This is a genomic window from Lysinibacillus sp. NPDC093197, assembly GCF_044754025.1.
GTDB lineage: Bacteria > Bacillota > Bacilli > Bacillales_A > Planococcaceae > Lysinibacillus.
The window spans coordinates 1-88,720 of record NZ_JBIVOH010000012.1; the positions used below are offsets into that span (position 1 = coordinate 1).

Consider the following 88,720-nt stretch of genomic DNA (forward strand, 5'->3'; position numbering starts at 1 on the left):
GCGCCAGTAGAGTTTAGGACACGATCAGAGAATTTAAAAGTTGGAATTTCAACTGGACGAGAACCTGTTGCGATAATCACATTGTTAAATGTGTACGTTTCTGAGCTTCCACCCTCAATGACACGTACAGTATTTTTATCTACAAAGTATGCCTCCCCCTTCACTATGTCGATTTTGTTGCCTTTTAGCAGACTTTCAACGCCACCTACTAATTTAGAAACGATCCCCTTTTTAAACTCTTGTACTTTTGTCCAGTCTAGTTTTACTTCTTGGACAACTACCCCCATATCTTCTGAATGCTTTGCTTGCTCAAAACGATGACCTACAGAAATCAATACTTTCGATGGAATACAACCGACATTCGAGCATACTCCTCCTAGAAATTCCTTCTCTATAATTGTTACATTTTGCCCCATTTGAGTAGCACGAATAGCCGCAACATACCCTCCAGGACCTGCACCAATCACGAGTGTATCAATATTAATCATTTACTATATCCCCCTTATTACTATCTATAAATTGAAAAACGTAATTCCAAAAAAACGGATCTTTCACACAATTATGGTGACCCTTTGTTTCCACTTTAATTACTTGTTTAAAGTTGCTACCATTTTTTAAAACTTCCACATTTGAAACGGGTACTTTTTTATCTTGCATTGAGTGAATAGCAAGAGACGGTGACTGTTGGTTTTTTAATATTTTTTCAAGACGCCACTCTTTTCTAGCTTTTAAAAAAACACCTCCTCTTAATAAAAACCAACTAACAAATAGCCAACCAATTGGCATATAAGGTACTGTTACTTTTTCTGCCATTGAATTGCTAATACTCTTTAGTGATGTAGGCATTGAGTCAGTGATAAGAGCATGTATTCTTGAATCTTGGGCATTTACAATACTTGCAGCTATTCCTCCCATTGAATGCCCTAAAACATAAATAGACTTACAGTTAACATCTGGTCTTTCTGTCACATAATCAATCGTGGATGTTATCGTTTGGACAAACGATTCAATACTTACTTGTTTTTGCACGGAGTCACTTTGCCCATGACCAAGTACATCTATCATTACAACGTCATAGCCGCGAGCTACTATTGGGTCTACATATCGCAACATATCAGACTTATTAGAGCCCCACCCGTGAATCAGTAGAAAACATCCCTTACCCTTGTCACTTCTAATCAGCCAACCTCTGACAGCTCCTATTTTCATCCCAATTTCGATATTTTCAAAAGTTGATTGCGGATATTTTTTTCCTTTTTTCGCTTTGGTGTAAAAATATGCAAAATGATATAGCTTCTCAAAAATAAAATAAGCACGAAGAAAGCAAAAAATAATAAATAGCTCATTCTAACCCTCCAAAAAAGATACCAAATAGTCTCTTTTTAATTATAAAAAAGACGGCTTTATTGCCGCTCTGTAGCTATCATTGAAATATACTGCCTCAAATGATTTATTAAAACCTCCGTTAAATGCTCATCCTTTTTTAATCTATCTAATACGAGTCCACCTTCAAGTGTCGACACAATAAATATTGCTGTTTCATATGGCTGTATCGTTTGCTTCAATTGCTGATGTCTCATACCATCCTTTAATATTTTTACCAACCACATGACCATCATATCCATTGCTTCAGTAATCGATGGTAGCAATGCACTTCCGTCTAGATCATCCATTTCGGTTGCTGCGTTTAAAATAGGGCACCCTCCTACTATCGGTTCTCCTTCACTTAATTGTAAAAAGCCCTCTACAAATGCAAGTAATTTGTCCGTTGCATGGTCGTGTTGAGCAACACTTTCCATTAGATGGTTTTTCATTGTTTCAGTTGAGAACTGAAAAGATTCGAGCATCAGTTGCTCTTTATCCTTAAAATGTCGATATATCCCCCCTTTTTGAATATTTGTTTCTTGAATAATGTCGCTCATCGTCGTTGTCATGTATCCTTTTGTGTTAAAAATCGCAGCAGATTTTCGAATAATATTAAGCCTTGTTATTTCACCTTTTTTCATGTGCACCTCCGAAAAAGATACCTTTTAGTCTCTTTTAATATAACGGAAGTCCAAAACAAACTCAAGCACTTTTTACAGCAACGAAGTACAAAATCGTTCATAAGCTTCTTAACAAGCCTTTAAAGCGCTTTAACTTCATAATAGAAGTATGTTTCCACGTATAAGATTCTGTTACTTTACATGCGTTCTAGACGCTTTAGAGGGACGCAAAGGCTACTACTTAAATTTCATTCAAAAAAAAAATGTAGGCAAACTCAAATTTCTTTGAGTTTGCCTACATTGTGTATCGTTAGTTTAATTAAAAATTAAAGTTTTACGATGTTTGTAGCTTGAGGTCCACGTTGGCCGTCTTCTACTGAGAATTCAACTTTTTGACCTTCGTCAAGTGATTTGAAACCTTCACCTTGGATAGCTGAGAAGTGAGCGAATACGTCGTTTCCGCCTTCTACTTCGATGAAACCGAAACCTTTTTCTGCGTTAAACCATTTTACTGTACCTTGTTGTGTCATTTGAATGACCTCCATTAATTGTATTTAATAATATCCGATTTCCTCAAAAGAAAAAAATTCACATATTACAAAAAGTACCGAACAAAACACGATTACTCTTTGTAACATGTGAATTATTGTTTCTTCGCAAACGATGTTATTAAATTTATTATATTATATAAAATCTCATTTGTCTACCACTTATATAAATTATTTTTATTTTCTTTACTATTAAGTTTCCGTTACTCCGTATCGAATTAAAAAATACCCCATACAAGTTATTTGTACGGGGCTGGGCGAGCTTTTAATTCTTTTTTTATTCCTCGTTAAACCATAGCTGATCTTGATTATCCACATCGCCATTATAATTGATTAATATTTCTTCCCCTGCTTTGATATCTTTGTAAGCAAAGAAATCAAATGTTTGGTTTCTAAAATTAATCTCATACGTTGCATTCGGTTCATAAGAATGATTAAACAACATGCCATAGCCAAGAAGGATAGCAGATTGACCTATTCCATATTCAAAAGCATAATCAGCAAGCAATGTTTGCTCAATGTGTTGATGCTGTTCATTTGGATAGGAAATAACTGGTGCTTCGTGTAAAAGCTCTCCTTTTTGGATATCACATGTAGCAAATACCCCTCTATTGAATTCTCCATTGCTTAATGGAGATGTTTTGATTTCAATCATGTTTTGTCTCCTACTCACTTTTAAAATATACTTTCTAACTGTACCACTATTTTGGTCAATGAGCGCATCTTTTTGTTTTTTTTGAACATTTTTTTCAATTTAAATACATAAAATAGACATTTCATTCAAAAAAATAGCTGAAACATAAAAAATCATGCAGCATTCCTATTGCAAGGAGCTGCACGAGAAAATTAATTGTTAACTTTATTGTTTAATAAATGATTAATAATAACGATGATGATTATTAATCCAATCAAAGTACCTGTACGGTCCGGTTCAATGGAGAAAAATGTTGGAAGGACATATAAATTGACTATAAAGATGAGGGTAGCTAGCAACAATAAAAATCGATATATCATTTATTGTCTTCACTCCTTACTGTCTCCAAGGTACCCCTACAAGCTCATATATGTTCCCTGTTAAAGGGTTTCCTTTCATATAAAAAAATCCCTTCCAAAAATATTTGTCATTATTATAAATTCACATTACGAATATTTCAATTTTTTTGCTAATTCAACTTTTTACTATAAGAGCGTTTTCGCTCAATCAGAAACACCAGACTTTCCTAATAGACCACGCTACGATTGAATCCAATAATTAAAAGGTCCCTTCACTAAACCTTTCGCAATAATGTAATCCCCTGCTATTACAACATTTGTAAATGTTTTATAACTACCTGTAATATTTAACGCGTATTGCTCATAAATTTTGCTCACTTTTTGCGCTTGACAATTGACATAGATTGTATCATTTATTTTTAACGGGAACTGCATCATAATTTTTTGATCATGTAGTTCGCTTTCTAAATGATACGTTAGCTTCTTATTTATAAGTGTGTAGCTTAGTGCACCTGCTATTTGTTTGCCACCACTAATTTCATCATCATTTACTAGTTGCATTTTCCCTTGCCAACGATTACTAGAAGTCGGCGAAAACTCTGTTAAATAGTAATAAGGTGCTGTTTCCGATAAGGCAATTTTTTTAGTTGCATCAAATAATAAGCTCGACGGTTCCGCTAATACCTGCAATTCCTTATCTACGATTGGCGTCTTTGACAAAGCACTTACAGGTATGTACCCATACAGTTTATTTGAAGACACATATGCCCGACCATCTGCTGTTGTGAAATAGACCGCAACTGATGTACCAGGTTTTAATGACTGGCTTTGCCATCCAGGACGAACGGATAAATCAACAATTTGATTCACATATTGGATTGTTCCTTCAGGTAAGTTTGACACATAGTCTTGTGGTACATATCCCCAAATATAATCAATTGTTGTATCAGTTCTTGGATTGTATTCTACTTTCACATAATCCCCACTCAGCTCAACTACCTTAAAAACAGCCCCATACGGTGTATGCAAAATAGTTTTCGCTGCACTATTCGGGGCTTCTTTAATGGACACGCCTTTTGCAGAATTAGCAAAAATAGGCGTCCCTACAGTAAACTTCACACCTGATACTTGTTGTTGGATAGCTAACGGAACTTCCTTATAAATAACTAAATCTGTTGCTTGTACACGATAACCACCACTCATATTATATACTTTGCCAACAGTCGAATACTCATGGCCATATACGCGATAAAACTCCCCTTTTTTCACAACGAGTGAAATAAACGTACCGTCGTCACTTTTTTTATATATTTTCACGTCTTTTGAAAATGTTAATTTACCCGTTTGTCCTTTTGTAATCTCCGCTCCATCCCATATGACTTTAGCTTCAGTATTTGATTGAAAGCTTATACACATTATTAAAGTAAATAAAACAATCCACTTTTTCATATCTACTATCCCACCTTCAAATCTATCTTGTTAATCTCCAACTTTTTTCAATAGTATCATATTTATACTATCTAATTGGTAACAATACAAAGTGACAAACATCCATGCCACGAAGCCTTTTGTAAAACGCGAGGCATGAAAGACCAAAAAATTTGGACAAGCCATCCGATAAGGATCAATGCCCTACAACATTTGCCCACAAGCAAAGGCTTCCTCATGAAGAGAAAGCCTCGCTACCAATTATTCCTTTATCAATTAAATGAACATACTATTTATGTGAGACGTCAGTGTCTATAAGCCATTTCCCTTTAAATTCTGCAACAGGGAGTGGACGGCTAAACAAGTACCCTTGAGCATAATCACAGCCAATCTCAGCCAAGAAGTGATATTCTTCCTTACCTTCTACGCCTTCAGCTATCACTTTCAAATCGAGTTGTTTGGCTATCGCAATAATGGTTTTTACGAGTGCTTTGTTCTCATCATCTTGATTCATGCCAATTACAAATGATTTATCAATTTTCAAGGAATCGAGTGGATATTTATTTAAATAACTAAGTGATGAATACCCTGTTCCGAAATCATCCATCGATAGACTTATACCTAGTTTTTTTAATGCACATAATTTTTCAATCATTGACTCAGCATACATTGCGATACTTTCCGTTATCTCTAATACAACATAGGTCGCATCAAGTTTTGCATTCTCTATTGCATGCTGGACACTATCTACAAATGTTGATTCGAGTAACTGCTTCACTGAGACATTTATACTTATTTTTAATCGCTTATTTGATTCACGATGCCAATGCGCTGTTTGTGCAATGGCCGTATTCAATACCCATTTACCGATAGGAATAATCATTCCAGTCTCCTCCATAATGGAAATGAATTCATCTGGGGTTACTTGTCCAAGTACTGCATTGTTCCATCTGATTAGCGATTCCATACCGATGATTTCATTCGTTTTCACATCCATAATGGGCTGATAATAAAGTTCAAATTCCTCATTATCGAGTGCTGTTCGTAATTGTTTTTCAATCATCATTTTCCTATAGAAATGTTGTTGCATTTCTGAAGTGAATAATTGATAGTTATTTTTCCCTCTTTCTTTTACATAGTACATGGCTGTATCTGCATGCTTAATTAATGTATTAGCATCATAGCCATCATTTGGGAACGTACTAATGCCAATACTCGGTGTAATGAAATACTCACTACCATCAATCCAAAAGCCTGTAATAAATTGTGCTAATAAGTCTTTAGCAAATGCCTCACTTTCAGTGGCATCATAATAGGGCAATAAGATTGTAAATTCATCTCCACCAAGTCGATAAATGTTAGCCCTGTTATGTTTTTCTTCTAATAGCATTTCAATTCGTCTTGATACTTCTACTAATAATAAATCACCTACATCATGACCAAGAGTGTCATTGATATATTTAAAACGATCTAAATCGAAGAACAATATTGCATTTTGACTACCTTCCGCTTTAGCCTTTTCTAAAAGGGCGATTAAATCATCATTGAACATTCTTCTATTCGGTAACCCCGTCAAAGCATCATGATTTGCTTGAAATTTAATTTCATCTTCATACTGCTTGCGTTCAGTAATATCAGTTGATACAGCAAGTAACGTAGAACTTTCATGTAAATGAATTGGTACTTTGACAGTTTGGACCCATACGACTTCTCCCGAAGCAGCTGTAATAGCTTCCTCTTTTATGAAATGTTTTTCAGGTAGCTTGAACATACCTTTTTCTTGATCGAGGCTATCTTCCTCATCAGACAAATCGATTAGTAAATCCGTGTCCGTTTTTCCAATCATATCTTGAAAGCTCATGCCCATTAACTGCGCATAGGATTTATTCATCAAAGTATAACGACCATTTTCATCTTGCGCATAAATGTAGTTAGGATTTAAATCGATAACCCTAAATAAAAACTGCTTTTGCTCATATAGCCTTTTATTCATATTGTTTACGATTTCAAGATGCATGCGACTCGAAAGGATTAATATAGAAATTGCAAAGACTAAAACGGCAATCGAGCTTGGATACAATCTTGAACTAGGAAACATATTTAAGTAGCCAATGGTAAACCCAATGGCCGTAAAAATATTAAAATATAACAAAAACGAACGTTCACTCTTATTTTGTACATCTAAACTAATTAACAAACTAATAATGATACATACAATAAAAAGAAGGACATTAAAATTAAAAATCCATGACAGCTCGCCATCCACTGGAAAATAAAATATACTAGTTTCCATTTTAATAAGTTCTAATTTACTAATCCCTTTAGAACTCCAACCGATTATGTAACCAAGAAGAGCAAATGCGTAAGATATAAAAACGGTCGTCCGATTAACAAGATAGCGCCACTTTTTTTGATACTCTTTAGGGAGTATTTCTTGAACAATGGTATAACCAATATAAAAAATCGTTGGTGTGACCATGATTGACCCAAATCGAAAAAGTTTGAAAAAGAACATTATAGTTTCTTCGGTAAACAGTCGATATGCGTATAAAAACGAAACATCTATGTGCCAAAATGAGGCTAAAAGAAGGAATAAAAAAATAATTTTAGAAAGTTTATTTTTTTTGAATAGCACTAAAATCGTAATCCCAACACAAACGGGAATAAATGATAATAAAATTAAAAATATAAAAAACATATAAAGAGCCTCCTATGTATGTGTCAGTAATAGACAAGCATTATTCCCGCTACTCCCATGAGTAGTAATACATACAGACTCTACCGCTTGATGTCTAGTTTCATAAACAATAGGTATGTCTTCAAACCCATGACCTGATGTTTTAATCGTTGGAGGTATAAACCCGTATTCCATTGATAATAAAGATGCAATAATTTGCATAGCACCCATTGCACCAAATGTGTGACCTATCATTCCTTTAATTGAAGTAATAGGCACTTTAGAGCCAAATGTTTCTTTCAGAGTAAAGCGTTCTATCTGATCATTTACCTCAATACCTAACGCCTGACTGTTTATATAGCTTGGTATAGTATCTCCGACTGTTTCTTGAAAAACGTCCAGCATATGTCTACCAGTAATATCAGAGGTTAATAGTTTTTGTCCTTCATTTCTTGAAACAACACGTTCAACTTTTCCATATATCTTCTGTCCTCTTGTAATTGCTGATTGCCTACGCTCTAAAACCATTACACCAGCTCCCTCGGATAACACGAAGCCGCGATGCTGAGTTGAAAACGGTACACCAGCTTTTTCGATTGAAATCTCCGTAGAAAGTGACCTTATTTTTTTAAAGCCATTAATTGTCCATTGGCCTAATGGAGCCTCTGTTCCTCCTACAATACAAGCATCAACACTTCCAGACTCCAATAGCTGTTTCCCTATTAATATAGCGTCTAAACTAGCACTGCAGCCTGTTGTTACTGTAAAGGCAGAACCACACGAACCGATTGCTTCGGCAACAGAGCTTGAAAGTGTGTGCGTATCAACAAGGGAAACCCCATGAATCGGAAACTTCCTTAAATCAAAAGCATCCGAAGCGTATTTTTCGATTTCAAGAATGGCTCCTGCGGATGTCCCCATAATTACTGCAATTCGATGTGGTTTAAAATCATTTAAATTTGACATTTCAGATGCATCCAATGCAGCGGCAATTGCCATTCTTACAGAACGCGGATGGCGATGATAACTTACCCCGTTTATCTCCAAGAAGCTATCTTCAATCAAACCCGCTACGATATTAGTGTGAGGCTGTTGAGCATAGTTTAAAATGCCCTGAGTACAAATACCTTTTTCTAATACATTTAAAAAGCTAAATTTATCTAAAATTCCAGGAGCTTTAATGCCATATCCTGTTATGACTATGTCGTCCAAATATATCACCTTCACACTTTAACTTTATTCCATTATATACAACTAAATCGGACATAGTCTATATTCGGAAGCCTTAAGTTCTAAGTAAGTGACCTTTTTGGATAATTTGTATCACTTTTAAGCAAATTATCGCAATAATTTAAGGTAAATTCTTTCTTTTAATATAATAATTTACAAGGTAGAATAACATAAATTGTGAAGCGCTTGTATTAATTTACGATTCTTTGGTTATATTCAACCCATTTCTCCATTTCTCTTTCAACTGCTCGATTTTGCCATTCAAACCAAATGCCACTGCATTCACTGCAATGACTTTCTACACCACTTTTATGATGCCCGTCTTTACATGTAAAGAGCGTCTTTTTACGACAGCTATAGCAGTAAAGCTCTTTATCTTTAATAAATTCCAAACAAATCAACTCCAACTTTTTACATAAAGTACTTTCCAAGTATTATGCAATCTATTCGTTACGTTGATTTAATAATGCTGCGAGGCTTTTTACCTATACTTGTTCTCGTAAACAACAACAAGCCCCTCCAATCCTTGAAAGACTAGAAGGGCTTTTTAATTTGCAGAGAGCTGCGTCAGCCGTATGCTCTCCTCTAAACAACATTATTTAAATTTCTTTAGGTGGAATTATGCCTGCAATTAGAAGAAGAAAGAAAACTAGTCCAATTAAACAAAATAGTACGGAAGCAAAAAATATCGGTCCTTTCTTTGCGATATATTGCTCGCTTTTAAGAATGAGACCTGTTTGAGCAGTCACTGCCACTTCATTGAATCTAGCCATTGGACCACCACTACTCGAAAAGTAAAAAATACCGCCAGCAATTGCAAAGCCAATAAAGAACATTATTTCGATAAATCTAACGGAGAAAAATGATGCAATAAAGTACGTAATAATCGCTTCCACAACCAATGTTACAATTAAAATGATGTAATTTTTCTTTCGCATATACAACTCTCCTTTTATTCTTTTACTTTATATACGACTAAACTTGGTTTAAGTTCCAAATTTAAACAAAAAGTGCCTGGCACTCAAAAAAAAGCACTTCAAACCCTTAGATTAGGATTTGAAGCACTTCAATTCATGTGTCTGACACTTTATTTACTAGCTTTATAAGCACTTAAAAATTCTTTTACTTTTGAGCTATCTGCTGTTAGCTTTAAGCCTGTGTCAACAAGTGGAGAAACTGTTGATACTGCTGGCTTTTTATTGCCTTGGTAGTAGCTAATAAATTCATCTTGGTTAATAGAGTAAAGGATTGCTTTACGTAAGTCTACCGATTTCGATACTTCGCGACCTTTTGGATTAACGAGTAAATAAGAGACAGCATTACTATCAGCTGTTTTTAATGTTAAGTTAGCATCGCCTTTTACTACATCAATTTTAGTTTCTGGTACTGATTGTAATACATCAATTTCACCATTACGAAGTGCAGATAGCGCACTATCATTATCTTCAATGAAACGAACACTTATGTTATTAATTTTCGGCTCGTTGTCAGTACCAACTTGGTATGCAGGGTTTTTGACAAATGTTGCTTCGTAATCATTTTTTTGCACTAAAATGTAAGGTCCAGAAGCCGCTAAATGGTTTGCATAAGTTGCACCTTCTGTAACAGTAGCTTGGTCACCGTATGCAACATTTACATTTGGATCATAGCTTGCTACGTCAAACGTATTAACCGCTTTAACCGCCGCTTCAGACACGATTCCCCCCGATTGGTGAGCTAAATAATTCAGCACTTGTGGGAATGGATTTGGTGTTGTAATTTTCACTACTTGATATTTACCTGCTGCATTGTCTACTTTCGCTTCGTCCGTTACGACTTGAGCAATAGCTGCTGGTAGTTTATCTGATAGTTCATCTAAAACTGACTTTCCATCAGCTGTTTTCACAGATTCAAGTGAAGTAATATCTGAAACTACCTCTACGGAATCAATATTTTCATGAATAGAATATGTGCGGTGGTCTGGTACTGAATTTTGATCTTTCGCACGTTCTAATGAGAATACAACATCTTCAGCTGATACTAAATCACCAGTATCCACTGCTTTGCCATTTTCCACTTTAGCAAAATTAATATCATCACGTAATACGAAATAGTACTCTTGGTTATTTTCAGAAATAGCGTGATTATAAGATAATGAGCCGTCAGATACTACTTCATCAGTATCTGATAAATTCACTAATCGAACATACATATTCGTATTTAATGTATTAATTGAACCGTCATTCCCTTTAATCGGGTCTAAAGAAGTTAATGAGCCAATTGATTGATGCAACACTAATGTGTCTGTCGCATTTTTAGCAGTATCATTAAATGCAATTGATTCCCATGCTTGAGCACGTGATTTTGGTAAACGTACAGTATCTGGGTTTACTTTTTTCGAATAAATACCTTGGAATTTTTGAGAAATGTATAAAGGTGCAATATAAGCATTATCAAATACTAATGCTTGTTCAAGCTCTTTATATTTCTCTTTGGCATCATCGCCAGTTAATGTACTAGCTTCATCAATTAATTTATCGACTGTAGCATCTGCAGTCACACTATAATCTCCACCAGTTTTAAATAACCCACGTACTGCGTAGTCTGGATTTCCTGTTACAGTCGTCCAGCTAGAAATTGCGACATCATAGTTACCCGCATCTTTTTGTGCTGAATATGAACCGAAGTCTGGTTGAATATTTAATTTTACATCAAAGCCATTTTTCACTAATTGGTCGCGCACAATATTCATATCTTGTTCTTGAGCTGCCATACCTAGCACTTCAATAACAGGTTTTGTACTCGCTGTATCTGACTTATCACCTTTATTTTCAACATTCGATTTAGTTTCTACACACCCTGCTAAAGCGACCGCCGCAACGGTTGCTGATGCAGCAAGTGTAAATAATTTTTTGTTCATCTCTGTATTCCTCCAATAAATAATTTTAGTTTGTTTTCGGATCAAGTGCATCACGTAACCCATCACCGAAAAAGTTAAACGATAAGACGAGTAGCATTATGCATAAACCTGGGAAAATAGCTACATAAGAATTTGTTTCTAAATACGTACTGCCTACTTTTAAAATATTGCCCCACTCCGGTATATGTGGCTCAATTCCAAGTCCAAGAAAGCTTAAACTACTTGTTGAAATAACTGCTCCACCAATTGTTAAAGTCGCTTTCACTATCATCGGAGCGAGAGAGTTCGGTACGATATGCTTAAAAATAATGGCAGCATCCGACACACCAAGTGCCCTTGCTGATTCAACAAATTCAAAATTGGCAATTTGCATGACATTAGCACGCATCGTTCTTGCATATGTCGGGATTGCCCCTACGCTCAATGCAATAATTAAATTCACTGTGTTTGCACCAAATGCCGCAATGATTGCAATTGCCAGTAAGATACCTGGGATAGCATATAAAATATCAAGTAGACGCATTATGATGTTATCTGTATTTTTTCCATAATAGCCTGAAAATGCGCCAAGTGCTCCTCCTATTGCAGCTGGGATAATAGTTGAAAAGAAGCCAACAATTAAAGAGATTTGAGCTCCAAACACGATTCTTGAAAATAAATCTCTACCAAAGTTATCAGTCCCTAGTGGATAATCCAAAGAAGGGGTTTGTAATAACGCACTATAATTATTTTGCACTGCAAAATCGTAATCAAATGTCCATGAACTAACGACCGATAGCGAGAACATAAATATAATAAAGAACATACCGAATACAGCCATCGTATTACGCAATATTTTATTCCATATTTTCTGCCACTTTTCAACGGCAGATGGATCCGTATTGCGGGCTTTTTTAATTAATGTCCAGCCAAGTAGGAATGAAAAAAGATTTCCTGTTAGGGCAGGTAAAAGCAATACTACTCCAAGCGGTATCATCCATTTAGGGGCATCGCTTACTGTAACGTATCGAGCTACAAGTACAGCCATCACCGCATAAAAGACCGCGAGTACTAAAAATGCTCCCATTGCTAATAAAAACGTATCCACCACATAAGGCTTAAATAGATTTAATGCCGAAATAAGAATAATAAAAATCTGAGTAATAAATGCATATATAGCAAAAGTATATTCTGCAGTTTTATTTTTCGTTGCCAGCATAAATCCGAAGCCTGCTGCAAATACATTACCCACTAGGACTGTTAGCATTAATGGATAACCAAGCAGTCGTGTACGTGTTTGAATTTCGCGTTCTTTTGCTAAATCCTTTTTTATTTGAAAAGATGTAAACCATATATATAATGTCGTACAGGCATAAATAACAAATATCGTAAGGACATAAGGTCGCCATACGCCATTTACAAAATCAAAACTATTTAGTAAAAACAGCACTGAAAAAATAGCAGAAAAGGCAATGGTAAACTGTGCATTGACATATTCTTGCGTTATTTTCATAAGCAGTTTCACATTCGATATGAATTTCACAATATACCCTCTCCTAAGATTTCTTCATTTTTGAACGAATGCGTGGATCAAAGAACGCATATAGCACATCAATCACCATATTGACAATTGAAATTGTAATGGCAATATAAACAACCCCACCGAGGATGGCAGGAATATCCGGAATGAATTGCTTATCTACTATATAACTTCCGATTCCACTAATATTAAATACTTTTTCAGTAACAGAAGCACCGCCAAGCATACCACCAAATAAAAGACCAATTACGGTAACGATCGGAATCATCGCATTGCGAATCGCATGCTTTGTAATGACTTTGCGCTCACTCAATCCTTTCGCTTTTGCTGTAATAATATAGTCCTCATGAATTACCTCAAGCATGCTTGATCTTGTCATTCGTGCAATCGACGCTGTAATAGAAGTACCTAATACAACAACCGGCATGACAATGGATAACCAATTATTCGGATTATACGTAGCAGGGAACCATTGTAATTTTAATGAAAACGTTAAAATAAAAATGAGTCCTTGCCAGAAGCTCGGAATTGATAAACCAATAAGTGCGATAAACATAAACGCATAATCTGCAAACGAATTCGGTCGGACCGCTGAAATTATCCCAACAGGAATGGCAATCGCCACCGCCATCAATAATGAAAATAGCGCAATTTCCAATGTTACTGGAAACTTATTCATAATACTTTGCGTAATGTTTTCTTTACCTTCAAAGGAATTTCCTAAGTCAAATGTAAATAGTCCAGATAAGGAATGCCAGAGCTGCACTAAATATGGCTGATCTAATCCATGAATTTTATTAAAATTTGCGACTTGTTCAGGTGTTGCCTCGATTCCTAACAAATTACGTGCAGGATCAAATGGCGATAAATATAAAATAGTAAATACTAATGTCGCCACACCAACAATGACAAATGCACTTTGGAATAAGCGCTCAACGATAAATCGACTAAACGCATTACTGCATAGAATTAGGAAACAATACATTAAAATACCCGGAATAAATGACACAGCTAAAAAAATCGGATTTTCGAGTAGTTCACTAAAATACTTTTTGTAGGATTGTTTTGCAATACCTTCGTTTAGTAGTATTTTTTCTACTTCTCTATTAAGCTTTTGTTCCGTTAGTTGATTAACTACTGATGCAAGTTGCTGTTCATTCAGCGATTTATTAAAAAATGCTGCCTTCGTTTGTTCCTGCTGCCTATATTCCGCTTCCCATGCTTGAATTTTCCCTTGCGAAATAAATCGTTCTTTCGTTTGTGCAAACATTTGAGCATATGAATGTTTATCTTTTTTTAACAAATATAAAAAATATGTAACAATATGCACTGGAAATCCTAGTAAAAATAACACAATAGAATAACTAGTTTTCCTCGTCATTTCATTAAAAATTTGCTTAAAGTAATAACTTTCATTAAGCTTTCTAATATTCTGAAAATTGTTCATGTATTTCCTCCTTTCTTCGCTTACTATAGTAGTAAGGTATGAAAATAAAATGATAAAATTTACATTACACTCTATATTGTACAATACCTACCTGTATAGTATAGTATGTATGAACGACTACAGTTCGTCAATAAGAATATTTGAAATTTATTAAAGGATGAGCATTCGATGAGTGAAAAAATTCTTGAAATACAAGATTTACGCGTTTCTTTTATTACAGGTGAAAGCGAATTTGAAGCAGTAAAAGGTGTTAACTTTTATGTCAATAAAGGAGAGACAGTCGGCATTGTTGGAGAATCTGGTAGCGGGAAAAGTGTAACCGCTCGTTCCATTATGCGTCTTCTCCCATCACCGCCCTCTTTTTTAAAGTCAGGTACAATTCTTTTCCAAGGGGAAAATTTAGTGACACAATCGGAAAAACAAATGGAAGCCATCCGAGGTAAAGACATCAGTATGATTTTCCAAGACCCGATGACTTCTACTAACCCAACCATTCGTGTTGGTGAGCAAATTGCTGAAGGTTTAATGAAGCATCAAAAAATGTCCAAAAAGCAAGCATACGAAAAAACGATTGAATTATTAAAATTAGTTGGCATTAAAAATAGTGAAGAACGTTATCAGCAGTACCCACATGAATTTAGTGGTGGTATGCGTCAACGTGTCATGATTACGATGGCCCTTGCATGTAACCCTTCCCTGTTGATTGCAGACGAACCAACAACTGCGCTAGATGTCACAATTCAAGCACAAATTTTAAGCATTATGAAGCAAATGCAAGAACGTCTAGGAACATCAATCATTTTAATTACGCATGATTTAGGTGTTGTTGCAGGTATGTGCGATCGTGTCATTGTCATGAAAGAGGGAGAAATTGTTGAGGAAGGAACTACGGAAGAGATATTTGCTAATCCGAAGCATCCTTATACGAAGAAACTATTAAATGCACTGCCGAAGCTTCATGAAAAGAAAGAACCAAAACAGCCTCCTAATATCGAAGAAGGTACCGATTTGAACGTACCGCTAATTGAAGTACGAAATTTATCTAAGCATTTCGATTTAAAAAAAGGTGAACTATTAAAAGCAGTAGATGATTTGTCATTCCGTATTTATCCCGGTGAGACACTCGGGCTCGTAGGCGAATCTGGTTCAGGTAAATCGACAACAGGACGTACGATTTTACAGCTCCATGAGCCAACAGATGGCGAAGTATTGTATAAAGGGGTTCCTGTCACACGCTTATCTAAAGGTGAATTAAAAAGTATGCGACGACACATGCAAATCATTTTCCAGGATCCATACTCATCATTAAATCCTCGTAAAAAGGTTCTTGATATTATCGGGGAGGCACTTGATGTACATAAATTGGCGAAATCAGCTGAGGAACGTCGCGCACGTATTGAGGAATTACTCGAACTAGTAGGCTTAAAAAAGGAGCATGCTTTACGCTATCCACATGAATTTAGCGGCGGGCAACGTCAACGTATTGGTATTGCCCGTGCTTTAGCAGTGGAGCCGAATTTTATTGTATGTGATGAACCACTCTCTGCCCTAGATGTTTCGATTCAAAAACAAGTTGTAGACTTATTGAAAGAATTACAACAACGACTAGGGTTGACTTATTTATTTATCGCACATGATTTGTCGATGGTGAAGCATATTAGTGATCGCGTAGCCGTGATGTACGGAGGAAAAATTGTGGAATTAGCGGAAAGCGAAGAACTCTATGCGAACCCACAGCATCCCTATACAAAAATGTTGCTACAATCAATTCCAATACCGGACCCTGCAATTGAAAAACAAAAGAAACTTCAGGTCATGTCAGAAGAAGAGTTGATGATCAATCGTTTTAATTTAGACAACACACAACTCGTGGAAGTTTCTAAAGATCACTGGGTAGCGATGTAACGAAAAGTGCCAGTCACTCAAACGATTTTGAATTTTCTGTCTTTAATTAAAAATCCACGCTGACTCCTGCGGGAACGCACGTTGCGTAAGACTTAACACCGCGCATAGCGAGGGTTGCGGCTTACGTTGTGCCCGCGGAAAGCGAGTGGATTTTTTTATATCAGCATTCTCCGCAAGACACATTCACAGTGCCTTATCGGCGATTGAAATGGTTTTATCGCCGATTTTCCATTATTAAGGGATACTTAGTATAGAGGGACTTCAATTAAATCTTTTTTTAAGAAGTTTTGATACTGCTGATATTCTACTAAATCTTTTTCGTAGTGTTTTAGGCTATTTACTATGGAAAACTTACCTAAATGTTTATAAAGTGGTCGCTATTTCAAAAACTAAAGGCTCCTTATGAAACTTGCTGAAGATGGCTTACAAATTTCATATATAGGGTAGCATTTCCGTCGACACCTCTTTTATCATCTCCCACAAAATATTACTAGTTTAAATTTTTAATGGATAAACACCCCCCCACTTCTTTGCAGAATACATATTATACATTGAAGAAAGGAGGGATTTTTCCATGGGATACTACGGAAATGCAGGCAATTGGAACAATAATTGTTGTGGAGTAAATAACTATGATTATGGTAATAACAATAACGGTTCAACATTCGTGCTAATCGTTGTACTATTTATTCTTTTAATTATTGTCGGCGCTACTTTCATAAGTTCTGGAGACGATTGTTAATACTATCATACAAGCAATAATGCACCTCTCTAAATTAAAGGGTTGCTCCCAGCCTGGTGACCCTTTTAATCTAATCCTTAATCCGAACACCTTTCATATTAGGTAAGAAGTAACTCAATATAGACTAGCTAAATATTTTATAATACTTATAGTAAAAACAGTCACCATTGCAAATGTTGCATTGATGACTGTTTTCATTATTGTTCTAACTGATTTGCTATATTATAAAAATTTATTCCTTCCATCCTACCGCAATATCATTCGAAGGGAATTCAATAACCAATTTAATTTGAGGTGCATAAATATATTTATCCCAACACCTCACTTCTTCGACTCTATAAATAATGTTAAACAATTTTGTTTTAATAACATGTTGAGCATTCAGATCAATGATATAACAAATTTCATCATGTACTTTATGATTTTTCATTACTAATTCCACTAGCGCGCTTTCATAATCAACAAAGTTAGAAAAAATAGTTTTAGAAAACATAAGTGTCCAGTCAATTCCCGAGTGACCAAATGGAAATGCTTCAAATAAATCATCGGTGATTTTTTTAGAATCTTCTTTTGATAAAATGGCTACGTCCTCTTCAACACTCATATTCGAAAACAAATCATTTACTTCCTCTAAAACGATTTTATATGCTCTTTTTTCCTCCTCTTCTATTATTTTTTGCTTTTGCTGAGCAAGCAATTCTTTCAATCGTTCCTTCTTATCCTTCATTCTATTCGCCCTAACTTTTGTTGTTCTGAAAAATTTATTATTTATTGCAATCTAAAGCTAAAAAATTTTTCAGCTCTTTTAAAACAAATGTTTCACGTCGCAACCATCTATTGTTATCTGATACATTGATCAAGCTTTCATTTTGTTTAATTGCCTCATCAATTGAAACCCACCTTGCTGTGAATTGTTGTAAGGATTCATAAGCATCTAATTGTTGAGCAATCCTCGCATCATTAATCAATTCACAAAAATAATAGTGCGATGCCATTTTGAATAATGTGTTATCGTCATTTTCATCCATTTTCTTTTCACAGACAAAGCCAACCTTGTTTTGAACTCTGCAATTCATGTAACCCGTTTCTTCTTTTACTTCTCGAACTAATCCTTCCTCATGGGTCTCATTATCCTCTAGACCCCCTCCAGGAAATTTAAAATCTCCCTTATTTGAATGAACTAAAAGAATTCGATTTTCATTGACAATAATCGCTCTAACAGCTTCTCTCGAAATCATGTTACTATCGTTTTTGATGTTTAATTCCTCAAATATTTTGTTAAAAATCAAATAATCACACTTCCTTTAAACCCTAAACGAGCCACGGAAGCCTCTTGCAGCATAGTAGGAATCTGCTCCATTATGATACATAAAGACAGTATCGTAGCGACGATCACAAAAGATAGCTCCGCCAAGTTTTCTAATATTTGCAGGCGTTTGTACCCAACTTGATGTTTTCAAATCGAAATTTCCTAGTTCTTGCAATTTTCGGTATTGTTCCTCCGTTAACAGTTTAATGCCCATGGTAGTTGCCATATCGATTACTGTATTTTCTGGTTGATGCTTCTTTCTTGATTCCCATGCTTCACGATCGTAACAAAAGCTTCTACGACCTTTAGGACTTTCTGTTGCACAATCATAAAAAATGTACTCGTCCGTATTTTTATCATACTCGACAACATCCGGCTCGCCGCCTGTAACTTCCATTTCATTAAGCGACCAAAGTTTTTCCGTATGAGCTACTAGCTTAGCTTGTACTTTAGCCCATTCAAGACCTTGATGGCGATTCATATTTTTCTCAAATCGGTCTTGCAAAGTTTTTAATAGTTCCTCATGTTGCTCAAGTGATAACTCTTTATTTGGCATATTCGTTTCCCCCATATAAAATTGTCATAGTTGTTTATTTAAAAAGGTTATAAATGCATTTTGAATTTTTTCCTTCTTTATCATTCTTTTCACACGACGAGTATTTTGTAGATATCTCCTTACTTTTCTATTTACGAAAAATAACTTTCGATATTTTTCTTCATTATAAATATCTTCAAACCAAAATTCATTCTTTAACAATTCAATATTTCTATCGATTTTTCGCGTATCTAAAGCAATACTAACATTAGGTATGAATGCTGCAAGTAAATCTTCTATCAATTCATTTATTCCACCTTGAAAAACACGCTCATTTATCTATATAAAATAACCTGTTTCTTCTTCGTTTTCAACTACTTGCTGTCATATTATAATTATTGAAAAAGGATAACAGTGTAAGCGTCATGTTACATGAAGCCCATCCTCCATTTACCATCGTAAAATGTGTTTCTAAAAGCTGTAGATATCCATTTTTCACATCATTCTCTAGCCAAGCATTTTCAGATGATAGACGAATAAATTAAGCTATATAGAACAAACGGTCAAAACTTCTTAATCGAATACAAAAATTAAAATAGCCAGTTATCGGTACTATACCGATAACTGGCTGGATAAACGATTTTGTAATTGGATGGTAAGGGTATTTTAGCCCTTTAAATTACTGCTTTAGGAGACAAAGAAAATTTTTGTAGATGTTCAGAACTTATACTATAAGAAACAACCTTCTCTTTGTATTTCTTCACTACATCAACGTGATTATCGTAATTAAAAACAAAGAAATGAACATCTTCTTTTTTTCCCTTTTTTACGTTGATGACAAATGGTGTTACATTCGATTCTGGCTCTAGAAATAATTTTTCATTGCCTGGGAAGATATAATGCTTTTTTAAAAAGGAAGCTTCATTAAAATAGTCAGTAAATCTGTTTTTTTCTACTTCTTCTAAGTTCTTTCCATTATAGGTTACCGTAACATCTTTTGAATCCAGTTTTTTATGAAGTTCAAATTTACTTACAGTCCATGCCACAACGATACTTGGAGGACTCATTAACAATTTAACAATCGATCCAATCACTATTGTAATAATTAAACCCCATGTCATATCATATCAACTCTTTCAATAATTTTATCATTTTTATAGCAAATAATTTATTATCACCTTCATTGCCATTGTTTCACTAAATACCTAGATAAATGTTTCATCATCCATTCTCAATGATAAAGGAATTATAATGATTATAACCATCCAATTTGATACTTTTTTGACCATCCATTTATTTTAGAGATACATATAATGATCTTTTTGCTACATTCATTGAGTAATTGGATTTCATGAAATGCTCCATTCAACACCATACCATACAAGATTTGAATATCAAATGAAAGTATTGTGACATAATAAAAATAGAGTAATTTTCCAACCTGAGGATTGGAAGCTTACTCTATTTTCTTTCATTTTAAGCTTAGAGTGGGAATAATTCTAAATCATAAAATGATCGCGGTATAAAATATAATAAAAGGTAGCCACCTTGAGTTTTTCTCATCAGCAGCTAATGCTTAAGGGATGATGCTCTCTTCCCTTATTACGATCATATAGGTTTTCCATATCATTTAAACCATCCACTCTTGCTTATTTTTAGTCATCCAATTAACTACAAACTATGAAGAGCTTGTGCAAACCTTTTTATACCTTCATCAATCGAATCTTCATCTTCCCTTGCGAAAGTAAAACGAACAAAGCTTTCTTTGGAACCCAATGTTGAGCCTGGAGCATAAATGACGCCTTGCTTAATGGACTCCTCAAGTAACTGGGTTTCATTAAAGCTTTTTAGTATTTTACACCATATATGAATACCACCTTGCGGAATTGAATATTCCACAAGCCCTTTTAAATAAGTATCAAGGCTTTTAATAATTGTATTTCTTCTTTTTTCTAATTCCTTAATTAAACATTTCATGTGTGAATGGAAATGTTCTGATTCTAAAAAATCATTGGCTATCCATTGTGTATAGCTTGAGTGACCAAAGTCTAATTGTTGCTTCGCATCGGACAATCTTTCAATTACTGATGTTGGGCCTATAATCCACCCAATTCTTAGTCCTGAAGCGACAATTTTAGACAACGAGCTAATATATAAAACATTGCCGTTCTTATCCATTGATTTAAGGGTTGAAATTTTTTCTCCTGAAAAAGCGGTTAAACTATAAGGATCGTCTTCTACAACAGGAATTCCAAGCTTAGAGGATATGTCTAAAATCGCTTCTTTTTTCTTTTGATTCATTAAGTAGCCAGTCGGATTCTGAAAATATGGATTTAAAAAAATCATTTTTATTCGGTGTTTTTTATATAACATTTGCAAATCTTCTGGATTAATCCCCTCTTCATTAACAGGTAAATAATGTACTTGGATACCTGCTGATTTAAAAGTAGGAAGATTGTAATTATATGAAGGGTCTTCTATAGCAATTGCATCACCAGGCTTTAACAAACATTGGACAATTAAATGTAATGCTTGTTGCGCTCCAGATGTTATAAGTATTGAAGAAGCGTTTGTTTCGATTCCCCGACTAATTTTCACATGTTCTGTAAGTGTACTTCTAAGGATTTCATTTCCTTGTGGATGATCGTATCCTAAGCTTCCAATAAAAGAACGCGTTGAAGTAATCTCGCTTAAAAATCTTTTAGGGAAAAGATCTTCTGACAATTCACCGGAAGCTAAATTGATTAATTTATGTTCAACTGCTTCTTTTCTTATTTTTTGTGTTACAGGTAGACTAGGTAAAAATGAACCCGCCTCAATATATCGATTCCAGCTCGGAATCCGCTTTTTTGTTATACCCCATATATCTTTACTTATCGTAGTACCGCTTCCTCTAGTTCTATCAATTAGCCCTAAAGATTCTAATTCGTCATATGCATGAACGACCGTACTTCTATTTACATGCAATGTACTAGCCAAATACCTCTCTGATGGTAATGGTTTATCAGGTGGAAATGTACCATCAGCTATCCCCTTTTCAATATATTCTGCGAGTTGTTTATAGATAGCTTTCTTTGCTTTTCTATCTGGTTTCCAATCCATATATACTCACCTCATAATATTCTATCAAACATGCTTTCATCTTTTAGCAGTTTTATACAAGCTAAAAGATTATATATTAATCTAAGTTTGCTTGTCATGAACCAGCCACTACTATGTTATTTTAGCCATCCACTAAAAAATCCAATCTCTATCACGAATGAGTTTCTGAGGTGATTAAAAGACATAAAAAGACCAGGTGCTCATACATCATAATAAGCGCCTGGTGCTTTATTAGTTTGTCACATTCAACTGTTTAATATCCTGTTCACGATTCCACTCAAATGTAATTAATTCATGGCTATCCAAATCCTCGGCAAATAATGAAACTGCTGAAATTCGACTATTATCATAAAGCTTAAAGTAATAGTTTTTGCTTTGCGCACACATTGCAGACGTATATATTGTATAGTCCGTCTTCCCCTCTTTATTTAAGACAACGCCTTTCGGAATATTAACAGAAGATAGAATATGAAACAAAGCAGTTACCCCTTCAATTTCATTTTTCGCTTGTTCCGTATACTTCTTCCAATAAGCGACACGAAGAAACCGTGCAGATGGCGTGAAATCACCTGGTAACCCTAACCCGCCTGCCCCTTGCCCAAACGGTGTTAATTTCAAATTTCCCATTGTAATGTCTTGGGGAGGATTAGGCGTGACACCAATATAAGCTCTTAAATTTGTCTGATGCCATTCGTAACCAGGGCTATTGGTCATGACCCCAATTGTTTGGCGATGAACAGTTATGCCTGTTCTATCAGGTTCAATGACAATCGTTTCACCATTAGCATCTGTAAATGTATAGTGAAGTGGTGGTGCGAAACCAAGTATGTTATTTGCTTCATTCAATAATGTAAAAGCGCTTAACTTTTCAATAACATCGTCGACCGTTACACAGCTTCCCAACACTTGTGAAACAACATAAATCGGATTAATACCTCTTGTGCCTTCTTTAGGTTCGTCTGAATAAGTCGCAAATGTGGCATAGTACAGCATCGCTCCCATCAAACCTTTTTCGTTTACACCGTCGTAAAGAACAGGAGATGCGAGATCCGTGCTGCCCATTCCAATAAACGCGTATGGATTGCTAATGGTTACCTCATTTTTTTCTTCAAGCAATCGAATGCCATATTTACGTGGGACGATAACTACTTTACTATCTGGTTCCATTGTAAAATCCATTGTCCTAGCAAATAATGTTTTCTTATCTGTTGTATGAATTGATAAGCTACTGCAACCAAACATTAATACACTCCCTCTATTATGTTGTTTAACCCATTTTTAAAGTGGTAAATAAAAATAGATGGTGCTTTAAATCATTAGTACATTATCCAACGATGTATCATCCAATTCATCGTATTGGATAATGATTACTAATATTGTATTATGTTTGTAGGGGTGATTATTAATGGATGAAATAGACATTATAAACAAAGAAGCAATCAAAACGGATTTGGCTCTAATTAAATCCTGTTTGCGATTAATTAATCAAACAGTCACTTTAAGCAAACGAAGAGGAGAAACGTTTAACGCTCCAGAAAATGAAGAATTACATATATTAGTTTCCAAAATTGATAGGGACTTGAACAAAATTAAATTAAATATACAGTATGAAACAGAAAATACAATACACCGTTAATAAAATTTAGCTATGATGTAATAAAACCATTCCAGAGCTATACGCAAGTAATTTTCCTTTTATTCTATAAGCTGAGAAACCCAACAAACGATGATCAATCATTTGTTGGGTTTCTGTTTTCAAATATCTATTAAATGCCCAAACCGAATGAGAATAATATTACGGCTAATATTACACCTAATGCCGGCACTACAACTGTTAATGCACCAAATGCTGGGTAAGCATCTTTATGTGTTTCTCCACAGATTGAACGAATAGTCGTGACCACATATCCTCCTTGTGGAAGTGAGTCAAGTGACCCTGAAGAAATGGCAACTGTTCGGTGTAACGCCTCCGGATTGACCCCTAAATCCAAATAATGTGGTGCTAATAAAGGTAATGCAATGGCTTGTCCTCCAGATGACGAACCCGTTAATCCTGCAATAACTGCTACCGCTAAAGCACCACCTACTAATGGGCTTCCTGGAATATCTGTCATAACCTTTACAGCAGATTCAAAAGCAGGCGTTGCTTTTACGACACCCCCAAAGCCAACAACCGCAGCTGTATTCGCAATTGCAACAATCGCACCCATTGCCCCTTCTCCTACTGCTGCACCAAAATTTTGAAAGAACTTTCTGTTGATAAGGTAACTTGCTAATATACCGCCCGTTAATGCGATAATCAATGCTGACGTTCCTAATGAATTATGGAAGGTAAAAGAAATAATTAATACAACGAGTAATGGCACAATACTTAAAATCGGATTTGGTAAATCTGTTCGAGTTGTTGTCAATATATCCGTCTCTCTACTAACAAATCGTTCTCCATTCGCCATAGCTTTGCTGATCATCTTTTTGAGCCACCAATAACCAAACGCTAACATAAATACAGCGACAATAAAACTAACTTCCCATCCTGCATATGGTGAAGTACCTAAAAACTGAATTGGAATCCAGTTTTGTATTTCAGGCGAACCTGCAGATGTCATCGTAAACGTTGTTGAACCAAAACCAAGAGCCGCTGGAATAAAGCGTCTTGGTAAATCTGCCTGTTTAAATAGGCTAAGTGCCATAGGATAAACAGAAAATGCTACAACAAACAAGCTTACACCACCATAAGTTAAAACCGCACAGGCAACTACAATCGCTAATGCAGCTTGTTTCATGCCGATTTTACTGACAATCCATTGCGAAACACTGTCCGCCGCTCCACTATCTTCCATTACTTTACCAAATATAGCACCCGTTAAAAACATTAAATACCAAGATGCGATAAAGCCTGTGAAACCAGACATATAATTAGTTAAAAAGTTTGCAGCATCATTTTCTGCAAGCTGCGGGAAAAGCGGCAGCCCATTTAATAGCCCTACAAGCAATGCAGTTATAGGTGCAGCAATGAGTAAGTTCATACCTCTCATTGTTAAATATATTAATAGTGCCAATCCGCCAAATAACCCAATCATCCCTAACATATAGTTCCCCCCGAATCCCCTTTTTGCGTTTTATTAATCTTCACTTACTTGCCATCATACCTAGCATTAATCATTCTTTTTTCCGTATCTTCTCACACGTAGCAGAGCTTGCTCGGCATGACCAGCAAAGTTTTCTAACTGACAAAGACGTGCTGCATATTCCCCAATGTAGGCACTTGCCTCTGGTGTTACTTTTTGATAGGTAACAGTCTTAATGAATTTTCCTACCCATAATCCACCTGTATAACGAGCAGCACCCTTAGTCGGTAATGTATGATTTGTACCAATTACTTTGTCTCCATAAGCAACATTTGTCTCAGGGCCTAAGAATAAGCAACCATAGTTCGTCATATTTTCAAGGAAGTAATTAGGATCTTCCGTTAATATTTCTACGTGCTCAAAAGCAAGTCGGTCTGCTTCAATTCTAGCTTCCTCAATTGAATCTACTAAAAGGATTTGACCATAATCTTCCCATGATACACGGGCAACATCGGCAGTTGGTAACGTTTGCAATTGACGTTCAATTTCTTTTACAGTTTCTTCTGCCAATTTTTCAGATGTTGTAATTAGCGCTCCAGGTGATGTTGGTCCATGCTCCCCTTGTCCTAAAAGATCCGTTGCTATCATTTCGGCATCTGCCGTATGGTCAGCAACTACTAATGTTTCTGTTGGACCTGCAAATAAGTCAATTCCTACGCGACCATACAATTGTCTTTTTGCTTCGGCAACGAAGGCATTCCCTGGTCCAACAATCATATCTACAGGTTCGATTGTTTCTGTACCAATTGCCATCGCAGCCATTGCTTGAATACCACCTAGAAGGTAAATTTCATCAGCACCTGCTAATGACATTGCTGCAATTGTGGCATGTGGAATTTCTCCGTTAATAGGTGGCGTACAAGCAATTACTCGTTTTACGCCTGCCACTTTCGCCGTTAAAACACTCATATGTGCAGAGGCAACCATTGGATAGCGACCACCAGGTATGTAACATCCAACACTGTTAACCGGAATATTTTTGTGACCTAAAATAACGCCAGGAATATTTTCTACTTCCACATCATGTAATGAAGCTAATTGTGCCTCTGCAAATTCACGAATATTTTTTTGAGCAAATTTAATGTCCTCAATTACATCGCTAGGCACGTTGGATACGATTTCATTTATTTGTTTGTCAGTTAAACGAAACGCTTCCGGAGACCATTTATCGAATTTTTCAGATAGTTCACGAACTGCTTGATCTCCTCGCTTTTCTATGTCCTTAATTGCTTCCGATACAATTTGAGAGACCTGAGAGTCATTTATGCTTACTTCTTCTTTTGATTTTCCAGATTTCAATACTTTAACCATTGTTATTACCCCTTTTTGTTTAGTTTTTCATTTTTGCATACGTATGCAGAAATTATATAAGTAAGATTATTCGAAAAATAAATGGTTGTCAACAGGTATTTATTTTCGTTATTTTTATTAAATATTTACTATAACTCATGAGAAAATAATAAAAGCATCATACTATCTCTCATAAGATGCACATACATATTACTGTATGCATCCTATTTTGATATAGCATGATGCTTATGGAATAAGTCTTTACGACCTTTTTACACTATGTTGTTTTGCGCAAAATAAGGGCTCCGTCAATTTCAAGATTTTTAGCTTCACCTGAATATTCTTCTAGTTCATTAAGCAAATATTTTACAGTCTCGTCTACCATTTCTGTAATTGGTTGCTCCCATGTTGTTAGACTGTATGTAGGCCAAGCTGCCATTTCAATATTATCAAAACCTATAACTTTCGTTTCATTCGGAATAGCAATATTATTGTCCTTTAATGCATCCACTACTCCTAACGCCATAATATCATTAGCCACAAAGAACGCATCCGGTAATTGTTTTTCTAATATAATTTTACGAGTAATATTATACCCACCTTCATAAGTGTAATCAGAACTGTATTTCTGATAGTGCACGTCTTCCCCCTGTAACATAGCACTAAATCCCTTTTCGCGTTCTCTACTTGTAGATGTATTTTCATTCCCTGAAATATAAATCATCTTTGAGCAGCCGATACTTAATAGATATTCTGCAATCTTTTTACTTGCCTCAAAGTTGTTACAACATACAGAATAAAATTTATTATTATCTATTTTTCGATTAAACAGAACTAACGGTATTTGATACTTTATGAAATCTTCTGTAACCGACAAAGAAAGTGATGCATCGGTAATAACTACACCTGCAACATTATAATTAAATAATATTTCGATATCCTCTTTTTGGATTTCATCATTATTGGTGTAGACGAATAGTACGCTATAGCCATGTTTTTTTAGGGAAGTCGTAAATAGCTTTAATACTTGAGGATAGAAAGGATTTTGAACACCTTTCATCACTAAACCAATGATTTTGGATTGGTTTGTAATTAAGCTCCGTGCAAATTCATTCGGTCTATAGCCAAGCTCTTGTGCTGCTGCTAGAACCTTCTCTCTAGTTTTCGCAGATACTGACGCACCTTCAAAATACACTCTTGATACTGAAGATTGTGAAACACCAGCCAATTTTGCTACATCTTTGGCAGTAACTCCTTGTTTCATGTTGTACATAACCTCTTTCGATCTATATTTCATCTTAACATTTGGTTGTATATGCTTACACTGTGTCATCGATTAAACTATTCTCTTTAACAACAAACTACCTTAGAACTTGGGTGGAAAGCAAGTACTAGGTAGTCTATTTTATTTAAAGTCATTCCTAACTTGTACAGCCGATATGAGCCCACAAAAAAAGACCATCTATACACTAGAGGTCCTACCTATACGTAACCAAAAAACTTTGTTTAATACATATTAAAATTAGCTAAACGAATCATAATTTTGTTTTAATAATTGATAGCCATTAGTTAAAACCATTACTTTATATACTTATAATAAAACTAAAAACCAAGCTAGAAGTCAAGAAAATTTAAAGGAGTGGCAATTAGGATGTATTAATTAAAGTACATTTAAATTACTTTCACTTAGATTGATATAATAGAAAAAAAGAAACATGGTGACTTCCTTTCAAAGTATCGACAGTACCGAAGGAAGCAACTTTCAGTGTGCCCGCGGAAAGCGCTGCATGAAAAGAAAATTGACTTCTATATTTCAAATAAAAAAGGAAGCCATAATGAGCTTCCTTTTTTATTTATCTCAACATTATTACGCAATCCTAAAAAAATTAAACTTTCTTTTTATCACAAAGATACCATAGTAGTGTAACAACCGCTGCAAGCATCACCATTAAGAATCCGTAAAGGGGTGTATGCGCTAACGATTGATGGCGAATAATAAAGCCTCCAATATATGATCCTAGAAATATACCAATGTTAAAAGCAGAAATATTTAAAGCGGAAGCCATGGAAATAGCTGATGGCACATATTTTTCAGACAGAATAACCGCATATAATTGCAAGCCTGGGACATTCATGAACATAAATAACCCCATTAGCAGTACCATAATTAATCCGATAATTGGTGATTCGAGCGTAAAGTTAATGCCATATAATGCTAAGGCAAGCCCAACAAAAATAATAAAGATTGCACGAAGCGGATTTTTATTAGCGAAATGACCGCCTAATGTATTACCAATAGCAACACAAACACCATAGACAACTAAAATCACAACAACAGCATGTGGTGAGTACCCCATATATTGCTCTAAAATCGGCGAAACAAACGTATAAACAACAAAGACACCACCGTAGCCAATTGCAGTAATGAAAAGTATTAATACCATGCGGATATTACCTAATACTTTGCCAATATCACGTAAAGAGATTGGGTTGCCTTTCGATAATTGGCTAGGGACTAACATCGCATTACTAATTAAACCGATAATGCCAATTACGACAATAAAGATGAACGACATACGCCAGTCCATTACTTGTCCAATAAATGTACCTAGTGGAACACCTGTTACAGTAGCTAATGTTAAACCTGTAAACATAAAGGCAATAGCACTTGCTCGTTTATTTGGTTCAACTACTTCTGCCGCAATGACAGAGGCGATGGACATAAACACACCATGTGCTAATGCTGAAATAATGCGTCCTATAATCAGGATGGAGAAAATAGGTGCTAATGCTGCTGTTAAATTACCAATTATAAAAATGGTCATAACAAGCAATAAAACTGTTTTTCGACTGAGGTGTGATGTGAAAGCTGTTAATAATGGAGCTCCAATCGTTACACCTAGTGCATATATAGAAACGGTTAAGCCTGCTGTGCTTAACGATATACCAAAGTTATCTTTAATTAATGGGAGAAGACCAACACTGATAAATTCAGTGGACCCTATTCCAAACGCACTAATTGCAAGTGCAAGCAATGTTAATTTAGCATTTGGCTTTTTTAATTGTGACATACAAATACTATCTCCTTTGATTTTTCTTTGCATGTGTAGTAATATTCAGTACATATCTAAATGACCCATAGAGTACTTTTAGTTACTTTTGTATATTACGGAGGTTACAATGCAAAAATTATATAATATTGGTGTGGAAGCGACGCTTGAAGTAATCGGCGGAAAATGGAAACCGATTATTCTTTGTCATTTAAACCACCATGGTAAAATTCGAACAAATGAGTTTCGACGATTGATTCCAAAAATTTCACAAAAGATGCTTACAAGCCAATTACGAGAGTTAGAGCAAGCTGGACTAATCAATCGCAAAGTCTTTAATCAAGTACCGCCCAAAGTTGAATATTCCTTAACGCCTTATGGAGAAGGAATGGAACCTATTTTGAACATGCTTTGCACTTGGGGCGAAAATCATATTGAAGTATTACAGGAAAAAGGCGAAGATGTCGTTTTAAAACAACGTGATGAAGATATCGCTATCGCTATGCAGCAAACATCATAATGAGGGAAGAAAGAGACTGTCACACACTAGACAGTCTCTTTCTCTTTTTATGCTTATAGCGCAAAGTCAAAGTCATCTGGGTTTGGTCCAACACGTTGTTCAAGGTTCATTGAATTGATAGTAGCCATTTCTTCGTCTGTTAAATGAAAGTCAAAAATATCGGCATTTTGCATCATGCGTTCTCTACGCACAGATTTTGGAATTGTGATCACTCCATTTTGGACATCCCAACGCAAAATAACTTGAGCGATTGATTTCCCATATTTTGTAGCGATTTTAGAAATGGTCTCATCTTCAAGAAGCCCGCCTTGCATTAAAGGTGCCCATGCTTCTAGTTGAATTTGGTGCTTGTCACAAAATGCACGAAGCTCCACTTGCTGTAAGCGTGGGTGGAATTCCACTTGATTGATAACAGGTTTAATACGAGCAAATGATAATAATTTTTCTAAATGTGCTACAGTGAAGTTACATACGCCAATTGCTTTAATCTTGCCTTGTTCATATAAATCTTCAAGCGCTCTCCAAGATTCAGCATACTTATCTTTACCTGGCCAATGAATAAGGTAAAGATCTAAATAATCTAACCCTAATTTTTGTAGACTCTCTTCATATCCAGCAATTGTTTCCTCATAGCTTAATCCATCATTCCATACTTTTGATGTAATAAACAGGTCTTCACGACGTAAACCAGTAGATGCTAGCGCTAGTTTTATACCTTCCCCTACACCCGCTTCATTGCCATAAATTGCAGCAGTATCGATGCTTCGATATCCAACCTCGATAGCGTTTTTAACCATCTCTGCAGTAGCATCATTCTCTACTTGAAAAACACCTAACCCCATACCAGGCATTTGTAGCCCGTTATTTAATGTGATTGTATCTTGTAAATGATTCATTATTTTTATTCCTCCAATATGTGTTTGCTTGATTGCTTTCTCATTATGTAGTCTCGAAAGAGTAAAAAAAAGTACGCACATTTTAGTTTCATAGTAACGTCGAGGTAACATTTGTGCGTTGGCAATGATTAGCGGAATAAAATTTTTTATAATTACAGGAGAAAATAAGAATAAGGTAAATGGGAAATAAAATGAACTTCCCCACTAAATATTAAAAAAATTAATTCTCAATGAAAAATAACGGCGTCCTCAGTTGTATTTAAAGTGAAAGGAGGTGGTGGGGTGCATCATTCTCTAGAAGTTCATGACGCATTGCATCGGGCTCTGGACTTATACTCCCATAGTCTGATAAAAGTGGCATTCGCATATTTAAAAAATGTAGCGGATGCTGAAGAGGTTGCACAGGAGGTATTTTTAACTTATTTGCAGAATCCCCCTGTATTCAACAACGATGAACATGAAAAAGCTTGGCTCATACGCACTACCATTAACAAAAGCAAAAATATGCTGAAAACCGGCTGGTTCCGCAGCAGAAATCCAATTCCTGAGGATTTAAGCTACCTCCCTAAGGAAGAGAACGAGTTATTACAGGCAGTATTAGCTCTAGATAAAAAATATCGGATTCCTATCCATCTGCACTATTATGAGGGATATACGATTCAGGAAATTGCAGAGATCCTACAGGCTAAGCCAGCAACAGTGGGGACTTGGCTTGCGCGTGGACGCCTTCATTTAAAAGAAAAGATTGGAGGGCTTGAGAATGAGGAAGTCTGTCTATAAATCTGCGATGGAGCAGGTGAAGATAAACGATAATTTCAAAGAAGAAACTTATAAAAAATTTATGCAATCTACAGCAATTAAGGAGGAATCTATAATGAAAAATAGCATGAAATTATCCTTAAAGAACTTGGGCATGATAGTCACAGTTTGTACAGTATTGACAGGGACGTACACGATGATACAGCATTCGAAGACCGACACGCAAAGTACATTAGTGGAAATAGATAAACCGCAAACTACAGCCAAAGCAGTGGTGAATATTGAAGGGACGATTACTGAAGTCAATGCAAACGGCAATAGCTTTAAAATCGGTGATTTATGGGTAACGGTAACGAACAAAACGCAACTAGGGATTAAAGGGCCAACTGCAGCAAAACCATCAGAAGAACTATTGCAAAAAGAATTTAAAGTTGGAAACTTCATTTCGGGTTACACATCTCAAGATGTTAGTACTGGAAAAGTCACTGCCGACGTAATCTACAACAATATGGCCCCTGTAGAATAAGTGATTCTCGATACGATACTACAACATTTTTAATCCTAAGGAGATACTACCCTTCCTAAATAAGTTAGTTAAATAATAAATTTTAGTGCATAAAACACACACAAATTTGGTTCATTACAAATTGATGTGTGTTTTCTCTTTAAATGTAGTTCAAGATTTCTTAGTCCATAATAAAAGGGATTACTAGATAAATAAAAATACAATAACTGGGATAAGTAATGCTGGCAAAAGATTTAAAGTATTAAATTTTTTAATGCCCAAAATACTTAAACCTGACGCTAAAATTAATATACCTCCTATAATTGTCAATTCATTTAGAAGATCATTATTGATGGAGCTCCCCATTAAAATAGCAATTAAATAAATGGAACCTTGCCATACAAATAACACAATTCCTGATATAGCTATCCCAATACCAAATGTAGTTGCTAAAACAATCGAAGTAATGCCATCTAATATACCATTTGCCAGTAGATACGTATAATCTCCCTTTAACGCAGCCTCTACAGGACCTAATATAGATAATGTGCCAATACAAAATAATAAAATAGCAGTCGATAACCCTTCTGCTAAATTGCCTTTAGAATATTTATTAACTAAAGCATTAAATTTTGATTCCAAATTAAGTTTTTGGCCGATTAATCCACCTACAGCTAAACTTACAATAAAAAGTACCGGATATTTGCTTGAAGGTAAATGTTGTACAAGTGCATTTATTCCTAACCCCATAGCAGCTAAGCCCATAGCCTGCATAAGGATATTATGATAATCATCTTTTATCCCATTTTTAAAGACGCTTCCAACAATGCTTCCGATTATTATCATCATTGTATTAAATATTGTTCCAAACATAATGATTTCTCCTTTAGATAATTGTGCCTAAGTAAAAAATAAACCCTCCTGTATGGGGAGGGTCAACACTTTATTGGTATTTGAATTTCTGTCAGATAGTCTTCTTTCCTTTCAGAAATATAATGGTCAATGATTGTCCTTTCAATGGTGTCTCCGATAATTTGAAAACCATTATCTTTTATACAATTCAGCAAGGATTTATACTGTACAGGAGAATTATTATGATTTCCATTATAATAAATACATGCATACTTTCCTTCCGGAAGAGTTGTTACTATAGGACTTTGAATGTCATCTTCCTCGACTAAAATAAAGATGGAGTTATATTCATTAAACTTGTTATTCAATAGATCACGAATACTAATTGTTAAACCGACTCCCCCAATAAATATAGAAGAATTCATATTGGACGAATTCTCTAGTTGTCGTAGAGAAACTTCCAGTTGAGGTTCTGAACTGATTTTTTCCATTAACCTTACTATCTTTCTCTCTTTTATTTCCTTTATGAACGGAACTTCTAATTCCTTTATTTCTTGTGCTAATTTTATATCCTTGATTCGATGTTGAAATCTGCGGTTAATTTGTTCCAGTTCTTTAATTTTTACTTCAGTTAATCGTTGCTGTTCCTCTAAGAGATGCAAAAAACCGTTGATATCCCTGTGATCCAGATGTCTTTTAATTTCCTTTAATGAAAAACCTAATTCCTTTAAATAATTTATAGTATTCACTTGTTCAAATTGTTCCGTTGAATAGTATCTATAACCGTTGTTGCTATCTGTATGTACAGGTTTTAACAAGTCAATTTCATCATAATATCGAAGAGTTTTAATGGTTGTATTATGAAGCTTAGCCATTTCTCCAATTGAAAATCTATTTTTCATGTAAATCTCCCTTTAAAAAACTTAATATTATCACTATCATACTCGAATATGGTAGCCCACTAAAAGTTAACTTTTCTAAAGCTTAATTAGCATATCGTAGTACTACGTCACCCCCTGTCGTTGCCCGTGACTAACTTCATCATAATAAAAAGCCACTCCAAAAATGGATGTGACTTAATACATTAAATTAATCAAATGTTACTACATCTTGCACTACCGATACCTTATAAACACCTTTCGTACTAATTAATATCGTTTTATAATTTTCTGTTTCAGTAAATGAATACCAGGACTTTTCATTGAACCCATTAAAAATTTCTTCTACAAATGTTTCCTGTCCAATATTATTCTTGATTTTATATTCTTCTTCACGACTTTCGTTGAAGTGAAACTTTACTGTATATTCATAATCCATAAGCCAACACCCCCCATCTACCTATATCATGGGACAAATGGGAATGAAGTAATCAACTAAAATTTTAAGAATAATAAAAACTCACTTCGTAGTTGAAGTGAGTAAGTTAATTACGTATTTCAAGGCAAAAAAAAAATGAGTCCAATGAAATATTAAGCTCATTCCCTTAAATTTCTTCTTAGTTGTAACATAAAGGAAAATTCTAGAATCCTTTTTTAATAGATGTTACTATTTTATAGTAGAGGCTACCAGAAACATATGTAGTTATGATGTAAATAATCATTTGGAGGTAGACATGGAACAAAAGCTAATTGATCAATTGATTGCATGGCATGAAGTAGACGAACATCAGCGAATTATCGATTCGCTTTTAGCAATTCCTGAAGAAGAGCGCGACTATGAAGCAATTAGCATTATGGCAAGAGCCTATAACAATTCGGGGCTTTACGAAGAAGCGCTCCATCAATTCGGTAAGATTGCTGAGGCTGGCAAACAGGATTCTCTATGGCATTATCGGGTTGGCTTTGCTCTTTATTATTTACAGCGATATGAGGAAGCAGTCCAAGCTTTTAGCAGGTCAGATCAATTAGAGCCTGGTGTTCAAAGTACGGAATATTTTTTGAGACAGAGTACTCATAAAGTGGAGAAGCAAAAAAAAGAAGAACTCCGGCTTGCCAAAAAGAAAGATTCCTTGGCGCGTGGCGGTTCCCTTGCAAAGAAAATTCCTTTTTCAGACATGTTTCTAACTGATTTCTGGGATGACAGCGAGTACGCAAGAACATCCTACCAATGTGATCCCCCTACGGATGAACTAATCGACTCTATAGAAAAAGAACTTGGTTATAAGCTCCCCTCCTCTTATATTTATCTTATGAAGCAGCAAAATGGTGGGGTGCCAATGAACACTTGCTTTCCAACAGAAGACCCTACATCCTGGGCTGAGGATCATATTGCCATTACAGGAATTGCGGGTATTGGGCGCGAGAAAAGCTATTCCCTGTGCGGAGATTTGGGTAGTCCGTTTATGATTGAGGAATGGGGATATCCAGACATTGGAGTCGTAATCTGTGATTGTCCTTCAGCCGGTCATGATGTTGTGATGCTCGACTATCGAGCTTGCGGTAGGAATGGTGAACCTGAAGTTATTCATGTCGACCAAGAAGATGATTATGAGATTACCTTCCTTGCTGACAATTTTGAAGAGTTTATTAAAGGCTTAGTGAGCGAAGAACAATATGATACTTCTGAAGAAGACAAAGAAATAGCTCTCGATAAAGTAGCGCGCGGCAAATTTTCACCTCTGCTGGAGGAGTTGTGCACTCAGGTAACTGAAGTGGCTCAGGTGGAACAAAAAATTCGCAACATATGTACACGAATTGTCGAAGAGAAAGGCCATTTTAGTTTTCATGCAGATGAATTATCCTATGTCATGTATGATGTGCAGTTTTGGTTATATACCAAGTCGTATCCAGACACTAATTACGATCAATATGTATCCATTTATCAGAACATCATCGCATTTGGCGGAGAATTCGGTCAAGGCGGATATGCTCCTGCCTTTATTACAGATTGGCTTGATAACCGCCTGAAGGAAGGACGTATTGTAAAAAATCTCGGCATTATTCACTTTACCGATTCCTATATAGATGAAGTAATGAATAAGTTAAAAGAAGCCTAAGCAAAGAGCTCGCTGTTAAAGCGGGCTCTTTTTCTCATTTTATTCTTCTCGTGGTCCCTGAAATACAACAAAGCGTGAACAGTTTTTAGCTTTGCTGATATACCGTTGCTGTCATACTGTCTTCTGGACATATAAACATATAAAAAATACCTTCTGCATATTCGTCGAAATCAGCATAATCAATCTGCCCAATGAATTGCATTCTTCGTTCACAACAAGGACAAAGCGGATACTCCGGCTCTTGTACCCAGCTTGGATGGCCACCAATCTGCGAATCAAATTGTGACATCGTCCAAACTGCAGCATAATACGGTGATTGCGGTTTATGTGAAAGGACTAAACTAGGTACGGTTTCCGCTTCACTGCTTAGGTCATCGATATCAGGAAGATAAGCAGGTTTTTTATTATGGCGGCTCCAAACAGGCACGCCACGACTATCTAGCTCCATGTATATTGTGCTAAAGCCCCCACATACATCACAGGTTATGACCTGTAGGTTCTCCATCTGCAAGTTGAGATATTTTAATGACGGATGGGAGGTAGCTACGTCCATCAACTTCGTTAACTCCCTGTTACACCATGGACACGTTAAATGGCTTGACTCTAGAAAATGAGCATGATGGTCTTCGTTTAGATTATCCAACTGTTGGTCTGCTTGCCTAATTGCATAACATAAATGGTTAATTAGATTACGCTTCTTTCCGTCTGGGGTAAGCTCCCATCCTCCATCAAGTGCGTACGTTTCAGGCGTTACAAACAACTGCTCCGCCCATGTTGGTGGCTGCATTTGCCATTCCCGAAACTGCTCTGTAACAACAGTATCTCCAATCCAGCCAAGTACTAGGAGGAGATGATTTCGGTTGTATTCATCCCATTTCACCTGCTCTAAAAGCAGATTTCGTATGCCTTGTGGTGCATCTTTATAAAGAATCGGATTATCAAACAAGCCGCGCTCTATAAGCTCAGGCAAAGCATCTGATATATTATCATCCCGATAGCACACTAGAGATAATAAAATATCCTCTGCTTCACTTTCATTGTTACTAGCGAGTAATTCCATTGCATATTTCAGCATACAGTCCGCTTCTTGGTCTGATAAAGATATGTACATATGCTCCATGCTTAACGGATACGAAACATACTGGATAAGTGGGTCATACTTTTTCGGTGCATGCATCACCTTCAGGATATCAACATGATCTTTTAAGCCTTCGTAGAGATTTACCGTTTTGCGGTGCTGCTCAATATAAATTTGTTGCTTTTTTCGTTCCTGCTCTTGATGGCACGGCATGCAAATACCACCTGTTTTGGCTGCGGTGCTCGGCAAAATTGTTGCGCTGCAGCCTTCTGTCTTGCAAGGTATTCGTTCCACCATACTTGATTACCCCCTTAAAGATAAAGGATTGTTTTTGTATCATAACAATTTCGCAAATTATACTTCTTCGATTTTTTAATGATATTATCGGGTGTCGGCTTGTTCTTCTAAATCTTCTAATACCAACATTAAAATATCCATGCTCTCGTTTTTAATATCACCATTCAAATACGCTTTAATATATGGGATAACTTGCCCTCCAAGCTCCACTAGCTGTTTATAGGCTTCAAAGTCTGTTCGCCAAAAGCTTTTCATGCTGCCTTCACCAAACTCTCCTCCTTCTATAACATTAACCCAATGCTTTACCTGCTGATCCAGGGGAAGCTGATGTATTGCATCGACAGCAGTCCGAAATTCCAAATCTTTATTTTTCAAGTCAGGCATTGCTTTATACAATTGGTCTTCGGGCACACATTTCCTTATGAGTTGGCTTAGTGTTAAATAATCACCACCAACGCCATCCGCTGCTGATACGTAGGCAATGAAGTCCTCCGTTCGATTCAATTGTTTTAGGTCGTTCTGCAATCGATGAATAACTTCAATGGCGATTAAGAATAGCTCCGAATCTATTATCGTCTTCTCAAATATATAGTTCTCCGCATTGCTTAAATACTCAGGCGTTTCTTGGCTAATGCAACTAAAAACTTGGAGATAGCTTTCAAGGCATTCAGGCATCTCTTCAAACATAAAGGGATAATCGCCTTCACTAAACTTATATGAACTATATACCTGTTCTCTAGTTTGATTATAAATTTCGTCACCAGTTTTAATATACTTTTCTTGATAATGTGCGTAGCAATCAGTAACACTTTCGTCAAGAGAGGCTCGATTATTCATGTACACTAAATAACTACCGTTATAGCTATCAGTATAGATAGAGAAGGTATACACATCCTCGTTACTTCCTTCTTCAATATAATTAGATATTGCAGATTTGCAGAAATCGTAAAGCGCATTCTCAATAGCGCTTCTACTAATGAATATCCCTTCTTGTGGACTAAATGTCGAGATTTCCTGAATGGTTTGATCTGTTGAGCATAGTAGAAACATACCTTTACCTTCCAATTCTCTTCTACCATTTATTAGCTTTCCGATATGGACATCATAACTCATTCTGAAATACATCCCCTTTTAATATGTTTTAGTGTTGTGCCATCGCCGTACTAAAGTTATCGCTTATATTCGGGCTGTTGCAAAGTTATAGGATTCAAATTACTGAGTACCCAGCACACTGCCAGTTCACACAGCCTCGCTGGTTCATCACGACCATGTCCATTGCGAAGTGCTTTTACTAATGCTTCTGCCTCCTGAAGTGCAGCATCATTTAATGGTGTACCCATGCTAAAGTAATGGTTTAGACTACTAAGCATTTTACGATATTGATTATCCCAATTGATTGCGCCGTTATTTAAAATTTCGTATGATACTTTACCAGTAATACGGATAACCTCACCTTGTACGGTCTTCGCCTGTCCTTGTGATGGAATTAATAAACTCCAAAGTTCATTATGTTGTGCTTGCCATCCCTTTGTAGTTACTTCTATTGGAGAGGCGCCATCGTGAGTATTTCGTTTCCCTACTGGAGTAACATCAAATAGCTCATATAGATGTAAAAGTCCCTCATCTGTTTGATTTAAGAAATCTTTATTAAAGCCCTCTCTATGAAATTCAAAGTCCGTTCCAATTCGTTTAATAGACTCTTTCATTTCCTGCGTTACTGTTACTCTAGCATTAAGCAAAATATCGGCAACTTTCGCCATATTGACGATATCAATATTTTTACATATTGCCAAAGCTTTTTCTAAGGGCGTCTGTTTCATCTTATTTTCTGCGCTACTATTTGCCCCGTTAGCAATCAGCGTGTGAACAGCATTTGGCTTAAAAGAAGCTGCAGCTGCAAATAAAGGTGTCTCATTTTGATAATCAAAGGCTTCTATATCTGCACCCAACTCAAGCAGCAATTCAATATTACCGCACCAACTTATTGCATGATTATGTAGAGCCGTTCTTCCGTATCTATCACTAGCATTTATATCAGCACCTTGTTCCACGAGCCAGCGAACCAATTCATCGGGTATATTGAAAAAGCTCAAGGCTGTTGATTTGCTGTAACCGCCACGAGCATCTAAATCGCATTTCATAAATACCTCTTTTAATGCTGATATATCCCCTGCTTCAATTAGTTCATCAAAATTTTTCGGTAAGGTCTTTTTCTTCTTGCCCATCTTGTTTTCTCTCCTTACGTCTGATTTTTCATTTTACTTTATCACTAAATTTTACCACTTATTCATTTCTTGTCTATTTCCTGCACCCATGAGTATAGTGTCATAAGAAGGTGCTAAGCTCTACCTTCAAGCCTCTACAAAGTTATAGTTTAGAATATATTTATAAGGAGAGATTTCTTATAAGAGGAAAAGGTGGGGAGTACATGAAGCGTGGATATGGTTTATACGAAGGTCTCTGATTTTAACTTATGCCAACATAATACTTCTTCTTCAAATCAGTTAACTGCTAGTATAATTAATCGATATTTCAATGAGATTATTAATGATCTCTTTCATCGCTGTACCAATAAACGTCAATACATCTTCAATTGAAGGCTTAACTCTACTTAACCTCAATTATTATGTCTTGATTTACATTTAGCTTTTGAATGTGACTTATTAAGATTTTGAATTCTTTTTCATCTATATCATATTCAATATCAATGGAATCAGATACGCCAAGTGAACTTGCAGTATCTTTTGATAAAAAGATTGAAATAAACTTTCGACTAAGTATTATCCTTAATATCTCCCCATACGCTGATCTATTTTCACTATTAATAGTAATATGAACGTTATTTAAGACGGGTATGTCTTCAATCCATAATGACTTTTGAAATAGCACATATTCCTTTGTCTCAAATTCATCATCTGCAAATCCAATTAATACGGTCTCGTCGTCAATACTAAAATAAACAAATGATGCTTTTAGTAAAATTGACATTCAGTTACCCCTCTCTCCCCGATAATGCCCTTTCAAAAAATGTTCCCGAAATATCCTATATATCCATTTTTAATTATCAAATCACAAATTCGACCTTCTATCTTTAGATAAATCCATCTTCGGGTTCACCAACTTCAAATCCTACCACTTTTGTCGCTTCCAATTTAAACCTTTCTATCCAAGAGCTCCAGTCATTATGATTCATCTCTGCATAAAATGATAACCCACTTGGTTCTACTGAGTTCACCTCATTTGCTATATATTTTCTCAAAATGCTACTTCATTTTTAAAAATTCACTTCGTAACAAGATTTTACCACTTAACATATCTTTCAGGCATCTGACAGTTATCCTCTCTATTTAAATTTGAATAATTGACTAACATCAGCTCAACTGCCATTATTTTGACTAAACTTACGAAGCCAAAGTTTACAGCAGTTTGAGCTATGAATCTGCCTAAATCATTTGAAATGGTAGTTCAAACTAAACTATCTACACTTTATTAAGAGTACTAATCCACTTTAAATGAAGTTTATATATTTGCTTCATTTACTCCCCTTCCTTATAAAGCAGTGACTTTATATTTTCATTCAACAAAGCAGCTTGTGATAATGCGTATTTATCATCCATGATTTCGCCAGGTTTATTTGCTTCCCCAATAATATATGACCATAATGACATTTCTAAAAATTCAAATGTGTATTGAAACTGCTGAATAAGTGGTAAGCCCTTGATTCTCGGTTTATCACCACCTACGATTACGACGATTGTTCGTATTTTTTTTAATCGTTCTTTTAAATCAGGGAAACGATTATCTCGTATTGATTGGCTAAATCGATCAACCATGTTTTTCATTATTCCCGACATGCTGTACCAATATATTGGCGTTGCAAAAATTACAATGTCGCTATTTTGTAATTCCTCAATCACATTATCATAATCATCTTTAATTACTTGAAATCCATCTTTTGTATGACGTAAATCTTCAATTGGTCTAATATCTAAATCTTTTAAATAAATTTTTTTATGCGTAATATCTTTTAGTACTATATCTGTTAATAGCTCACTATTTCCGCCATTCCTTGAACTTCCAATAAAAGTTACAATTTTCATGTGTCATACCCCTATCTATCCTTATTTAATAATTGTAGTATATAATTACGTAACTTATCGATAAAGCTGAATAAACCGATTGAATCAATCGTAAATTTCGATTTAGAGGTGAAAAAGATGGAAATTAAACATTTACAAACATTCTTAACCGCAGCAAAGACGTTAAACTTTACTCAAACTGCCAAAATATTAGATTACGCACAGTCAAGTATTACCGCACAAATAAAATCATTAGAAGATGAGTTAGGAACAACATTATTTGAGCGATTAGGCAAACGAATATACCTTACAAAAGCAGGAATAGAATTAACACAATATGCCGAAAAAATAATTCAGCTTGACGAAGAAATGCGGTATGCAGTAACAGGTGATAGCGAATTAAACGCATTTTTAACAATAGGTGCTCAAGAAAGTCAATGCACATATCGACTACCGAGAATACTAAAGGCATTTAAGCAGCTACATCCTCAAGTGGAACTAATCTTTAAACCAGTCCATGCGAGTGAAATTGCAAAGAACCTACTCCAAACTGATCATTTAGACTTGGCATTCATCACCGATACTCGAAAGATAATGTCAACACTCTATACTGAAACGTTACTAGAAGAGGATTTAGTGTTAGTTGTATCCCCAACCCATCATTTGAATCATACAGAAAAGCTATCATTAGAAGAAATAGCACAAGAAACGATATTATTAACTGAAAAAGGCTGTTCTTACCGAACACAATTTGAAAATAAGTTACAGCAAGAAGGCATCTTTCCAAGGCATATCATTGAATTTGTCAGTATAGAAGCTATAAAACAATGTGTTATAGCAGAATTAGGTATTTCTCTACTTCCTAAAATGGTAGTAGAAAAAGAGCTTATTAGTGGAACACTAATAGAACTACCAATCGCTTTAAACTTAAACCCAATTTATACAGAAATAGCTTGGCACAAGGATAAAAATATACCGCCTTACTTAAATGATTTTATTCAAATTGTTCGCCAAGAATATAAAAGCTTCTAAAAAATTAGGTTAGATTCTAATTGCTCTGCTAGTTAAAAGTTACTCAAAGTACCGTAATCATTTGAAACTACTAGAAAAAGAATCTGTTTAGTAATTAGATAGTGTTCTTAATAACCTTATTCACGAAAAGACGTGGAAAAAAGAAAAGGGGTGCTTGAAGCAACCTTGAAAAATAAGTTGTAACGACAAGCTCATGAATGGAGATAGGATATTTGGACGAAAAAAACGGATATATGGAAACATATTTTAATACAAAGGATATTGCAAAACGCAATACTTTATTAAAGCAATTAGTCTTTGACTTGCCTGAGGATGGAAAGGACTTTTTCCTAAAAGCCTTTAAAAAAGAACGATATTTGGATATGCGGCTTACTGCCATTCGAGGATATGCTGCCTTTGCAAGCGAAGAAGAGGTTGCCCTTTTGATGAATAAGATGTTGGAAATCTTAAAGAAGCGTCCAGACAGTACACCATATAATTATCAGGAATATGAAATCTTAAGGTCAGCTTTTTTGTTACCCTACCTGCTAGAAAAATATCCTTATGACTGTTTTAAACAATTTAATGAACAGTTAGAGAATCAGTACAATGCCATGCCCGAAGTTTTCAAAGGCATTTTCACATGTGACGATAAAGGTGAACATATCCAACTAATACCCCCAGCAGTTGTACGAAAAAAGATTGAACATTTCCTGCATGGGTGAACAAAGGTACTAATAATTAGTGCTTCGAGCAATCTTTTTTGACATCCCGTTCGTATTATACGCTATCACTTGATATCCGATTACTTCAATAGAAATTCCTTATTGCGCCTATAAGGTGCGTTAGGACTTGCATGGATGACTTATCTGCATCTATGCAAGTCCTTTTTAATTCGTTCTCACAACTGCCCATGTACGTGTCACCTTTTACTCCACTACCTACCGACGGCATACATGGTTTCATATTTTTATACACTTATATACGGTGTTTATTAAACTGTTATATCTAGCTTGAAATGCTAATTTAGAAGAATGCTTCTTTTTATATTTATTTAAGCACCTTGTAGGCACCTTTTTTCTATACTTTTAATCCAAATTTATGGAGCTTGTCCCCGCTGAGGACTTTTTATGTTAATTCTCGATTATTCAAAATCTATAATGATCTTTAATGCATTCTCTTTCGCGGCATTAGCGAATGTTTCGTATGCTTCAATCATTTTTTCAAATTTGAAACGATGTGTTGCTAATCCCTCTGGCTTAATTTTCCCTGTTTCCAAAGTTTTAATTAGCATTGGCGTTGTGCTTGTAGACACTAAGCCTGTGGAAATTGTAACGTTCCGAATCCATAAATCTTGTAATTGTAGATCGACAGGTTTGCCATGTACACCTACGTTTGCTAAACGTCCTCCAGGTGATAAAATACGTTGGCAAATATCGAATGTTGCAGGATAGCCCACCGCTTCGATCGCGACGTCCACGCCACGACCATCCGTAATGTCAAAAATTTTATCAATTGCAGCTTGTGCATCACGTGAATTGATTGTATCAGTCGCACCGAATTTCTTGGATTCTTCTAAACGGTTATCGTCGAGATCTATCATAATGATTTTAGAAGGAGAATAAAATTGCGAAGTTAATAATGCAGACATACCGATTGGACCAGCACCTACAATGGCTACTACATCACCAGGTGAAACTTGACCATTTAATACACCAATTTCCAAACCTGTTGGTAAAATATCAGAAATCATGACAGCAGCATCATCTGAAATCCCTTTAGGTATGTGGTAAAGAGAATTATCTGCATGTGGTATATGAACATATTCTGCTTGAGTACCATTGATTAAGTGACCTAAAATCCAGCCACCGTCTTCACAATGTGCATATAATGATTTTTTACAATAATGACATTTACCACATGAAGTCACGCAAGAAATAATGACCCTATCGCCCACTTTGAAGTTTGATACGCCTGCGCCTACCTCTTCTACGATTCCGATACCTTCATGACCTAAAATTGTCCCCTCTTTAACGGCAGGTACATCGCCGCCTAAAATGTGTAAGTCCGTACCACAAATTGTTGTTTTCACAAGACGAACGACTGCATCGCCGTCTTTCACTACACGTGGTTTTTCAACTTCACGCAATTCCTTTTTACCTGGTCCCGCAAATACTAATGCTTTCATTTAGAATGTCTCCTCTCTCAATAGATTTTGATTAGGCTTATAAAATCCTAATTCACCATAAATATAATTAATTTTTCAGAAAACGTCAATCGTTTGGACACTTTTAAATTAATTTTCATAACATCATATAAAGCCTAACAAAATAAGCTTCCTTACATGGCATCATATATACCAAGTAAGGAAGCTTTCATCTTCTCATTATGTTCATTTTAAATAGGGGATGGAAGCATGACCTCTACGCAGTCTATTTTACCCAAACTTTATATCTTCTATCATTATCTATTGTCATTTCTGCAAAAACTCTGAATTCATTCATCTGAGCAAGTCTAAATGCTAATGAATAAGCTATTTTATAATCTGGTGTGTCATAACCATCATACAGTCTTGCATACATTTCATTTCCTATTGAATCGGCCCATACATCTGCTTCGTATAAACTATCGAATATAATATTTTCTCGTTTCCATCTAAGTGTCATCTTTTATCCTTCTATCTAGTAAATTTATTTTACTGCACATTCAAGGAAAATCAGTGTAGTATTTTTAACACCGTTAATCGCGGTAGGGTTAAGCGCAAACCAGTTAAAGTTAACTATATCACCCGATTTAAGAGCATAATTTTCACCTAATACCTGATAATTTTTCATACTACCATGAAAACTATAATTCGGACTTTCATAGTGAGGCGCGTATGGTGGATTAATTCGAACACCATTTACAGATGCGCTCATACTTACATTTACTCCAGGTCTGAATAGTTCATAAGCACTTGGTCTTATGTAAAATCCCCATTGTAGTGAACGATTAATTGAACTAGCGTTTGTTTGTATTATCACATAAGAGCGTCCATCAGAACTACTGAAGGTTCCTGAGCAAGCACGCACATCATCATCATACCCCAAGGGTTCTATTAAATAACCAGTATTAATAGCCGAAACGGATTCTAGCTGGGAAGAAGAAAATGTTAATATTAAAACTAGTGAAAAAGTAATAATAGACATTAGCAGTTTTTTCATAAAAATCCTCCACTAGTTTTGTTGTTCCAACACAGTATGAATTCACTAAATATTACAACAAAATCTCGATAAATATTACTAACCTGTAAATTTTTCTACTAAAGAAGATAGCATAGAAAATTGAAAGAAAGTAGCCTAAACGGGTGTATTATATTTGCTTCAAATAACTAGGTCAGTTCAGGAAAACTAGTCTTTAGTCAATATCATCCCTTCTTCAATAAATTTTGCTCACTGATGATATGTTTCTAATTCTTCCAGCGTCGATCACTTTATTTACTACTTTAGGACGATCCATTCCAAACGGATTGAAAAAAATGAGGGTATACATCATTCTCTTTTTTAAAAAGGTCTAATTCTTCATTTTAAACTTCTTAGTGTAGTAGCCCCTCATGCCGAAAAAGTTAGACTCCAATACCCCCCCTGACTAAGATTGTCCCCTCTTTAACAGCAGGTACATCACCTAAGATATGTACGCCCAAACCGAACAACTGCATCACTATCTTTCACTACACATAATTTGTCTACTTCAGGAGATTTTCTTTTTTCCTGGTCCTGCAAATAACATCACTTTCATTTAGAATTCTCCTTCCTAATAGATTTGTAGATTTAATATACTTTGAATATAATTAATTATTCAGAAAACGTCAATCATTTGGACATTTTTAAATTAACTTTTACAACATCATATAAAGCCTAACAAAATAAGCTTCCTTACATGGCATCATATATACCAAGTAAGGAAGCTTTCATCTTCTCATTATGTTCATTTTAAATAGCGGGTAGAAGCATGACCTCGCAGCAGTCGATTTTCCGTACCCGTTAAAAACGGCACAATTGCTTGTAAACATTCCTCATCATACAAATAATCTTTATAAACAATTGGTGGTAGTAACAATTCGTTTTCTTTACTTGCTTTTTTGCAGCGCTCAATAAACGCTGGTTGTAGGCTTGTATACAATACAACTGGCATAGCAAATTGGGCATACGCTTTCTTTAGTGCCTCCACAACTAAGCTTTCGCTAACTGATCGATCAAAGCTAAAGCCTATTAACTTCTTTGTATGTACATCTATAATAGATGCCATATAAACCCACCCTTGATGCCACGTTGGTACATAACTTATATTGACTACCCACTTTTCGTTCGCTTCTGTTGTTTCAAGTCCCATATTTACTATTGGCTCCTGCACTTCTACTACTTGTGCTTCCTTAGCTTTTTTTAACACCCGCTGCACTTTCCGCAAACTCCCCTGAAAGCCTCGCTTTTTTAATCTGTCATATAGCTGTGCACCATTGTAAAGTTGTCCATCTTCAATAAAAATCTGTTCAATTTCCTCTAATAATACCTCTGATGCTGACTTTGTAGGTACTGTTACATTTTTTTGCAATGCGCTGTAATAAGAGCTTTTCGGCAAGCCTAGTAGCTCACAAAGTACTTTCACAGCATATTTTTCACTTTCTCGTTCTATATAGTCAATTATATCTGTTTCAGCTATTTGGTTGCGAATATGGTTATAGCCTTTTTTAAAATATCTACTTCCTGCTTTAAACGCTCGTTTTCTTTTTGCACGCTTAATACCTCTGCCTTTGTCATGTCGACCATCCCATCAACAGGTGCATATAGTTTAATCCATTTATAAATCGTCACTTCTGATATACCATATTCGCTTGATAATTTACTTACAGCGGTGCCGAGGCGATATTGTTTAACAATTTCTAATTTAAAATCTGGTGAATATAGTTTTTTCCCCACTGTGAGCCCCCTCATTTTCTATTTATCATAGTACCTAGTCATATTTATGTCTAGATAAAATAATGGCCACCGTTTAGTTTGTCTTCCATTTATTCTTATGATATTTTAATCCCTATTTTGGAAGCCGTATTAAAATTAAAAACCGTCATTCTAAAGCTTATCGAAGGTTTTATTTAACCATACAGCAAACTAACTCCTCTTTCTCTTCAAACTGTGAATAATAAGCTAACTCTTTAACAATTTAAGGTTTTGTTAAGGTCGAATTAAGGTTTAACTAAAATGTATGTAATGTTGAAAGTGTATTCTAACTTTTGTAGACAAAAATTAGATAACAAATATGCAAAAACTATTAGTCTACAAGGAGAAAATACAATTATGAAAAAAATCTTACAAGCAAAAAATGTTCAGAAAGAATTCGGTTCTAAAGATAATGTATATAGAGCATTACAAGATATTAACTTAGAAATTAATGAAGGTGAATTTGTAGGGATCATGGGCCCTTCTGGAGCTGGAAAATCTACTTTATTAAATATTTTTTCAACTATTGATATTCCATCATCAGGAGACATCATTATTGATGGTAAAAAAATTATGATGATGGACGATGAACAATTATCAGATTTCCGTCGCGATAAATTAGGATTTATTTTCCAAGATTACAATCTACTTGATACATTAACGGTGAAGGAAAATATTTTACTTCCGCTAGCACTTGCTAAAGTGCCAGAAAAAGAGATTGAAAAACGCGTCGATCATATTGCAGATTCATTTGGCATTCGTGAAATTTTAAATAAGTATCCGTATCATATTTCCGGTGGACAAAAGCAACGTGTAGCTGCATCCCGGGCAATTGTAGCAAGTCCAAGCTTGATTTTAGCGGATGAACCAACAGGAGCTTTGGATTCAAAATCCGCAACTAATTTACTTGAAAGCCTCAGCATTTTAAATAAAAAAAATAATACAACTATCATGATGGTGACACATGATGCATACGCTGCTAGCTTTTGCAAACGAGTGATATTTATTAATGACGGAAAACTTTACAAGGAACTTCATAAAGTAGAGAAAACACGTAAAGCATATTTCCAAGACGTCTTAGATGTACTCGCTTCTCTCGGAGGTGGTCATAGTGACATTATTTAATATCGCTCAAAAAAATATGAAGAATAATTTCAGTAACTACTTTTTATATTTCGCATCCATGATTTTTAGTATTGTGATTTATTTTACATTCGTTTCTTTAAAATATGATAAAACAATCTTAGCTACTTCTGAAGGTTCACCAAAAATTAGCGCAGCGTTTAGTGCTGCGTCTGTTGTATTAATGATATTCGTAGCCATTTTTATTTGGTATTCAAATTCTTTTTTTACACGAAAACGGAAAAAAGAAGTTGCACTTTATTCGTTACTTGGTGTTCGTAAAAAACAAATTGGCAAGATGTTGTTTTACGAAAACTTTACATTAGGAATTATTGCACTTGCAATCGGAATAGCTCTTGGATCAATACTTTCGAAGTACTTTGTATCCCTATTAATGAAGGTAATGGGACATGATACCTTGGTGAACTTTTCAGTTTCCTTTGCAGCGATTGTTAACACAATCATTGTATTTATGATTATTACTTTATTCACATCATTTCAAGGATACAGAGTTATTTACCGTTTTAAACTAATTGATTTATTTCAGGCAGAAAAACAGGGTGAGCCAGAGCCGAAAGCATCGTTTTTCTTAGCATTATTGTCCATTCTTCTTATTGGTATAGGATACTGGATTGCTTTACAAAATTTAGTGACATCAAGTATTTGGAAAACGCTTGGTATGGCAATTACCCCTCTCATTATCTTAGCAACTGTCATCATAGGTACGTATCTCCTATTCAATTCAGTAACTGTTTATCTGTTAAAATTGGCTAAAAAAAATAAAAAGAGTTACTGGAACGGCATTAATATTATTGGGATATCACAGCTCTTATATCGAATTAAGGGCAACGCTCGAACTTTAACAATAATTGCAGTATTAAGTGCTACAACATTATCTGCAGTTGGAACGTCCTATAGCTCATATTACAACAACAGACATAATACACAGATCGCAAATCCAAACAGTTTCATGTTTACTGTGACCGACAATACCGTATCTAATAAGGTAAAGGAAACGATTTCTAATGATATTGATCATCAGATTATGTACCATGAAACGATTCCTACAATTGAAGTAAATGTAGATACTACAAATTTGTATAATTATGGTGATATGCCCTATACGCTTATTTCTGCAAGTGATTTTAACAAATTAGCTAATAATCAGAATCGAAAGGATTCTCTTTCATTAAAAGGAAATCAGGCTACTGCCTTAGATGCGGCATACATGGAAGGCTATTCACCCAAATATATAGGTACTGAGGTGTCTTTTAAAGTCAATGAGTTTGAACAAAAAATAGCATTTACTGATTTAAAGAAATATAGCGTATTAAACTCCAATACCGTTTTTAATGTCATTGTAGTCAGTGACGAGTTATTTACTGAATTAGTAAAAGTAGCTCCCCCTCTGGACATGGAGGTTTATAAAATCAAAAATGAAGATGATGCAGAGAAATTAACAAATGAAATAAAGTCCTTTTTACCTGACGAAGCTAAATTCTCAAATTTTTATTCAGATTACTCAAGTGGTTTAGAAACTTCAGGTTTAATGATTTTCATGAGTGGTTTTCTAGGTCTAGTTTTCTTAGCAGCAACAGGTAGTATCATTTACTTTAAGCAATTAACAGAAGCTACATCAGATAAAGGACGCTACGAAATTTTACTAAAAATTGGTGTAAAGAAAAAAGAAATTTACAAATCCATAGCCAAGCAAAATTTGTTTATTTTCGCTATACCATTACTTGCTGGAATTGCGCATAGTGCTGTTGCCTTAACAGCTTTATCAAACTTATTGCAAACCAATTTAGTCGTTCCTGTTGCTATATGTATTGGTGTATACACAGGTGTTTACATTATCTATTACTTTTTAACTGTAAAAACTTACTATAAAATAGTATTAAAAACTAAGTAAATTACTTGAATATTGAGTGAAAAAAATAATTTACTTTTAATTGTTTTATAGTTTTCAAATTTTGTATAGTGTTGTTTTAATTGAGTGACTGTGGTGCTCCCTTACCTACAGAAAATGCTTTCTAAAACAATTCTTACGAAAAAGTAAGAGAGAAGAACTAAGCTTTGTATGAACCTTGAAAAGAGAACAAATCAAAAGAGCACGTTTTGAAAAAAGATTAATCAAAACATGCTCTTATTTAGTATGCCAAATTAAATTCTATATAGAAAAATTTGATTATAATCCCTGTTGCATTTCAATCCGAAAGCATAGAAAGCATAGGATATTATGAATATTGGGTAGTCCTTAATTTTTTGATTTTCTTTTTAAAGAAAACCACCCATTAATTGAGTAGGAAAAAGAGTATCTGAATAGCTCAACACCTTTCCTCTAAGCATCCGTTAGTTAAACTATAATTCTTCACAAATTCTTCATTTCCAATAAGTAATGGATACCCTCATTTGTTAATTTTCTCCTATTGTTCAGTAAATCAGTTATTGCTCGTAGTTTCTTTCACAATCATTCTCTCCATCCAATCTGCAATAATTCTTATTTCTTAATTCTTATTTTCCTTATCATTATTATGATTTTACTTTAAGTCATAAAAAAACGCTCTCTATAGAATTCTATAGAGAGCGTTTAAAGTTAGTTTTAGATATTTCCTGATACCTTATACATATTTGGTAAAGCTCTAAGTGCATATGGACTGATAATCCCCATTCCACCTGGTTTATATCCTAAGTTTAATCCCGAACCGTAATAGTAACTCTGCCAAACTAACTTACTGCAGTATGTTTCTGATTTGTCTGCATAAGTTAATCCTGCAACAGAGAAGATTGAATATGGAGCTATGTAAGATGTATCAGTTCCATAATAACGAATAAAATCCATTGATTTTTGTCCAGCTTGTTGAGCCGCAGTTTGATTGGTATGTCTCCAAACCTCTGTAACTGGGTATCTAGTTTCCCATTGGGTTAAAGTTATTTTTTGTATTGGTTGATTTGGACCTGGAATATGTACAGCATACAAATTCCCATCAGCAGATCTACCTACTATTCCTGCATGGCCAGTAAACCCCCATGAACTTGTACTAGTAGTAAACAAAATATCGCCTTCTTTATAACTTGAAGCTTCAGCAGATACAGTTGAAAGCATAAATGCCAGAAATGCAAAGAAAAGAGCAACCAATAATAGCTTTATTTTACCTTTTGAATTATTTAGTTCTAAAATTCCCAATATTATCTCCTCCTATTATTAATTTGTAATTCGAATAATAGATTAATATAAATTTGCTACAGATTGAATAGATAATTATCATTAAATGATAATTTTCGTAGACTTATTTAGTTAACAAATTATGTATTTAACAAAAAGGTCATATTCCCTATCCATAAATGTGAAATAACACTAATTTACTGTAAAACTTCTATTAAATTAATTTAGTTAGTTTTAATAGTTTTAAAAAAATCAAGTATTCCTTCATCATTGGATTATTATGCATATATAGCCATTTAGTAATAATTGGATTTTTATATCCCCAAGGTCAGGATCTGAAATAGTAACGGCCCGTAAATATAGTAGAGAGTTTGGATTCACACTGACTTCATTTTGACATACATAAGTAATTGTCTTTTTTATCGTTACTATGCATAATTGTAGTAACGAGGTATTATTTTTTGGAATAATACAAGTCCATCGACTAGCGGAGGTTGATGAGGTATATTATGTAAAGTAGCTACTGAACAATTTTTCTTAATACACATAAAAATAAACATTAAGATGTCCTAATAATGTAATTGAAGAGCATCGTTGTGATGTGGGAATTCAATAATATTAAAAAAATTCAAAACATAATCATATAGTAAAGGGATAGAAATTCATGACAAGACAAAAAATTGATCCACGTGTAATTAGAACTAGAAGGTTATTAAAGCAGGCATTAATTGAACTAATGGAAGGACAAGCCTTTGAGGAAATTAAAGTACAAGATATTTCTGACCGAGCAACAGTAAAACGTGTTACCTTTTATCTTCACTATAAAGATAAGAATGAGCTTATGGTACAATGTATCGATGAAATTTTAAGTGACTTGCGTGAAAAAGTAAGTGTCAAAATATCACTTTTAGATAACTTTGATTATTTAGAAAAATACCCTCATCCAAGTTTTGTTCAATTATTTCAACATATTGCAGACAATTTCTCATTTTATAAAGCCTTCCTAGTTACTAACCGCATTCCTTATTTAGCTTCGGGACTTTTAGAAATAATACATGAGTTTGTTTCTGAAGGGATTAACCAAATCGAACCTAATGAGCAAAATCTTACAGCTAAAAGAGATTTAATAATCAAATATGTGGAATCTGCCTTTTTGGAAGTTATTATATGGTGGATTAAAAATAACCTACCTTATTCAGAACATGAAATGGCATTTCAATTAATGAATTTGTCTATTAAAGGACCTTACAAACATAATCCTCTGAAAAACAGAGACGAATCGCTCACTGAAAATGAGTAAAATAAAAAGCCGCTCAACTATATGATCGACTTTTTACTTGATTTGTAGTTTATAAAATAATTATTGTTTTTCTATTAGCACATGTGGCACCAGCTTTATATTAAATGGCTGTCCAACCTCCATCAATAACTAATTCCGCTCCGGTCATGAAACGTGATTCATCAGATGCAAGGAATAGTACTCCGTAAGCAACATCTTCTGGGTTTCCGAAATAAGGAAGCTGAGTGAACGTTTGATAGAATGGTAATGCGTCCTTAAAGGAATCAGCAGTCATAGGTGTCTCAATAATACCAGGGTGAACGGAATTTACTCTTATTTTATCTTTTCCATATTCTACAGCAGCTGATTTAGATAAAGAGCGTAATGCCCCTTTTGCAGCTGTGTATGGACTTGATCCAGCCATACCCACTATCCCACCAATAGATGAAATATTAATTAAAGAACCCCCACCGGCTTTTTGCATCTCTGGAATTACATATTTCATCCCAAGTACACAGCCGTTTAAATTAATATCCATTACTTTGTTCCATTCATCCATTTCCATTTGAGTCATCGTTTTTGGACTGGCTACTCCAGCATTATTGACTAGTACATCTACCTTACCGTAATGGTTTATAGCTTCCTGAATAACATTTTTCCACTCTTCCTCAGAAGTAACATTATGCTTTAATCCAATTGCATCTCCGCCGTTTTCTTTAATTTCACTAATTACCTCTTTTAATAAATCATCTCTAATATCCGTTGCGACTACTTTTGCTCCTTCACTTGCGAAAAGCTTAGCTTCCGACGCTCCCATCCCTAGTGCTGCACCAGTGATAATTGCTACTTTACCTGTTAAACGTCCCATTTTAATCATCCTTTTCAAAATTATATATTCTTCTCAAACTTTTAAAAAATAGCTTCTACAAAAATACTTCATGTATACCTAGGATATTTATATTATACATTACATATATATATATTGTGAAGTTATTTACACCATGTTAATTAAATATTATTTTGAAACATGATTATCGACCACCGATATAAGTGACGTATTGAAATGAAAAAGACGGTATAGTTATGTCTTTCGAAATCAATAAAGAAACCTTAATTAAAATCAATGGGGAAAACTTCTTGATTAAGTTCCAAACGTCGTTAATAATTACTTTGAACATCAAGCATTTCAAAACTAATCACTCAATCGAGTAACTTTTTTCATTTGATTAAATCAGTAATTTATTTGGAAAATAGTTAAATAAACAAATAAAAACTTTTGTAATTATTATATACCTTGGTATATAATAATTCTATGACTACCCTATGATTGTTCTGTACTCAATCTGTTTAATTTTAGCAGTAGTGAACATTGTTCTATACTTTATCAAGAAAAGAGGTGACTAATTATATGGCTGAGCAAAAAACAACAGACGCACAAAAAAAGGCTACACAGGCATATCGAGAACGCAATAGAGAAAAGACACGTAAACAGTCCGCTAAAAGTGCAGCTAAAACATACATTAATAAATATTGTGGATTAGATGATTTAAATGAATTAAAAAAGCTGATCGAGGAACGTGAAAAGGAATTGCAAAATGAATAATCAAAAAGGACCAGGTACTCACATGAGCGCCTAGTCTTTATTTTGATGACTTATATGATAGATTTTTGTTTGAAACCTAATCATAAAAGCCACACTCAAATAAATGAACGTGGCTTTTATTGTTATAGCAAATCCTTATTTTAGTTAACAAATGTAGAAATCTTTCCACTATATGTAGCTAAATAACCCTTTCCCGCTGGCACTGCTCCTTGTAATTTTAGATTTCCACTATATAAATAGCCATCAATCCATTTTTCGTAAGGATACAATGTTGGGATAGAGCTATTAAATGTATAGTACACTTGGTGCGATGCATCTGCATAAAGATAAAAACCTCGTGGATTAATATCAGATTTAGTGATTGTCTCTGATATGATTTCCCCATCTTCATATTCTTTATTGATGTCAAAACCAAGAGGTAGTTCTGTTACTGGTTCAGATACTGGATCCGTTACTGGTTCTGTTACTGGTGTAAATTTCTCACCATCGTTAAAGCTTGTTTCTTCGGTAGCTATAGAGATTCCTGAAAATGCAAAAAATCCAAAAACTAATGTTAACGTACACAACAAAATACTTAGTCTCTTCATTTCCTTCATCATCTCCTTTATAATATAAATCAATTTGATTATAAATAGTAATCACATGATTTTCAATATTTTTTCGCAATTCAGACTACTATAATTAATTTACTATTAGCTAGTGGTATATTCTTGAAATAAGCAAGTCCAAGCTCAATATTAATTGAGTACTTAAGTTTTTATAAGCGGCTTGGATTACCATCCCATCCCAATTTGCCTAAAAGATAATATAAAAAATAGCCAATTGCCATATTTCGGCAGTTGGCTATTTTTTATACAAGCACTAACGTTCCTTTATTTACTTCCATTTCTTTCTGAGATAGGTTCTTATTGATAATCTCTGAACTTACAAACACATGATTCGTAATTAAGAAAGTTAACAGCGTTTTTAAGATGATGATTTTCTTTATGCCCTGTTGTAAAATAACTATCTTTGAAAATTGTAATGTTGCCATACGGTTCGCCAATATATACTCTTGGGCACAGGTAATCTCCTTCCCATTTGGGTGACAGCCTAAAGTAAAATTGCCAGCGTATGAATCTTTCAATACATTAGGATGCATAGATTGATAATGTACCTCAGTAATTGAGTCCTCATCTTGCATTAGTTGATGTGCCACTAAATAATGTTTTAATGCACCTTTTAAGTCAATCGCAATTGCAGTGTCTGCCAAAATCGTACGATAGTATGCAAGCACAACTTCTGCTTTACCTAAATATGGTTTCACCTCTACTACTATTTCACCAGAAGGATGTACAAATAGCTCTAAAATTGTTTCGTTTATATCATCCGTTAACGTGATAGTGGTTTGCCCATATTGCATACTTTTAAAAAATATTCTACTGTCGACTATGTACCCAGCAATAATTTGTTCATTTTCAATTCGCATGGATTTCGCTACAATTCCTAAGACTTTTACAGAATTATGTATTAAGTAAACATTTTGCTGAAATGAGGTTTTCATACAATGCAAATTAACGATACGATTTTCTAGCAATTTTTTCAACATTTGCTCCCTCTCCAACCTTTTAATTAATCATGAACCTATTTTAAAAGGCTTTGTTGAACAATTTCTGAACAATTCAACAATTTTCGAGTATTTTTGACAAAAAAGCAACGATTAGGTCGTTTAAAAAATTAAAATCAACTTTTTTTCATATACAAGTATTTTATTAATTCAACCTTACCTTTTTTTCAGTTCTATTTTAACAAAGTGAAAAAGTGAGCAATGAAGATGAAAGCAATGATTTGCGTAACTTTCTATACGCGTATCATGTATTCAGCATACATACTCTTAATATTATCTGGCACTGGCACGCCTAACTCTTCCTGTAACTTTTGCTGGATCATATCAAAACATTGTGTACAATCTTGTTTTTTATTTTTCTCGATTAAAAATTGCAAGAGCAAAAACATGTATTGTTCATTAAATTCATCGATCTCTAGCATCTTTTGTAGGCAATTTAGTTTTAGCAATGGATTAATTTCATTCGTATGAGCGATATACATTTCTAATAAATGTAATACGCTTTGTTTTAAGCGAAGTTGTATTTGAATCGCCCAATGATATTCTTCCTCCGCTAAAAAATCATCTTCATAGCAATTTAATAATTGTTGCATTGCTTGTTCATCATAATGCTCTCTTTCTAACAACTGTAATAGTTCCTCATAATCACTAGCAATTTCGATATTTAATTGATAATGATTATTTACTAATAGAATCGGATTTTCACTACCATTTTGCTTCAAAATTTTGCGTAATTGATAGATGGATGTATGTAAATTAGCCCCAGCTTTCTCTATCTCTGCTTCTGGCCATAATTCTTCCATAATTACAGTATTTAATAGCGGCTTATTTCGATTAAACCATAAATATAAAAACAATTCCTTTACTTTTCTTGTACGCCATTTCACAATTTGCTGTTGAACATCTAATAGACGAAAGCTACCAAAAGTATGTGCATACATATGTAATTCATTTTTTTTAGATTGCATTTCTTGCCGTAGACTAAATACTTGCTGTGCTTTTGTCACTGCCTTCAATAAACGGTTTTCTCGAACTGGCTTTAATAAATAATCTGTTGCTTCTATATCAAAAGCATCTACAGCAAACTTCGCATGGGCTGTCACAAAAATAATTTGCATATTTGGATATTTAACTAGTAACTTTTTGGCAACTTGCAACCCATGAACGTCAATCATCTCCATATCTAAAAAAACGACATCTACTCGTTCTTTTTCAAAAAGTGCAAATGCATCCCTTACATTTGTATACGTACCTTTAATGCAAAACGTAAATTGTGTAAGCTTTTCTAGCATAATTCTTAACACATCTATTGCCATTTTTTCATCATCAATTATGACTATATTCACTATGCATCACCTTCTGGTAATAGAATAATAACAGTAGTTCCTTTACCTTCTTCACTATATATACGCAAACTGGCATTTTTAATAAGCTTAAATTTTTTCAACGGATTCGTAAATCCAATACGTGAGTTTTCTTCATTTACTAATCGTTGCAACTTTTCTTCTGAGATACCGATCCCGTTATCATAAATTTTTATACGTATAAATTGACCTTCTCGTTGCACACTCACCTCTATAGTACCACCTTCTTTTTTCTTCGAAATTCCGTGAAAAACTGAATTTTCAACTATAGGCTGAATTGATAATGCTGGAATCAAAGATTGAATGGATTCATCAATATCATATGCAACTGTAAGACGATCACCAAAGCGCATTTTTTCAATATAGAGATATGCTTTTACAAGGTCTATTTCATCTTCTATAGAAACCATGCTGTTACGATAATGGACATTCAGCTTGGCACGGAAATAAGTTGCTAAACTGTATAACGCCTCTCGTGTATTTTCTATATCTGTATAGCTTAAGCCGATAATAGTATTAAGTGTATTGTAGACAAAATGAGGAGTTACTTGCGCATATAAATAATTCATTTCATCCTCAATCGCATCAATGGAAGATTGACGAACTGCTAGTAATGATTGAATACGCACTAGTAATTCATCCATCGCAATCGGTTTTGGCAGATAATCATTTGCCCCAACTTGTAAAGATAACACTAAATCTGAATGCTGCATAATTGCTGTTAAAACAATAATCGGTAATTCCAACATATCGTATTGTTTTCGTACTTGTTTGCATAATTCATAGCCTGACATACCATTCATCATTAAGTCGACTAACATGCAATCTACTTTATGTTTCTTTATATAATCCATCGCATCAAACCCATTATCTACCCCAATAACGGTATAGCCTTTTTGAATTAATGCGTCCACTAGTACTTTTATATTCACATGATCATCATCAACAACGAGTATGGATTTGTCATTACCTTTATGCAATAATGGTAAATTTAGCTGTAGTATAGTATTTTCTGCTCGATTGCCCATCTGTTTTTGTGTTTCAATATCTAGTTTTTCGTGTGTGGCAAGCGGCACCGTAAAAGTAAAAATGGTTCCAACACCTAATGTACTTGTTACATGAATTTCCCCATTTAACTGTTCTACTATATTTTTTGAGATACTTAATCCTAACCCAAGTCCCCCACTATTTTTACCTTTCTTTACTTGATAAAAGGAATTAAAAATTCGATCTAAGTCTTGTGAAGGTATACCAATTCCAGTATCGCTTACTTGTATTTCCATATAATCATCACGTACACTAGCTAAGACTGTAATTTGTCCATGTTTTGTATGCTGCAGAGCATTGTAGAGTAAATTATAAAGCACTTGTTTCAATCGTAATTCATCTGTATACATATGGGGTAAATTTGAATCTACTACACTCATTAATCTTATGGTTGTATCACTCGACATTAAACTACGAATTTCCTCTATTACTTCATTAATTACGCTTATCGGAACAACACGAGGCATAACACGAACTTCTTCAGTCATATGATTCGAAGAAATTAATAAATCCTCTACTAAATAACCTAAACGTTGTGCGACACTATGTATTAAAATGACATTTTCTTGTTGCTCACGCTTTAATGGTCCTTGTACACCTTCCATTAACGACTTAGATATATTTAAAATGCCATTTAAAGGTGTACGTAATTCATGAGACGTTTTCAACAAAAACTCATCTTTCATTTGATTATGCATCAATAGCTCTTCCGATAACGCTTGAACTTTCTTAAAAGATGTATTTGCTCGAAAACTAAGCAGAGATGCAAAACTATATAGTGTAAAAATAAACAATAATTGTTCACTATAAACTATAGGTATATCAAAAATATAATACATTACGATTAAAAAAGTATAACAAGTAAGAGATACTAAAAGAATTAGAATATAACGTGAACCTTCTACACCTTTCATAAGCACACGTAATAGCACAAACACATTATAAAGCCCAACAGGAATAAAAATTACTGCAAAGATTATTTTTGAAAGAACTAGATTTTCTATTGGTATAATCATACTATTTTTTGTAATCGGGTTGTAAATCCCATAGATCAAAAAAAGAAAACCTAATAAAATACTAATAATATAAATTGCTTTTTTCCTCATAAACTCCGGATACAAATAATAGAGAAAAAATGCTAAACAAGCATCGACAAGTGGTAAAATCCCTAATTGCAAACGCAATTGTTCATTTATATTTAAATAAGGGAAAATTAGTAAAAATATTTTTTCATTAGTAAACGACATGTACAGTCCGAATAATATAGTGAATAACCCCAAAAACAATTCTTCTTTACGTTTCCGATTTTGACTATACGATATAATATAAATGGCACCGAATACAATATAACCAATACATACAAACGATTCTGCTAAAATTTTCATGCTAAAATCTCTTTGAATCGCTTCCTTTGTTCCAACCTCAATAGGAAAAGTAATACCAGCTTTTGGATAATTATAATTTCCGACATGAATTACAATATCAAGCATTTGATTCTCACTTTTTGCAAACACCGTATATTTATCATCATTTTCGAACTTAAAGTCCTTTAAGGTTTCACTCGGATTCCCCATACCACCTACAACTTCTCCATTTATGAAAACACGGTTAGATTGGTGAATTGAACGAATGTATAATCCATATTCCCCTTCAATTGGTACATTTATCTTAACATGATATGTTCCTACAGTAAGTCCTTCCTCATTTGGCTCTACAAAACTATTCCAGGTAGACGGAACCTCAATTAGTATTTTTGCGCTCTCATACGCATCAAATGAATCACTTGACGATATTAAGATATTTGGATAGAACGACCATTCTCCATCTAATTTTAAAAGAGTATTTTCTTGTAGTTCTTTTTCTTCAATCGTAACTATCCCATTTTGCGCAATCTGCTGACTACTACTAACAAAATAATCTCCATTGCCAACAAAATATACGATAATAAATAGCATGATAATGGTCACAGTAATGCTAATATTTTTTTTCACTATCACGCATCCCCTACTTGAACACAATTATTTATAGCATCAAACTATCAGTTTGTTAAAATTAAATCCATTAGGCAATATGACTTTCACCTGTATTTCTATTATCGGCCCCTTACGCATCTTATCATAGGTCTATTAAACAAATTCTGAACAAACCATATTGTAAATGCATCGACTAGTATGGATTACTATCACTGATTTTAAGTTATTATTATCACTTTACTCTTTTTAAATATGCAAGCAGGCTACGGATATCCGTAGCCTGCTTGTTGTTTATTCAGATAACTGCTCTGCACTATCTTCATTTATATAATACGAATGATTTTTCGGCTTTTATGATGATAAAGTCATTGAAAAGCTAATTATTGAATGCAGAAGGAAATTACAATAATTACTCACATGTTCCGTAAAACAACTACAATAAAACAAGCCAAAATACCTACGAACTAATTGCGTACAATACTCGCATCAAATTCCGTGCATTTTAGCGTCACTATTCCTTCGATGATAAATACGTCGAGTATCGACTAAAAATCGTTTCTAGCCAAGTTTACAAAGGCGAAATGAAGGTTACATACTTTCCTATTTTCTATATCAGAAGATGTGAAGAATATAATTAGTGGAATAATCCACCTGTTTCCTCGGCATAAAAAAAACGATAAGATATGTGGGGCAAACTTTAAATTTGTTACTAGAAAATACTCAGCAGTTACATAGGAAGTGAAGAAATGTATTACATAGGACTCTCAATGGGATTATTGCTTGTTATTTCGCAAGCTATATTATTAATTTTTATGTATAAAGACAAAAAGTTGATTTCTTTCGATGGGTTTAAGTCTCTTTTTGGCTTTCTAATAGGAGTTATAATTTTATCTTTGACCCTACCGAGTCTAAATTCAGTGATTCAAAAAGATTACGACGTTATTAGTGGAGATTGTACAATCGAAATTGATTCAATCGGACGCTCAACATCAGCAACCTTTGAAATGATTGAAACTGAAGAACAATATGACTTTTTCGATATCCCCGAACTAGATGCATATCGTAAATCAATTCCATACTATTGTAAATTGACCGTTACAAAAGATCATAATTTTGAAATCGGTTATGAGATTTATGATGCAAAATCACGAAAGCTTATATTAAAAAATTACTAGAGACGAATGAAACCGTCTCTAGTTTTTTAGTCTATGCAGCAATAAAGACCGTTTTTCATCTATTTAATACGTGTAACCTTTGTGATGAACATCCTCCAAAACGTTCGGTTTTCCTTCTCCTCCAATCGTCCGTCGCCAATCTGCAACTAGGCTGTAAATTCTCGCACGTCAGCAAACGTTCTGTGATGTATATAAACGTGTCAGAAATCCGTCTAATCACGTTTCAAGTCGCCTTCACCATAATGTTAGTCATGCTAAGTGGTGGAATATAAGACGTGCCTTTACGTCGGTAAATTGCTGAAACGGTTCAAACTCAGTATCAAATTATGGTATCGGCGGCTGGTTCCGTGGGCACCGAAAGCGTAAATATACACCTATGTATAAATATAAAAAGCCTTACAACCATTGAGGCTGTAAGGCTTTGGTTAGCGTCCCAGGAGGGAATTTCAAATTCATTTGAAGCCTTTGTATTACTGGTTTTTCACTTATGTTGTGTAGAAAATGTGTAGAAAAAAAACACATGAACATTTATTATACTTTTATACATAATATCTTGCTTAACCAGCAGCTCTTCAGCCTGTGTCTATATTATGAAGGATCAAAAAGTCGGTGTTAAGTATTTGTCTAAGAGATGAAATATTCACGGCAAACTGAACGTTTTAAGCGTATTTTTAAACTCTTGATTCATCAAAAATCATCTATAGAGCTGATCAAGTTTATACGTTAATCTCCGAGCTTCGGGCCAACCCACTTTTACAAAAACATCTAAAACTGTTAGCAGGATTTCGTTATTTTCCCTATCTTCAATGAATATAGAACGAAACTCTGATAAGTAGCGTTCAATGAGTTGGATGATTAGATTTTTACCTAACGATTCAAACTGATAGCCACCTTCTTCTCCTAACATTACTATTTTACCTATTCTCTTAAAAGCTTTAGAAGGATCTAAAGTTGCGAAAAACTCTATGGTCTGTATCAAATTGTGTGTAATTGATGGAATACCAAATTCACTAAGCAAATCTAAAACATCACTTCCCTCTTCAAAAAAGCTCTTATGGAACTTTTCAGATGCATAATATTTCTCCATAGTATAATCCTTATTAAGCGCTCCAGATGCAAAATAAACTTGTTTACATGCATGATCAGCAATTCTTGCTATATCATTTATTTGCTTTTGCTTAAGCTCGTTCCATTCATCTTTTTCGTTATATGCTGTCAGTAAGTCGTTATAGGCAATCAATAAATGAACTAATATTTCCTCAAGTAATTTCCAAATTTCATTTCTTACCAAGGATGGATATTCCTTAAGACTTTCATCTGAATCTATCACCAAAAAAGCTCTCATCATACCAATTAGGTGAAGATTTTCACTTGTATAGGCAATTGGATTATTAACAATACTGGAAATGATTTCACGTGATATTGCATCTTCCTTATAAAGGTACTGATCAAGGAATACCATTAAGCATTCATTGCGTAAGTTTTTATACCTTTTATTAAAATCGGTCCCTGAATAAATATTTATTAACAAATCCATTACTTTTATATTATTTTTGTTGATTAAAGGAAACAAAGTCGTTGCTACAAAATATTGTAAAATTGATGTATTCTTTTCATTTAAAGCAATTAGCTCAACCATCTCCCACATAAAATCCTCATGATGCTTTTGCAATGAGAACAACTTTACCACTATTTGGTATCGAACTGCAGGTACAGCGTCAGTAATTAGAGACCTAATAGTAGCCTTTAGATCCTCATCCAGATAATTTTGATATTTTGAAATTTCCATTAAACCTATTGCTGCTTGAATCCTAGGCGCGGGCAATCCCCAACCAACTGACTTTTCGAACGCCTCTTCTTCGCCAGGACTTAAAATCGGATTATTGTGATTAGAACAAATTATAAGTATTTCTTTCACTAACTTCGCTAAAGCTGGGTTCGTTAATATTGCTTCTTGTTTTGATATAATAGAGCATGCCTCTGCTAGGCTATCCCATGTGAGCTCTTGTAGCCGCAAATCCACTCTTGTCTTGTCCGCTTTTTCTAGTAAAGGCTTTAATGCATTTATTGTAGGCATTAAAGACCCCACTTCTTCAATAGTAATTGTTGAATTTGAGTTTCTTTCTATAAATCCTTTAATAGATTTTCTCAAGTTCAGAATTTGATTATTTTGTTCCTTATCTATATCTATTCCTTGTTCTCTTAACGATTTACTTTCATCATATGGCTCACTTTCCCAATCTCGCATATAAAATATAGGATTATTAGGCGGGATACCACCAGGTTTTTTCTGAAATTCACTAATAAGTTGTTTCACGAATTTTGTTTTAATTAAATCCTGAGGAATGCAACCTATTAATTTCCCTACGATTCTTTGTAATCCCTCAAGATTATAAGAAGTATTAAAGGTCGGGATAGCTAATATGGCATTCTCTATTTTCTCCCGATCCTCTTCGGTGATTAGCGGGTAAATTACAGTTATTAAGTCGCCTATTTCTTTGGAAGTATCATAATTAATTAGTATAGGATTAATCCAAGCTAATTCACGAATTTCCATTCCTATAGTATTAGGACAACTTATACCTGAAATGATTAAACGTCTCCAGATAACCGCTGATTTATTAAACGTGATTATTACTTTTATTATTCCTTGAAGTAACTCTTTTTTATTTTCATCATGTCCAAGCTTTATTAAATAATTTTGAAGATGATCAAGCAATTCGACCTCTTCATCAATCTTATAAGTATCACTGTCCCAAATATGACTATGATCAGGTCTAAAGTGAGTCTTTAATCCCAAAAATTCGAATGGTATTCCGTCCCTCGTATTACCACTTGAATGTTTCTTTATTGCATAATTCTCCACAATAGCTATTAAAGTGTATAAGGCATGGAATGGAGCATATTCTAAATAATTCGGGAATTCCTCTTTTAAAAGATATAGAGCGTGTCTATAATCTTGTCTTCTATTAGATTTCAGTGGAAGAATTTTACTTGTTCCTAAAGTTGTGCTCTCCTCGCTTTTTTCTTCGTGAAAAAAAGCAATGCAATAAACGTCTTTAACAAATGATGGAGAATGCTTAAACAATATTGGAAGTTCACTTGCAATTATAGGAATTTCAACATATCCTTTATCTTTAATTCGTTGAGGGGTTAGAAACTTTCCAAGTAACCTTTCTGATTCATCTTTATTACTTAAAAACGTTCTACAAACACTAGTTATAACTGAATTTAGCATCCAATCATGTTCAGGCTTTTCCAAAATTTCTTCTAATAGACGTCTAGCTGCTAGTCCAATGTTCTTATTCATACCAAAATCACTGTTATTATTACATAATGCTGATGTTATAAGGCGAACAGAAGACATGACTACTTTAGAGATGGTCATATTCTTACTTAATATTTCGGCTATACCACCCCATAATTCCATTACGTCTCTTTTTACAGGTTCCTCTACCACTACCATAAATCCACCTATTAGATGGCTCAATGTTAATTCTGCCACTTTACTAGAGTTTAAATCTTGAATTGTTAATCTCTCAAATAATGGATTAAAATCATTTACAACATTGCCCAACTCTACTGCTAATGATGGACCAATTAACTTAGCAACTTCTGGGATAGTTTCATTCTCTATTAACAGGAATACCAGGTCCCAAAATAAAAGACGTGATTCACCCATATACCATATATTTGTAAAAAGATAGACAAAACTAGGTCGAATCACTAAAACTAGGTCTGGATTATCTATAAGGAGACGAACAATCTTTTCAGGATTTTCTTGCATCATTAATCGATAAACAGCATAATCAAATAATATATGATGAGAAAAAGCAATTGTATATCCTGATGGGCTACCTGCGATTGACTTTTGCCATTCTACTAATACATTCGTACTTAATAAATCATGTAATGTACCACTAGTAGTTGCATCAACAACTTTACTACGAGCCGCCCTTAGCGTTTTATTAGCTACCATTTCCTTTACTGTCTTGGTAAGTAGTATCTCTCTTGCATCACGCTGACCATCTCTACGTATAACCCTATAGGACCAATATCGATCGAGCAATTCTCTTTGTGTTCTTATAGGAATTAACTCAGACTCTTCAATACCCTCGTCTAGCAATTCACTTATTATTCTTAAATTAAATGGGAATCTTATTAAATTCTTCATGGTTTCATCTGCTTTATTTAATAAGGTTTCTATTTCAGGTGCTGATTTCAATATTCCTAATGTTTCTTCCTCACTAAATTCAGAAATATATATGTGTCTTAGATTAGAAAACTCAGGATCTTGATATTTAGTTATCGCATCTCCACGGAACAATCTTCGAAGTTCATTATCGTGACGAAGGTCAAACTTCCGAACTGATGCAATTATTCTCCATCTCCACATTTTTCGGTGTACATGAGAGATGAGTGATCTTAAAACTTGTGCAGATTTTTCTGACCGCGCTGCATCTAATGCATCTATCACTATGTATCCTGGTTGTTCGCCCAACCAATTCTCCAGCACTAAATTCAAATCCATTGAAATTCCTAATTCCTCACGAAGAGTTCCTATACTTTCAGCATTAATATGACCTACATCCAAAAAAACAACATCACGCTTTTCCTTATCAAGATTAACGACCAAATCCCTTAAAGCACCCGATTTACCTGCGCCGGGTTCCCCAATTATCAATAATGAGCCATTCTTAACCTCATCTTGTATTACATCAACGCATTCTCTATCAATTTTTACTTCCTCATAATTAATCCATAGCCTTGAGTAATCTGAGTTATTATCAGCCAGCATCTTTGTATAATCCCTAAGCTTTCTTATGTCGTTATAGTATTTACCTATGTTTCCTAAGAAAGGGAAGTTTATATCGTGTTCTGCAAGTAAGGATTGAATACGTATGATGTCCACCATACCAATTGTAGATCCTGGCATTGCATCTGTTAGAATGCCTACCACATAATCACCAATCACAATAGGGGATCCGGATGCCCCTTTAGCACTATATTTTGGATCTGTAAGGTTTGGAACAGCACAAAATAAATCAATATCATATTGATAACTAGTATAATCACTGCGAGTTAGTGCTACTGTTCCTTTAAAAAACTGCCCCTTCTCCTCCTTGGTGATGGGATAACCAAACGATTTCCACTCTATATCCTGTTCAATATTTACTCTAGCCAATTTTAAATGACTAACTTCTACCGGCCTAGAGAGTTCTAAAACTGCTATATCAGGTAAATTGGTATTCTCGACAGATGTAGGATAAATAACTTTAGCACTAATAACTTCTTCGCAATTCAATATAGGAAAATCAACTTCAATTTCTTCTCCGTATCTCAATGCCTCATCTACGACATGCAAAGCTGTAATAGCAATAATCGGGCTAATTAGAAATAAGGAACCATCCTTTGTTCCACAATGAATTTTTCCAATCGAATACGTAAACTGCTCATCCATTCTATATCCCCCTAAATAACTATTATTGAACTTTTTTTTGTTTCAGCTGTAATCACCGAATAGTTAAATTCCTGCTCCCATTGTTTCTTAGAAAATATTGATGAAGTTTCTGTTTCATAATTAAAGAATATTTTTTTGTGTTTTTTGTCACTTACCACTAAACGTGCTAAAGCTTCTAAATGAGGATGTCCATGATTGGCACCATTAGTTGATATTAAGTACTTATCCGAGTGAATAAAATCTAAAAAATCTTTGCTAGTGTTTGCCTTACTTCCATGATGTGAAACTTTTATTGCATCAAAAAAAATAGGGAAACTATCATTGTTATACAGCATTTCAAGACCATATTTAATTATAGAAGGTTGGCTATCGGCTAGAAAAAGGATTTTTTTATCGTAAAAATCAAGAATGAAGGTTATTGAACTAGCATTGATTACCGACCTTTCCTCTCTAAAAGAGGTTTCCGCTATAGATATTAATCCTTTATGCGATGACGTTTTCTCAGATAAATTAGGTACACCCCAGTCAGGGTATAGATAAGAAACAAACTCTACAGCATCATCTAAAACTCGGTCATCCACAAGAGGTACACCTGGAAATAACTTTTTTAATCCAATCCTCCAATGTTCTCTTAGTCGATCCAACTGTGACCCTGACGGAGATAATATAGTTAAGTTAACATCTTCATTTAATGCGATCGGCTCAGTATTAAATGTTACTGCATGTCCATCAAACAAACTATTCCATGAATATTCATATTTATATAAAAGACTAGCAATGCGAGTGCCTTGTTCAATACTAACTTTAGTTTCTTCGCGCTGGATTTTTTTTGTTGGAAGTGATTTTACTTTTCTTTCAACTTTTCTCACCAATTTATCAGGTATTGTTTGCAAACCCTCACTGATAGCAAGATGCCTATAGCTGTTATGCCATACTTCTTTTACTTCGATGATACTAGGATTAGAATTATATCCATTTTCCTCAAAAAAGAACTGCGCACCTTCTACATGATCTGCATCCACATGCGTTAACACTACCAAATCAAGCATCTCACCATTGGAACTTAGTTCTAGTAACCTCGGCTTAATAAATTCTCTGTAAGTTTCCTCATAACCAAAATCTATTAGTATATTGCTTGTTCTTTCCCCTTTACACCTAACTAGAAATGAATCGCCATTGTCAGCGGGGAACATTTCAATAATTATTTCGCCCATAGAATCCCCTCTCGTTGAAAATAATGTTAATTCAACTTCTTTTATATAGGGAGCCCCCTTATTTCAAGGTGACCCCTTTTTAGCCTATTGACTAAGCAATGTTACTCCCCTCTAATCATATCTATTGTTATAAAAATTATACTATTAATATTACAAAAGTTATTTAAAAAAGTCATAACCACTGTAATGAGAAAAAGTGAAAACCGGCAAACTTTAGACTGCTATTTTTTTCACAGGTGGTAAATAACACAATTTTTCATGTGTTCAAATGTTGTTCAACTATTTTACATAAACATTTATTTCAAATAAGAACTGTTCTATTGAAAAAAGTGCGCTCCGTAAGTGAAGTCTATTTTTAATAACTTAAACATCGCCTCAGTCACAACATTATCATAAGAGGCATCCCTTTGTGCAAGGCGATTGTTGTAATCCTTAAGCTTGATATACCAGCTCTGCTGTTTTGTTTGAACTCGCACAGTGCGAAAAAGTTTGGCATGAGCATGCATAATAAACAACCTTTAAGTTAATAATCAAAGCGCTATCCCTTATTTTTCATGTCCAACTTATTGTAGCTGATTCAGAGTTGGTATGAGACTGATAAGGTATTCCTTAGTAACGAAAGAAAATAAATATTATTTTTATCTTTCGACTAATTAAGAACATTTGTAGTGGTAAATTGTAGTAATTAATGTAGAATTGAAAAGACATTACTTTTAAGAGGGGAATAGAGAAATGAATGCTATAGCCAATTCATACCGTAGTAAATTAAGAATTTTATTAATACTTTACTACTTTTCAGAAGATATAAAGGGGGATAAAGTAAAAGAAACTCATATAAAACAGTTCAAAAGTGAAGTTCGTATTCAAAAAATTGACTTTTTGATTCGTTATCCTGACTATCTAGCTGCAGAATTATTAGAACTTATTGAAACAGACAATAGTGATATAAATATTGAGGAAATAAAGGCTACTATTATTTCTATATTTAAATATAATGAACCAGAAATTAGACGAGAAGATATGCTACGCTTCTTTTTCGGAGCTTATGAAGATATTGATGATATTATTGCATTTTTAATATCAGTTAATTTTATTGATTATACTAGCAAACGAAGTATTGATGGCAGAATTTTCGAAAAAGTATACTATTTAACAGACTTTGGGATAGAAAAAATTGAAAAGGATATTTTGAAAAATCTTGAAAATGCCTTTTGGTATAAAAAAAGATGCGAGTTGATTAGAAAATATTTTGGAAATCTTTCAGGGACAGAATTAAAAATAAGACAATATGAGCATCAAGAGTATAAAAACACACCATTAAATGAATATATTAATGGAATTCAAGATGAGGTCAAAGAGAAGTTTTATAAGATATTTGGAGAGGAATTAGTTAAATGAATTGGGATAATTTTTTGTCGGATGTATATAAATCATGTGATCAGATATTAAGTATTGAGGAAATATCCAAAATACTTAATATAAGTAATTATGAAAAAGATAATCCAATTTCGCAAGGAAAGCGGTTGATAATAAAAAGACTTAAACTCAGCGGCAAAAAAATAACTGGAGAGGTTATAGATTATGATAAAAACTTCTTTACAGGAGTAAATGTTATTTTCGCAGACAACAATAAGGGGAAATCTTCTATATTTAAAATAATTAAATTTGCATTAACAGGAGATAAAAGCTCTGTCAAAAAAGATGTTTATGATTGGATAGATACTATATTATTTGAATTTGATTTAAACAATACTACTTATTCAGTATATATAAATTTAACAAACACTAGAATTAGAAGTGGACTTTATAGAAGTTCAATTGACTCCTTAATTATCAACGAAAATGGATACATAGAATTAGAAGATATTTTAATAAACTTTGAGGCAAATACTGAAACTGCATTTAAAGACAAAATGCAGAATTTCTTTTTTGAACAATTCTCATATTATAATTTAACCTGGACTAGTAGCACTAAAAAAAGCCTTGAACTCATTGAAAATAATACTTCATGGAAAACATACTATAAATCTATCTATTTAGAATCTAAGGATTATAATGTACTCTTTTTAAATTCTGAATTTGGGTCTCAAAACAAGAAAGTTCTTGAAATGATTTTAGGATTAAAGTACACAGCCCTAATTAATTCATGGAATAAGCAAAGTGATTATTTACAAAATAGTATAAATAAGAAACTTTTTATTGAAAAAGTACAAGATGGAAATAACCAAGAAAAAAATGAATTGGTTACAGAATTAGAAAAATTAAATATAAAAATCTCTGAGATGCAAGAACAGCGTAAAACAACCTTTAAAAAGACTCTTAATATCGAAAATTATAAAATACAAAGCCTTAAACTTTTCAATTTGGCGAAAGAAATCACAGCTTTAAACAATCAAGTTGGACAACTTCAGAAAGAGAAGCTTCAGATAGAAAAACGTATTACTAACTTAACAGAGGAATTAAACTTTGGTTTCTTTTTTAGTAATTTAGATATTAAAAAATGTCCAAGATGTGAGCATGAGATTAAGCCTTCGAGAGAAATTAGCGAAAAAACAAATCATAAATGCATGCTATGTGAAGACCCTTTAGATCCAAAAAATGAAGAAGACGAAGAAATATTAACTAGTAAAATTAATGAGTTATCCGAAAATCTCGCAAAGATTTCAGCTGGAATTGAGAGATTAATGGAAAACATTATTCAAAAGACTGAAGCGAAAATACATTTAGAATCTAGTTTAAACAAACATGAACAAGAAGTTCAAGATTATTCATTTGAAGATAAGCAAATAGATCAGCTTTCTAAATTAATTGAAAAACGGATTGAAATAGAACATAAACTAGTGAAAAAAAATACAGAAAATCCTGATGCTACATTTGAAATTTTAGATCACAAATTAAAAGTAATTAATTGCGCAATAAATTTATTGAATAAATTAAGATATAAAGAAAGCGATAATATCTTGAAAAGTTTGTGTTCCTTAATTTCCAGTCAGTTAATTAGATTTGGGCAAAAAAACATTGACCAAGTTACCATAAAAGACAATCTAGAAATCATCTTTATCCAAAATGGTAAAGAAAATAAGTTTAGTGAGCTAAACGAAGGTGAACAACTAAGAGCCAAAATAGCCGTAGTATTAAGCTTAATTCTTTTAGATGTAAAATACAGTGTTGGAAGGCATCCAAGAATATTAATAATTGATTCACCAGGTAAAGAAGAAGTAATAAGCAATGATTTAATTAGTCTAGCTAGTATTTTCAAGGAAATAGAAGATGAATATAAAAATGATCTGCAAATTATTATTGGGACCGCTTTAGAAGAATTAAAAAATGCTAGTGTTGATTATAAAATTGATGCGAAAGATGAAGGGAAAACAATATTTTAAAATTTAAATGGGAGTGAAATTTTATGGAAATTGATTATGAAACATTTTTTTCAAGGTCTACTCAAGATAAAATTGTTCTCCTAGAAGACTGGATACAAAAATGTGGTGATTTAAATTTCAACTCAGAAAGAAGCCTAAAAGGATTTTTTCGAAAAATCATAGAATATGAAACTAATATCTACATAAGGAAACTTAGTATAGAATTTTTATCTTTTTTATCTGCTATAGAAAAGATAAGAAAATCATCAACTATAGATATTTTACTAGATATAGAAGATTCAGATTCTCCTCAAATTATTGTTGTTTCTTTAAAATATCTATATTTTTTCTATGATGATGATAATGAGATTTTAAAGAAGTTTCAAGATTTTAAAGAGTTGGAAGATGGGGATGTTTCATCTGAAGCATATTTTAGATTAGGGTTAATACATCTAATAAATAATAATGAATTTAGTGATAAGATAAGTTTCTTAAAATGTCTTGAGAGTAGTGCTAACTTTTTTAAAGCTGCCTATCTTTCAGTGGAAAATAGAGTTGATGCAGAGTATTTTTATGAAGTAACGAATTATTTAATATCAATTCTGAGTGAAGATAAAACAAGTGCTGAATCAACACTTAAAAAGTTAATAAACTTATCTTTTATTAGATCAGCATTTAGTTATTCAAATGAATCACTCAAATTAGAGAATAAAATTCTAGATGTATTATTAAATGTTTATAGGATATTTGAAAATTCGAATAACCATAAAAATTGGATTGATTACGCTAAAGAGTTTGGTAAATTATCCCAGTATCATATGGAGTTATTAAATACATCGTTATCTTCTGATAAGATACAAAATCAACTTATTGAGAGCTTCAAGAAATCTATTAATTCTCAAATTCTAGAAAATATATATATAAATAATTTTGCTTACTATACAGTTAAAATAAATAATATTCAAAATCAATATGCTGAAGATGAAATTTTAAGCTCCTTTTTAAATATAGTAAAATCATCTATTAGTAGTAACAACGAAAAAAAAAACGAAGATACTCAGTATCTAAGTATTTGCTTACAGATAAAAGAAATTTTACCATATGTAGATACTGACGACTTAGTACAGAAATTAAAAGATATTAAAGATGTTAAAGATATTAAAGATATTTTAAGTCTTATAAAGTCTTATACTGAGCAAAAATATGAAAGAAATATGGATGTTTATACAGGTGATATAACTGGTCAAGAAATTTACTTAAATATGCTATCTTCTATAAAACAGGCTATCCCTAACTATAGCGAGCAAAAGTTAAATACTTTTATGCGTATATTAGAAGAAACTATTAGATATTTAATGCTTACAGTAAAATCTAAACGCTCAGATGATTTCAATTACTTGTATATAGAAAAACATAATGGTAAAGGTGATAAAGCCTCAGAAAGGGATTTTCAAGATAGCCTATATAAGCATTTTTTATATAGCAAAATTGCTTATGCATCGGAGGAAGAAATTAATAACTTTGCTGACGGTGGAAGGATTGACATCGTTTTCAAACTAAATAATCTTACTTTCCCTATTGAGCTGAAAAAAACCAAAAATCCAATTTCTAAAGTTTCTATTAGAGAAAAGTATCTAGAGCAACTTCATACATATATTTACTCGTATGACCAATTGGGAATATTTGCTGTCTTAGATTTGAATGAGAAAACAGCTCCTGTAAATGATGTAAGAGAACTAGTTTATTTAGATAATATTAAACCTTTGTATAAAGTTGAGAATAAATATCCAGATTTTATTGTTGTAGTCATTATTCCAGGGAATAAGCCTTTACCGAGTGATAAATCAACATATACCTAAATCGAGGGTTGACTATTTTTTATTCATTTATAGGTAGTATGCTCTAAATATAGATATTATTAAAACTTTATAACATGACGTAAAAAACTATTGGTATTAGTACTGGTATCATTAAAGAAAAAAGCTTGAAGCATCCTCATTAAAATAAGGCACTCCAAGCTTTTTCTGTTACGTTCTTTTTACTTTTGTTGAATAATAGTCTACAAAACTTTTTTCATCTAAATGATATTTAGTTAAGAGAGTATCTAATTCGCTGTCTAACCACATGTTAGGTGGCTTACAAGACAATTCTTCACTCATACCTCTCAAATTGGTTTTAAACATCTCTAATTTACTTTCATTTATTACAACAAATTCTTCATTTGCATAAGCATTATTTTCTAAAAAATCGCTTCTATGAAGCATAATAGGCATCATACGTTCTTCTTCAGCGTATCTTTCTTTATACCATCTTATAGAAGACGACATTTGTTCTGTTTCTTGTCTTGAAATATTATTAATGCTATTATTTTTACATTCTATAACTAAATCGACGTTTTCCATTCTCCAAAAATTATCCGGGCCATCATTTGTTCCCATATCAGGTTGTGTAGACTCAAATCCTAAAAATTCACCTAACTCTTGAACTGCTTTTTCAAACTCTTTGTAATATAGTTGAGGCGAATATAATAATAAAGATATAATATTATCAACTTTTATCGCAATATCAGTTCCCTTTTCATATTGATGAATATGTTTTTTAAATACAGACAATTGATTACTGTAACGCTTAACTCTTCTAGATTTCACAAAAGTTAATGGCTTTATTAATGAGCCATTAGCTTCAAAAGCTCTTAATTGTAAATCTTGAACTCTATTTGTATCTAAATCATTTAATAACTGCGCATAAAATTGATACATCCAACCTTCATCTGACGTACCATCAGTTAAAGCAGTGATATTTTTCATATTAACATCTACAACTTGAACCTGTTTTCTAATTGAAGCTCTTATAGCATTTCTTTCACACTCGGCTATTTTTATCATATTTGCTAGATCCACTTTAGAGTATTTTTGTTGAGCTTCATTTATCATATTTTTATGAAACTGTCTCCAGTCTTCCTCAGCTTTTAAACAACTCCCCATTGATTCTTTAACAATCTCAATAGCTTTTTGTTTTGTAAACGTAACATTTTCAGTTAAATTGAAACCGAAGTCTAATTGAGCTTGTGTGCTTTGACTAAACAACTCTTTATTTTTATTAATACTAATAAAACTTAATAGATCACTACCCATTAGGATTGATACACAATGATCTGTTCCGGAACGTACAGCTCTTCCCAGTCCTTGTTCAATAGTTTGAGCTCTTTTTAGATTAGTCAATATTGAATCTTTTCTATACGGCGCATCTAGTTTTTCTTTTAAAGACTCCTTAGTAGGCATACCGTCAATAACTAAAATTCTACACATTGAATCAATCATATCTATTCCATCATATCTATTCATAAACACAACAAAATTGCCTTTATTAGTAGATTTAAGAGTGTTTAGATCATTGATTATATTTTCTGTTTTTATCAGTTTTGCACCTTTATCTATCCAAGGAGATGCCTTTGTTTCATTTGGTACTATAATAGCTACATTAACATAATTTGAATATTCTCTACATAGTTCTCTGATCTCATTATCAGTAATTTCTTTATGTATCCTTTTGGGAGAGATAATTAATCGTTCTCCCATACTTACATTATCAACAGTGATAGGATTTTCAATAGAATCCCTATCAATACCCAATTCTCTAATTAGTTCATAGTTATTACCTAATGTAGCCGATAAGATATATCTATACTTTGCGCCTTCATAAGATGGAATATTTTCTGTTGGTATCAACATTGGTGTGATTTCTATTGAATTACCACTTATAAAACACTCACAATTTTCTAGATTATTGCTAATTAAACTAAAATTGAAATAAATATTAGGATGCGCTTCTTCGTTATAACTCTCTAATAAAGCTTGAATTGAACCAATACTGTTTTTCCAAGCCCAGTATGGAACTTGCTTTATAACTGAAGCCTCTCCTCTTCTTATACTAGCTAACGCACCAACACCTTGGTAAGCAAGGGCATCATTAAATATACTCAAAATTTCATTAAATAATTTTTGCTGTCTGTCTCTTTTGATTGTTATCGTAGACTTACTTCTAGCCTTTTTTACACATTCATGTGCATCATCTATTAATAATGCTCCAATATTTTGAATCTCTCTATCTGTGCTTCCGTTGACACCAAAGATAGATTTACCATTGAATAATCTTTCAAAAGTAGTGACTAATACTGCTTCACTATTACTAAATTCTGAAGGGAATTCTTGTCTTCCATATTCATTCTTCTCAATCTGACACACCGGTATTCCATATAAACTTGCTTGTGTACAAACTTGTTCTACTAGTTGATTATCAGGACACAAATAAACAACAGGTTCTTTAATTTCTTGAGCTTTTGAATAAAGCATCAATAAACCAATCAAAGTTTTTCCAGATCCAGTATCCATTAATCCTACTATATCTCTATCTTCTCTTCTAGTATCCCATTTCTTTAAAAACTCTGTTTGATTACCTCGTAAAAAATCATATCCCTTTTGATGAACTAATTTCTTATTAAACAAATCGACTGGATTGATTAAAGTATCCGAGGTAGTTGAAGCGAAAGCTTTCATTCTTTGACTAAAAAAACTCATAATAGACCTCCTTCATAAACCTAGTATTATCGCCCTCATTTTACCACTTTATCATCATATTTGGTATAAACTTCTATTTTTCACAAAATAGTGGTTAACTTTTTCCTTTTTATCATTAATTGGCGGGTTTCCACCTACTCTTCCACTTTTTCTAGCAATTTCTAATCCCGCCCTAGTACGTTGCTGAATAATATCTCTATCAAACTCAGTAAATACAGCGAGCATTCCAAATATTGCTTTCCTGTAGGAATAGTTGTATCAAGTGCATCATTTAATTCAAACAAACTCTATGTCTTTCTCATTTAGATACTCTGTTAATTTAAATAACTCTTTAGTAATTCTTGCTAAACGATCTAATTTATAGACAATAATATATCTCCATTTGCTGCTGCTTTCATTGCATGCTCAAGTTCGACACGATTTCCTTTACGACTAGAAATCTTTTAAACATACATGACTAATTCTAATCCATTTTCATCTGCATATTTTTATTGCTTGTTCCTGCAAATTTAAATTTTTGATCTTCTGTACTAACTCGACAATAACCAATAACTCTTCCCATAATCCCCCTATATTCCATTAACTTATACCTTTTATATACAATTTACAGTAGCCGAGTTTAAAGACAAGAACAGTAAAAAAATAGAGCATAAACGTTAATTTATGCTCCATTAATTTGTCTATTAAACGATGGTTATATAAACTACTTTTATTTCACTTTGTTTTCAATCTACGAAAAGTAATCTTTTTTCAATGAATAGTCTAAAAAAATAAAAATAGCCTGTTAAATCAATTTTTGATTTAACAAGCTTAATTTAATTTTTATTGTGTTTTAAAAATACTCGGGTTCTTCTTTATCCATCATCATGTTTAACTCTTCATCCTTAAATTTAAACAATACATTTCTCCATAGAAAATCTCGATGCAAATAAAGAATATTTTGATCAAAAATACCGTCAATTGAAATTAATATACAAAGTTTTTGATTTTGCCTTAAAAATGCATTACGAATGAAAATTTCATTCTTCATTTTTATAGATTTCTCTAATTTTATTAATTCCGGGTAATTAACGTTAGCTTTATTTTCTAAGTGTATTTCTATTGTGAAAAATTTCTCGCGAATATCCACTCGAGCATATAAATACTTAGAATTTCCGGCATTAAAAAATTCATTTATAATTTTAACCCCAAAAATCCTTCTATTTAATCTTGATTTCAATTTCATTTCAAAAAGTATCTCCTCAATAAGTACATATAAATTCTTTTTAGTAATTTTCGGAGTTTTATATTCAGCAAATGAATTAGTCATTTCATACTCAGTTGAAGTATTTACTAAATATCGTAAAGGGAGATCCAATATTATCGCTAAATCATAAATCATCTCAAGTGATGTACTTCTTTCTGATAATAATTTACTTTCTTTATTATTGGCCATATTCTTTCTAATAAAATGACTAAGCTGACTGCTACTAAAATCAATAAACAAAGCTATTTCATCATCAATTAAATTAAAAATCCCTTTCATCGCTCTACAGCGTAAACCGATTGAAATAATTGATAAAATTTCATCTAAAAAGTTGGGGTTATCATTTACAACAAATTTTAGCTCTTTTAAATTATCATATTTACTTAATCCTCTTTTACGGAGATATTCTCCAAAACTAAGTTCACCTTTGATTAGTTTCCTGATTAGTTTTAAATTGTCTACCTCAAGAACAGTTATCGTCATCTAATCATCACCTGATTAAAAGATAACTGTACCCAAATTGAAAGTATCTCTTAGCCAAAATTTTGGCTAAATAATTACACTTTTTATTTGTAACAAATACTTTAATTAGTAAACAGTTCACCGTATCTTAACTTTTCCCCGCATCGTACACCATGATATATAAAATGAGAAATCCCTCATACTATCTCCTCCCTTCAAACTTGCGAGGAACTAAAATTCCCCGCAACTTTTGATTAATTTACTAACTAATTGGACAGAAATAGGTGAAACAAGTTGCGAATTTATAATTTTGTCCATTCTTCATTTCAAAACAAAAAAGCACTTTGATAAATGGACAGACGTATCCTAGGAATAGGAATCGTCTGAACACTTATCAAAGTGCTAATAAAAGCCTCCACCGTTTGGTTAAGGTCAATAGTTAAAGTATCAATATCTTCATTATAAGGGTTATACATTTGGGTTACAATACAAAATAAATTCGCTTTTCGTAACAATTAATACAGATTAGAAAGAGGGATTAAATGGAACAGAAACATCAAATATTTATTTCTACTATTAATGATAGTGCTTATCTTTCCTTGTTGGAAGAATTCAAACATGATAACCGCTTCAAAAATTTGGATTTTTTCGAGTATTTCACCTATGAAGTATATATGGTATTGAAAAAGGAAAAAGATCTTTTTCCTCAAAAAAATGCTGGAGTACAGATGGGCAAATTAGAGTTAAATCACATTTTGAAAATACAAAAACATGTTCATTTATTAGTAACTAAAAATGAACTTGAAAATGCAAAAGGACTATTAATTTTGAAATATTTAAAAAAATTTTGCAACTTTCTTAGAAAAAAAGAAATAACGAATCTATATTATGTTCCCCCTAAAAATAGCCAGAACTCTTTTTTGAAAACGAACTTGGATTACCCTATTCTAAGGAAATTTAGAAGATACTTAGAGATTAAACGTTATGCTGCAACTACAATTCACACTTATAGTGCTAGCATTAAATACTTTTTGTCTTTCTCGAATTATCAACATAATAAGCAACATCAGAATGAATTTTGGAAAATGAATATCCATCAGTTTGAAATGCATTTAACGAAGGAAGTGAATTTAGAAAAAATCGCAACTTCTACAGCATACTCATATTTAAAGGCAGTCAGATTATTTTTTTGTTTTTTATCTGAAGAAAATCAAATTAGTTTTAGGTATCAAATACCAAAAAGACTTATTCAAAATGGAAAAAGAAGCAATGAATACGTTTCAATTCAAGATGTCTTATTAATAATAGAAAATATATTTGAGATTTCTAAGAATATTTTAAGGGATATTTCTATATTTCTAATTATTCTTGAGACAGGATGTAGACCTATCGAAATACAAAACTTGAATATTGACGATATTTATTTTCACGAGAAATTAATTGTCTTAAAATGTAAAAAATCAAATCAAAGGACTTTGACATTAACAGATACAACTCTTTCATTTATCAAACAGTATTTACAAATCAGAGAAAATTATTTACCCCAACATAATTCAAAGGCTTTATTTTTAACCGCCTTCGGTACAGGTACACAAATACGTAGTGAGCATATTACTCATCTATTTAGAAAATATAATTTAAAAGTCTTTAATGAAATTCGTTTTACTCCTAAAACACTTAGACATACCTTTATAACCAATGCGCTCAATCATAATATCAATATTGGACAAGTAAAAGAATCCGTTGGTCATAAACATTTAATTTCAACACACTATTATTTTTATAGAGATATTAATCACATGAAGAAACTTTTTATGGATAAAAAAATTTTCAATGGAGGTTGACGAACGATGGCAATTGAAAAATCACTAAATATATCATTAGGAGAAATTTGTAATCAATTAGGGGTTTCTGAAAATGCCTTATTGGAATTTTTAGGTGGTACACCTACCATAGAAAGTATAAATGATAATGAAAAACCTGCTTTATATGTATTAGAAAAGTATCAAGAATATCTCGTTGATTTGGTAAAGCTTAACAAACGATCACAAGAAACTCTTAAAACTTATAATAACTTCATTTTGAGAATAAAAAAATTTATATTACTTAACTACCCTAATTTGAAATTAAACGAGCTAAATGAAATTGTGATTAACGAAATGCTTACGAAAGATAATGAAAATAAACAATCTTTTTCCGTACGAACAATTAATAAATATTACGCCATTTTGAAAAGCATTTTTAAATTTGCTTATGAAATGGATTATACAAATAAAGATTTCCGTAATAGATTCAAATTAGAAAAAACTTCATTGCTTCCTCGATATATAAAGGAAGCACAAATAAAAAAAATATTAGAAACTGTCGAACGTTTTTCTAAGCCCTATCGTTGTAGAGCTATGATTTTGTTTTTATTATTAACAGGTTGCAGAGTAAGTGAAGTTTCCAAAATTAAAGTTAAAGATTTCAATGTGATAGAAAATCTGATTTATATATATAATGGAAAGGGAAAGAAAGACAGAATTATTCCCATGTTCCCTGAATTAAAAGAGGAGATTTTAATTTATTTGCAAAAAAGCGGAATGTCAAATTGGGATTCAAAATGTGAAGGCTTTTTATTCGCTAGAGATGAAGGAATTGTTAGAAAGAGAAATTTCCCAATTCGAACAATAGAGCATATAGTAGAAAGAATTAGAAAACATCAAAGTGAACTTTCTTATATAACAGTGCATTCTTTTCGACATACATTCGCTGTTTATTGTTTAAAAATTGGAATAAAGGAGCACCATCTTACAGATATTTTAGGTCATTCTGATCCCAAAACGACAATGATTTATACAAAATTACGTGGTGAAGATTTAAGAGATGAAATTATCAATAAATTCCCCTACCCTTTCGAAATTCTACTAAATACAATTAATGAGGGTAAAAAGTGAAAACAGTACTAGAAGAACTCGAAACTTATAACAATAATGTTCGTTTATCTAAAAAAACCCTATCCAATTATAACTATTTATTAAAGAAATTTATCTCCTATTTATCTGATGAAATGAATACTAAAGCAAAGGATATTTATTTAGATAAGGTAATTTTATTAAAAGATTCTTCAGGTCAACCTCTTAAATATATTCCTATTAACAGCCTTATAATTGACAATTATTTTTTATTTTTAAAAGATAAAAGCTACTATGTTCTGAAAGATAATTATAAAGCCCTAATGAGTTTTTTTAGATTTTTGGAAAACAATTATTTTTTTGAAAATCCTATGATTCATATCAAATTTCAGTTGAAAGATTATTTACCTGAAAAGAAATTTGCAAAGGTACTAACAAGGGGTAATATACTGAAATTACTTAACTCCATTGTTACCCATTCCAACGATTTAATGACAGACATCCTTCTCTTTACACTTCTAATTTCAACAGGATGTAGAATTTCAGAAATTTTAAATTTAAAATGCGAAGATATAGATTTTGAAAACGATACATTTTTATTAATAAAAACCAAAACTAAACATCAAAGAATGATTTTTCTTAGGACAGGAATGGGGCATGAGATTCAAAAGTACGCATTAAAATCAAACCGAAAGGCTTCTGATTATTTATTTATAAAAGATTCCAAAAAAAAATACACACGAAATGATGTTGATATTTTATTAAAAAAATATTTACAATTAGCAAATTTGCCATCAATTAATATCCATGGATTAAGACATACATTTGCTACTCTAATGGCAGATCAAGGATCTCCGATAGACATAATTAGGCAATTATTAGGTCATGAAAGTTTGATTACAACAAAGGAATATATCCACCCTCATTACGTAAGAAATAAAAATTTTCACATACCTAACAATGAATTAATCTTTGATTATTTAAAGAAAAAATTATAAACAAGTCCTATTCCCTAAATTTACCTTTTTTAAAAAATACCGCATCTTTTTATTCAAAGGATTTTTTCTAAAAGATTGTTGCTATTAACATAAAGACAGATTAAATTTTCAAAATGTGTAGAGATTATAGTATACTCTACTTTAATAAACAGATAATTAAAAGGACTGTACAGCGCTGGAACGCTTATTCAGTCCTAAGACAAAATAAATCGCTTTAAAGGCGATTGGCACCTGAGAGAGTAAATCATTCCTAACCGGCCAAGGTATTAGAGGGGTGATTTTCTTTTTTTGTTATTGAATATAGTTAAAAGGTGTGTCTAAGGATTAATAGCTCGTCTTTTTTATATAGCTAGATTTCACATACTTCCTGTATAACTAATAAATTGGCCAAGTGTAAATATTAAATATAAATTAGAAACCCTTTTAAGAGATATTTCTTAGGAGGGTTATTTTGCATAACAACAAGGACTTGCAATATAAGAAACAACGTAAGAATGCTTTAGAAGTATTAAAACAGTGGGAGGTGGAACTCAATTTAAATAAAGAGTTAAATAAAAGTCCTGATTTAAGGAAAGTAAAAGTAAAATGTGAAGAATTTAAATAACCATATTTAGAGTAAGGGTTACGCTAACTATACTCTTTATAAAATCCATAATTATAAGATTGTTTGACCCATGTTGATTCCCTCCCCTACTTCAAACCGAAAGGAGAATATTATTTGCAACATCTAAGCGTACGGCTATTAATAGCTATACCTGAATCACAAGTTATAATTGAAAAATTGGAATTAGAAGAATTAAAAAAAGCGGACCTACTAGGTGTTTATTGGTCCATGATGGATTTAGAAAATCGTATGAGGCGTAAAAAAGATTGGATAAAACAAAATGTTTTATATAACCCACGTTTCAAATCTATATTGGATATTAACTCTGGAGGTTTTGTTTATTATCCTCAAAAAAAAGGTGAACCTTGGAGCATGCATGCATTACAAATGGCAAAGTTTCTCGATGAAAATTTCACTGATATTTTTGGGAACTAGAGAATACAACTTGTAAAATTTTCATTTCTTTCGTTATGAATAGTTTTAATAAAGTCAATGCTAATAACCTCATCTAAATTGAAAGGAGCAGGTTATGGCTAGCATCACAAAACGTGGATCTACTTGGCAGTATAGCGTTAGTAGAACAATTGAAGGAAAATATAAACCAATTCGAAAAGGAGGATTTCGCACTAAGAAAGAGGCCTCTGTTGCAGCAGCACAAGTTGAAGCAAATATAGCTCAAGGGATTTCTGGTATCAAAAAGGATATAACATTTGCTCAATATTTCTTAGAATGGTATCAGACTTATAAGAAGGATGTTGGAGCTATTACATTAAATTCGTATCAAGCTACGTACAATAAAATCCTTATACATTTTAAAGAAACACCGCTTCAAAAAATCACAAAGAGGGATTATCAAAATTTCCCAAATGACTTAGGGGAAACAAATGCAAAGGATACTAACCGGAAGCTAAATGGCTACATTCGCACTTGTTTGCAGGAAGCAATTGATGAAAAATTAATCAAAAATGATTTTACCCGAAAAATCACTGTAACAGGTTCATCCGGGAAAAAGAGTTCTGAAAAGTTTCTTGATTATACAAGTAGCCAATTATTATTACAAGATTTACACAAGAATATTGATCAAGGGATTGAAAACATTATGTTAATTTTAGCTCTATCTACAGGGCTACGATTTGGGGAGTTAATTGGTCTATGTATTAATGATTTAGACTTTAAAAACAATCGAATTAAGGTTCATCGTCAATGGCAGTATAAAGAAGGCGGTGGTTTTGGTCCCTTAAAAACTGAAAAATCGGAGCGAACAATTAGTATTGATAAACTAACAATGAAAGCATTAGAAAAGCATTTAATTAAAGTAAAAAATCATTCAAAGAATGTCAATAGCTTAGTTTTCTTTGAGCCATCTTCGGATATATATGTTGTATCAAATGACAGACTAAATGATACCCTTCGTTCTATTTTAAAGCGCCTAAATATTAAGCCGCTCATTACTGTCCACGGACTAAGACACACCCACTCGAGTATCCTACTTTACAAAGGTATTTCAATTTTATATGTATCAGAACGCCTAGGACACTCTAACATCGACATTACAACATCTACGTATGCACACGTCTTAAAAGAGTTGCGAGAACGTGACTCTGAACAGACTAGTATTATCTTTGAACAACTTCTTCCCTTGTAGCGACATCTGTTTTATAAAGAAACTACAGGCGGCTTTCCCATATTTTCAGGGAAAGCCTCTTTATAATTATTTCCTTATAAATTTTAACTGCGCGGATCCTCCAATGATATCAATTTTTTTGAATTGCACATCTTATTAAAATTCAACTTTCATTTATAACTTTTAAAAAGTTTAAAAAAATCTAAGTACAAATTATGGCATCTCACCTAAGTCTTATTTGAGGAATTGAATATGAAAATTTGCAAAGAAATTTCATCAAATTAACGGTGTGTTTAATTGCATAAGAAGCTAATTCCTAACATCTAAAAAATCCACAAGAATTTAATTTCTCATAGATTCTTTGAAGTTATTTAGATTGCGGAGGTATAATTTCATCTATGTTTCCACCTCTTAATAAATGAAAAGAAACTTGATGCTCCTCTCCGTTGCAATATTAGTTGGTATTCTTTAATTAAAAGCTGTAAGCCATCACGGTCTACCATTTCAACATTATTTGCTTTAGCTGAATTTAAAGCTTTTTTAGTAAAATAACGATTAGTGATTACCTTCTTCTTTTGAGCTTTCCAGTATCCTGCCCCACCACATATTTCATTTACCGCTTCGACTCCAATTCTACGTCCTTCCCCATAACACTTTGCTTGTATTCCTGTTTTAATCTTATCTTTTATGATTATTACATCTACTCCATAGTCATTATGAGGAGTAACTTCCGCATAATAACCCAACCCATAGTATAATTCTGACAGAAACTCTTCAAATTCCGTACCTCCCATTTTATCAATTTCCTCAATATTCACATGGCAATACTTTGAACGTTTTTTTAATAGTAAAGGAGATAAAACAGCATTAGAATTTTTGTAACTACCTATTATTGAACGAATACCTATATAAAATAAACCTAAAAAGAAAAATAGAGCTAAAATTTCCCCATGTGGAAATATCTCACTTATCATTAAAACGATAAAAAAAAGATATAGACCAAAGATACTTTTCTGTTTTAAATTCCAGTATCGAATACGAGGTGTAATTCGAAAAACTTGGTGTAATCCCATATACCGAAATAATCCTATAATGATGGCTATGAGAAAGAACAATAAGACAAGTGTTGATGACACATCATCTTGAAGGGGATTGATGTTATCAGCAATTACCTTACCCATGATAAATAAGACCACAATGGCTAGAATCGTCGACGGGGCATTAGATTTTTTAGCTCTCCTAAGCTTTCTTATGCTAGATTTTCTCCCCATAAATACCATCCCCTTTTATATTAGTACGGGTTATTATGTCCATAAAACAATAATAAATAAATTTAGTTTCCTCAGGATCTTATTATCTTTATAAAGAAGCCTTTAAAGCCTAGATAAAAATAATATTTCGTTATTGAATTAATGGGAGCTATAATTGGTGCAAAATGTTCTGGGCTCAAATGTGTACGTATATGCACGATTTTATGCACACTAGACACCTGACCATAATTGTATAATTGTTGATAGATCAAATGTTTGCACACCCTGTATAAATAATGTTCATTAGAAAAAGGCAAGCAACGTTGATTTACCAACGTTGCTTGCCTTTTTGGTGTGTTTCCATAATTGCATTTTGGAACGTTTATTAGGTTTGTTTTGTATACTTTATAACTCAAGTACACGTTTGCTGAATCAGAAAAGTGAAGTACCGTAGTAATCTACTTAAACTTTATTAAAATTGTTTTATTGTATCAATGATTTCTAATATGGAAAATATTAGTTAATTCAACATCTAGTGTTACCATTTTATCTATTAGGTCTTTAGATTAAAATATGTCTTAGCAGCACGTTCAACAACCTTGTCTCATAAAGGCTATGATTTATGAAATTTACTCACTTATAAATAAAATTCTTATTTTTAAATTCCACCAATTTATGAATATTTCGATTTCAGATCCCCGTCAGCAGCTTTAAATGTTCCATCTATCCATCTAGAATTCACATCGTCCTCGGCACATGCTTCTCATAAACGTTCTGATAGGTCATTATCATAATCTCATTCAGCACTTACATTAAATGCTTTTCCGTATCTTGCGACATCTCATATTGTTTTTCCCCTTTCAAGACGAGAATCACCTCTAGTCATCATCTCCGCCAAAACCGTATTTAATATTCTCATGTCCACAGTACCGGCATGTGACGAATGCATGAGGCTTATCTCCGTCTTCCCAAAGCAGCGTAAAAACGCCGCCAGACAACGATTGTTGACAGTTTTCACATGTATCCATCATTTCATTCCTCACATCATATTCTTTACTTAGGCAGATGTCTTTGTGTAAGCATTTACCCATGTTTGATTTTCTTCTAACAAATATCCATATTTTGAAGCCAACTCCACTTTGTTACTAGAAGGATTCCAGCCTTTAGGGAGATTTCGAATATGTTCTCTAACATTAATCGTATAATCAATAGGTTCTGAAACTAACGGACTGACATTATTATTCGTTTCTATACTTTTGGTCGAGACTTTTCCTATGAGTGATGACTTGATAAATGGTTTGATAATTGCTCTGTTTTTAACAACAAGGATTGTTCCCATCACTGAAAATACAATTGCTGTTCCTATTATTATTTCCTTTTTATGTTCTTTAGCTTTTTCAAAAAAGCTTTTTTTCTTACTTTTTCTTACGTCCCCATTCATATTTAGATTGGGTGTGAATTGAGTTTCGATTTAATAACCTCCTCGATTCCCTGTTTTTTTCTCTGTTCTTCTAGGTTTTCCTAAAATAATCGTAACGTAAGATTTTAAGTTGTACAAGACCTACCAAAGATATACAATTCATCTTGAAGGGAGGATTTTTATAACATGGATGACTTATCTAAAGAAAAGGCTACGTACTGGAAAATTAGATTAAAAAAGTGTATTGATGAAGGAGGCTATACTCAAGCATCCTTTGCTGATGCCTTAAACAATAAATACGGAACTAGTTTTGGCCAAAAAGATGTTAGTCGATGGATGAATACAGGGGCCAAGATCAAAAATGGAGAAGTCGGCTTTCCAAAATACGATACTATGTTTTTAATTGCGGATTTCTTTCATCTGGATGTGGGCTATCTCACTGGTGAAACTGATGAGGATTCATTTTCATTGAAGAAGGCGTGTTCCTATATGGGCTTAAATGGCGAAGCAATAAAAGCCATAAGAGCAATTACACACCCTGAAAATGAAGCCAGCTACATGTGGAAAAATATGAGAGATACTTTTAACAAGTTTCTTTTAGCAGAGGGCTTTCCTAATTTTTTTAATAGCCTACATGATCTTCATCTTACATTTATATTACCAAAACAAGAGAATCGCGTATTCGATAACCTAGATTGTGCTATTGACTACATCCGCAATTTAGAGTACCAAGGGAAAATTGCACGATATGAATTGAATGAAGCTCTGGTACTGCTAATTAATGAATTATACCCTAATCCGCCACAAGTAGATTTGAATATAAAAAATGAATAATAATGAAAATAAATATATTATAGATTATTCTAAAGTCTCCACCGTACCAAAATACCAATATCACGGATGCACACTACGCTAGCATTTAATGAATCAATGAAAATAGTTTCACGATTTTTTCTCTATAAAAGAAAAAAGATGTCTAATATAATTTAGAAGTGGACATTACATACTTGCCCCTTCTTTCATACTACTTCTCTATACCAGGATAAGAAAAATATATTTAAAAATATCGGAGCATTGAAATAACGCCTTCGGCTGCAAGTGAAATCTGAGGAAAAATAACAAAAATCAACCTTCATTTTGACTTCACTTCGAACGTTTTAAAAAAACAATCCCCTCATTATGATAATGGGTAACCTTGTGGATAATAATCCGATCTTTTTGCTTAAAAAAAGCAAAACCCTACAGATAAATAGATAAGTGACATCGTAAAGTTCCTTATCTATTTTCTCCTCACTTATGGTACTGTTCCCTACTATTAATCGTAATTTACATTCTTCTACAATCTGTCCTGATTGCGGAATAAAAAATGCGCCCAAAGTGTCCTTGGGAACATAACGATCATTAGCAGCCAAAATAACCCCCTCATTCTGAACTGCCCCCCAATTGTTAGACACATCTAACAATTGGAGGTGCAGTTTTTCTATGGGGAAATTTACTGCTGAGGAAAAATTAGACGCTACT

The 88,720-nt window shown here is 33.5% G+C and carries 78 protein-coding genes and 1 pseudogene; 24 read left to right on the forward strand and 55 right to left on the reverse strand.

Going from position 1 to position 88,720, the window contains the following annotated elements; all coding sequences use genetic code 11:
• From ACIP9G_RS21420 to ACIP9G_RS21485, 14 genes are all read right to left on the reverse strand, one after another.
• On the reverse strand, nt 1-488 hold a 488-nt coding region (locus tag ACIP9G_RS21420; RefSeq protein ID WP_401022129.1), incomplete at its 3' end, for an FAD-dependent oxidoreductase.
• Complete coding sequence (locus ACIP9G_RS21425; RefSeq protein ID WP_401022130.1) at nt 481-1,209, reverse strand: alpha/beta hydrolase; 729 nt, start codon at nt 1,207-1,209, stop codon at nt 481-483. The genes ACIP9G_RS21420 and ACIP9G_RS21425, both read right to left, overlap by 8 nt.
• Before the next feature lie 194 nt (nt 1,210-1,403).
• Entirely contained in the window at nt 1,404-2,006 is a 603-nt protein-coding gene (locus ACIP9G_RS21430; RefSeq protein ID WP_401022132.1) for a TetR/AcrR family transcriptional regulator, read from the reverse strand.
• A gap of 305 nt (nt 2,007-2,311) precedes the next feature.
• A complete protein-coding gene (locus tag ACIP9G_RS21435; RefSeq protein ID WP_038187584.1) occupies nt 2,312-2,515 on the reverse strand; it encodes a cold-shock protein in 204 nt (67 codons plus the stop codon).
• A 295-nt stretch (nt 2,516-2,810) separates the two neighbouring features.
• A complete protein-coding gene (locus ACIP9G_RS21440; RefSeq protein WP_340823273.1) occupies nt 2,811-3,188 on the reverse strand; it encodes an SET domain-containing protein in 378 nt (125 codons plus the stop codon).
• 191 nt (nt 3,189-3,379) lie between these two features.
• Complete coding sequence (locus ACIP9G_RS21445; protein WP_340823272.1) at nt 3,380-3,547, reverse strand: hypothetical protein; 168 nt, start codon at nt 3,545-3,547, stop codon at nt 3,380-3,382.
• Nucleotides 3,548-3,766: 219 nt separating this feature from the next.
• Nucleotides 3,767-4,975, reverse strand: coding sequence for a hypothetical protein (locus ACIP9G_RS21450; RefSeq protein WP_401022135.1), 1,209 nt, complete (start codon nt 4,973-4,975; stop codon nt 3,767-3,769).
• Nucleotides 4,976-5,243: 268 nt separating this feature from the next.
• Complete coding sequence (locus ACIP9G_RS21455; protein ID WP_401022137.1) at nt 5,244-7,652, reverse strand: putative bifunctional diguanylate cyclase/phosphodiesterase; 2,409 nt, start codon at nt 7,650-7,652, stop codon at nt 5,244-5,246.
• Between the two features lie 12 nt (nt 7,653-7,664).
• The gene (locus ACIP9G_RS21460) at nt 7,665-8,843 is read right to left on the reverse strand and encodes a beta-ketoacyl synthase N-terminal-like domain-containing protein (RefSeq protein WP_340823267.1); all 1,179 of its coding nucleotides are present in this window, start codon (nt 8,841-8,843) and stop codon (nt 7,665-7,667) included.
• Nucleotides 8,844-9,052: 209 nt separating this feature from the next.
• On the reverse strand, nt 9,053-9,253 hold the full coding sequence (locus ACIP9G_RS21465) for a hypothetical protein (protein WP_340823265.1): 201 nt from the start codon (nt 9,251-9,253) through the stop codon (nt 9,053-9,055).
• A gap of 207 nt (nt 9,254-9,460) precedes the next feature.
• A complete protein-coding gene (locus tag ACIP9G_RS21470) occupies nt 9,461-9,799 on the reverse strand; it encodes a hypothetical protein (RefSeq protein WP_401022139.1) in 339 nt (112 codons plus the stop codon).
• Between the two features lie 149 nt (nt 9,800-9,948).
• Nucleotides 9,949-11,760 (reverse strand): ABC transporter substrate-binding protein, encoded by a 1,812-nt coding sequence (locus ACIP9G_RS21475; RefSeq protein WP_401022141.1) that lies wholly within the window; start codon nt 11,758-11,760, stop codon nt 9,949-9,951.
• 25 nt (nt 11,761-11,785) lie between these two features.
• Nucleotides 11,786-13,282, reverse strand: coding sequence for an ABC transporter permease (locus tag ACIP9G_RS21480; RefSeq protein WP_340823260.1), 1,497 nt, complete (start codon nt 13,280-13,282; stop codon nt 11,786-11,788).
• A gap of 13 nt (nt 13,283-13,295) precedes the next feature.
• On the reverse strand, nt 13,296-14,726 hold the full coding sequence (locus ACIP9G_RS21485; protein WP_340823259.1) for an ABC transporter permease: 1,431 nt from the start codon (nt 14,724-14,726) through the stop codon (nt 13,296-13,298).
• A 168-nt stretch (nt 14,727-14,894) separates the two neighbouring features.
• On the opposite strand from ACIP9G_RS21485, the gene ACIP9G_RS21490 reads away from it, so the two are divergent.
• Entirely contained in the window at nt 14,895-16,631 is a 1,737-nt protein-coding gene (locus ACIP9G_RS21490) for an ABC transporter ATP-binding protein (RefSeq protein WP_401022144.1), read from the forward strand.
• A 574-nt stretch (nt 16,632-17,205) separates the two neighbouring features.
• Complete coding sequence (locus tag ACIP9G_RS21495) at nt 17,206-17,373, forward strand: YjcZ family sporulation protein (protein WP_340823256.1); 168 nt, start codon at nt 17,206-17,208, stop codon at nt 17,371-17,373.
• 232 nt (nt 17,374-17,605) lie between these two features.
• Here the strand turns inward: ACIP9G_RS21495 and ACIP9G_RS21500 are convergent, their stop codons facing one another.
• From ACIP9G_RS21500 to ACIP9G_RS21530, 7 genes are all read right to left on the reverse strand, one after another.
• Entirely contained in the window at nt 17,606-18,079 is a 474-nt protein-coding gene (locus ACIP9G_RS21500; RefSeq protein ID WP_401022147.1) for a CDI toxin immunity protein, read from the reverse strand.
• Nucleotides 18,080-18,137: 58 nt separating this feature from the next.
• Nucleotides 18,138-18,662, reverse strand: a complete 525-nt coding sequence (locus ACIP9G_RS21505; protein WP_401022150.1) for an NUDIX hydrolase — start codon at nt 18,660-18,662, stop codon at nt 18,138-18,140.
• Between the two features lie 15 nt (nt 18,663-18,677).
• A complete protein-coding gene (locus ACIP9G_RS21510) occupies nt 18,678-19,238 on the reverse strand; it encodes a DUF4256 domain-containing protein (RefSeq protein WP_401022151.1) in 561 nt (186 codons plus the stop codon).
• A 24-nt stretch (nt 19,239-19,262) separates the two neighbouring features.
• Nucleotides 19,263-19,520 carry a hypothetical protein gene (locus ACIP9G_RS21515; protein ID WP_401022152.1) on the reverse strand — a complete coding sequence of 86 codons (258 nt, stop codon included), beginning with the start codon at nt 19,518-19,520 and terminating at the stop codon, nt 19,263-19,265.
• Between the two features lie 371 nt (nt 19,521-19,891).
• On the reverse strand, nt 19,892-20,338 hold the full coding sequence (locus tag ACIP9G_RS21520; RefSeq protein ID WP_340823246.1) for a YfmQ family protein: 447 nt from the start codon (nt 20,336-20,338) through the stop codon (nt 19,892-19,894).
• Nucleotides 20,339-20,888: 550 nt separating this feature from the next.
• Entirely contained in the window at nt 20,889-22,319 is a 1,431-nt protein-coding gene (gene pdxR, locus ACIP9G_RS21525; protein ID WP_401022155.1) for a MocR-like pyridoxine biosynthesis transcription factor PdxR, read from the reverse strand.
• Nucleotides 22,320-22,550: 231 nt separating this feature from the next.
• Nucleotides 22,551-23,561, reverse strand: a complete 1,011-nt coding sequence (locus ACIP9G_RS21530) for a linear amide C-N hydrolase (protein WP_401022157.1) — start codon at nt 23,559-23,561, stop codon at nt 22,551-22,553.
• A gap of 163 nt (nt 23,562-23,724) precedes the next feature.
• Between ACIP9G_RS21530 and ACIP9G_RS21535 the strand changes: the two genes are divergently transcribed.
• On the forward strand, nt 23,725-23,955 hold the full coding sequence (locus ACIP9G_RS21535) for a phosphoglycerate mutase (RefSeq protein ID WP_401022158.1): 231 nt from the start codon (nt 23,725-23,727) through the stop codon (nt 23,953-23,955).
• A gap of 130 nt (nt 23,956-24,085) precedes the next feature.
• Here ACIP9G_RS21535 and ACIP9G_RS21540 read toward each other — a convergent pair whose 3' ends face one another.
• The 4 genes from ACIP9G_RS21540 to ACIP9G_RS21555 form a co-directional block, all read right to left on the reverse strand.
• Nucleotides 24,086-25,408, reverse strand: a complete 1,323-nt coding sequence (locus tag ACIP9G_RS21540) for a GntP family permease (protein WP_340823241.1) — start codon at nt 25,406-25,408, stop codon at nt 24,086-24,088.
• Nucleotides 25,409-25,474: 66 nt separating this feature from the next.
• Nucleotides 25,475-26,758: a histidinol dehydrogenase gene (gene hisD, locus ACIP9G_RS21545; protein WP_340823240.1), complete on the reverse strand. Its 1,284-nt coding sequence runs from the start codon at nt 26,756-26,758 to the stop codon at nt 25,475-25,477.
• A 256-nt stretch (nt 26,759-27,014) separates the two neighbouring features.
• Complete coding sequence (locus ACIP9G_RS21550; RefSeq protein WP_401022161.1) at nt 27,015-28,001, reverse strand: LacI family DNA-binding transcriptional regulator; 987 nt, start codon at nt 27,999-28,001, stop codon at nt 27,015-27,017.
• 622 nt (nt 28,002-28,623) lie between these two features.
• The gene (locus ACIP9G_RS21555) at nt 28,624-29,808 is read right to left on the reverse strand and encodes an MFS transporter (protein WP_401022162.1); all 1,185 of its coding nucleotides are present in this window, start codon (nt 29,806-29,808) and stop codon (nt 28,624-28,626) included.
• A gap of 109 nt (nt 29,809-29,917) precedes the next feature.
• Between ACIP9G_RS21555 and ACIP9G_RS21560 the strand changes: the two genes are divergently transcribed.
• Nucleotides 29,918-30,307, forward strand: coding sequence for a winged helix-turn-helix transcriptional regulator (locus tag ACIP9G_RS21560; protein ID WP_401022164.1), 390 nt, complete (start codon nt 29,918-29,920; stop codon nt 30,305-30,307).
• 53 nt (nt 30,308-30,360) lie between these two features.
• Here ACIP9G_RS21560 and ACIP9G_RS21565 read toward each other — a convergent pair whose 3' ends face one another.
• Nucleotides 30,361-31,206, reverse strand: a complete 846-nt coding sequence (locus tag ACIP9G_RS21565) for an aldo/keto reductase (RefSeq protein ID WP_401022267.1) — start codon at nt 31,204-31,206, stop codon at nt 30,361-30,363.
• A 279-nt stretch (nt 31,207-31,485) separates the two neighbouring features.
• On the opposite strand from ACIP9G_RS21565, the gene ACIP9G_RS21570 reads away from it, so the two are divergent.
• Both ACIP9G_RS21570 and ACIP9G_RS21575 read left to right on the forward strand, forming a co-directional pair.
• A complete protein-coding gene (locus ACIP9G_RS21570; protein WP_340823236.1) occupies nt 31,486-31,983 on the forward strand; it encodes an RNA polymerase sigma factor in 498 nt (165 codons plus the stop codon).
• Nucleotides 31,964-32,488 (forward strand): hypothetical protein, encoded by a 525-nt coding sequence (locus ACIP9G_RS21575; protein ID WP_401022167.1) that lies wholly within the window; start codon nt 31,964-31,966, stop codon nt 32,486-32,488. Before ACIP9G_RS21570 ends, ACIP9G_RS21575 begins: the two co-directional genes overlap by 20 nt.
• Nucleotides 32,489-32,671: 183 nt before the next feature.
• Here ACIP9G_RS21575 and ACIP9G_RS21580 read toward each other — a convergent pair whose 3' ends face one another.
• The 3 genes from ACIP9G_RS21580 to ACIP9G_RS21590 form a co-directional block, all read right to left on the reverse strand.
• Nucleotides 32,672-33,340 (reverse strand): DUF554 domain-containing protein, encoded by a 669-nt coding sequence (locus ACIP9G_RS21580; protein WP_401022169.1) that lies wholly within the window; start codon nt 33,338-33,340, stop codon nt 32,672-32,674.
• 62 nt (nt 33,341-33,402) lie between these two features.
• Entirely contained in the window at nt 33,403-34,221 is an 819-nt protein-coding gene (locus ACIP9G_RS21585) for a MerR family transcriptional regulator (RefSeq protein ID WP_401022171.1), read from the reverse strand.
• Between the two features lie 187 nt (nt 34,222-34,408).
• Entirely contained in the window at nt 34,409-34,636 is a 228-nt protein-coding gene (locus tag ACIP9G_RS21590; RefSeq protein WP_340823232.1) for a hypothetical protein, read from the reverse strand.
• A gap of 295 nt (nt 34,637-34,931) precedes the next feature.
• Here ACIP9G_RS21590 and ACIP9G_RS21595 point away from each other — a divergent pair, with 295 nt between their 5' ends.
• Nucleotides 34,932-36,314, forward strand: a complete 1,383-nt coding sequence (locus ACIP9G_RS21595; protein WP_401022174.1) for an SMI1/KNR4 family protein — start codon at nt 34,932-34,934, stop codon at nt 36,312-36,314.
• Between the two features lie 85 nt (nt 36,315-36,399).
• Here ACIP9G_RS21595 and ACIP9G_RS21600 read toward each other — a convergent pair whose 3' ends face one another.
• The 6 genes from ACIP9G_RS21600 to ACIP9G_RS21625 all read right to left on the reverse strand — a co-directional run bounded on the left by ACIP9G_RS21600 (nt 36,400) and on the right by ACIP9G_RS21625 (nt 41,789).
• The gene (locus tag ACIP9G_RS21600) at nt 36,400-37,689 is read right to left on the reverse strand and encodes a DUF1963 domain-containing protein (protein ID WP_401022176.1); all 1,290 of its coding nucleotides are present in this window, start codon (nt 37,687-37,689) and stop codon (nt 36,400-36,402) included.
• 84 nt (nt 37,690-37,773) lie between these two features.
• Nucleotides 37,774-38,802, reverse strand: a complete 1,029-nt coding sequence (locus ACIP9G_RS21605; protein ID WP_401022178.1) for a hypothetical protein — start codon at nt 38,800-38,802, stop codon at nt 37,774-37,776.
• Nucleotides 38,803-38,858: 56 nt separating this feature from the next.
• The gene (locus ACIP9G_RS21610) at nt 38,859-39,914 is read right to left on the reverse strand and encodes an ankyrin repeat domain-containing protein (protein ID WP_401022181.1); all 1,056 of its coding nucleotides are present in this window, start codon (nt 39,912-39,914) and stop codon (nt 38,859-38,861) included.
• A 382-nt stretch (nt 39,915-40,296) separates the two neighbouring features.
• A complete protein-coding gene (locus ACIP9G_RS21615; RefSeq protein WP_401022183.1) occupies nt 40,297-40,677 on the reverse strand; it encodes an Imm10 family immunity protein in 381 nt (126 codons plus the stop codon).
• A 103-nt stretch (nt 40,678-40,780) separates the two neighbouring features.
• Nucleotides 40,781-40,948, reverse strand: coding sequence for a hypothetical protein (locus tag ACIP9G_RS21620; protein ID WP_401022186.1), 168 nt, complete (start codon nt 40,946-40,948; stop codon nt 40,781-40,783).
• A 277-nt stretch (nt 40,949-41,225) separates the two neighbouring features.
• Nucleotides 41,226-41,789 (reverse strand): flavodoxin family protein, encoded by a 564-nt coding sequence (locus tag ACIP9G_RS21625; RefSeq protein WP_401022188.1) that lies wholly within the window; start codon nt 41,787-41,789, stop codon nt 41,226-41,228.
• A gap of 117 nt (nt 41,790-41,906) precedes the next feature.
• Here ACIP9G_RS21625 and ACIP9G_RS21630 point away from each other — a divergent pair, with 117 nt between their 5' ends.
• Nucleotides 41,907-42,800, forward strand: coding sequence for a LysR family transcriptional regulator (locus ACIP9G_RS21630; protein WP_401022189.1), 894 nt, complete (start codon nt 41,907-41,909; stop codon nt 42,798-42,800).
• A 212-nt stretch (nt 42,801-43,012) separates the two neighbouring features.
• On the forward strand, nt 43,013-43,504 hold the full coding sequence (locus ACIP9G_RS21635) for a hypothetical protein (protein ID WP_401022191.1): 492 nt from the start codon (nt 43,013-43,015) through the stop codon (nt 43,502-43,504).
• Nucleotides 43,505-43,923: 419 nt separating this feature from the next.
• On the opposite strand, the gene ACIP9G_RS21640 is transcribed toward ACIP9G_RS21635, so the two are convergent.
• From ACIP9G_RS21640 to ACIP9G_RS21660, 5 genes are all read right to left on the reverse strand, one after another.
• On the reverse strand, nt 43,924-44,967 hold the full coding sequence (locus ACIP9G_RS21640; protein WP_340823217.1) for a zinc-dependent alcohol dehydrogenase family protein: 1,044 nt from the start codon (nt 44,965-44,967) through the stop codon (nt 43,924-43,926).
• Nucleotides 44,968-45,211: 244 nt separating this feature from the next.
• On the reverse strand, nt 45,212-45,445 hold the full coding sequence (locus tag ACIP9G_RS21645) for a hypothetical protein (protein ID WP_401022193.1): 234 nt from the start codon (nt 45,443-45,445) through the stop codon (nt 45,212-45,214).
• Nucleotides 45,446-45,469: 24 nt separating this feature from the next.
• Nucleotides 45,470-45,982: a hypothetical protein gene (locus ACIP9G_RS21650; RefSeq protein WP_401022195.1), complete on the reverse strand. Its 513-nt coding sequence runs from the start codon at nt 45,980-45,982 to the stop codon at nt 45,470-45,472.
• A 763-nt stretch (nt 45,983-46,745) separates the two neighbouring features.
• Entirely contained in the window at nt 46,746-47,423 is a 678-nt protein-coding gene (locus ACIP9G_RS21655; RefSeq protein WP_401022198.1) for a DDE-type integrase/transposase/recombinase, read from the reverse strand.
• Nucleotides 47,424-47,473: 50 nt separating this feature from the next.
• Complete coding sequence (locus ACIP9G_RS21660; RefSeq protein WP_401022201.1) at nt 47,474-47,734, reverse strand: transposase; 261 nt, start codon at nt 47,732-47,734, stop codon at nt 47,474-47,476.
• 375 nt (nt 47,735-48,109) lie between these two features.
• Here ACIP9G_RS21660 and ACIP9G_RS21665 point away from each other — a divergent pair, with 375 nt between their 5' ends.
• Nucleotides 48,110-48,877 (forward strand): ABC transporter ATP-binding protein, encoded by a 768-nt coding sequence (locus ACIP9G_RS21665; protein ID WP_401022203.1) that lies wholly within the window; start codon nt 48,110-48,112, stop codon nt 48,875-48,877.
• Nucleotides 48,864-50,786, forward strand: coding sequence for an ABC transporter permease (locus tag ACIP9G_RS21670; RefSeq protein WP_401022206.1), 1,923 nt, complete (start codon nt 48,864-48,866; stop codon nt 50,784-50,786). Before ACIP9G_RS21665 ends, ACIP9G_RS21670 begins: the two co-directional genes overlap by 14 nt.
• A gap of 690 nt (nt 50,787-51,476) precedes the next feature.
• Here the strand turns inward: ACIP9G_RS21670 and ACIP9G_RS21675 are convergent.
• The gene (locus ACIP9G_RS21675) at nt 51,477-52,061 is read right to left on the reverse strand and encodes a hypothetical protein (protein ID WP_401022209.1); all 585 of its coding nucleotides are present in this window, start codon (nt 52,059-52,061) and stop codon (nt 51,477-51,479) included.
• A 643-nt stretch (nt 52,062-52,704) separates the two neighbouring features.
• Between ACIP9G_RS21675 and ACIP9G_RS21680 the strand changes: the two genes are divergently transcribed.
• Nucleotides 52,705-53,340, forward strand: coding sequence for a TetR/AcrR family transcriptional regulator (locus ACIP9G_RS21680; protein ID WP_401022211.1), 636 nt, complete (start codon nt 52,705-52,707; stop codon nt 53,338-53,340).
• Nucleotides 53,341-53,440: 100 nt separating this feature from the next.
• Here ACIP9G_RS21680 and ACIP9G_RS21685 read toward each other — a convergent pair whose 3' ends face one another.
• On the reverse strand, nt 53,441-54,187 hold the full coding sequence (locus tag ACIP9G_RS21685) for an SDR family NAD(P)-dependent oxidoreductase (RefSeq protein WP_401022213.1): 747 nt from the start codon (nt 54,185-54,187) through the stop codon (nt 53,441-53,443).
• A 540-nt stretch (nt 54,188-54,727) separates the two neighbouring features.
• Between ACIP9G_RS21685 and ACIP9G_RS21690 the strand changes: the two genes are divergently transcribed.
• Nucleotides 54,728-54,922, forward strand: a complete 195-nt coding sequence (locus ACIP9G_RS21690; protein WP_401022215.1) for a hypothetical protein — start codon at nt 54,728-54,730, stop codon at nt 54,920-54,922.
• A 140-nt stretch (nt 54,923-55,062) separates the two neighbouring features.
• Here ACIP9G_RS21690 and ACIP9G_RS21695 read toward each other — a convergent pair whose 3' ends face one another.
• The 4 genes from ACIP9G_RS21695 to ACIP9G_RS21710 form a co-directional block, all read right to left on the reverse strand.
• Nucleotides 55,063-55,509, reverse strand: coding sequence for a hypothetical protein (locus ACIP9G_RS21695; RefSeq protein ID WP_401022217.1), 447 nt, complete (start codon nt 55,507-55,509; stop codon nt 55,063-55,065).
• A 263-nt stretch (nt 55,510-55,772) separates the two neighbouring features.
• Nucleotides 55,773-56,510 carry a hypothetical protein gene (locus ACIP9G_RS21700; RefSeq protein WP_401022220.1) on the reverse strand — a complete coding sequence of 246 codons (738 nt, stop codon included), beginning with the start codon at nt 56,508-56,510 and terminating at the stop codon, nt 55,773-55,775.
• 251 nt (nt 56,511-56,761) lie between these two features.
• On the reverse strand, nt 56,762-57,874 hold the full coding sequence (locus ACIP9G_RS21705) for a response regulator (protein WP_401022222.1): 1,113 nt from the start codon (nt 57,872-57,874) through the stop codon (nt 56,762-56,764).
• Nucleotides 57,874-60,930 (reverse strand): hybrid sensor histidine kinase/response regulator, encoded by a 3,057-nt coding sequence (locus ACIP9G_RS21710; protein WP_401022224.1) that lies wholly within the window; start codon nt 60,928-60,930, stop codon nt 57,874-57,876. Before ACIP9G_RS21710 ends, ACIP9G_RS21705 begins: the two co-directional genes overlap by 1 nt.
• Nucleotides 60,931-61,658: 728 nt before the next feature.
• On the opposite strand from ACIP9G_RS21710, the gene ACIP9G_RS21715 reads away from it, so the two are divergent.
• Nucleotides 61,659-62,087 (forward strand): hypothetical protein, encoded by a 429-nt coding sequence (locus tag ACIP9G_RS21715; RefSeq protein WP_401022227.1) that lies wholly within the window; start codon nt 61,659-61,661, stop codon nt 62,085-62,087.
• A gap of 694 nt (nt 62,088-62,781) precedes the next feature.
• On the opposite strand, the gene ACIP9G_RS21720 is transcribed toward ACIP9G_RS21715, so the two are convergent.
• Together ACIP9G_RS21720 and ACIP9G_RS21725 are read right to left on the reverse strand one after the other, a co-directional pair.
• On the reverse strand, nt 62,782-67,548 hold the full coding sequence (locus tag ACIP9G_RS21720) for a trypsin-like serine protease (protein ID WP_401022230.1): 4,767 nt from the start codon (nt 67,546-67,548) through the stop codon (nt 62,782-62,784).
• An 11-nt stretch (nt 67,549-67,559) separates the two neighbouring features.
• Nucleotides 67,560-68,762, reverse strand: coding sequence for an MBL fold metallo-hydrolase (locus tag ACIP9G_RS21725; protein ID WP_401022232.1), 1,203 nt, complete (start codon nt 68,760-68,762; stop codon nt 67,560-67,562).
• 732 nt (nt 68,763-69,494) lie between these two features.
• Between ACIP9G_RS21725 and ACIP9G_RS21730 the strand changes: the two genes are divergently transcribed.
• From ACIP9G_RS21730 to ACIP9G_RS21740, 3 genes are read left to right on the forward strand one after another with little or no spacing between them, the layout of a single operon-like run.
• The gene (locus ACIP9G_RS21730) at nt 69,495-70,160 is read left to right on the forward strand and encodes a hypothetical protein (RefSeq protein WP_401022234.1); all 666 of its coding nucleotides are present in this window, start codon (nt 69,495-69,497) and stop codon (nt 70,158-70,160) included.
• Nucleotides 70,157-72,145: a hypothetical protein gene (locus ACIP9G_RS21735; protein WP_401022237.1), complete on the forward strand. Its 1,989-nt coding sequence runs from the start codon at nt 70,157-70,159 to the stop codon at nt 72,143-72,145. Before ACIP9G_RS21730 ends, ACIP9G_RS21735 begins: the two co-directional genes overlap by 4 nt.
• Nucleotides 72,146-72,168: 23 nt before the next feature.
• On the forward strand, nt 72,169-73,983 hold the full coding sequence (locus ACIP9G_RS21740; protein WP_401022239.1) for a hypothetical protein: 1,815 nt from the start codon (nt 72,169-72,171) through the stop codon (nt 73,981-73,983).
• A 168-nt stretch (nt 73,984-74,151) separates the two neighbouring features.
• Here the strand turns inward: ACIP9G_RS21740 and ACIP9G_RS21745 are convergent, their stop codons facing one another.
• From ACIP9G_RS21745 to ACIP9G_RS21755, 3 genes and pseudogenes are all read right to left on the reverse strand, one after another.
• Nucleotides 74,152-76,701 (reverse strand): DEAD/DEAH box helicase, encoded by a 2,550-nt coding sequence (locus ACIP9G_RS21745; RefSeq protein ID WP_401022242.1) that lies wholly within the window; start codon nt 76,699-76,701, stop codon nt 74,152-74,154.
• Between the two features lie 54 nt (nt 76,702-76,755).
• Nucleotides 76,756-77,073: pseudogene (locus ACIP9G_RS21750) on the reverse strand (recombinase family protein).
• Between the two features lie 460 nt (nt 77,074-77,533).
• The gene (locus tag ACIP9G_RS21755) at nt 77,534-78,430 is read right to left on the reverse strand and encodes a hypothetical protein (RefSeq protein WP_401022244.1); all 897 of its coding nucleotides are present in this window, start codon (nt 78,428-78,430) and stop codon (nt 77,534-77,536) included.
• A gap of 521 nt (nt 78,431-78,951) precedes the next feature.
• Here ACIP9G_RS21755 and ACIP9G_RS21760 point away from each other — a divergent pair.
• The 6 genes from ACIP9G_RS21760 (at nt 78,952) to ACIP9G_RS21785 (ending at nt 84,550) form a co-directional block, all read left to right on the forward strand.
• Nucleotides 78,952-80,253, forward strand: a complete 1,302-nt coding sequence (locus tag ACIP9G_RS21760; protein WP_401022247.1) for a tyrosine-type recombinase/integrase — start codon at nt 78,952-78,954, stop codon at nt 80,251-80,253.
• 6 nt (nt 80,254-80,259) lie between these two features.
• Nucleotides 80,260-81,345 (forward strand): tyrosine-type recombinase/integrase, encoded by a 1,086-nt coding sequence (locus tag ACIP9G_RS21765; RefSeq protein ID WP_401022249.1) that lies wholly within the window; start codon nt 80,260-80,262, stop codon nt 81,343-81,345.
• Nucleotides 81,342-82,301: a tyrosine-type recombinase/integrase gene (locus ACIP9G_RS21770; RefSeq protein WP_401022251.1), complete on the forward strand. Its 960-nt coding sequence runs from the start codon at nt 81,342-81,344 to the stop codon at nt 82,299-82,301. Before ACIP9G_RS21765 ends, ACIP9G_RS21770 begins: the two co-directional genes overlap by 4 nt.
• 451 nt (nt 82,302-82,752) lie before the next feature.
• Complete coding sequence (locus ACIP9G_RS21775) at nt 82,753-82,905, forward strand: hypothetical protein (protein WP_401022253.1); 153 nt, start codon at nt 82,753-82,755, stop codon at nt 82,903-82,905.
• 114 nt (nt 82,906-83,019) lie between these two features.
• The gene (locus tag ACIP9G_RS21780; protein WP_401022254.1) at nt 83,020-83,340 is read left to right on the forward strand and encodes a DUF771 domain-containing protein; all 321 of its coding nucleotides are present in this window, start codon (nt 83,020-83,022) and stop codon (nt 83,338-83,340) included.
• Between the two features lie 94 nt (nt 83,341-83,434).
• Nucleotides 83,435-84,550, forward strand: a complete 1,116-nt coding sequence (locus ACIP9G_RS21785; protein WP_401022256.1) for a site-specific integrase — start codon at nt 83,435-83,437, stop codon at nt 84,548-84,550.
• Nucleotides 84,551-84,921: 371 nt separating this feature from the next.
• On the opposite strand, the gene ACIP9G_RS21790 is transcribed toward ACIP9G_RS21785, so the two are convergent.
• The 3 genes from ACIP9G_RS21790 to ACIP9G_RS21800 form a co-directional block, all read right to left on the reverse strand.
• Complete coding sequence (locus ACIP9G_RS21790; RefSeq protein ID WP_401022257.1) at nt 84,922-85,800, reverse strand: restriction endonuclease; 879 nt, start codon at nt 85,798-85,800, stop codon at nt 84,922-84,924.
• Between the two features lie 857 nt (nt 85,801-86,657).
• Nucleotides 86,658-86,810 carry a hypothetical protein gene (locus ACIP9G_RS21795; protein WP_401022259.1) on the reverse strand — a complete coding sequence of 51 codons (153 nt, stop codon included), beginning with the start codon at nt 86,808-86,810 and terminating at the stop codon, nt 86,658-86,660.
• Nucleotides 86,811-86,836: 26 nt separating this feature from the next.
• Nucleotides 86,837-87,220, reverse strand: coding sequence for a hypothetical protein (locus ACIP9G_RS21800; RefSeq protein ID WP_401022260.1), 384 nt, complete (start codon nt 87,218-87,220; stop codon nt 86,837-86,839).
• 165 nt (nt 87,221-87,385) lie between these two features.
• Between ACIP9G_RS21800 and ACIP9G_RS21805 the strand changes: the two genes are divergently transcribed.
• Nucleotides 87,386-88,033, forward strand: a complete 648-nt coding sequence (locus tag ACIP9G_RS21805) for a hypothetical protein (protein ID WP_401022262.1) — start codon at nt 87,386-87,388, stop codon at nt 88,031-88,033.
• Between the two features lie 323 nt (nt 88,034-88,356).
• Here ACIP9G_RS21805 and ACIP9G_RS21810 read toward each other — a convergent pair.
• The coding region (locus ACIP9G_RS21810) for a hypothetical protein (RefSeq protein ID WP_401022264.1) at nt 88,357-88,720 on the reverse strand (364 nt) is incomplete at its 5' end.

Coding starts and splice junctions, on each gene's coding strand:
- ACIP9G_RS21455 (WP_401022137.1), bottom strand. CDS start 7,652: ATGTTTTTTATATTTTTAATTTTATTATCATTTATTCCCGTTTGTGTT.
- ACIP9G_RS21785 (WP_401022256.1), top strand. CDS start 83,435: ATGGCTAGCATCACAAAACGTGGATCTACTTGGCAGTATAGCGTTAGT.
- ACIP9G_RS21625 (WP_401022188.1), bottom strand. CDS start 41,789: ATGAAAATTGTAACTTTTATTGGAAGTTCAAGGAATGGCGGAAATAGT.
- ACIP9G_RS21470 (WP_401022139.1), bottom strand. CDS start 9,799: ATGCGAAAGAAAAATTACATCATTTTAATTGTAACATTGGTTGTGGAA.
- ACIP9G_RS21800 (WP_401022260.1), bottom strand. CDS start 87,220: ATGAATGGGGACGTAAGAAAAAGTAAGAAAAAAAGCTTTTTTGAAAAA.
- ACIP9G_RS21605 (WP_401022178.1), bottom strand. CDS start 38,802: ATGAGTTATGATGTCCATATCGGAAAGCTAATAAATGGTAGAAGAGAA.
- ACIP9G_RS21575 (WP_401022167.1), top strand. CDS start 31,964: ATGAGGAAGTCTGTCTATAAATCTGCGATGGAGCAGGTGAAGATAAAC.
- ACIP9G_RS21430 (WP_401022132.1), bottom strand. CDS start 2,006: ATGAAAAAAGGTGAAATAACAAGGCTTAATATTATTCGAAAATCTGCT.
- hisD (WP_340823240.1), bottom strand. CDS start 26,758: ATGGTTAAAGTATTGAAATCTGGAAAATCAAAAGAAGAAGTAAGCATA.
- ACIP9G_RS21720 (WP_401022230.1), bottom strand. CDS start 67,548: ATGGATGAGCAGTTTACGTATTCGATTGGAAAAATTCATTGTGGAACA.
- ACIP9G_RS21735 (WP_401022237.1), top strand. CDS start 70,157: ATGAATTGGGATAATTTTTTGTCGGATGTATATAAATCATGTGATCAG.
- ACIP9G_RS21585 (WP_401022171.1), bottom strand. CDS start 34,221: ATGAAAAATAGATTTTCAATTGGAGAAATGGCTAAGCTTCATAATACA.
- ACIP9G_RS21445 (WP_340823272.1), bottom strand. CDS start 3,547: ATGATATATCGATTTTTATTGTTGCTAGCTACCCTCATCTTTATAGTC.
- ACIP9G_RS21645 (WP_401022193.1), bottom strand. CDS start 45,445: ATGACACTTAGATGGAAACGAGAAAATATTATATTCGATAGTTTATAC.
- ACIP9G_RS21595 (WP_401022174.1), top strand. CDS start 34,932: ATGGAACAAAAGCTAATTGATCAATTGATTGCATGGCATGAAGTAGAC.
- ACIP9G_RS21615 (WP_401022183.1), bottom strand. CDS start 40,677: ATGTCAATTTTACTAAAAGCATCATTTGTTTATTTTAGTATTGACGAC.
- ACIP9G_RS21640 (WP_340823217.1), bottom strand. CDS start 44,967: ATGAAAGCATTAGTATTTGCGGGACCAGGTAAAAAGGAATTGCGTGAA.
- ACIP9G_RS21610 (WP_401022181.1), bottom strand. CDS start 39,914: ATGGGCAAGAAGAAAAAGACCTTACCGAAAAATTTTGATGAACTAATT.
- ACIP9G_RS21425 (WP_401022130.1), bottom strand. CDS start 1,209: ATGAAAATAGGAGCTGTCAGAGGTTGGCTGATTAGAAGTGACAAGGGT.
- ACIP9G_RS21485 (WP_340823259.1), bottom strand. CDS start 14,726: ATGAACAATTTTCAGAATATTAGAAAGCTTAATGAAAGTTATTACTTT.
- ACIP9G_RS21795 (WP_401022259.1), bottom strand. CDS start 86,810: ATGATGGATACATGTGAAAACTGTCAACAATCGTTGTCTGGCGGCGTT.
- ACIP9G_RS21650 (WP_401022195.1), bottom strand. CDS start 45,982: ATGAAAAAACTGCTAATGTCTATTATTACTTTTTCACTAGTTTTAATA.
- ACIP9G_RS21580 (WP_401022169.1), bottom strand. CDS start 33,340: ATGTTTGGAACAATATTTAATACAATGATGATAATAATCGGAAGCATT.
- ACIP9G_RS21665 (WP_401022203.1), top strand. CDS start 48,110: ATGAAAAAAATCTTACAAGCAAAAAATGTTCAGAAAGAATTCGGTTCT.
- ACIP9G_RS21535 (WP_401022158.1), top strand. CDS start 23,725: ATGGATGAAATAGACATTATAAACAAAGAAGCAATCAAAACGGATTTG.
- ACIP9G_RS21490 (WP_401022144.1), top strand. CDS start 14,895: ATGAGTGAAAAAATTCTTGAAATACAAGATTTACGCGTTTCTTTTATT.
- ACIP9G_RS21550 (WP_401022161.1), bottom strand. CDS start 28,001: ATGAAACAAGGAGTTACTGCCAAAGATGTAGCAAAATTGGCTGGTGTT.
- ACIP9G_RS21680 (WP_401022211.1), top strand. CDS start 52,705: ATGACAAGACAAAAAATTGATCCACGTGTAATTAGAACTAGAAGGTTA.
- ACIP9G_RS21755 (WP_401022244.1), bottom strand. CDS start 78,430: ATGACGATAACTGTTCTTGAGGTAGACAATTTAAAACTAATCAGGAAA.
- ACIP9G_RS21760 (WP_401022247.1), top strand. CDS start 78,952: ATGGAACAGAAACATCAAATATTTATTTCTACTATTAATGATAGTGCT.
- ACIP9G_RS21495 (WP_340823256.1), top strand. CDS start 17,206: ATGGGATACTACGGAAATGCAGGCAATTGGAACAATAATTGTTGTGGA.
- ACIP9G_RS21600 (WP_401022176.1), bottom strand. CDS start 37,689: ATGGTGGAACGAATACCTTGCAAGACAGAAGGCTGCAGCGCAACAATT.
- ACIP9G_RS21555 (WP_401022162.1), bottom strand. CDS start 29,808: ATGTCACAATTAAAAAAGCCAAATGCTAAATTAACATTGCTTGCACTT.
- ACIP9G_RS21690 (WP_401022215.1), top strand. CDS start 54,728: ATGGCTGAGCAAAAAACAACAGACGCACAAAAAAAGGCTACACAGGCA.
- ACIP9G_RS21765 (WP_401022249.1), top strand. CDS start 80,260: ATGGCAATTGAAAAATCACTAAATATATCATTAGGAGAAATTTGTAAT.
- ACIP9G_RS21805 (WP_401022262.1), top strand. CDS start 87,386: ATGGATGACTTATCTAAAGAAAAGGCTACGTACTGGAAAATTAGATTA.
- ACIP9G_RS21700 (WP_401022220.1), bottom strand. CDS start 56,510: ATGTTGAAAAAATTGCTAGAAAATCGTATCGTTAATTTGCATTGTATG.
- ACIP9G_RS21510 (WP_401022151.1), bottom strand. CDS start 19,238: ATGCCAAATAAAGAGTTATCACTTGAGCAACATGAGGAACTATTAAAA.
- ACIP9G_RS21790 (WP_401022257.1), bottom strand. CDS start 85,800: ATGGGGAGAAAATCTAGCATAAGAAAGCTTAGGAGAGCTAAAAAATCT.
- ACIP9G_RS21560 (WP_401022164.1), top strand. CDS start 29,918: ATGCAAAAATTATATAATATTGGTGTGGAAGCGACGCTTGAAGTAATC.
- ACIP9G_RS21715 (WP_401022227.1), top strand. CDS start 61,659: ATGTATTACATAGGACTCTCAATGGGATTATTGCTTGTTATTTCGCAA.
- ACIP9G_RS21630 (WP_401022189.1), top strand. CDS start 41,907: ATGGAAATTAAACATTTACAAACATTCTTAACCGCAGCAAAGACGTTA.
- ACIP9G_RS21725 (WP_401022232.1), bottom strand. CDS start 68,762: ATGGGCGAAATAATTATTGAAATGTTCCCCGCTGACAATGGCGATTCA.
- ACIP9G_RS21440 (WP_340823273.1), bottom strand. CDS start 3,188: ATGATTGAAATCAAAACATCTCCATTAAGCAATGGAGAATTCAATAGA.
- ACIP9G_RS21685 (WP_401022213.1), bottom strand. CDS start 54,187: ATGGGACGTTTAACAGGTAAAGTAGCAATTATCACTGGTGCAGCACTA.
- ACIP9G_RS21730 (WP_401022234.1), top strand. CDS start 69,495: ATGAATGCTATAGCCAATTCATACCGTAGTAAATTAAGAATTTTATTA.
- ACIP9G_RS21530 (WP_401022157.1), bottom strand. CDS start 23,561: ATGTTTGGTTGCAGTAGCTTATCAATTCATACAACAGATAAGAAAACA.
- ACIP9G_RS21695 (WP_401022217.1), bottom strand. CDS start 55,509: ATGAAGAGACTAAGTATTTTGTTGTGTACGTTAACATTAGTTTTTGGA.
- ACIP9G_RS21435 (WP_038187584.1), bottom strand. CDS start 2,515: ATGACACAACAAGGTACAGTAAAATGGTTTAACGCAGAAAAAGGTTTC.
- pdxR (WP_401022155.1), bottom strand. CDS start 22,319: ATGGATTGGAAACCAGATAGAAAAGCAAAGAAAGCTATCTATAAACAA.
- ACIP9G_RS21540 (WP_340823241.1), bottom strand. CDS start 25,408: ATGTTAGGGATGATTGGGTTATTTGGCGGATTGGCACTATTAATATAT.
- ACIP9G_RS21475 (WP_401022141.1), bottom strand. CDS start 11,760: ATGAACAAAAAATTATTTACACTTGCTGCATCAGCAACCGTTGCGGCG.
- ACIP9G_RS21450 (WP_401022135.1), bottom strand. CDS start 4,975: ATGAAAAAGTGGATTGTTTTATTTACTTTAATAATGTGTATAAGCTTT.
- ACIP9G_RS21745 (WP_401022242.1), bottom strand. CDS start 76,701: ATGAGTTTTTTTAGTCAAAGAATGAAAGCTTTCGCTTCAACTACCTCG.
- ACIP9G_RS21590 (WP_340823232.1), bottom strand. CDS start 34,636: ATGGATTATGAATATACAGTAAAGTTTCACTTCAACGAAAGTCGTGAA.
- ACIP9G_RS21520 (WP_340823246.1), bottom strand. CDS start 20,338: ATGACATGGGGTTTAATTATTACAATAGTGATTGGATCGATTGTTAAA.
- ACIP9G_RS21740 (WP_401022239.1), top strand. CDS start 72,169: ATGGAAATTGATTATGAAACATTTTTTTCAAGGTCTACTCAAGATAAA.